Consider the following 115343-nt stretch of genomic DNA (forward strand, 5'->3'; position numbering starts at 1 on the left):
CTGCGGTCAGGGGCTCCGTCCAGTCCCGCCCGGATGGTGGACAGAGCGGCGAGGAGGACGGCCAGGGCTTGGCGACTGACGGCGGGGTCTGTCAGCTGGGCGGGGGAGAGGACGGAGGCGGCAAGGCCAGCCAGGGGCGCGGCCCGGTTAGCGCGGCTGATGAGGTCGATGATGTCGGGGTGGGACTGGATGGCGTGGGCGAGGTTGGGGGCGATCAGGTCTGTGACGCGGTCGGCGGGCTGGTCGTCCTGGAGCTGGTAGAGGATGGAGACGACGTCGGCCAGGAGCTGTGCGGAGTCGGTGACAGGCTGGTCGGCGAGGTCGGCCAGGTGGGCGAGGTCAGTGGGGGACAGCGCGGTGAGGCGGCGGGCCTTCAGGCCGAGGCGCGCGGTGGCCGCCCGGTGGGGCTCGGCCCACGTGTCAAGGTCCGTGCGGGTCTCGGTGATGACGGCCTCAGGAGGCAGTTTGGCGCCGAAGACGTCGCGGGCGAAGGCGAGCATGTGGGTGGGGTCCCCGCCGTCGCCGAGGGTAGCGGAGGTGGCCACGGGGCAGACGGGACCCAGTGGGGAGCGCTCGTAGTCGGCCTGGCGGGGGTCGTCATCGGCCAGGCGGGCGCGCAGGGCGAGGCCGAGGCGTCGCAGGAGCATGGCGACGTCGGTGCCCTGGGCGCCGTCGTAGGTGTGGAATTCGTCGAGGATGAGGTAGGTGAGGGAGGCAGCGGATGTGCTCCACAGGGCCCGGTCCTCTGGGCGCAGGAGGAGCTGGTCGAGCATCTTGTAGTTGGTCAGGAGGATGTCCGGCGGGTCGGCGCGGATGGCGTGGCGGTCGGTGATGAGGGAGGACGGGCTGACACTCGCGGTCGGGGTGGCCGAGGCGTCTCCGGTGTAGAGGGCGGCGCGGATGCCGGCGAGCGAGGAGTCGGAGGTGAGCAGGCGGGCGAGGCGACCGGCCTGGTCGGAGGCCAGGGCGTTCATGGGGTAGAGGATGAGGGCCTTGAGTCCGGTGACACCTTCGGCCCGGGCGCGCAGCACGTGGTCGAGGACAGGGTGGAGGAAGGCCTCGGTCTTACCGGAGCCGGTGCCCGTGGTGATGAGGGTGGGCTGGGGGCGGTGGCCGCCCTTGGTGGTGAGGCGCTGGTAGGCCTGTTCCTGGTGGCGGTAGGGCGTGAGCCCGGGGTCCCAGTCGAGGACCTCGGAGCGGGCGCTCGCGGGGACGTAGGGCAGGCGAAGGCGGACGAAGGGGCCGACGAAGACACCGTTGTGCTCGTTCTGGAGGAAGTCGGTGAGGGCGCGCCGGGGCTCGGCATCCGTCAGCGCGAAGGTCGTTGACAGGTAGTCGACGATGGCGGCGCGGATGCGTTCGGCCTGGAGGCTGGGGAGCAGGAGAGTCATGGTGCTGTGGTTAAGGGCGGAGAAAGGTGTGGCTAGTGCTGGGCTCGTGGGCCTGAGATGAGGCTAGCGCAGTGACGTGAAGCTGTAGGCCTGGCAGGCGAGAGGGTGTCTGTGCTGGAGGCGTTGCGGGGCCTCGTCCTCGAGGCGCGGACCGTCGGGGTGATGCTGCGGCTGCCCCCCCATCTGCTCAAGGGGGCGGACGAGCCGACGTCGTTCACCATCGAGTTCGTTGTCGGCCGCCCCCGGCCGGATCGCTTGGTTGAGGACCGCGTGTTCCTGTATGAGGTCGTTGCCGACCGGCGCCGCATCCACCGTGAGTCCCTTGTTGAGGTGCGCACGCGTACCGAGGAGGTGCTCTTTGAGCGTGACGAGAACGGGATCGAGCTGTATGGGGACCTCGACGAGAATGAGAGGGCGAACGCGCACAAGACGGTGATCGCGGACAACGAGACCTTCCTCGGTGTGCTGGGCGCAGACACCGAGAGCGCCGTGGCTCTCGCCTACGGATGGTTCGACCGGCATCTCGCGGTGATCCACCCGGGGGCCGAGTATGTGCACCTGCCGAGCCGGTTGGACGTCGACGCCGTCTTCACCAACGCGATGAACGCCGGTCTGACGCGAGCAGACACGGGCATCTCGAGACTGGACTTCGAGGACATGCGCGTTGGAGCCCTGTCGATACCCAGTGATGTGGTGGATGAACTGGTTGAGACGCTGCGGAAGACGGGTGGCACCGTCATGCTCTCAACGCGCAACGGCGACCATGCTCTCCTGACCCTCGACGATGATGGGGAGCCGGTGGTGCGGCGGCTGGTCGCACACCACGAGGTGGAGACGGGACCGGGTGCACAGGACCGGCGCTCCTTCAGCTTGCCTCTGCGTGAGGAGTCCGACGGGACTCGGCGCTTCATGAACCTCCTGCCGATCCTCTTCCAGCTGCGGGGGCAGTGGATGAGCGCAGCGTCTTCGTCGTGGAGGAGTTGGAGAACTCCATGCACCCCAGGCTCACGGAGGAGCTCGTCATCGGCGGGGTCCCCCGGGTCTGAGGGGCAGCCGTGGTCAAGAAGTGCAAGACGTCGCGGAAGGATGAGCGACGAGGCTCGCGTCGAACGGGTACGAGGCTAAGTGCCCGGCATCGGGGGCCTGGCGCCGCTGGCATTCAACGGGTGACGAGCGCAGTGAGACTGTAAGTCATAGTCATAGTCGCACTTTCATACTGTGAGAGTGCGACTATTGGGGCGTCCGGCTGGTGCGGCGGTACGTCGTCTGCCGGTCTCCCCGGCCTCCGACCATCTCGACGAGCCCGGCGGTGAGCAGGCTGTTGAGCGCGTAGCGCGTCTGTGCCCGAGACATGCCTGTGCGTCGGCGCAGCTCGTCGAAGGTGCGTGGTGCGCCGAGCTGGTCCCAGACCGCAGGCGCGTTCTTCGAGGGGAAGGACGCGGGCCGGTTGCTTGGTGGGCGTGTCTGAGTGATGGCCTCGCGTGGTCGGGGAGGTGGAACGGGTGTGGTGCCTGCGTGACGCCACCTGAGGATCGCGGTGAAGGAGACGCCGCTGTCGCGGAAGACCGGCGCAGGCAGGCCTGCGGCGGCCGCGGCCTCGCGGATCTCCTTGATGCCACCGCCCTCTCCCTCGATCAGCCGGCTGCCGTCCTCCGTTCTGACGTCCTTGCAGATGTCATAGAGCGTGGGGTTGACGGCGGCCTTGCCGCCCGGTGTGCCGAGCTGGTCGACGGTGATCGCGCGTAGACCTCCGGGGCTCGTGACGATGAGCGTGTCGGCCTTGATGCGGACCTCCACCCGCTTGCCGTCAGTGACGCCGTCGAGGTTGCGGTGGACGAGTGCGTTGGCGATGAGCTCTCTCACCGCACGATTCGGCAGGGCCGAGATATCGCGGCCATGACCGGCGGTGTCGTATCCCATGTCAGTGGGGGTGTTGCGGGCGATCCACTGCATGACGTCCTGAAGGAGGTCCGGGATCGGGCCGGTGAAGTGGGCGAGGTCCTGCGTGCGGGTCTCGGCGCCTGACGGCATGAGAACCGCAGCGGTCACGCCGAGAGAAGGGCGTAGACCCTGTGGGTAGGTGCCGAGTGCGTAGAGGCCGGCGAGGGTGGCCTCGCCGGTGGTCGTGAGGACGCCGGTGGCGGTGAGGAGGGAGTCGGTGTCAAGCGGGGCAAGCCGGCGCGATCGAGTGCGCGCCTGACTGACGTAGGCCTCAACGAGCGATGTATCGAGCGAGCTCAAGGAGGTACTGGGGACGGCTGCGAGGTCCGGGTGCGTGGGGTTGGTCTGCTGGATCTTGAGCAGCTCGATTTGTGCGATCTCAAGATCGCTCATGCGGTAGTCGCCGTCGGACTGACGCAGGTAAGCGTTGCCGCGGTAGAACGCGGGCCGGTGCTGCAGCGGGAGACTGTTGACCCGGATGACGAGCACCTCGTTGCCGTCGACCTCCTCGATGGTGAAGTTGCAGGTGACAGGTGGGCTGACGGCCTCCCTGGCCTGCGCAGCGACGCCCTGCTCAAGCGTGGCGATGTTGGTCAGGCTGACGGGGGAGAAGCCGTCGTTCTCGTCCAGGCCGAGGATGATGAGACCGCCGCCTGGTGTGTTGGCGAAGGCGCAGAGCGTCTCGCCGAGGGCGGGACAACCGCCGCGAGAGGCCTTGACCTCGATGTCGGCCGAGTCTCCTCCACGCCGACGCAGGCGAGAGACAATCCCCGGCAGGTCTACCGAGCTCACAGTCATAGTCATAGTGCGAGATTAGCACTATGACTATGGCTATGACTGTGAGTGGTGCTCCGTGTGGGAGTGCGCTCAGTGTCTGGCTTGCCAGAAGATCTACTGGGACACGGAGATGCTGAGGGCCAGCGCGACCACCGACGCGGTCATCCGGCGCTGAACAGGTGGCACGTTGAGGTGCTGGCCATCGTCCTGCGATCTCCATCGTGAACATCCGTCGAGTCCAGATGGTTATAGACTCTTCGCAGTTGAGAGGGTGGGTGGCTGAGCGTGTCGGAGTCTTCCGATGATGGAAGTTGCTGCACGCCCATCTGGAAGGCCTCGACGTGCTTGATGCTACCTTCGCGGCCTCTGATCTGACGGTCTTGTGCCGTCTGGACGGGCCCGGTGTGGTGCCTGTCGGCCAGCGTGTGGAAGCGGATCGGGCGGTGCAGCGAGTGCTGGGCCGCTCAACTAGGTCCTTGGTGCCGGGGTTGGGCCAGCAGGGCGCTGTCGCGTGGAACCGACGCGCGACAGCTCGCGCACGAGCCGTTGGGTCACCGCTCGACCACGCTGCTGGCGCGCGTGCGGCGCTACAGGTGTTGCGGATGGGGGCGCGCCTGGTGTGAGGACCTGACCCGTGCGGCGGCGCAGCGGGCGGGGCTGTCGCGTCGCGCGATGCGCTGGGCGTTGGAGACGCTGGCGATCGATCCCCTGACCGTTTCGCGCATCGCCGAAGGTCTTGGGGCCTCCTGGTGCACGGTCGATGACGCGGTCCTGGCCGAGGGCGAGCGCGAGTTGATCGATGACCCGGGCCGGTTCGACGGCGTGAGGGTCATCGGGGTCGACGATTCCCCCGCGCGCTACGCTCTCAAGCGGGTACCCCCCTGTGTGGCGTCACACGAGGTCTGGTGACAAGTACGCCACCGTGGTCATCGACCTGACCCCGGTGCACGACGGCGCCGGCCCGGCCCGTCTGCTTGACATGGTCCCCGGACGCTCCAAGCAGGTGTTCAAGACCTGGCTGGCCGATCGCCCCCAGGCCTGGAGGCAAGGTATCGAGATGGTCGCCATGGACGGCTTCACGGGGTGCGCCTGGCCGGTGACACGCTCGACGGGTGCCACCGGCGCGTGTGGAAGGCCGCCACCGACACGAACGACCATTCCTTGTCGACCACCTCGCGAACCTCCTGCTCTTTGAACTCCTCAGAGTACTTCACCCTTGACATGCCTCCATCCTATCGAATCAAAGGAGGACGAAAATCCTCCTCTGTCCGAGAAGCACCACTCACCCCTCTGGCCGACAAGGGCTACACCGGCGCCGGCATCGGCGTCCTCGCCCCCGTCAAGGGTACCAACCTGCGCCCTGACGACCAGACCTAAAACAACCTCCACGCCGCTCTACGCTCGCCCGCCGAGAGGGCACACGCGATGCTCAAGCACTTCAAAGCTCCCCAACGCGTCACCCTCGACCCACAGACCATCATCCATATCACCGCAACCGCGCTCGTCATCATCAACCTCAACAAGCACACCCGGTCAGAAAAGCTCATTCATGTCGAAATTTCATCGAGAAAGGAATTGAGTTCGTTAAGTAGTTTCGAACTGGGCTCGGATTCAAGTTTTACCTTCCGCTCATTCATGACTTTACTGTTGATTAGCTTGAGTAGTGCCTTTCCGCAAATGTTTCGCCAAGGCCGAGCCTTGTCTTGCTGCCAAGAATTCCACAACTCGCCCGCTTCGGGGCCACCTCCCGTGGCGTGAAACTGTGATACGGCGTCCTTTCGTTTAGCGTCGAACTTGGCGCGTAGTTGTTGAATGTTTTCAGTTAGGATTGAGTCAAGAAGTTCTTGAGCCTCATGCTCGCTCTTCTCAAGCACTTTGGATACGTGTTCCGGCAGGCAGTAATATGCTTCCGTATCGGACAATGACGGAATAAACACGCACATCCCTGCATCTTCGTAAGGCTTTGACCATTGCTTGATCTCATCGTCGGTCAAGCAATCGCGATCACGATGGATGACAATCCTCGGTTTTATGTTAAGTTCATTCACGAGCGCGCTAAGCTGAGCCACTTTCGGTGCATTTTTAATCCCATCATATGAAAGGCAGGAAATCTGTGACGTTTCGGGCGTGGCCTCGATGCACTGCGTGAGTGATGAGCTACCCGAGTCTTCAGTATATAGGATGATCTTTGAACGACAGTCGAAGGAATCAAGGGCTCCGAGATCCAAGAGAACCTCGCTGATGTCGCGAGCGTCATAGTTTTCGACCTCGCCATCTTTCATCCAAACGACCCTGGTCCCTTCAGGTGCAGCGGTGATCATATGCCGAGAGTGGGTGGTTAGGACGATCTGGCAACCGATCGTATCTACAATCTCTTTTAAGGCGCTAATGAGTGTCTTTTGAAGGTCAGGGTGGAGGTGGCTGTCAGGTTCGTCGACAAGGAGTAGTGTCGGGCGGAATAGTAGTGCGTATGCTGTGATCTGAGTTGCTTGGAGAACACCTGTTCCCCAGAGGTCTATCGGAAGTGGTCTGTTGTTACCTACGCTTAGCCTGACGTAAATGTAACGATCGACCTCTTTGGCGAACTTTACTTCGAACTTAGCGTCAACGCCAACGATCTTGCTGAGAATCGCTTCAAGCGTGCGAATATTGCTTTCTTTGGGCCTATTCGATTCTGCGAGCTGGAGTAAGATGTTTCGAAATACAAGATTAGCTTCACCTCCTGCTGCGGTCCGAAGAATTGCTCCTCTACTCTTGTATTCTTCTCGCAACGGTATTCCGGTCAGGCCTGGCACGTATACGCTAAACAGAGTTCTTTTGTCGTCGATAGCTTTGCGGATTGGGTCAGAATCCTTTCCGGTTAGCTTGACTTTGACGTTGTTCTTATTGCTTGCCTTTCTCATGGTTATTCCGTAGGTGGATTCAGATGAAGCGTCGTCGGTCGTGCGATACGTGAATACTACCTCTCCGCCTTTCCCGTGTGCTGTGTAATCTTTCCCATGGCCTAGTTCGGGAAAGTTCTCTGTTGGAGAGTAGAATAGGTCGGCTTCGGGGATATTTCCTTTTCCTCCTTCATTTGAGTGCAATTGGGCGCAGCTAAAGGCTGTGTGGATGGCTTGTAGTACGCTACTCTTGCCAGAATTGTTGCCGCCGATCAGATAGGTGATGTTGTTTAGTGGAATCTCTGCTTGGGCGATTTTTTTGAAGTTTGAGACGGTCACCTTTGTAATGAAAATATCCTGAGCGCTTGCAGTTGTGCTTTCTGACATGATGTGTGCCCTTTTCGGGAAAGGTGACTATGAATGTGGTGGAAGTCGGATTCTCGGTCGCGGGTGCGGAAGGGGAGGGAATAGACATAGTTTACGCCCGAGCCGGGGTGGGGGTGGGTGCGCTCCGATAACGGCATGGCGTCGTTCGAGTCCGGACGGCCGCGCTTGGCCCAGGCCTGGCGCACCGGAGTTGGCACCTGCCGGCCGTTCGCGTCATAGATGTACGCGCCCTGGCCACGGCCATGATCGTAGTCGTACAGCACAGCGAACTGCGTCCGATAGATCGTGCACAGATCCTCCACCGGTACACCCAGCATCATTGCCACCATCACATCGATCTCCGCCTGGGCGTTCCGACGATCCTCAGCCCGACGCAACGGCACATCAGGCGTCCACACCGGACCCACCGGGCGCTCGTCATAACGCTCCAAGATCGGTGCATCATCGAGGAAGGACTCATCCCAGCACTCAACCCACAAGTCCGCATAGGCCTCGGTCATACAGTTGAGACGTAGGGCGCGGAATGCGACTCTGTGAGCTAACGGATTGTCGAGTGGAAGGGCAGGCAGCAGGTTGAAATCGTTGCCGCGGATGTCGTTGCGTGCACGGGAGCGAACCTGGAAGTCAGCGAGAAGGGATGACGCGAGTGCGGCCATGGTCGGTGCGGCTGATGATGCGGTATGTGGCATTGCGGCAGAGAACACTCCGTCCACATGGGCTGCGCCGGGAGGGATAATCGCGGGGATGAGGGTGCGCTCGCCGGTGTTAGCTGCCATGCGGCGCCAGGCGATGCGGTAGTGGTCGCGGGCGGAGGACTCGCCCCAGTGGGTGTACAGGCGGTCGTACGTGGCGCGGTCGCCCGCAGGCTTGTACTGAGTCACCGGCAGAGCGCGTGTAGGAAGAGCCTCAAAATCGGTCGCGGTCCAGTCCTGGTTATGCTTCATCGTCGCATTCGGACTCTTGTACAGAGGAGTGGAGACGTGAAGGTGTGGCCCCTGAAGGATGGCGTCCTCCCATGACGCCTTGCCCCAGGCCTTGGTGAATCGACCGCTGTTGAAGTCAGTGGTCTCGTTCCAGCCGCTTGAGAACCGGAGACCGAGGCTGCTGATGCGTGGATACGACGCGAGGGTCGATAGCGTGCGCGCTGCTGCGGAGTTGACGGTCGAGACCATGGGGGTCGATCTCCAGTCCTCTGCTTCGGTCACAGCCTGCCAGGTCCGCAGGACCGACCCGTCCACCCGCTGGATACGTGACGCATGCGGGCGCAGGTCCCACGTGCCCGTGTGCGGATCCTTGAAACCAGGCTCCTCACCACTGCCGTCATGGACGAGTGACCGCAGAACCGTGTCCGGATGGTAGAGCGACGTCGCATGAACGAAGGAGGGGGTGCGCTCCGACCCGTAGACGTGGATGCCATAGGCGTTGTGGTGGTCGATGTCGAACAGCTGGAGCTCATTGATGAACTGCCAGTGCCGGCGCAGGTGCCGGTAGGTGGCCGCCCTGAGAGCGGGTGTCTTGGCGTCGGTGAAGTGCGTCTCCATATGGATGAGACTGGAGATGCCCCGCTCACTCTGGTGCTCCCACACCTGGCACATGAAGGCTCGATAGAGGTCGGGGCGACCCTCCATCACCGGGTAGACGGTGGCGTCGCTGATGAACTCGCCGAGGACCTGGGTCTCGCTCGCACCGTCCACCACTATGTTCCGGATGCCGCGGCGGTCCAAGGTGAGGGGGAGACGCACTTTCCGCTCAGCCAGTGAGGGCTTGGAGGTGAGCACCCACCACGGGTCGCCGTCGGCAAGCAGCGTCTCCACCTCAACGTTGGGGCGCACCCACGGCGGGTTGCCCACCTGGAGGTCGAAACCGCCACGGGCGAAGACAGTGGCGAAGTCAAGCTCCCAGTGGAAGAAGCCCTGCTCGGCCGCCGCCGCCCGCACCACCTCCAGCCAGCGGTTCTCCGGGTCGTCACACACGGAGGCGACTGGGCGGGCGCCCGCGAAACCGAGCTCTACCGCCTCCACGTCCTGAAGCTCCGCCCAGGTCGAGGCCTCAGCCAACGTCCTGTTAGTGCCCTTGGCGTCCTTGGGTGCCGTCCCGAGGATCCCCTCCAAAGCGTTTAGCCAGTGCTCCAGCGTCGGCGGGGTCACATCCGTCGTCAGCGGCCAGTACCACAGGGCGCACCACGCATCCATCACCAGGCGCAGGCGCCGGTAGGCCGAGTCCTCATCAGCCAGGTAGGCCTCGATCTCCTCACGGCTCACCGTCGAACCGGCGTCAGGCGCCACCTGGCGCCCCCACAGGTCGATGCGCCGGGAGGCCTCCGCCTCCGCCACCCGCAAGCGCCGCAGGCTCAGCTCCCACAGCACCTCCACGCGCCGCGCCAGCGCCGTCAGCCGCCGCACCTGCACCTTCGTCGGCGCCTTCGTCACCTCCCTGCGCCAGGTCTTGAGAGCCCTCAGGCGCTCAGCGTCCACAAGGCCCCGCACCTGCGTGGGCACCTCCACCGCGCTGCCCCAACCCTTGGCCGGCAGGAGAAAGTGGTGGACGCGATCCGATACGTCCACGGCCCCACCCAGGCGGCGGGCACCGTCGTCGTCCAGGGCCTCGGCAACGGCACTCAGCGGCTCGGCTACCGGTGCGTTCCTCAGCCACGCCCCCTTCTTCAGCTGTGAGACCGAGTACAGGGCGCGCTTAGCGCCCACGAGCGAGTTGCCGCGGCGCAGCCGCAGACCGAACCACGGCGCCGCCAGGCCCTCCACCATCGTGTCCAGCCATAGGGAGACCTCCGCCAGCTCCACCGCCGTCGCATTGAGGTCCACCCCATACACCTGGTGCAGCGCCAGGTACGCCCTCACCTTCGCCAGCTCGCGGGGACGCTCCTGCGGGTCAACCCGCTCACCCAGCTCACGCTCCCGGCGCGACAGGTACTGCTCCGCCAGCTGGCGCACCGCCTCGATGGCGAAGGCCCCCGAGCCCAGCGCCGGCTCGCACACCGTCAAGCCCAGCACCTCCTCAGCCGTCGTCGTGCGCCCATCGCAGTCCAGCAGCTCGGCCAGTGCCTGCTGCACCGTGAAGCGGGTAAGCACCTCCGGGGTGTAGAAGGAGGCCGAGCGCTGCCGGTCCCGGCCCGAGAGCCTAAAGACGAACTCGCCCGCCTCATAGGTCACATTTCGGCGCTCCCCGGTGGCCTCGTCGGTCACCGTCACGAAGTCCCGCTCCTCCAGGCCCTCCATGACGTCACGCGCCACCACCCACGAGCCCTTCGAGGCATCCCCGCCCGGGGCCACCTCCCACAGGCGCTCCGCAGCGAAGGAACCCGTGTAGCTCATGAGGCCCTCGTAGACCGCGCCCAGCTGGTTGATGCCCAGTTCCACGTAGGAGATGAAGCCGCGACCCGCCTTGCCGCCCTCCGTCGTCAGCAGCAGGCTGCGCAGCACCCGCAGCAACGCCGCGTTGCCCAGGCCCACCTCGTCGATGAGCGCCGTCGCCTCAGGGCGGAAGAGGTCCGCGCGCATCGGCTGGAACACCAGGCCGTCCACTGGCTCGTCGGCCCTCTCGCCCGCCGCCCGGGCGTTGTGCCCCTGGTCCACCAGGGCGAACAGCAGGCTCAAGGACTCATAGATGTGCGTGCCCGACTGGGAGGACTCCTCATGCAGCTCGCGCAGGCACAGCTCGCGCAGACGCTCCAGGCCGTAGCCGGCGTCGTACTCCGCGGCCCCCACCGGCAGCACACCCAGCTCCGGGCTCGCCTCCGCGTACAGCAGGAAGATGATCCGGTAGATGAACCGCAGTGACTGCAACGCCAGAGGCTGCGCCTGGGACTGGGGGAGCGGGGCCAGCCCCGCCGCCGCGCGACGGCGCACCACCTCGTTCGCGATGACCTCGATCGAGGAGCGCACCCCCTCACGCAGGTCCTTCGAGACCCCCACCGTGTGCGCCGCCGACTCCGCCAGCGTCGCCGTCCACCACGTCTCACCCTCCGGGCCGGGCACGAGGGAGGCAGCTTCCAGGCAGGCCAGGGCCCGTTCCACCTCACCGCCGCGCCTGACGTCATGGCGCTCGACGACGATCTGGACATCCACCGCCAGCCACCGGCCCTCCGGCCAGCGCTCCTTCTCCGCGATAAGCGCCCACCGCCCCGCCAGGACGAGGGCGAAAGTCGGGCCGTGCTCGTCCGTCATGAGTGTGGACAGCGCCCGGGATACCGACTCCACCGGCTCAGCGCCCTCTATGGGCGCGGCGGCCGGTTCGGCCAGGTCCACCGGCTCCCACGGCCCCGCCAGAGTCCGGCCGTCCTTGGCCAGCAGGTCCTCCACCGCCGCCGCAGGACGCGCCCGCAGCAGGGCCAGCGGGGCCGGGCCCTCGTCGCCGACAGGGCGCACCAGTGTCACCGGGCCGCAGTCGGTCAGCCGGTACTCGGCCGAGGCGAACCCCAGGACCTCGCGCAGCAGGGCGTCCAGCTCGGCGGACGCCTCCAGGGTGGCGGCGGTCAGGGCCAGCGTCCCGTCTGCCACGTTGCTGTCGGACGCGCCAGCGCCGTCAGGCGCGGGAAGCGCCGCCAGCAGCTCCTCCAGCCGAGGCCTGGCGGAGCGCAGACGCGTGCGCGGCGTCTGCACAGGCGCCGCGCCGTCGGCCGGCTTCTCCAGGTCCTCCCACTCCTTGCGGCGCTCCAGGACCCGCGCCAGGAAGGATCCCTTGGCGGCGTCGGTGGTGAAGTAGTGCTCACTGATCCAGTCCTCGCCCACGACGAGCGCGTCCGACACCGCCATCAGCGGCCTCCTTCCTCAGTGGTCTGCCGCGGCACGACGACGAGCAGCGGCCGGATGAGCGTATGGGCGGGCGAGTGCTGCGCGATGAGCTCACGCTCCTGGCCCACCGTGCGGCGCTGGGACCGCAGCTGGCGGTTCTGTAGGAGCCGGCCGGCGTCGTCATCCCACGAGTCCACTCGCGCCGCCCAGGCGCTCACCCGTCCCTCGGCGTCCGACGTGGCCGCATCGACCACTGTCTTCATCTGCGTGTGGGCTGCATCCACCGCCGGGGCGATAAGTGCGCTCAGCAGGTCCAGGTCTGCGGGTGCTCCCGGATTCGTCTGCCCCGGCCCGACCCCGACCGCAGTGAACATGGCCGCCGGTGAGGTGTGCGGTGTGGTTACGGCGGTAGGCGTGAGCGCGCGTCCTACCGCCACATCCGCGCGGGCCGCCTCCACGTCCAGGAAGGGGAAGGCCACGCTCGCGCTCACCATCGACACCGTCCGACCCGCCCGGTTCGTCAGCGTCCCCAGGAGCAGGACGGTCGGAGCGTCCACCTCGCCATGGACAGCGAAAATCGAGGAGCGTCCCAGGCGCGCCAGCACCCGGTCACCCGCCCACTCCAGCACCGGGTGCAAGGGCCCCAGGTAGTGGGCCTCCGGCCAGGAGGAGGACGAGTCGTCCCGCAGCGCCTGAGCCAGCAGCTGCGCGCCCTTACGGGCCGTGGTCGCCAACAGAAGGCGCTCGCGTACCCGGCGCTCCTGCAGGTAGGACTGCGGCAGGACCGCCAGACGGGCGCGCAGCCCCGGTGGGGGCACGAGCTCGGCCACGTGCTCGACGCCGTGCTCACGCCACGACACCCCGCCCCCGCCTGTCACCGGGTCGGCCTTCTCCTCCGGGCGCTCATAGAGCTCGGTGAGGGCCTGGCGCAGGTAGTCCACCTGCGAGGCGTACAAGGGGTGCTGGTCGGACGTAGGAGGCTGCCCGGACGCCGCCGTCGACGCGGGGGAGGAGAGGGGGCCGGCTAGCGGGGTGGTGCTGGCCGGTGGGGTGGTGCTGGAAGGCCGGGCCTCGCCGTCGGCAGGCGGAATACCGCCGACGCCGTGGGTTGCCGCGGTGGAGGGGACGACGCCGTCGGAGCGAGCTTCGCCGTCGGAGGGTGCCCCGCCCACAGCCGGCGCCGCCCCCGTCAGACGCGCGAACAGGGCCGCCATCGGGTCGCGCTCCAGAGCCTCCTCCACATCCGGCACGACGGCGTCGATATCCGTGCCCGCGGCCAGCGCCTCACGGATCGCCTTCTCCTCCTTCTCACCGGAGTACAAGCCCATAAGGGAGGCGGCGTCGCCCAGCGCCCGGTGCGCCTGGTCCTCCTTCTCCATCAGGCGGGTCAGCACCCGCACATCGCCGGAAAAGCCCGGGTCCGCCGGGCTGAGCAGCAGGGTCGTGATCTGGGGAGAGACCTCCTGGCCGTAACGGTCGATCCGGCCATTGCGCTGCTCGATGCGGATGAGTGACCAGGGGATGTCGTAGTGGATGAGCTCATGGCACTGGGCGTGCAGGTTGACGCCCTCCGAGGCCACATCGCCGGTCACCAGGACGCGCACCGGCGTATGCGACTGGCGGAAAGCCTCGACGATCTCCTGCTGCTCGACGTCCGACAGGCTGCCGTGCATGACCCGCACCGCCTCCTCCGGCAGACCCAGGTCCTCACGCAGGTGCTCCGCCAGCCAGGTCAGGGTGGCGATGCGCTCGGCGAACACGACGACCCGCTGCGGCGAGCGGCGCCCGATGCCGATCCGCTCCAGCTCTTCCACCAGCGCCCGGTACTTGCCCGAGTCCGTCGTACTCGCGACCACCGCCAGCTCGCGCAACCGGGTGAGGGCCCGCGCCTGCTCCGAGGAGGCCAGCGCCTCCTCGCTCGCCGCGCGGGACCGGCGCCGCGCCATGCGCTCATCAATCGTCTGGATAAGAGCCGCCGGGGAAGACAGGAAGGCCTTCGCCAGCGTCCACGAGAAGAGGACTTCGCCACCCCGGCCCGTGCCAGGGACCAGTCCGGGAGCCGCGGCGCCGTCGGGCCGGTGCAGCCAGGAGCGGGACAGCTCCGTAGCCACCGCCTCCTCCGCCGGGGACGGCTCCACCAGCCGGTTGACCGGGGCGAGCCGCTCCTTCCACCGGCCGCCCACGACGTCGCGCACCTGAGGAGAATGACGGTGACGGCGGATGACGAGCCGGCGCACGGCCTCCTCGTCGAGGGCGCCATCCGGGCGCACCGCCGTCGGCTCCAGCAGCCGGATGAGCTCGGCGAAGGACGCGGGATCTCCATTGTGTGGGGTCGCGGAGGCCAGGATAAGGGCGTCGGTCTGACGGGCCAGGACGTCAGCCAGACGGTTGTTGAGCGTGCCCCGGTTCGTCACGTTGTGCGACTCGTCGATGACGACGGCGTCCCAGTGCTGGCGGCGCAGGTGGCTGAGGTAGCGGTCGGACTTGAGCGTGTCAATCGAGATGATCGCGCGGTGGTACACGGAGAAAGGATTGCGGGTGGCCGGCACCGAGCGCCGCACCCGCTGGATACCCAGCGAGTCCAGGCGCACGAAGGGCAGGGCGAAACGCGACCACATCTCGTGCTGCATCTGCTCCAGCACATGGCGCGGAGTGACGATGAGGATGCGCTGGCCACGGCCCCGGCGCACGAGCTCGGCCAGGATCATGCCGATCTCCAGGGTCTTGCCCAGCCCGACGGCGTCGGCCAGCAGGATCCGCGGGCGCAGGTTCGCCGGGTCCAGGGCCTGGCGAACCGCGGTGAGCTGATAGGGCAGGGGGTCAGCCAGCATGCCGCCGACCACCGCCAGGTCCGTGGAGACCGCGGGCAGCGGGGTCTTGCGCAGCGTCGCCTCCAACCACAGGCGCGACAGGCGATAGCCGGGCGAGGGGTCCGCCACTACGCGGGTACGGCGAGGATCCACCGGGGTGATGCGGTCCAGGCTGGCGCTGAACTGGGCGGTCGTGTCCTGCACCAGCTCGGACAGGCCCTGGACGGACACGAGCATGCCGTCGGCGTTGTGTGAGACCTGGGTGACCAGCCACTCCTCATCGCGCACGCGCACCACCGAGCCGGGCGAGACGTCGAGGGAGGCGGGGGCGGTGCCTGGGGAACCGGATGGGGGAGGGGCGGGGACGGACGTGGTCACGGGGATGATCCTAGGCAGCGGAGAACGCCTCCGGGGCCCTGCCAGGGCGTGCGCTGTACTTCACCGGTGCTCGGGCCCCACCCCTCCCCACCGGCGCCGCTCCGGGCTGTCGCGCTTGAGCAGGTCGAATATGTCGCGCTCGGGCGAGGCGTTTACTCTGTGGTGATGCGGCACGGCGCGGGGAACGCACGAAGGCCGGGGCGGTGGCAGATCGCCCCTGCCTGCGCGCTCGTGCTCAGCGGGGCCGCGATGGTCGGCGGCTACGCGCAGGCCCACGACGACGTCGCCCTGCCCGGCACCACCATCGCGGGGTGCGATGTCAGCGGCCTCGACCACGACCAGATCGTCGGCCTCATCTCCAACCGCTTCAATGATGCCCGGGTGACCATCCGCGTCGGGGAGTCCAGCCAGACGGCCACCCTCGCCCAGGCCGGGGTCGTCCTCGACGCCGACGCCACCGCCAGGGCCGCCGTCGATGGCGCGGGCTCCTTCGGCCCCACCCTGCGATCGATCATCGGGCCCCGCGAGGTCATCCCCGCGGTCGCCCTCGACGAGGATGTCTTCGCCGGCTTCCTCGCCTCCGCCCAGGCCCTCGCCGGCACCGCCCCCGTGCCCGCGCGGATCCAGCTCAGCGCCGACGGGACCGCCTTCGAGGTCGTCCCCGACTCCTCCGGCACCGGCGTCGACGGCGCCGCCATCCGCGCCTCCCTGACCACCTCTGCCCGCTCGCTGAGCGGCGGCGACATCACCGTGGCCGCGGCCCCGCAGGAGGCCCCGACCACCACCTCCCACGCCGAGGCCGCCGTCACCGAGGCCAACGCGCTCATCGCCGGAGGCGTCACCCTCACCGGCGCCGGCTCCTCCTGGACGGCGACCACCGCCGAGAAGGCCTCCTGGGCCACCACCACCGCCACCGATGAGGGGATGACCGCCCGGATCGACCCCGCCAGGGTCCGCGCCTGGGTGGACTCCCACCGAGCCGAGATCGACAGGGCGCCGGTCGATGCGATCACCAACGTCGACGCCGCCGGCAACGACCTCGGCCTGGCCCGCCCCGGCCGGCCCGGCACGCGCACCACCAACGCCCAGGAGATCGCCGACGGCATCGCCTCGGCCCTGAGCGCCGGGACCGACTACTCCGGTGCCCTCGCCTCCGAGCCCGTCGCCCCCTCCACTCGGACCCGCACCGTCCCCTCGGGCCCCGAGCGCTTCGCCTACCGGGCCGCCGACGGTGAGAAATGGGTCGATGTCAACCTCACCGACGACACGATGACCGCCTATGTCGGCACCACCGCCGTCCACGGCCCCGTGAGCATCAACCACGGCGAGGAGTCCGGCGAGTGGGCCACCGAGCTCGGCACCCACCGCGTCTACCTCAAGAACGAGTCCCAGGACCTCGGCTGCACCCCCGGATTCCCCTACTGCCAGAAGGGCGTCCCCTGGATCGCTTACTGGGATGGCAACTTCGCCATCCACGGCGCCCCCTGGGTCAGCGAGTTCGGCTACAACTCCGGTCAGACCAGCCACGGCTGCATCAACGCCCCCGTCGAGGAGGCCCACTGGTTCTACGACTTCGTCGAGATCGGCACCACCGTCGTCACCCATGAATGAGGCCGCCGCGGTCGGCGGGCGGGCCCTCTGCCGGTTGTGCCCAGCGCCATAGGCGGGGGCTCCCGGCTGTTTTCACCGCTCACCGGCGAGTGCCATAGGATGACCGGGATTGACGCCGTCCATGGGCGTCCGCCGGACGACGGCGCACCTGCAACCCAGCATTCGGAGTAGATCCCCCGTGAAGAGCACTGTCGAGAACCTAGACCCCGCGCGCATCAAGCTGACCGTGGAGGTCCCCTACGAGGAGCTCAAGCCCAGCCTCGACGCCGCCTACAAGGAGATCGGCTCGCAGGTCCAGGTCCCCGGCTTCCGCCGCGGCCACGTCCCCGCCCGCATCATCGACCAGCGCATCGGCCGCGCCTCCGTCATCCAGGAGGCCGTCAACGGCGAGCTGCCCGACCGCTACCGCGACGCCATCGCGGAATCCGGCCGCGTGCCGCTTCTCCAGCCCGAGGTCGAGGTCACCGAGCTGCCCAACGTCACTGGCGAGAACGGCGGCCGGCTCGTCTTCACCGCCGAGGTCACCGTGCGCCCCGAGTTCGACCTGCCCGAGCTCGAGGGCGTCGAGCTGACCGTCGACGCCGTCGAGGTGGGCGAGCAGGACATCGACGCCGAACTCGACTCCCTGCGCGCCCGCTTCGGCTCGCTGAAGTCCGTGGGCCGCAAGGCCAAGACCGGCGACTTCGTCACCATCGACCTGACGGCCGTCATCGACGGCGAGGAGGTCGACTCGGTCTCCGGCGTCTCCTACGAGATCGGCAAGGGCAACATGCTCAAGGGCCTGGACACGGCCCTGCGCGGCCTCAAGGCCGAGGAGTCCGCCACCTTCACCACCGAGCTCGCCGGTGGCGAGCACGCCGGCGAGCAGGCCGAGGTCACCGTCACCGCCTCCGCCGTCAAGCAGCGCGAGCTGCCCGAGGCGGACGACGAGTTCGCCCAGATGGCCTCCGAGTTCGACACCATCGCCGAGCTGCGCGAGGACCTCGCCAAGCAGGCCACCGACCGCAAGACCGCCGACCAGGCCGTCGCCGCCCGCGACGCCCTGCTCGACCTGCTGCGCGACAGGATCGACTTCGAGGTCCCCCAGGCCGTCATCGACAACGAGATCACCCAGCACCTGGCCGCCGAGGGCAAGGAGGACGACGAGGAGCACGCCGCCGAGATCCGTGACGACGTCACCGGCGGTGTGCGCGACCAGATCATCCTCGACGTCCTGGCCGAGACCCTCGACGTGCGCGTCGACCAGAACGAGCTCATGGACTTCCTCTTCCAGACCGCCCAGCAGTACGGCATGGAGCCCGGCCAGTTCATCCAGGGCGCCCAGCAGGCCGGCCAGATCCCGGCCTTCGTCTCCGAACTCGCCCGCAACAAGTCCCTCGCCCTGGCCCTGCGCCAGGTGACCGTCAAGGATTCGGCGGGCAAGGAACTCGACCTCAGCGAGTTCATCGGCTCCGATGAGGCCGACGCCGCCGCCATCGTCGACGAGGTCGAGCGCGTCTCCACCCCGGCCGACACCGACGAGAAGAACGGCTCGGCCTCCTCCTCGCCGTCCAGCCCGTCCTCGGCCTCCTCCGCCAGCGCCCCGAGCGCCGACAGCGCCAAGTGAGCTGAGTCCGCCTCCCCGTCGTCTCCCCGTGGGGCCCACCACCGTCTCGGTGGCGGGCCCCACGACTGCGCTCGGGCACCGCCCGGGCGGTCGGTCCTTGCCGGGGGACCGCCCTCGTGGCGGGGGCGCCTGCGGTGGGCGGGGCGGTTCCGCGCCGCAGCGCACGGCCCCGTGAGGCCTTTCCAGGCGGCCCTTACGGGACCGTTTCGGGTGGGGCTCGCTTACTGGCCGCCGACGTCGACCATGACGAGCTGCATGCGGCAGGCGGTGACGGCGGTGAGGGCATGGCGGTCGCCCGGGGCCAGATAGACGACGTCGCCAGCGGTGAGGCGCTCGGTCCGCTCGCCGATGGAGAAGTCCATCTCGCCCTCCAGGAGCGTGACGACCACCGCCTTGGGGGAGGCGTGCTCGGTGAGCAGCTGGCCGGCGTCGAAGGTGAAGATCACGGTGCGCAGGACGTCGTTGTTGACGACGACCCGCGACGTCGTGGCCTCCTCGCTCACGGGAAGGGCCTCATTGAGGCCCAGGCGGAACAGGGACTCGGTGATGGGTGTGGTGGGCATGGTGCTCCTTTCACGGTCGGGTGCTGACGGATGGGCGGATGGGGCCGTGCCGGGTCGCCGTGGCTGACTCGGCTCGCCCTCAGGCCGGAGCGGGCTTGCGAGCGACGATACCGACGGCGCTCAGCAGCTCTTCCTGCGCCCGGAAGGTCTCGCGCATCGCCCTGATGCGCTCCAGGGCGCCGGGCGTGCGCCGCACGGCGCGCCAGAAGCGGAGGGCCCCGAGAATCCCCTCGTCGGCGATGAGGCGGCGGGGCTCGAGCAGGCGCATCGGGGCCGTACCGGTCCACACGACCTCCAGTCCCGCCCCCGTCAGGAGGGCGCGCCACTCCTCCTCGGGCAGGGGCCTGGCCCCGACCCTGATGATCCGGGACAGGCGCTTGCGCGCGGCCTCCCTCTCCTCCTCCCCGCGATCGGCGCGCAGGGCGAGCTCGTGGATCGCGTACCGGCCCCCGGGGGCCAGGAGTCTGGCGGCCTCGGCGATGATCGCCCTCTTGCCCTCCTGCGACTGCATGGTCAGCATCGCCTCGCCGACGACGAGATCGGCCTCGCCCGTGGGCAGCCCCGTGTCGGCGGCATCGGCGATGACGTACTCGGCCCGCGGGTGCCCCGCGAGGACGGCGGCGACCCGCTCGCGGCCTTCCGGGTTGGGATCGACGGCCCGGTAGGAGGCGGGGGAGGAGCCCAGGAGGAGCTCGGCGGTGCGCCCGACGCCCGGCCCCAGCTCGACGATGCGCTGCCCCGGGCGGATGTCGACCGCCTCGAGGAGACGGCGGGTGAGCTCGATGCCGCCGGGGCGCAGCACCCGCTTGCCGAGCTTGGCGAGCAGCCAGTGCCCCTGCATGCGCGAGGCCTCCGGTCCCCGGCGCCGGCCGCGGCCCGCAGAGGCACTCATCGCCTCGTCCCGGGCTGGGTGATGCGCCGCCGCCATGATTCATTCCTGTCGCAGTCGAGAAAAATAAGGATAAGGCCAGGCTAACCCGATCCCCGCGTCCGTGCCACCCCTCCGGTGAGGGGGGCGGCCGCCCGGCGGACCCTGTGCCGTGAGCGAAAAGGCGACGAGGGCGGGCGTGGAGCTCAGCCGCCTCGCGCTAGCGTTGACCCACCGATACGAGAGGACAGACGTGAGCGAGTTCCACACGCGCCCCGGCGCAGTCGCCGCCCCCAGTGCCCACGAGGGCCAGGGCGCCGGGCTGGGCCTGACCGACTCCATCTACAACAGGCTCCTCAAGGAGCGCATCATCTGGCTGGGATCGGAGGTGCGCGATGACAACGCCAACGCCATCTGCGCCCAGATGCTGCTGCTGGCCGCCGAGGACCCCGAGCGGGACATCTACCTGTACATCAACAGCCCCGGCGGCTCCGTGACCGCCGGCATGGCCATCTACGACACCATGCAGTACGTCCAGCCCGACGTTGTCACCGTCGCCACCGGCATGGCCGCCTCCATGGGCCAGTTCCTGCTCAGCGCCGGGGCCAAGGGCAAGCGATACCTGACCCCGCACGCCCGAGTCCTCATGCACCAGCCCTCCGGAGGTGCGGGCGGATCGGCCACGGACATCCGCATCAACGCCGACCTCATCATCAAGATGAAGCAGGAGCTCGCCGAGATCACGGCCGCCAACACCGGCCACTCCGTCGAGCAGATCATCGCCGACTCGGACCGCGACCACTGGTTCAGCGCCCCCGAGGCCCTCGACTACGGCTTCGTCGACCACATCGTGCGCTCCAGCCGGGAGATCGGCCAGCAGAACGGGGAGAACTGATATGAGCACTCGTCCCTACTTCGAGGCTGTCGCGCGCCAGATGGGCCCCGTCGGCGCTGCCGCCGCCATGCCGCAGTCCCGCTACGTGCTGCCCCAATTCGAGGAGCGCACCGCCTACGGCTTCAAGCGCCAGGACCCCTACGCCAAGCTCTTCGAGGACCGCATCGTCTTCATGGGCGTCCAGGTGGACGACGCCTCCGCCGATGACATCATGGCCCAGCTCCTCGTCCTGGAGTCCCAGGACCCCGATGGGCTCATCACCATGTACATCAACAGCCCCGGCGGCTCCTTCACGGCCCTGACCGCCATCTACGACACGATGCAGTACATCAAGCCGCAGGTGCAGACCGTCTGCCTGGGGCAGGCCGCCTCCGCCGCCGCCGTGCTGCTGGCCGCGGGCAGCCCGGGCAAGCGCCTGGCCCTGCCCAACGCCCGCGTGCTCATCCATCAGCCCGCCATGGAGGGCATGCACGGCCAGGCCAGCGATATCGAGATCATCGCCGACGAGATCGACCGCATGCGCGCCTGGCTGGAGGACACCCTGGCCGCGCACACCGGCCGGGACCGCGATCGGATCCACAACGATCTGGAGCGCGACAAGATCCTCACCGCCACCGCCGCCCGGGACTACGGGATCGTCGACCAGGTGCTCAGCCCGCGCAAGGCCGCACCCTCCCCGCACTCCTCCTGACATCTCATGGCGCCGATCGGTGCCATCCGCCCAGCGGTGCCGATTCCACCCACCGGTGCGTTCTGACCACCAGTGGGTGCGCAGGGTACCGCTCAGTGCGGAGGGCATCGATCGGGGTGGAGTGCGCCGACCGGTGCGGGGAGAGCGCAATCCAAGGCGCCGGAGGCGACACCGGTGCCAGTGGCGGCCGTCGGCGCGGCATGGCCTCCTCCGTGGCCGTTCCGCGAGCTCTGTCAGTTGGAGCGGGGCAGGAGCAGGACCTCGGCGCGGTGGCCTCCGGCGTCGAGTTTGCGATCGCAGGTCACCACGGGGGAGTCGAGGCTTTCCGCGAGAGCGAGATAGGCGGCGTCGTGCGCGGTGTACTGGTGCCGCAGTTCCCAGATCCTCTCGGCGAGAGGGGCTCCTTCGTATCGCCAGATCGTGAGCTCGTAGAAGAAGCGCCGGGCCTCCTGCGCCTCATCGAGGGGCAGGAGGCCGCCGAGCACCATGCCGCGCAGGGCGGAGAGCACCTCGAAGTCGATGACCTGAGGAGCCGCGAGCTCCCCCGCGAGCAGGTCAAGGAGCCGGACGCTGGGCGTGCGCCCCACAAGTCCCTCGATGAGTGCCGAGGTATCGATGACGATCACCGGGCCTGCCCCCGCACTGGCCGAGTGGGATGAACGGAGGCCCTACTCACTCCCGACCCTCGCGCACTGCGGAGACGATCTGCTGCGTCGTCGGCCCGTCGCGGCGATCGCGCCGGCGAAGGCGCGCGACCACCTGGGCGTTCGTGGGCCGTGAGGCGATCACTGCCAACTGGGCGGCCGCATAGGCGGACAGGGACATCCCTTCGGCCGCCGCGCGGAGCTTGAGCTCCTCGGCGACTCCCTCATCGACGTCGCGGATGTACAAAGTGGTCACGCGTCTATGCTAGCAGTCTGCTTGCATGATTGAGAATGCCTTGCGCAGCCGTCGGCGCGGCGCTCGGCGCCCCACCACCGGGCGGGCGATCGCTCAGGGGCTCGCCGGGCCCGGCCCTCGCGCCAGGGCGCTCGACCTAATAGGCTGGCGGCACCCCGTTCCCTGATTCCAGCGGCGCTCCCCGCGTCGCCCGGGAGCGGACCCGACCACACAAGGGGGACACGTGCCACGCAATGCCGAGAGCGTCGATCTGCTCAAGTGCTCCTTCTGCGGTAAGAGCCAGAAGCAGGTCAAGAAGCTCATCGCCGGTCCCGGGGTCTACATCTGCGACGAGTGCATCGAGCTGTGCAACGAGATCGTCGACGAGGAGCTCGGCTCCGGCTCCGTCGGCGTTCCCCTCGAGCTGCCCAAGCCGCAGGAGATCTTCGACTTCCTCAACAGCTACGTGATCGGCCAGGAGGGCGCCAAGCGCGCCATGAGCGTGGCCGTCTACAACCACTACAAGCGCGTCCAGGTGCGCGAGCGCGCCGTCGCCGAGGGCGACGGCCTGGAGCTCGGCAAGTCCAACATCCTCCTGCTCGGCCCCACCGGCACCGGCAAGACGCATCTGGCCCGCACCCTGGCCAAGCTCCTGGACGTCCCCTTCTCCATCGTCGACGCCACCGCGCTCACCGAGGCCGGCTACGTGGGCGAGGACGTGGAGAACATCCTCCTCAAGCTCATCCAGGCCGCCGACGGCGACGTCAAGCGCGCCGAGAAGGGCATCATCTACATCGACGAGATCGACAAGATCGGCCGCAAGGCCGAGAACCCCTCGATCACCCGCGACGTCTCCGGCGAGGGCGTGCAGCAGGCGCTGCTCAAGATCATCGAGGGCACCACCGCCTCCGTCCCACCGGGGGGCGGACGCAAGCACCCCCACCAGGAATTCCTCGAGATCGACACGACGAACATCCTGTTCATCGCCGCCGGCGCCTTCGCCGGCATCGAGGAGATCGTGCGCGCCCGCCAGCGCAAGGAGGCCGGCGCCCAGCTCGTCGGCTTCGGCGCGACGCTGGCCAAGGACCAGGCCAAGGACGTCTTCACCTCCCCGGTGCGCCCCGAGGACCTGCACACCTTCGGCCTCATCCCCGAGTTCATCGGCCGTCTGCCCGTTATCGCCACCGTGCAGGACCTCGGCGTGCCCGAGCTCGTGCGCGTCATGACCGAGCCCAAGAACGCCCTCGTCTCCCAGTACCAGTACCTTTTCGGGCTCGACGGCGTCGAGCTCGTCTTCACCGACGAGGCCATCGAGGCCATCGCCGCCAAGGCCCTGGAGCGCAAGACCGGCGCGAGAGGCCTGACCTCCATCGTCGAGGAGGTCCTGGGTGAGGCCATGTTCGAAGTTCCCTCCATGCCCGAGGTCGGATGCGTCGTCGTCGACGCCGACGCCGTGCGCGGCACCGCCCTGCCCCGCTACGAGGCCGGTACCGGCTCGCTCAGCTCCACCCGCAAGGCCGAGCAGTCCAGGAGCCGGACCGCATGAGCGCTTCCGTGGCCGTTGAGCGGGACATCCCCGGGGTACCTGCCGATCTCGCGCGCTACCGCGTCACCATCGACAACCTCGACGCAGCCCTCGTCCACCTCCTCGCCGAGCGCTTCCGCTGCACCCAGCAGGTCGGCGAGCTCAAGGCGCGCCTCGATCTGCCGCCGTCGGACCCCGAGCGGGAGGCCCGCCAGGTCGCCCGCCTGCGGGCGCTGGCCGAGGACTCCGGGCTCGACCCCGTCTTCGCGGAGAAGTTCTTCGCCTTCATCGTCGCGGAGGTCATCCACCACCACGAGGCGATCCGCGACGAGCTCTCCGCCTGAGGGGCCCTCCCGGAAGCCCGCGGCCCGGGACGCCCCCTCAGGCCACCGGCCTGCTGTAGAGCGCGTCGATCTCATCGGCGAAGCGCTCCAGCGCCTCCGTCCGGCGCACCTTGAACGAGGGCGTGAGCAGGCCGTTGTCGATCGTGAAATCGCCCGGCAGCACTGTGAAGGTCCGGATCGACTCCGCCCGGGAGACGGTCTCATTGGCCCGGGCCACCGCCCGCTCCAGAGCCGCGCGCACGCGCGGGTCGCTCACCGCCGATACGGGGTCGAGATCCTCGATCCCGTGGGAGGCGAGCCACAGCGGCAGCATCTCCGCGTCCAGCGTCACCAGGGCGCCGATGCAGGGGCGGTTGTCGCCCACGACGAGCACCTGGCTGACCAGCGGGTGGCCGCGCAGACGGTCCTCCAGGACCGCGGGGGCCACGTTCTTGCCGCCGGCGGTGACGATGAGCTCCTTCTTGCGGCCAGTGATGCGCAGCGAGCCGTCATCCTCGAACGCGCCGACATCGCCCGTGCGCAGCCAGCCATCGGCGGTGAGCGCCTCGGCCGTGGCCTCGGGGTTGGCGTGGTAGCCGCGGAACAGGCCGATACCGCGCACGAGGATCTCGCCGTCGTCGGCCAGGCGCAGTTTAGTGCCCGGCATGGGGCCGCCCACCGTGCCGATCCGCATGCTCGCAGGCAGTGTGACGGCGCAGGGCGCGGAGGTCTCGGTCAGGCCGTAGCCCTCCAGGACGGTCACCCCCGCGCCCCGGTAGTAGTGGCCGAGTCTCTCCCCCAGGGGACCGCCGCCGCTGATGACATGCGTGACCCTCCCGCCCAGGACGGCGCGCAGCTTGGAGAACACGAGCCGGTCGAAGACCCTCATCTGCGCCCGCAGGCCGCGACCGGGCCCTTGCGGGGTGTCCAGGGCGCGCGAGTAGGCGATCGCCGTCTTGGCGGCCAGGCGGAAGACCTTCTGCTTGTTGCCGGTCGAGCGCGCGTCCGCGGCGTTGTAGATCTTCTCGAAGACCCTCGGCACGGCGACGACGAAGGTGGGCGAGAAGGTCGCCAGGTCGTCCACGAGGTGCTTGACATCCGGGGCGTGGCCCATGACGCCGCGCTCGGAGCACACGATGGCGATCTCGATGAACCGCCCCAGCACATGGGCCAGGGGGAGGAATATGAGAGCGCGCACCTCGTCGGCGCCGAGGATCTCGGGAACGTGCTCGCGGGTGTTGACGCCCAACTGGATGAGATTGCCGTGAGTGAGCTCCACCCCCTTGGGGCGCCCCGTGGTGCCCGAGGTGTAGACGATCGTCGCCAGGTCCGCGCTGGTGAGCGCGCAGGCGCGGGCGTCGAGCCCGGCGCGGTCCACGCTTTTGCCCGCGGCGATGAGGTCCGTGATCGCGCCGCGGGACAGGCACATGACCCGCAGCTCCGCCAGAGTCGCCTGATCGGCACCGTGGGTGCGGATCGCTTCCACCATCTGCTCCATGCCGGCGTTCTCGACGACCACCAGCCTCACGGAGGCGTCGGTGAGGATCCACTCGGCCTGCTGGGCGGAGGAGGTCTCATAGATCGGCACGACGACGAGGCCCGCCTCCCAGGCGGCGAAGTCCAGGAGGGTCCACTCGAAGCAGGTGTGGGACATGATCGCGATCGCGTCCCCGGGGCGCAGCCCGAGCGACATGAGCCCGGCCGCCACCTCTCGGACCTGGGCGTGGAAAGCCGTCGCGCTCATGGGGATCCAGCGGCGCCCGACCGAGGGCTTGCGGGCGACGAGCGGGGCGGACGGCGAGCGGCGCACGCGCTCGGCCAGCGCCCACGGGGCCGTCATCCCGTCATGGACGGGGACCGCCAGCGGGGTGGAGCGGGTGGTGCTGTCAGCGTGCTGCTGGAGGGCCGCCGGCTCGGTGCCGGGCTGTGCGGGGCTCGTCATGACCCCATCATCGCCTGCCGATGCGTCCGGCGGGGCCCGAATACGGCCACCTGTGGCTGCGGCGCCCCGCCGGCGACCCCAAGGAGGGTCTCTGACCTGCGACTTCCGCTGATCGTGAGCGTGTCAGGCCTCCGGGCCCCGGCGTTTGCCGGCGTAGATGGAGGCGATGGCGTCGCCGTGAGCCTCCATGACGGCGGCCCGCTTGACCTTCAGCGAGGGCGTGAGCAGGCCGTTCGCCTCCGTGAAATCCGTGGTGAGCACGCGGAACTCGCGGATCGACTCGGCCCGGGAGACCGCTTCGTTGGTGCGGGCAACGGCGCGCTCCAGCGCGGCGAGCACCTGCGGGTGGGACGAGGCCTCGACCACGCCCATCTCCGGCAGGCCGTGGTTGCGCAGCCACAGGGGCAGCATCTCCGCGTCCAGCGTGATGAGCGCGGAGATGAAGGGCTCATCGTCCCCCAGGACGAGGACCTGGCTGACCAGGGGGTGGCCGCGCAGGCGGTCCTCGAGGACCGCGGGGGCCACGTTCTTGCCGCCGGCGGTGACGATGAGGTCCTTCTTGCGGCCGGTGATGCGCACCCAGCCGTCCTCATCGATGGCCCCGATGTCACCGGTGCGGAACCACCCATCGGGGGTGAAGGACTCGGCGGTGGCGGCGGGGTTGTTGTGGTAGTTGCGGAACACGCCCAGGCCCCGCACGAGGATCTCCCCGGTCTCATCCACCCGGAGCTCGTTGCCGCACACGGGCGGGCCCACAGTGCCGATCCTGTTGCGCGCGTCGAGGTTGACGCAGGTGGGGCCGATCGTCTCAGTGAGCCCGTAGCCCTCGAGGATCTCCAGGCCCATGCCCCGGTAGAAGTGCCCGAGGCGCTCGCCCAGCGGCCCGCCGCCGGAGATCGCGAAACGGGCGTTGGGACCCAGCAGGGCGCGGATCGTGCGGTAGACGAGGCGGTCGGCCAGCGCGTGCCAGGCGGTCAGCGACGTCGAGGGCCCGGCCGGGGTGTCCAGTGCCCGCGAGTACTCGACGGCGACCTTCGCCGCCCAGCGGAAGGTCCGCAGCCGCATGCCGCTGCCCGCCTTGGCGTCGGCGGCGTTGTAGATCTTCTCTAGCACGCGTGGCACGGCCAGCACATAGGAGGGGCCGAAGGCCTGAAGGTCCGGCAGGAGGGTCTTGACATCCGGGGTGTGCCCGAGCACGCCCTGGCCCGCCAGGGACAGCAGCTCCAGGCAGCGCGCGTAGGAGTGCGCCAGCGGCAGGAAGAGCAGCAGGCGCGTGTCCGCGCGGTAGAGGAGGTCCGGGATCCAATGGACGCCGTTGTGCGCCAGGCCCGCCGCGTTGCGGTGGGTGATCTCGACGCCCTTGGGGCGGCCCGTCGTGCCGGAGGTGTAGATGATGGAGAAGATGTCCTCGGGGCGCACCGCGGCCGAGCGATCCTCGACGACGGCCCGCGAGATCGCGCGCCCGGCCGTCGTCAGCTCGGTGAGGGCATCGCGGTCCAGGGACAGGACCCGGGGGCCCGCGGCCTCGGGGTCGGCGGCCGAGCAGGCCTTGATGGCGGCGTCCACGACGAGCGCGTGGCCGGAGGTCTCGGTGATGACGAGGCGGACGTCGGCGTCGTCGAGGATCCACTCGATCTGCTCGGCCGAATCGGTCTCGTAGATGGGCACGGAGACCAGCCCGGCGCGGGCGATCGCCATGTCCAGGAGCGTCCACTCGTAGCAGGTGCGGGACATGAGTGCCACGCTCGTGCCCGCCTCCAGGCCCAGGCCGATGAGCCCCGCGGCGATCCGGGCGACCTCCTCGCCGAAGGCCCGGGCGGTGATCGGCGTCCATGAGCCCAGTGAGCTGCGCCGCTCGATGATGGGGCGCTCCGAGGTGCGCGCGATGCGGTCGGCCAGCAGCCAGGGGACGGTCCACTGCGACTCAGTGTCGCTGTTGTCGCAAGTGCCGGACGCGCCCATGGTCGGGGAGCTGGAGGCGACGCCGTCGACGACGGTCGTGGCCCCCAGGGACGGGTGGGGCGCGGTGCCGGCAGGGACAGGGCTCCGTTGCGGCACAGTCCTCAGCCCTTCTTCGGCCTGGCCGGGGCCTCGCCGAGCTCGACGGCGGTGACGGTCACGGCCGGGGCCTCGCCGTCGTCGCCCGCGCGCGGCTCGGCCACGGCCAGGGTCATCGGGCCCGTCACCTTCGCGGCCTCGAGGAGGTCGGCGCGAACCTCCTCCACGCTCGCCTCGGCCTCGGGGGCCACGGCCAGCGCCACGGACAGGATCGGCGTCCTCTGGCTCGTCTTGGCCTCCGACTTGACCTTGCGCAGCGCCGCCAGCGCCTGGCCGGCGCGGACCACGAGGGCGGCGTCGGCGCCGGCGGAGGCCTCGCGCAGGGGCGCGGCCTTGGGCCAGGCGGCGCGGTGGACGCTGCCGGTGCGGTACCAGCTCCACACCTCCTCCGTGGCGAAGGGCAGGAAGGGCGCGAAGAGGCGCACGAAGGTGTCCACGGCGATGGCCAGGGCGGTGCGGGCGCTCGTGACGGCGGCCGGGTCGTGGGAGCCGTCCAGGTCATTGGCCCGGTCCTTGACGAGCTCGATGTAGTCGTCGCAGAAGGTCCAGAAGAAGGACTCTGCGGCCTCCAGGGCACGGGCGTGCTCGAAGCCCTCGAAGGCGGTGGTCGCGGCATCCACGACATCCGCCAGGGCCGCCAGAACGGCCCGGTCGATCGGCTCGGTGACGGCGGTGGCGTCCAGGTGCGGCGCGGGGGCGGCCGCGAGGGCCTCCTCGTCCGCATCCCAGGGCAGGCCCATGGACAGGGCGAACTTGGAGGCGTTGAGGAGCTTAATGGCCAGGCGGCGGCCGATCTTGATCTGCTGCTCCTCGAAGGCCGCGTCCAGGCCCAGGCGGGCCGAGGCCGCCCAGTAGCGCACGGCGTCGGCCCCGAACTTCTCCAGCAGGCCCATGGGGGTCTCGGCGTTGCCCTTGGACTTGCTCATCTTCTTGTGGTCCGAGTCCAGGATCCATCCGGAGATGCCCGCGTGCCTCCAGGGTAGGGCGCCGAACTCCAAGTCCGCGCGCACCACGGAGGAGAACAGCCAGGTGCGAATGATGTCCTGGCCCTGAGGGCGCAGGTCCATGGGGTAGACGCGGTTGAAGAGGTCCTCGTCCGTCAGCCAGCCGGAGACCAGCTGGGGGGACAGGGAGGAGGTCGCCCAGGTGTCCATGATGTCGAGCTCGGCGGTGAAGCCGCCCGGCCGGTCGCGCTGGTCCTCGGTATAGCCGGCCGGGATATCCGAGGAGGGATCGATCGGCAGCTCGGCCTCGGCGGGGGTCAGGACGCGGGAGTGGTCCACCTCGCCGTCGTCGTCGATCGCGTACCAGACAGGGAAGGGCACCCCGAAGAAGCGCTGACGGGAGATGAGCCAGTCGTTGTTGAGGCCCTTGACCCAGTTCTCATAGCGCACCCGCATGAAATCGGGGTGGAAGTCGAGCTCGGCGCCACGAGCGAGCAGGTCGGCGCGAAGATCGGAGCCCGTGGCCGGATTCGTCCAGTCCTTCCCGCCGTTGCGCAGGTACCACTGGCGGGAGGTGACGATCTCCAGGGGCTTGTCGCCCTTCTCGAAGAAGTTCGTCTGGCGGGTGGTCGCGGTCGGCTCGCCGCGCATCTCGCCGCTGGCGGCCAGGGCGGCAACGATGGTCTCCCGCGCCGAATAGGTGGTCTTGCCGGCCATGGCCGCGTAGGCCTCACGGCCCGCCCCGGTGGTGATCCAGTCGGGGGTCTCGGCCTCGATGCGCCCGTCCTTGCGCAGGATGGCGCGCAGCGGCAGGCCGAGGTCCCGCCACCACTCGATGTCCGTGGTGTCGCCGAAGGTGCAGCACATGGCGATGCCGGCGCCCTTGTCCCTCTCCGCCGCCGGGTGGGCCAGGACCGGGACCTCGACGCCGAAGACGGGGGAGGCCACGGTCGTGCCCAGCAGCGGCCGGTAGCGCTCGTCATCGGGATGCGCGATGAGCGCCACGCAGGCAGCGAGCAGCTCGGGGCGCGTGGTCTCGATGCACACGTCATGGGTGCCGGCCGGGCCGGTCTCGATCGGGGCGCCCGCCGCGGCCGCGCGCTCGGCGGCGTCGGCGTCGACGATGTGGAAGGCCAGGCGGTGGTAGAAGCCCGGGTACTCGCGGGACTCGAGCTCCGCCTGGGCGACGGCGGTCTGGAAGGTGACGTCCCATAGGCCCGGGGCCGCCGCCTGGTAGGCCTCGCCGCGCTCCAGGTTGCGCAGGAAGGCGGCCTGGGCGACCTTGCGGGCGCGCTCGCCGATGGTCTGGTAGGTCTGCTTCCAGTCCACGCTCAGCCCGAGTCGGCGCCACAGGGCCTCGAACTGGGCCTCGTCGATGGCGGTCAGGCGCTCGCAGAGCTCGACGAAGTTGCGCCGCGAGATCGGCTTCTGGTCCCGGGCCTTGATGGACTTGCCCTCACCGCCGGTGCGCGGGGGGGTGAAGTCGGGGTCGTAGGGCAGGCAGGGGTCGCAGCGCACGCCGTAGTAGTTCTGGACGCGGCGCTCGGTGGGCAGGCCGTTGTCATCCCAGCCCATGGGGTAGAAGACCGCCTTGCCGCGCATCCGCTGGTAGCGGGCGAGGGCATCCGTGTGCGTGTAGGAGAAGACGTGCCCCACGTGCAGCGAGCCCGACGCCGTCGGGGGAGGGGTGTCGATGGAGAAGACCTCGGGGCGCTCGGCGGAGCGGTCGAAGGCGTAGGTTCCGTCCTCCTCCCAGCGCTGCCCCCAGGTGGACTCCAGGCCGTCGGCGCTCACCTTGGCCGGCACGCGCGGGCTGCGGAGCTGCGAGGGGATGAAACGGGATGAGTTGCTGGGCTGCGACATGCCGCTGATTCTGTCACGGTGCCGCCTCGGCGCTCCAAGTAGGTGGGATGACGCGCCTGTGAGGTGGGCTACCAGGCCGCGAGGTTCGGGACCGGGCTCCCATCGGCCGGCCCCAGCCCCTCTTCTCGGCCCGAGGACCGGTTTCGATGCCGTTTTCGACCGGTCTCGCTCCTGTTTTCGACCGGTCTCGCTCCTAGGATCCCAGCTCGCGGTCCCTGGTGACCGTGGCCTCGAAAGCCCGCACGACGGCATCGGAGAATCCCGCGCGCTCCATCGCCGTCAGCCCGGCGATCGTCGTGCCGCCCGGCGAGCAGATGGCGTCGATGAGATCCGCCGGGGTGCGGGGCGGCTCGGCGGCGCTGCCCGCCCGGGCGGCCAGCGCCGAGCCCAGCACGGCCTGGGTGACGATCTCGACCGCCGTGCTCTTGGGGATCCCGCCCAGAACGCCCGCCCGGGACAGCGCCTCGATGAAGGCCAGGACGAAGGCGGGGGAGGATCCCGCCAGGCCCACGAAGGCGGAGAAGTCCTTGTCCTCCAGTTCCACGGTGCGCCCGACGGCGCCCATGAGCGCGCGCACCGGCGCCATGGCAGTCTCATCCACACCCGGGCCCGCCGCCAGCGCCGTCATCGAGGCGCCCACCCCGGCGGCCATGTTCGGCATCGCCCGCACCACCCGGGCGCCGGCGGGCAGGAGGGCGCTCAGACGCGAGAGGGTGAGCCCCGCGGCAATGGACAGCACGAGTGGCGATCGCTCGGCCAGTACGGGGGCGATCCCCTCCACGACCCCGGGCAGCACCTGCGGCTTGACCGCGAGGATGAGGACGTCGCCCGCCCCCAGGCGGCGCAGGAGGGCGGCGGAGTCGGGCACGTGCTCAGCGCCCGTCTCCTCGGCCAGGGCCCTGGCCGAGCCATGGGCGCTTGTGATGAGGAGGGAAGCAGGGGCGATGCCCGCGCCGATCGCCCCTCGAACGATCGCGCCCGCCATGTTCCCCGCGCCGATGAAACCGTAGATCGTCATCGCCCCAGGCTACCCGCCCGGTGAGCGATGGCACCGGGGGGAGGGCGATCTCATCCGGCCCTCTTCGATCTCTGCCCACCTCGGATGATCCATATGGCGCAGGCCCGGGAGGCGGTCCACAATGGCCGTATGAGCACCCCAGACCCCGCACGACCAGCGCCCGCCGGGCCCACCGCCGATCCCGCCATCGAGTCCGTCCCGGTGCGCCGCGCGCTCGTCACCGGCGCCTCCACCGGGATCGGGGCCGCCACCGTCCGTCTCCTGCGGGCCCACGGATGGGAGGTCGTCGCCACCGCCCGGCGCATTGAGCGCCTGGCCGCCCTGGCCGCCGAGACCGGCTGCGCCTGGATCGCCGCCGATCTGCAGAGGCCGGGGGACATCGAGCGCCTGGCCCGTCAGGCCCAGGCGGCCGGTCCCATCGACGCCGTGGTCAACAACGCCGGCGGCGCGATCGGCGTCGACCCCGTGGCCGAGGGCAAGCCCGAGGAATGGCTGACCATGTACGAGCGCAACGTCCTGGGGGCGCTGCGCGTGAGCCAGGCCTTCCTGCCCGCGATGCGCGAGCGCGGCGGCGACCTCCTCTTCCTCACCTCCACGGCCGGCCAGGCCACCTACCCCGGGGGCGCGGGCTACGTGGCCGCCAAGCATGCCGAGCGCATCATCGCCAACACCCTGCGCCTCGAGCTCGTCGGCGAGCCCGTGCGGGTCATCGAGATCGCCCCGGGGCTGGTGGCCACGGAGGAGTTCTCTCTCAACCGCCTCCACGGCGACGCCGCCGCGGCCGCGCGCGTCTACGAGGGCGTCGCGGCCCCGCTGACGGCCGACGACGTCGCCGAGTGCATTGTGTGGGCCCTGGAGCGCCCCGCCCACGTCAATATCGATTCCCTCACCGTGCGCCCCCGCGCCCAGGCCTCCAACACTGTCATCGCGCGCGACAGTTGAGCGGCGCTGCCCGCTCCGACAGGTGCGGTTCGCTCCCACAGGTGCGGGCGGGACGCGCCTCTCGGGGCGGGTGGCACCGGCCGATGGGCAGGGGCGCGCTCAGTGCGCGGCGATGCTCAGGCGGCGCGCAGGTAGCGCTCGACGACGACCTCGGCCAGGGCGGCATGGTGGCCGATCGGCGGGGCGAGGACCTCGGCACCGCTGGAGCGCAGGGCCGCTGAGAAGCGCCCCTCGGCCAGCAGGTAGCTGGCCACCGCGATCGAGCGCGCCCCCTCGGCGCGCCATGCCGCCACCGCCTCGCTCACGCTCGGCGCGCCCCCGGACAGGTAGGCGGCGCGCACCGGCGGGCCGACCCTCGACTCCATCTCGCGGGCCGCCCTCTCCGCCTCCCGCACCGGCGCGGCCCGTCGTGATCCCGCTGCGGCCAGGACGATCCCATCCAGATCGCCCCAGTGGGCGCCCCGCTCCTCGAGCCGCGCGCCGAGCCGGTCGACGACGGCGCCGATGAGCGCCGGGTGCGGGCCCAGGTGCTCGGTGATCCTGGCCGGGCCATGCTCGCCCACCATGGCCGGCAAGTCCTTCTCCACGTGATGCCCCGATCCGAGGAAGACCGGCACCACCACCGGGTTCGCTCCGCCCCGAAGAGCCTCAACCGCGCTGGGCGACTGGAACTCGACATACCCGTGACCCACGTCCACCCCGGGCAACCGCGCCGCGACGTCCTGGGCCACGCGCTCCAGGAAGGGCACCGGCCCGGGCCGGCGCGTCCCATGGGCCAGGAGCACGAGGCGGCGGAACCGCTCGGGCGGGTTCCGGCCGGTGATCGCGCCCCCGCTCATAGCCCGGCGCCCGCCCGTGCTCCCACGCCCGCCGGCCCGCAGGGCGAGGCCGTGCGGAGCGCCGACTCCCCGGTTCCCGGAGCCGCCGCGGCAAGGCGGCGCGCGCGCCGCGCTCCACGCGCGCTGATGGCGATCAGCGCCGCCAGGACCGGCGCGAGCGCGCCGGTGATCCCGATGGAGAGCGGTGCCGGGGCGCCGAGCCAATGGAGGATCGTCATCAGATTCGTGCACATGATGAGAGCGCCGACACCGCTGCCCAGCACCGGCCCGGGCAGGCGGGAGACCGCCCAGGCGGCCAGCGGGGCCGCGATCGCGCCCCCGGTGAGCACCGCCAGGACCACGCCGATCTCGATCCCGGCCGTCCCCAGACCCGCCAGGAAGCCCGCCGAGGCCGCCACGCTCACGAGGAATTCCGCCGTGTCGACACTTCCGACCACCGTGCGCGGGGCCGTGCGCCCCCGGCTGAGCAGTGTCGTCGTCGCCACGGGCCCCCAGCCGCCCCCGCCGGTGGCGTCGATGAAGCCCGCCAGGAGCCCCAGCGGCGCCAGGGAGCGCGTCGAGTGTGGGCTCCGGCGGGCCGTGGGGGCCGCGAGTGGGCGGATGGCGAAGCGCGCCAGCACGTAGAGCCCGAGCACCAGAAGGATCGTGGAGCTGATCGGAGTGGCCGCCTCGCCGGGCAGATGCGACAGGGCCGTGGCGCCGAGGAACGCTCCCACCGCGCCGGGACCTGCCAGCCGGGCGGTGAGCCGCCAGTCCGTATTGCCCAGCCGGTGGTGGGAGGCCCCCGAGACAACGGTCGTGCCGATCTCGGCCAGGTGTACCGAGGCGCTGGCCAGGGCCGGGCTGAGGCCGGCCAGCAGCAGGAGGGAGGAGCTCGTGACGCCGTAGCCCATGCCGAGGGCGCCGTCGACGAGCTGGGCGATGAGGCCGGCGAGGGCCAGGATGATGAGTCTGCGCATGATGTCCTCCGCGTGTGCGTGGTCCCCGGTTCGGGATGGGGCGGGTGGCGCTCAGGCCCCGGGGATGAGCCGGCGCTCCCAGTCGGGGCTGAGGGTGACGACGTCGCCGAGCACGATGACCGCCGGCGCGGCCACGCCGAGAGAGAAGGCGACCTCGGGCAGGCATCGCAGGATCGTCGTCGTCACCCGCTGATCGGGGCGCAGGCCGCTCTCGACGGCAGCCGCCGGGGTGAGGGGATCTGCGCCGCGACCCAGCAGGATCGACACTGAGCGGGCCAGATGAGTGACCCCCATGAGCAGCACGAGCGTGTGGTCCCGGCGCGCGGGCACGGTGGAGATGAGGTCCTCGTGGGCGCTGACCACGGAGAATCCGCGGGCCAGGCCCCGGTGGGTGACGGGGATGCCCGCCGCCGCCGGCACGGCCACGGCCGAGGTGACGCCCGGGACGACCTCCACATCGACGCCGGCCGCCCGGCAGGCCTGGACCTCCTCGCCGCCCCGCCCGAGGACGAAGGGGTCCCCGCCCTTGAGGCGCACGACCCGCGCCCCGCCCCGGGCGCGCTCGACGAGCAGGGCGTCGATGCCGTCCTGGGGGACGAGGTGGCGCCCAGGGCGCTTGGAGACGTCGATGACCTCCGCGCCCGGCGGGCAGTGCTCGAGGAGCTCGTGCGGCGCCAGCCGGTCGATGACGACGACATCGGCCGCTTCCAGCAGCTCCAGTCCTCGTACGGTGATGAGTGAGGCATCCCCGGGTCCGGCGCCCACGAGGGCGACTGAGCCCGCGCCCGGAGTGCTGCCGCCGGGATCGCCGGGATCCGTGGGGGAACCGGGGCCCGGGGGCGCGAGCGCCGTGCGCCGCCCGCTCATGCCCGCTCCCCGGACGGCGCGGGAGCGGACTCAGCGGCGCGCGCCATGCCCGCCGCCAGTGTCCAGCCGTCATGGGCGTCGATGACGAGGAAGGCGCCATCGGTGCGGGAGCGCTTGTAGGGGGCCGCCGGGATGGCCTCGGCCAGGCGCAGGTGAGCCCGTCCGATGTCGTTGAGGGCGAGGCCGTCCGCGTCCACGAGCGCGAGGCCGTCCAAGTCCAGGCGCCCGGCGATACTCGTGACCACCGCGTGGACGGTCCTCGTGCCGTGCTTGACCAGGACGCGGTCGCGCTCGCGCAGCGGCCGGTTGGACAGCCACGCCAGGCTCGCCTCGATCTCGCGGGTGGGCGCGGGCGCCCCATCGGGCGCGGCGAGCAGGTCCCCGCGTGAGAGGTCGATGTCATCGGCCAGCTCGAGCGTGACCGACTGGCCGGTGACGGCGCGCTCCAGCGGGCGATCGCCCAGGTGGATCCCCGTGACCCTCGTGGCGCGCCCCGAGGGCAGGGCGACGACCTCATCGCCGATCGCCACGGCGCCCGACGCGACCTGCCCGGCGTAGCCGCGGAAGTCCTCCAGGCCGCGAGGGGCGGCGCTCTGGGGACGGATGGCGCACTGCACCGGCAGGCGGAAGGGCCGGCCCGCCTCCGGCGGCTCCACAGGGATCGTCTCGAGCAGCTCCAGGAGCGCCGGGCCCGAGTAGAAGGGCGTGCGCGCGGAGCGGGTGACGATGTTGTCCCCCTCCAGCGCCGAGGTCGGCAGGGTCCTCGCGTCGGGCAGGCCCAGCCCCGCCGCGACGCCCTGGACATCGGCCGCCACCCGGGCGTAGACCTCGGCGGAGTAGCCGACGAGATCGATCTTGTTGACCGCGACGACGACGTGCGGCACCCGCAGCAGCGCCGCCACCGCCAGGTGGCGCCTCGTCTGCTCGACGACGCCGTGGCGGGCGTCGACCAGCAGGACGACGAGGTCCGCGGTGGACGCCCCCGTGACGGTATTGCGGGTGTACTGAACGTGCCCGGGGCAGTCGGCCAGGATGAACGAGCGTCCCGGGGTGGCGAAGTAGCGGTAGGCGACGTCGATCGTGATGCCCTGCTCGCGCTCGGCGCGCAGGCCGTCGGTGAGCAGGGCCAGGTCCGTGCGGGTCATGCCCCGGTCGAGGCTGACCCGCTCGACGGCGGCGAGCTGGTCGCGCAGGACCGACTTGGAATCGAACAGGAGGCGGCCCACGAGCGTGGACTTGCCGTCGTCGACGCTGCCGGCCGTGGCCAGGCGCAGCAGGCCCGCGGGCCGGCCCGCCGCGGGGGCGCTGGCCGTGAGGGGCGGGGCGGTGAGCGGGTGAGCGGTCGGGGTCATCATGCGTCCTCGGGGTCGTCGGTGGGGTGAGGGGGAGAGGATGAGGGCCGGGGCGGCTCAGAAGTAGCCCTCCTTCTTGCGGTCCTCCATCGCCGCCTCCGTCAGGCGGTCGTCGGCGCGCGTCGCGCCGCGCTCGGTGAGTGCGGAGGCGGCCACCTCGACGGCGATCTCGTGGTTGGTGGCGGCGCCCGAGAGCACGGCGCCGGTGCAGGACATGTCACCGACGGTGCGGTAGCGCACGGTGCGCCTCTCGGTCTCCTCACCCGGGCGGGGCCGGGTCACCGGGGTGACGGCGAGCCACATGCCGTCACGGCGGAAGACCTCGCGCTCGTGGGCGTAGTACAGGCTCGGCAGGGCGATGTCCTCGCGCTCGATGTAGCGCCACACGTCCAGCTCGGTCCAGTTGGACAGGGGGAAGACCCGCACGTGCTCGCCCGGGGCGTGCCGGGGGTTGAACAGCGTCCACAGCTCGGGGCGCTGATTGCGCGGATCCCACTGCCCGAACTCATCGCGCAGGGAGAAGACGCGCTCCTTGGCCCGAGCCTTCTCCTCGTCGCGCCGGCCCCCGCCGAAGACGCCGTCGAAGCCGCCCGCGGCGATCGCGTCGAGCAGCGGGCGGGTCTGCAACGGGTTGCGGGTGCCGTCGGGGCGCTCGCGCAGCCGGCCGTCGTCGATGTAGTCCTGGACGGATACGACGACGAGCCGCATGCTGGCGGCCTCGGCGGTGGCGTCGCGGTAGGCCAGGACCTCGGGGAAGTTGTGCCCGGTATCGACGTGGAGCAGCGGGAAGGGTACGGGCCCCGGCCAGAAGGCCTTGCGCGCCAGGTGGAGCATCACCACCGAGTCCTTGCCGCCGCTGAACAGCAGGACGGGGCGGGCGCACTCGGCGACCGTCTCGCGGATGATGAGGATCGCCTCGGCCTCCAGCGCGTCGAGCTCGTCGAGCGCGGGGCGGGCAGCGGTGGTCGAGGTGATGCTCATAGGTGGATCCCGCATTCGGTCTTGGTGAATCCGGCCCAGCGGCCGGAACGTGGGTCTTCTCCCGGGGCGACGCGCGCCGTGCAGGGCTCGCAGCCGATCGAGGGGTAACCGTCGGCCAGCAGCGGGTTGACGACGACGCCGTGCTCGGAGGCATAGGCGAGAAGCTCGTCGAAGCTCCAGGCGGCCAGCGGATTGATCTTGACGATCCGGTGCGCCTCGTCGAAGCCCACGAGCGGGGTGGAGGTGCGGGTGACGGCGTCCTCGCGGCGCAGGCCGGTGGCCCAGGCCTCGTAGCCGGACAGGGCCCTGGCCAGCGGCGCCACCTTGCGCAGGGCGCAGCAGCGCGAGGGATCCCGGGAGTGGAGGGCCTGCCCGTAGCGCTCATCCTGCTCGGCGACCGTCAGCTCGGGCAGGACATCGATGACGGTGACGTCCATGGTCTCGGCGACGGCGTCGCGGGTCCCCTCCGTTTCGGCGAAGTGGTAGCCCGTCTCGAGGAAGAGCACGTCGACGCCGGGGATCCGCGCGGCGATGACATGCGGCAGCACGGCGTCGGCCATCGAGCAGGCGACGGCGAGGCTGTCGGGGAACGCCCTCGCGGCCCAGGCGACGACCTCCTCGGCGGGGGCGTCGTCGCCCAGCTCGGCGGCGCCCGCGGCCGCCAGGGCGCGCAGCTCGTCCTCGCCGCGCCTGGGGCAGCGGGGCGAGCGGGGGGCATTGGCGCCCCGGGCGCTGAGGCGGCCGAAGCGGCCCACGGGGGCGCCGGCGGTGCTGGTCGTGCCGGCCGTCGCGGTGGTCATGCGAGTCTCTCCTCATCCGCGCGCTGCGCCCATTGGGCGAAGCTCTCCTCGGGGTAGCGGTCGGCCAGGTAGACCCGCACCACCCTCTCGATGTAGTCGGGCAGGCCATCAGCGGCGACCTTGAGGCTGCGGACAGTGCGCCCCAGCTCGGCCTCCTCATGGCCGGGGGCGGCCAACCCTCCGCCCAGGTGGATCTGGAAGCCCGGAGCCCGTTCGCCGTCGACGGTGATGATCTGGCCCTTGAGGCCGATATCCGCCGTCTGGATGCGCGCGCAGGAGTTCGGGCAGCCGTTGATGTGCACGGTCAGGGGGCGCTCGAGGTCGGCGTCGGCCAGGCGCTCATCGAGCTCGGCGGCCACGCGCGCGGCGAGGGCCTTGGTCTCCACGATCGCGAATTTGCAGAACTCGATGCCGGTGCAGGCCAGCATCCCGCGAGTGAAGGTACCGGGATCGGGGTCGATGCCGAGAGCCACCAGGCCCTCGCGCGCCTCCTCGACGCGCTCGGCGGGAACATCGAGCAGGAGGATGTTCTGCAGGGGAGTGGTGCGCGCGCGGTTGGAGCCCACGCGCTCGGCGAGGTCGGCCAGGCCCAGCATGACATCCCCCGACAGGCGGCCCACCGGGGGCTTGGCGCCGATCCAGTAGCGCCCATCGGCCTGGCGGTGCGTCCCGAGGTGGTCCCGGCAGCCGCGCGGCGGTCCCGGGGCCGGGCCATCGGCCAGGGCATAGCCGAGATAATCGGCCTCCAGGACCTCCCGGAACCGCTCCGGCCCCCACTGCGCCATGAGGAACTTCAACCGCGCCTTGTTGCGCAGGCGCCGGTAGCCGTAGTCGCGGAAGATGCGGATGACCCCCCACCACACCTCGGGCACCTGCTCGGGCCGCACGAATGCGCCCAGGCGCTTGCCGAGGAAGGGCGCGGTGGACAGGGCGCCCGCGATCCACAGGTCGTACCCCGGGCCGAGCTCGGGGTGCTCGACGCCGACGAAGGAGATGTCGTTGATCTCGTGGAGCACGTCCAGGCTCGGTGAGCCGGTGAACGCGGTCTTGAACTTGCGCGGCAGGTTCACGATCTCGGGGTCGCCCAGGCAGGTGTCGTGCAGGTGGCGCGCCGCCTCGGAGGGGTCGATGATCTCCTCGGGGTCGATCCCGGCCACGGGGGAGACGAGGAAGCCGCGGGGCGTGTCCCCGCAGGCCTCGATCGTGGTCAGTCCCACCTCCTCCAGACGGCGCCACATCTCGGGCACGTCCTCGATCCGGATCCAGTGGAGCTGGAGGTTCTGCCTGTCGGTGATGTCGAGAGTGCCGCGGGCGAATTCGTTCGAGATGGCGCCGATGACGCGCATCTGCTCCACCGACAGCGACGCGCCGTCCATGCGGATGCGCTGCATGAAGTAGCGGTCGGAGAGCTCGGAGGCGCTCAACTGGGCGGTCCGGCCGCCGTCGATCCCCTGCTTGCGCTGCGTGTAGAGCGCCCACCAGCGAAAGCGGTTGTGGAGGTCGTCGTCGGGGATCGCGTCGTAGCCGGCGGACGCGTAGGCGTCGATGATGCGCTGGCGCGCGCCGAGCGGGTCCCCGTCCTGCTTGAAGGCCTCATTGGGGTTCAGGGGCGCGCGGCCGTCCACCAGCCACTGGCCGTTGGACCGCCCCGAGCGCGGGGGCCGCAGGTCGCGGCCCCCCGCGGGGCCCGCCGCGCTGCTCGTCGTGGTGCTCATGTCTCCTCCAGGTGGGCGGCGCCGGGCGTCTGAAGGGGAGTCGGATCAAGAGGCTCCCCGCGGTGCCGCTCCCGTGCGGGCGGTCTGCCGCTGGGGGGAGTTGTGCTCGGCTCCGGACGCCTCATCGCGCCGGAATCCGATGATCGCGGTATCAACCGCTGCGGTCAGGCGCTCGTCAGGCCTGACAACACATGACCCAGCCGTGCCCACGCGGCGTCGACGCGGGGCGTGCCCAGCGGGTTGTGACGCGGCGTGCTGTGGTCATATGCCGGAGTGTAAGTCCCGGTCTGCGCTGATGCGATGGGGTGCTTGCATGGTGAGACCGGGCCCCGGCAGGGGCACGGCGACGCGGAGACGGGCGGCGCGCCTCCCCCGCGCCGCCCGCTGCGGGAAGGCCGGGGGCGGACCGAGGGATGTGTCGAGGACGACGCCGCGCGGGCCCGATCCCCGCTGGCCGCTCCCGGCGCCGCTGGCTACACTCCTGCGCTATCAGGCAGCGACCCGGCCGATCCGCCACGCGGCGATCGGGCATCACCGGCGAGCCTCCGGCAGAACAGCGCCGGGCCCCTGGGCCCGTCCGCCCAGTAGACCCGGACGGGACAGCCCGTCACAGCTGATGATGAAGCGGTCGCACCGCGCGCAGCCCTCGGGCGAGGCGCGGCGCGGCAAGCGAGGTGGTACCGCGGTGCGGCCCCGCCGGCCAGGGAACTCCCGGGCGGTGAGCGTCGGCGTCGTCCTCGTGAGTCCCGTCCACCCGGATGTTCACGAGCGAAAGACGCGAGGCACATGGCTGAGCAGACCCAGCGGAGCACCGCCGCCCACACCGGCGCCGCCTTCTACCCCCTGCACCGAGACGGCGAGCGGGTCGACCCCTCCCCGTCCTTCCCCGCCCTGGAGCAGGAGACCCTGGCCTACTGGAGGGCGGACGGCACCTTCGCCGCCTCCGTCGAGGCCCGCCCCGCCCACGACGCGGGTGGGCGCTCCAACGAGTTCGTCTTCTACGACGGCCCGCCCTTCGCCAACGGCCTGCCCCACTACGGGCACCTGCTGACCGGATACGTCAAGGACGCCGTCGGCCGCTTCCAGACCCAGATGGGCCGCCGCGTCGAGCGCCGCTTCGGCTGGGACACTCACGGCCTGCCCGCCGAACTCGAGGCCCAGCGCCTGCTCGGCATCGACGACGTCTCCGAGATCACGCGCCCCGGCGGCCTCGGCATCGAGGCCTTCAACGCCGAGTGCCGCACCTCCGTGCTGCGCTACACCAAGGAATGGGAGGACTACGTCACCCGCCAGGCGCGCTGGGTCGACTTCGAGGGCGACTACAAGACCCTCGACCCCACCTACATGGAGAGCGTCCTGTGGGCCTTCAAGAGCCTCTACGACAAGGGCCTGGCCTACCAGGGATACCGCGTGCTGCCCTACTGCTGGCACGACCGCACGCCCCTGAGCAACCACGAGCTCAAGATGGACGACGACGTCTACCAGGACCGCCAGGACAACACGGTCACCGTGGGCATGCCGCTGACCGAGGCTATCCTCGACGGCGCCCCCGAGCTCATCCTCATCTGGACGACGACCCCCTGGACCCTGCCGTCCAACCTCGCCGTCGCCGTGGGGCCGGACGTCGACTACGCCGTCGTCGAGGTGCCCGCGGGGCTCGACTCCCCCCTGGCCGGCCGCCGCGTCATCCTGGCCGAGGCGCTCGTGGGCTCCTACGTCAAGGAGCTGGCCGCCGAGGGCTCCGAGCCCGCCGTCCTGGCCCACCTGAAGGGCTCCGAGCTGGTGGGGCGCCGCTACCACCCGATCTTCGACTACTTCGATGACGACGCCCACCGCGCCGAGGGCGCCGCCCCGGGCCCGAACGGCTGGACGATCATCGCCGGCGACTACGTCACCACCGAGGACGGCACCGGGCTGGTCCACATCGCCCCGGCCTTCGGTGAGGACGACATGCTCGTGTGCCAGGAGGCCGGGATCGGCGCCGTCATCCCCGTCGACGACGGCGGCGTGTTCACTTCCGAGGTCCCCGACTACGCCGGCCTGCAGGTCTTCGACGCCAACAAGCCGATCACCGTCGACCTGCGCGACGGCTCCGGGCCGCTGAAGGGCCGGGAGGAGGCCGCCCGGCCCGTCCTCGTGCGCCAGGCCTCCTACGTGCACAGCTACCCGCACTGCTGGCGCTGCCGCAAGCCGCTCATCTACAAGGCGGTCTCCTCCTGGTTCGTGCGGGTCACCGCCATCAGGGACCGCATGGTGGAGCTCAATCGGGAGATCACCTGGACTCCCGCCCATATCAAGGACGGCATCTTCGGCAACTGGCTCGCCGGGGCCCGCGACTGGTCGATCTCGCGCAACCGCTACTGGGGGGCCCCGATCCCCGTATGGGTCTCGGACGACCCCGCCTACCCGCGCACCGATGTCTACGGCTCCCTCGCCGAGCTGGAGGCCGACTTCGGCGTCGAGGTCACCGATCTGCACCGCCCCTTCATCGACACCCTGACGCGCCCCAACCCGGACGACCCCACGGGCAGGTCGATGATGCGCCGCATCCCCGATGTCCTGGACTGCTGGTTCGAGTCCGGCTCCATGCCCTTCGCCCAGGTCCACTACCCCTTCGAGAACGTCGACTGGTTCGAGTCGCACAACCCCGGCGACTTCATCGTGGAGTACATCGGGCAGACCCGTGGCTGGTTCTACACCCTCCACGTGCTGGCCACCGCCCTGTTCGACCGCCCCGCCTTCACCTCCTGCGTCTCTCACGGCATCCTCCTGGGCGACGACGGCGCGAAGATGAGCAAGTCCCTGCGCAACTACCCCGACGTCTCCATGGTCTTCGACCGTGACGGCGCCGACGCCATGCGCTGGTTCCTGCTGTCCAGCCCCGTCGTGCGAGGAGGCAACCTCGCGGTGACCGACAAGGCCATCCGCGACACCGTGCGCCAGGTTCTCCTGCCCCTGTGGAACACCTGGCACTTCTTCGCCCTGTATGCCGGGCAGATGAACGACGGCGAGGGCTACGTCAGCCCCGGCGTGGACCTGTCCGACGCCGCCCTGTTCGGCCGCAAGGGTTCCCTGCACGTCATGGACCGCTACATCCTGGCCCGGGCGCGCGACCTGGCCGACACCGTGGGCGCCCAGATGAGCTCCTACGAGATCACCGGCGCCACGGTGACCATCCGCGACTTCCTCGACGTGCTCACCAACTGGTACCTGCGCACCTCGCGCTCGCGGTTCACCGACGACGATCCCGCCGTCGCCAGGCCCGCCTTCGACACCCTGGCCACCGTGCTGCGCGTCCTGACAGAGGTCATGGCGCCGCTCGCCCCGCTGGTGAGCGAGGAGATCTGGCGGGGGCTGACCGGTGGGCGCTCGGTCCACCTGACCGACTGGCCCGTCCTGCCCGCACACGTCGCCGACCCGGCCCTCGTGACCGCCATGGACGAGGCCCGCGAGGCCGTTTCCGCCGCTCTCAGCCTGCGCAAGGCCGAGAAGCTGCGCGTGCGTCAGCCGCTGCGCTCCCTGCTCATCGCCACCGCGCAGCCGGGCGGCCTGGCGCCCTTCGCCGATCTCATCGCCGAGGAGGTCAACGTCAAGGAGGTCCGCGTCCTCGACGCCGCCAACGCCGGCTACGAGCTGCGTGAGGAGCTCTCCCTCAACCCGAGGGCCTTCGCCCCCGAGGTCCGCAAGCTCACCTCCAAGCTCTTTGATGCCGTCAAGGCGGGGCAGTGGGCCCTCACTGAGGACGGCGACGCGCGCTTCGACGGTGTGACGATCGACGGCGCGCCCGTGGTCCTGGAGGCGGAGGAGGGCTCCTTCACCCTCACCCAGCGCATCGAGGTCGATGACGACGCCTTGAGCGCCACCGTCCTGGCCTCTGGCGCCTTCGTGGTCCTGGACACCGCCCTCGACGAGGAGCTCGAGGCCGAGGGCTGGGCGCGCGACCTCATCCGTCTCGTCCAGGACGAGCGCAAGGCCGCCGGTCTCCACGTGGGCGACCGGATCCGCCTGACCCTCACGGTCCCCGAGGACCGGGGCGCCTGGACGGGGGCGCACCTCGCCCTCATCAAGGCCGAGACCGGCTGTGCGGACGCCTCGGTCGTCGCCAGCGCCTCGGTGGGTCAGCCCAGTGCCGCCGTCGTCCGGAGCGAGGGCTAGCGACGACTGAGAGGGCGGCCCGCTTCCCGGAGCCGGGCCGCGCCATAATGAGCCGCGGGGGCGGCCGACCGCATGATCGCGGCCGGCCGCCCCCGCAGCATTCAACGAGCGTGGGGGATTGCGGCCAATTCTGAGAAAACCCTGGGAGCTCCTTCGAAGGTGGCATGACGTTCGACATGCATTCGGAGTGACCTATCTCCCGAAGTTCCGTCGAAAGTCGATATTCTGTTGACACCTTTGGGTGGTCTCACTAGCCTGACAAGGGTGTTCACTTCAGTTGTGATTGTTTCGTGATTGAAGTGTTCGACTCGGCGCACCTCGGTGATACGGCGCTCGTCCTGGCTGATTCACTGTGCTCGGCACAGGTGATTCGGGAGTCCCTCAAACCCTGCTGAGCTGAGTCAGTCGAAATCCCGTCTTCGTACTCAAAGGAAATCGATGACCCAGGAGAACTCCACCGGTATCCATGCTCATACTGGCGCGGAGCGGCGCATAGCAGGGTCGGATGCCCTCCCCGAAGGGCGCCCGGCGGGCTCAGCGGCAGGGGATGCCCCGCTGGTGTCCGTGATCGTCCCCTCGTTCAACTCCGAGGACCATGTCGCCGAGACGATCCGCAGCGTTCTGGACCAGACCATGGCAGACCTGGAGGTCATCGCTGTCGACGACGCCTCGACGGACTCCACCGTTCCGATCCTCACCGATTTCGCGGCGCAGGACTCCCGGATCACCGTTCTCGTGCAAGGCGAGAACCAGGGCGTCGCCAAGGCGAGGAACCGCGGACTCGAGGCCGCCCGGGGGCGCTACATCGCCTACCTCGACTCCGACGACCTGTGGGCGCCGGCCAAGCTGGAGCGGCAGATCGCCTTCATGAGGCGGACCAAGGCCGGGGTCTGCGTCACCTCCTACGAGACCATCGAGGAGGATGGCGAGCACCGGAATTACGTCCACGCGCCCCGCTCGTTCACGTACAAGCAGTTCCTCAAGAACACGATGACCTGCACGCTCTCAGTGGTTTTCGATACCACGATCGTCGATCGCTCCCTCCTGGTCATGCCGGACCTGCGCCGCGGGCAGGACGCCGCCACCTGGCTGCAGGTGATGAAGCGCGGCCACCGCTTCCACGGTCTGGACGAATGCCTCGCCAAGTACAGGAAGACCGTGGGGTCCCTGTCCTCCAACAAGGTCAAGGCGGTCAAGCGCACCTGGCGCCTCTACAGGGATGTCGAGCGCCTGCCCCGTCCCTACGCCGCCTACTGCCTGGCATGGCAGTTGTCCCACGCGATGATGCGACGCCGGAGGAGCTCCTGATGAGAACACGGACGGCAGCGCTGCTCTCCCTCACAGGCGCTGCCATCGCAGTCACGGGCATCAGTGCGCTCCGGGGCCGCGCCGCCCACCGGTCCGACGAGGTCGGCGAGGGCCGCCGCATCGGGGTCATGGGCAGGATCGACCTCGGCGAGACGATGGTCGACGGCCAGACCGTCAAGACCCGGGTGGTCTACCGCCACCTCGCCCATCGATTCGGCGCCGACGCCATCCGCACCGTCGACACCCTCGACTACCGCCACCACCCCCTGCGGGTGGTCAAGGACGCGGCGCGCTGCCTGGCCGTGTGCGACGACGTCGTGGTGCTCCTGTCCGACAACGGCCGCCGCTTCTTCTTCCCCGTGCTCGCCCTGGCCGCCTCCATGCGCGGCACGCGCGTCTTCCACAACCTCATCGGAGGCCGCCTCGCCGACGATATCGAGCGCGATCCCTCGGGCCGCCTGGTGCGCTGCCTCAACGCCTTCCAGGTCAACTGGGTGGAGAGCCGGGCCCTCGTGGCCCGCCTGACTGAGCTCGGCGTGCGCAACGCCGCCTACCTGCCCAACTTCAAGGACTTCGATCCCGCTGCCGCCCGCCTCGACGCGCCCGAGGCCCGCCCCGCGCGCCTGTGCATGTTCAGCAGGGTGGTCCCGGGCAAGGGCATTGAGAACGCCGTGCGAGCCGTGGCCTCCCTCAACGGGGACGCGTGCCCGGGCGGCCCCGAGGCCGTGCTCGACATCTACGGGCCGATCGACGAGGACTACGAGGCTGAGTTCCACGCCCTCATTGAGAGCGCACCACACACCCGGTACATGGGCGCCGTCAAGCCCGAGCGGGGCGTGGAGACCATCCGGGACTACTCCGCGCTGCTCTTCCCCACCGAGTTCTGGGGGGAGGGGATCCCAGGGACCATCGTCGACGCCATGGGCGCGGGCCTACCCGTTATCGCCAGTCGCTGGGCGTACTACTCCGAGATGCTCACCGACGGCGTGACAGGACTCGGCTACGACTTCGAGCGCCCCGAGGACCTCCGCCCGACCATCGAGGCCTTCCTCGCCCTGCCGCACCAGGAGGTCGAGGCCATGCGCCGCGCCATTCACGAGCGCGCCGAGGCCTACACCGCCGGCGCCGTCTTCGAGCGGATCGCCGAGGCCCTCACCGCCCGCCCCTGAGGCGGGCCCCGCCCCCCCTTCCCCCGAACCACCCACGGATCACGAGGACAAGCGCCGATGACACGCACGCAGCCCAACGGCTCGCCGACGGCAACGCGATCGCAGCCCGCCATGCGCATCATGCTCGTTACCCACGGGCTGGGCACCGGAGGCGCCGAGATGATGGTCCTCAACCTCGCCCGCGAGCTGAAGCGCTCCGGGCATCCCGTGCTCGTGGCCTGCCTGGGCTCGGGGGACACCGACATCGCCGACGCCCTGCGCGATGCGGGCGTGCGCGTGGAGGCCCTGGGCAAGAGGAAGGGCCCGGACCCCCGCGCCACCGCCGGGCTGCGGCGCCTCATCCACGAATTCCGGCCCACCGTCATCCACACCCACCAGCCGGTGCTTGCCTACGTCCTGCCCGCCGTGCGCCTGAGCGGGGCCCGCCCCCGCCTCATCCACACCGTCCACTCCGTGGCCACCCATGAGACCCGCCTGCCCGTCCTGCGGCGCTTCAACCGCTACGCCTTCAGGCACGGGGTCGTGCCCGTCGCACTGGGCGAGGAGGTCCGCGACTCGATCTGCCGCGAGTACCGACTCGCCCCCGAGGGCGTTCCCGTGGTCCGCAACGGCGTGGACGTGGGCGCCTTCGCCTGCGAGCGCGACCTCGATTCCCCCGGCCCCGGTGCCCGGCGGCGCGCCCCGCGCCTGCTGTGCGTGGCCCGGCTCGCGCCGGTGAAGAACCACGCCCTCCTCCTCGACGCCGTCGCCGCCCTGGTCCGCGCCGGGCGCGACGCCAGCCTCACCCTCGTGGGCGACGGCCCCCTCGTGGCCGATCTCGGACAGCGCGCGAGAACCCTCGGCATCGCCGATCGCGTCCGCTTCGCGGGTCCTCAGCGCAACCCCGCCCCCTTCTACGCCGAGGCGGACATCTTCGCGCTGGCCTCCGAGTACGAGGGCCTGCCCATGAGCGTCATCGAGGCCATGGCCGCCGGCCTGCCCGTCGTGGCCACGGCCGTCGGGGGAATGCCCAGCATCGTCGCCGACGGCCTCAATGGCGCTCTCATCAACCCCCGCGCTCCCCAGGCCGCCCAGGAGATCGCCGCGGCCGTCGCGCGCATCTGGGAGGACCCCGGGCGCTACAGCCGGCTCAGCCGCGCGGCACTCGCCACGGCGAAGGACCACTCCGCACGAGCCATGATGGAGGCCTACTGTGACCTCTACCGTTGAGATGAGTACGGGGACCGTGCCCCGGGGCCGTCTGAGCGCCCGACGGGGCGACGGCGCCGCGACCGGCACGGCCGGCGCCCTCAAGGAGGCCCTCGTCGGCTTCGCCCGGCGCTGCTACCCGCTGCGCTACCTCGGACTCATGATGATCTGCGGAATTCTCATGAAGCCGAGCCTGGTCGATGAGAGCGCGTCCCTGGCGCCCCTGGTCAAGGCCCTCACGGCCGTCGTCTTCCTCGGGCTCGTCCTGGCCTACCTCGCCCGCCGGGTGGCGCTGTCGGCCACGCTGACGCTCTTCATCCTCTACCGCCTCGCCTACCTGCTGCCCACCCTGCTGCACGACGGCGACCTGCTCAACTGGGGCTACGCCTCCATCGCCCAGGTGAGCGTCCTGATGGTCATCGAACTGCACGTCGGCGGCGAGGAGGACTCCCGCAGGCGGCTCCTGAGGGTCCTGACGGACCTCCTCCTGCTCTACCTCATGGTCAACGCCGCGATGATCCTGCTGGGGATCTCCAAGGACGCCGCCGCCGGCGCCCAGTTCTCCCAGCCCTCCTACCTCCTGGGCATCCGCACCAGGGTCACCGACACGATCTTCCCGGCCACGATGCTGGCCTTCCTCTACGACTCCACCTCGCCCAGGCGCTGGGGCTGGCGCTCGGTCATCGCCGTGGGCACCGGCCTGCTCCAGATCGCCTTCCTCCACGTGGCGACGGCGCTCGTCGGCACCGCCATCGCCGCCATCACCTACGTCATGGTCTCCCTGCGGCCCCATGGGCGGGGCCTGCTGTCCATGAGGGCCGTCACCGTGGGCGGGCTCGTCGTCACGCTGCTCGTCGTGGTGGTGCGGATCCACCTGCTGTTCGCCTCCCTCATCGAGGGCACCCTGGGCAAGTCGCTCACGCTGACGGGCCGCACCGACATCTGGGACGCCGCCCTGCCGATCGTCGCTGAATCGCCGTTGCTCGGCCACGGCATCAACCATGAGTTCGGCAGGTTCGCCCCCGGTCTCGACGGCGGGCTGTGGCAGGCCCACAACCAGTACCTCCAGATCATGCACGACGGCGGGCTCATCGCCGTGGGCCTCTTCGGCGCCCTGCTGTGGACGGCCAGCGCCCGGATAGACCGATCGGCCTGCGATCCCCGGGCCAGGGCGGCCCTGACCGCCGTCTACGCGGCGATGTCGGTGATGGCCGTCAGCGAGATCTACATCTACAACATGGCCCTGTTCATCCTCATCCCCTTCCTCGCCAGCCGGGTCGTGGAGCTGACGGGCGGCAGCCGCGCCGCCGGGACCAGCCCCCGTGAGAGGAGCGCCGACCGATGAGCCTGCCCTCACGAGTCATCCACGGCGCGCGCCGATCCCTGGCCGCCTCCCGGTTCCGCCGCGCCTCCTCGGCCGGGGTGCTCCGGACCGGCGAGGACCTGCGCCTGGGCTCCTACGCCCGCTGCTCCGCCGGCTCCACGCGCGCCCCGTCCGTGACCATCGGCGACCACGTCTTCCTCGACGCCACGCTCATGACGCGCGGCGCGGGAACCATCGCCATCGGCTCGCACTGCTGGATCGGGGGAGCGGGGGCCAGCCTCATCGGCGCCGTCGAGTCGATCAGCATCGGCTCCGACGTCATCATCTCCACCCACGCCCATATCTTCGACCACAACAGCCACCCTACCGACCCCGGGGCCCGCCTGCGCATGACGCGCGGCGAGCACGGCGGACCCCTGTGGGACTGGACCGAGGCCGAATCTGCCCCCGTGGTCATCGAGGACAACGTGTGGATCGGCGAGTACACGATGGTGCTCAAGGGCGTGACCATCGGGCACGGCTCGGTGGTGGCTGCACACGCCGTCGTCACCAAGGACGTGCCGTCCCACTCGATCGTCGCGGGCAACCCCGCCCGAGTCGTCAAGAGGCTGCAGTGAGAAGGAGCCCGTTCCGCCGCCCTACCGGCAGCGCCGTCGACTCCCTGCTGCTGGCCAGCGTCAAGATCGTGACGCTGGGCTCGACCATGGCCAATACGATGATCCTGTCGCACAGCCTGTCGCTGACCGACTACGGCACCTACGCCCAGGGCGTCCTACTGGTGACCATCTGCTCGGACTCCACCATCCTGGGGATGGCCGACGCCGTCAACTACTTCTTCAACCGCGGCGGGAAGCGGCGTCTCTCACGCGCCTACGTGCGCACCATCGTCATGATCCAGACGTTCGTCGGCCTGGTGACCGCCCTGGCGATGATCCTCGCCCGGGGCGCCATCGGCGACTACTTCTCCAACCCCCTGCTGCCCCCGCTCATCATCCTGCTCATGGCTCGGCCCATGCTCACGAATATGACCAGCGTCTTCCAGGTCCTCATCGTCTCGATCGGGCAGGCGCGGGTCATCGCGATCCGCAACCTTGTGCTGGCAGCGCTGAAGTTCATCGCCGTCCTCATCACGGCCACCATCACCTCCGACCTGGCAATCCTGTTCGCGATGCTCCTCGCTCTCGACGCGGCGTCCCTGCTGTGGTTCTGGGACAGCTTCCGGCGCTGGCGCTACCCCGTGTGGCCGTCACTGCCCAGCTGGCGCCGCATCCGCCAGATCCTGGGACTCGCTCTGCCCATGGGCGTATACGTGCTGACGGCCACTTTCATGAGGCAGATCGGCGCGCTCGTCATCGGCATGAACGAGCCTACTGAGCGCTACGCCGTCTACTCCAACGCCTCCATGGTCCTGCCCCTCGACCTCATCTCCGCCTCCTTCCTCACTGTCATCGTGCCGATCGTCACCCGCTACATCGGCGCCGACCAGAAGGAGCGCATCCGCGAGCTCTTCCGGCACTACCTGGCCGTCGGCTACCTGACCACCGGCACTTTCGCCGTGGCCTGCCTCGTGGTCGCCCCCGAGGTGGTGCAGGTCCTCTACGGCGCCCGCTACCTCGATGGCCTCGCCGTCTTCCGCCTCTACCTCGTCACCGCCATGGTGCGCTTCGCCAGCCTCTCGCTCATCCTGTCCGCCGCCGGCAGGACCCGCGCGCTCATGGCGGTCTCCCTGGTCGCCGTCACCGCCAACGCGGTGCTGTGCCCCGTGCTCTACGCCCTCATCGGCTTCATCGGGCCGGCCGTGGCCTCGGTCGTCGTCAACGCGGCGATGACCTGGGTCCTCCTGCGCCTCAGCCTGAAGGAGATCGAGGGGAGCCTGCGCTCGGCCCTCGACCCCCACGACCTCGTCCTCTACGTCTTGAGCGCGCTGGCCGCCGCGGCCGCGGGCGCCGGAGCGCGCTGGGCGCTGCTCTCGATCGGCGCCCCCGTGCCCGTGATCGCGGTGGTCGTCTTCACCGCCGTGACCGCAGCGGTCCTCGCCCTCAACCGGAGATCCCTCATGGGCTCGCTGCGCGCGATCAACGCGATGAAGTGATGGCCCGCTCCGGCAGGACCGGGACAACCGGTATGCCCGGCACCAGTGACATGACCGACATGACCGACAACGACCGAAGTGATCCCCGAGCAGGAAGGCTCCACATGTGTGACGCAACAGGATGGCCCGGCGCGGCCTCGCCCCACGGCATGGCACCGGACTGGACCGGCGCACCCGGCCGCCTCACGGGGGAGGAGGCCCGCTGATGACTCTCGAAGACCTCCTCCTGCTCGCCAGGCGCTCCTGGCGCGTCCTCGCCATCGGTGTCCTCGTGGGAGCTCTCCTCGCGGCCGGCGCGGCCCTGCTCGGCCCCAGGTCGTACACCGCCGCCTCCATCGCCTACGTCAAGGTGGACGCCTCGATCGCCGCCGCTCAGGACAACCCGACGAGCTACCAGCTCGTCGCCTCCCAGCTGGCCGAGCGCAAGGCCAAGTCCCTCCTGCCGGTCATCACCTCCGAGACCGTGGCCCAGGGGGTGATCGATTCCCTCGGACTCGCGGGCACGACGCCCACCGCCCTGGCCGGCTCCATCAAGGCCAAGCACGTCACGGGCGCGGACACGGTCGTTGTCGAGGCCACCGCCGACTCGCCCGAGCAGGCCCGCAGGATCGCCGATGAGACCGTCCGGCAGTCCAACGCGGAGTTCGCCGCCCTCAACGGCGACGACATCCCCGTCGGGGTCGAGCTCATGACCTCCGCCGAGCTGCGAGCCGCCCCCCGATCACCGTCGATCACGATACTCATGGGCGCCGGGGTCCTCGGCGGGCTCGTCCTGGCGTACCTGGGCATTCTCGTGGTCGAGGTGCTCAACAAGCGGGTGCGCGGCGCCGGAGAGGTCCTGGCCGTCCTCGAGTCGCCGGTCCTGGGGGTTCTGCCGCACTCCGATCTCATCCGGAACGGTGCGGACGCCTCCGACCCGGCCATCGAGGAGGAGCTGCGCAAGCTGCGCACCAACTTCATCCGCGCCACGGCGACCGCCGGACGCAGTGCCGTCATCTCATCGGCCGTCCGGGGCGAGGGGCGCACCACCATCACGGTGGGCCTGGCCCGGGTCCTGGCGATGTCCGGGCACCGCGTCGTCCTCCTCGAGGGGGACCTGCGCGCCCCGTCCCTGGCCTCCGTCCTGGGGGTGGACGGCCGTCGCGCCGGCCTGGCCCAGGTGCTCGCCGGCACCGCCTCCTCCGACGACGTCCTCGTGCGCACCTCCATGCCGGGCCTGTCCGTCATCCCCGCCGGGGCGCTGCCGGGCAACCCCTCCGAGCTCCTGGGCTCCTCGCGGATGGCCGAACTGCTGGAGAGCCTGTCCGCCGAGGCCATCGTCCTCATCGACTCCCCGCCGACCTCGCAGGCCACCGATGCTGCCGTGCTGGCCGCCCAGGCCGACGGCGCCCTGCTCGTGGTCTCCACCGGCACCACCACCACCACCCAGTTGCGCCAGGCCGCGCAGGCTCTCGAGCAGGGCGGCGGGAGGATCCTCGGCGTCGTCCTCAACGCCGTCAACAAGCGGGGGCTTCTCGACGGCGGCCGCGCGGGTGCGCTCATGCCCGGTGGCGCGAGCCGATCCGGCGCCGCCCGCGGGGAGATCGGCGCCGGGGCCCCCGCGCCCGCGATCCCGGCCCGCGACAACGGCACCGCGGGGCTCCTGGCCGACCGATCGGCGGAATCATGATCCAGTCGTCCTCCTTCAGCGCCGTCCCGACGGCGTCCGAGGCCTGGAGGAGGAGGACCTTCTTCCGCCGGGGCCTGCGGGCCGGAGATCTCGTGATCATCCTGCTCGTCGTCGTATGCGTGGAGAGGCTGTGCCATGTCACCGGCCGCGAGGACATCGGCACCGGAGTCGTCCCCGCCCTCGTGATGCGCGCCCTGCTCATCGCGGCGGTCGCCGTGACCTGGGGGATGCTGCTGACCAAGGCCGATGTGTACCGCGACAGGGTCCTGGGGCACGGAGCCACCGAGTACAAGCGGGTCGTGTGGGCCACCGTCCTGGAGTTCGCGGGGTTCTCGATCCTGGGCTACATGGTGGGGGTGCGGCTGCCCACCTCCTACCTCGTGGCCGCGCTCGCGATCTCGATCGTGGCCCTCCTGGCCTGGCACTGGGCCGCCCGGCGCCGTCTCATCCGCCTCTCCGCCGCGGGGAGGCTCGCGCAGCCCGCCTACGTCGTCGGATCGACTGGCGCCGTGGCCTCGGCGATCGCCGAGCTCGCCCGGCAGCCTGGCCTCGGACTGCAGATCCGAGGCGCCTTCATCTCCGATGAGGGCCCCCTCGGGGAGCGCCCCGACCTCCCCGTGCCCATCATCGGGGGAGTGGGAAGCCTGCAGGACACCGTGGAGAGCTCCGATGGCATCGCCGTCGTCGTCGCGGAGGACTCCGGGCTCACCTCCGCCATGATCCGCCGACTGAGTCAATCCCTCGGCGCCGAGGGACGCCTCATCATGCTGCCTCCGCTCCTGCAGATCGCCAGCTCGCGGCTGTGGATGCGCTCGGCCAGGGGCCTGTCCGCCATCGAGATCCAGCAGCCCCGCGCCGATGTGGCGCACTCGCTGGTCAAGCGCGCCACGGACATCATCGCATCCTCGCTGCTCATCGTCCTGCTACTGCCCGTGTGGCTCATCGTTCCGCCGCTGATCTGGATGCAGGACCGCGGCCCGATCCTCTTCCGCCAGACCCGCATCGGCCTGGACGGCAAGCCCTTCCAGATCTGGAAGTTCCGCTCCATGCGGATCAACGCCGACGCCGAGCTCGCCGGGCTCCTGCGCGAGCAGAACCGCACGGACAGCCCCCTGTTCAAGGTCGACAACGACCCGCGCATCACCCGCGTGGGCGCCTTCCTGCGGCGCACCTCCATCGACGAGCTGCCCCAGCTCTTCAACGTCCTGGCGGGCTCGATGAGCCTGGTGGGTCCGCGCCCCCAGGTGGCAAAGGAGGTCGCGCTCTACGACGATGAGGCCGCCCGGCGCTTGCTCTCCAAGCCCGGGATCACTGGGCTGTGGCAGGTCAGCGGTCGTTCCTCCCTCACCTGGGAGGAGGCCATCCGCCTTGACCTGTTCTACGTGGACAACTGGACCCCCGGGCTCGACCTGTGGATCCTGCTGCGCACCGTCAAGGCCGTCCTCCTCCTGGACGGCTCGGCCTGACTACCTCCGGCCCGGGTGGGCCCTGCCGGGGCCACCCATCGTCCGCGCCCACCGCTCTCCCCTCATCCCGATGCCTTATCGCCATCGACGCGCTCTCCCAGGCGCGCGGGGCACCACTGAACGACCCTGATGATCCGGCCCCGCGAGGGCCGGGAGGAGAGGAGCACCCATGCGCATCTCGATGATCGGATGCGGCTACCTCGGCGCCGTCCACGCGGCGTCAATGGCCGAGATCGGGCACGACGTCGTGGGGATCGACGTCGACGAGCACCGGATCAGCGCCCTCGCGGCCGGGAGGGCGCCGTTCTTCGAGCCGGGCTTCGAGGAGGTCCTCTCGCGCAACGTCGCCTCCGGGCGCCTCCGCTTCACCGCGGACATCTCCGCCGCCGAGGGTTCCCAGGTCCACTTCATCGGCGTCGGGACCCCTCAGACGCCCTCCGGCGCGGCGGATATGACGTATGTGGACAGCGCCGTCGACGCCCTCGAGCCCCACCTGGGCAGGTGCGTCGAGGGCGAGGAGATCGTCGTCGGCAAGTCGACCGTCCCCGTGGGCACGGCCGCGCGCCTGGCCGAGCGCTTCGACGCCGCGGGCACCACCCTGGTGTGGAACCCCGAGTTCCTGCGCGAGGGCTTCGCGGTCAAGGACACCCTGGAGCCCGATCGCATGGTCTACGGCCTGCCCGCCGACACCTTCCGGGCCGAGGCGGCCATCGCCGTCCTCGACGAGGTCTACGCGCCCATCCTCGCCACCGGCGTCAAGCGCCTGACCATGGATTACGCAACGGCCGAGCTGGTGAAAGTCAGCGCCAACTCCTTCCTGGCCCTCAAGATCTCCTTCATCAACGCCGTCGCCCAGGTCTGCGACGCCGCCGGCGCCGATGTCACCTCCCTGGCCGAGGCCATCGGCCTGGATGCGCGCATCGGCCACCGATTCCTGCGCGCCGGCATCGGCTTCGGCGGGGGATGCCTGCCCAAGGACATCCGCGCCTTCCAGGCGCGCGCGGCCGAGCTCGGCACGGGCGAGGCTCTCGACATCCTCGCCGAGGCGGACCGGGTGAACCTGCGGGCGCGTTCCGTCGTCCTCGACAAGGCCCGCCAGATGCTCGATGATGGGCTCGACGGCGCCCGCGTGGCGATCCTGGGAGCCGCCTTCAAGCCGGACAGCGACGATATGCGCGACTCGCCTGCTCTCGAGATCGCGGGTCTGCTCGCCGCCGCCGGCGCGCGCGTGGCCATCACCGATCCCCAGGCCGGCGCCATCCTCGCTGAGCAGGGCCGCGAGGGCCTGGAGGTCTGCGAGACCGCCGATGAGGCCCTGCGAGGAGCCGATCTGGCCGTCCTGACCACCGAGTGGCGCCAGTTCACCTCCATCGATCCCGTGCGGGCGGCCTCCCTCATGCGCCGCACCAACGTCATCGATGGCCGCAACTCCCTGGACGCGGGGGCGTGGAAGGGCGCGGGCTTCTCCTACATGGGAATGGGCCGGCGCTGAGGGGGCATCCGGGCCAGTACAGTTGTCTCTCGCGGGCACGGTGCGGGCCCGCGGGCGATGAGGAGGACTGATGACCCACCACCAGGGATCCGGCGGCGCGGCGAGCGCTGAGGGCGAGCCGACCGGTCGGGCCGAGAACGGCGCCAAGGGCTCCCACCCGGGCGCGGCCTTCGGTATTCCCGCCCGCGCCACCGCCGAGGAGGTCGTCGACGCCGTCTTCGGCACCGGGGGCGCAAGCACCGGGGCCCGGGACGGCGGGGAGGGGATCGACCCCGGGCTCCTGCCCTACCTCGAGGCCGCCGACGCCTCCGCGGCGGGCGGGGGGCAGGATCCCTCCGCGCCGGGCCGCAACCTCGCCGAGGCCCGCCGGGCCGCCGGTGAGCGGGATGAGGCGCGATCGGCGGCCGAGGCCGAGGACCTGGCGGCCTTGCGCGAGCTCGTCGCGCACAACATGCTGGCCTCGGGCGACCCGGACGAGCTCGACGCGCTCCTGGCCGAGGTCGACGCCGACGGCTCCGATGACTGGGAGTCCTGGGAGCCGGTCCTGCCGGACGCCGATGGCGATCCCGACGGAGGGCAGAAGGCTGACGCGGCGAGGGACGGCGATCCCGGCGAGGGGGACGCCCACCGCCGGGCCCTGCTGGCGGCCGCCCGCGGCGTCGAGGTGGGCGAGCGCATGCGGCAGGTCGAGGCCGAGATCCTCTCCCGCGCCCCCGAGCACCGCGTCCAACCCTCCCTGGAGCGCATTGAGGCGGTGATGGACATCCTGGGCCACCCCGAGCGCGCCTACCGGGTCATCCACATCACCGGCACCAACGGCAAGACCTCGACAGCCCGCATGACCGAGCGGCTGCTGGCGGCCGCGGGCCTGCGCACCGGCAGATTCACCAGTCCGCACCTGGCCACGATCCGCGAGCGCATCAGCCTGGACGGCGAGCCGATCAGCGAGGAGGGCTTCATTGCCGCATGGGAGGACGTCGCCCCCTACATCGCGATGGTCGATGAGCGCTCCACGGCCGGGGGCGGCCCGAGGATGAGCTTCTTCGAGGTTCTCACCGTCATGGCGCTGGCGGTCTTCGCCGATCACCCCGTGGACGCCGCCGTTATCGAGGTCGGTATGGGCGGTACATGGGACTGCACGAATATTGTGGACTCCGATATCGAGATCATCACCCCCATCGGCCTCGACCACGCCGCCTGGCTCGGCAGCACGATCCGCGAGGTCGCCGAGAACAAGGCCGGCATCATCAAGGACGGGGCCACCCTCATCACCTCGCTCCAGGATCCCCGGGCGCAGGAGGTCATCGCTGCCGCGGCAACCGAGCACCGGGTCGTGTGGCGCAGGGAGCTCGATCCCCAGGAGGACCCGGGTGAGCCGGGGGCCGGCGAGTTGAGCGTGCGCTCGCGAGAACTGGCCGTGGGCGGCCAGCTCGTCACGCTGGCCACGGCGGCCGCCGTCTACGAGGACGTCTTCGTGCCCCTCCATGGCGAGTACCAGGCGCGCAACGCGCTACTGGCGCTCGCGGCCGTCGAGGCCTTCTTCGGGGGGCGCGCCCTTCCACCGGCCCTCGTGGAGGAGGGCTTCGCCTCGACGACATCCCCGGGGCGCCTGGAGGTCCTGCGGTCCTCCCCGACCGTCATCGTCGATGCCGGGCACAACCCGCACGGCGTGTCAGCCCTCATGCCCGCCGTTGAGGAGGCCTTCGGCTTCACGCATCTCGTCGCCGTCATGGGCGCCATGGCGGACAAGGACGTTGAGGGGATCCTATCGGTCCTCGAGCCCGCTTGCGACGCTGTCGTCTGCGTGCCCATCGACTCGCCCCGGGCCATGGACGTCGAGGACCTGGGGGCCGTCGCCCGCGAGGTCTTCGGGGAGCACCGCGTCCAGGTGGCGCAGGCGCTCGCCGACGGCGTCGACCGCGCCGTCGCGCTCTCCGAGGGCGGTGATGCCCCGATGACGTCCTCGGGCGTGCTCATCGTGGGCTCGGTGATCTTGGCCGCCGAGGCCCGGGCCCTGTTCCGCCGCCCCTGAGCCCGCGGGCGCGATATCGTCGTCCCACCGCGGCGGCCGGTGCGACGAGATCCGATCACCGGTCCCGCCCGTCACCGACGTCGAAGGACACCCATGACCGCCTCACCCAGCCGCATCCTCATCCTCGTCAAGCCCGACGGCGTGCGCCGCCGCCTCACCGGCGAGATCCTGCGCCGCATCGAGGCCAAGGGCTATTCCCTGGCCTCCCTCAAGCTCGTCGTCCCGACTGAGGAGGTCCTCGCCGCCCACTACGCCGAGCATGTGGAGCGCCCCTTCTACCCCGGGCTCGTGGAGTACATGACCTCCGGGCCGGTGGTCGCCGCCGTGGTGGAGGGCCATCGCGTCATTGAGGGCTGCCGCTCCCTCATGGGCGCTACCGATCCGACGACGGCCGCGCCCGGCACCATCCGGGGCGATCTTGCCCGCGACTGGGGATCGAGCGCCATCGAGAACCTCGTCCACGGCTCGGACTGCGAGGCCTCCGCGGCCCGCGAGATCGCCATCTGGTTCCCCGAGCTCGGCTGAGGCCCTCGCTGGCTCCCACGGGCGCGATGGCGGCCCGCCCCTTCCGGGGCGGGCCGCCATCGCGCGAGGACGGTCAAGGACGATCCGGGGCCGGCGGATCGGATCAGTGGCGTCAGTAGTGGCTGACCACGGTCGTGCCGTTGTCCGCCCAGGTGTACATCCACTGGGCCTCGTCAACGGGCATGTTGAGGCAGCCGTGCGAGCCCGAGTAGCCGAAGGACGAGCGCCACGGGGCCCCGTGGAAGGCGTACCCGCTGTGGAAGTAGCTCACCCAGGGCACGTCCTCAGTGACGTAGTCGGAGCCATCGGCGTTCTGGCCGCGCATCGTCTGCGTCGCGTACTTGAGGTAGACGCGGTACGTGCCGGTGACCGTCGGCGTCTCCGCGGCGCCATCGACGATCGAGACGGGCCCGCGCACGACGGTCGCCCCCTCGTAGGAGGTCACCGTCTTGGCGGAGAGGTTGACGTCCACCCATTTCTCACCGGGGGCGGCCTGGTAGATGAGGCTCTCGGCGCCGTCGGCGATGGCCCGCTGCGTCCACTTCTCCTCGCCGACCTCCATCTCGAAGGCCCCGGAGTAGCCGGTGCCCTTGCCCAGGGCCTCGGCGATCGAGGCGGACAGGGCGTCGGCGTTCTTGACCGTCCGGCTCTTGATCGCCTCGACGGGGGTCGCCACGACCTCGCCCTTGGAGTTGACGTTCCTCGTGCCCTGGACCTCGTCGATGTTCTCCTCACTGGCCTGATCGGCCACCCAGGAGGAGACCTCAGCGGAGTCGATCGACAACGTCGGCGCGGCGTCATTGCTCGTGGAGACGGTGATCCAGGAGGCCTTGGTGGAGGCGTCGGGGCTGTAGGAGGTTTTGCCGGAGGCGTTGGAGATCGTCACGTCCTGGCTGATCCAGCTGTTCGCCGTATCGGCCACGGCCTGGGCGTCCGCGTCCGAGACCGCGGGCGGCTGGGTGGTCATCGACACGGAGGCGCTGGTGGGGGTCAGGGTCGAGGCGGCCTCGGCGCCGGCCCGGGCCAGCGGGGCGGGATCGATGCTCGTCCCCGACACGGCCGGTGTCACCGTGAAGGAGGTCCCCTTCGCGTTGAGCGAGACCTCGGCATTGCGCGCGCGGACCTTGTCGGTGGGGATGAGCGAGGAGGCGTAGGCGTCGGTGACGGAGGCGTCAGTGGTTATGACCACGGGGATGTCCTCGGAGGAGAACAGTGAGGCCAGGCGATCCCCGGCGCTGGCGCCCCGCGCTAGGGCAGCGTCGGCCGTTGCGCCTGGATCCACGGTGATGCCGAGGTCCGCCAGCGTCGCGGTGGCGGTCACGTCCCCGGACACCGCGACCGTGGCCGACTCCGACTTCGAGGCGATCATCGAGGAGATCTCATCGCGCGTCATGCCCGACACGTCGGTCCCCCCGATCGCGGTTCCAGGGACGGCGCGGTCCGCGTAATGGCTCGCGTAGGCGTAAGCGCCCGTGCCCGCGCCGGCCACGAGCAGCAGTCCCAGCCCGGCCCACAGAGGCCAGCGGCGATGGCGTCCGGGCGCCGCCGCCTCGGTGCTGTTGTCCAGAAGAGTCTCCGCGGTCATCACATGCCCTCGATCGTGCCCGCCCTGTGAGCCCCCTCCTCGGGGAGGGGAGGGACGCGCTGTCCCCGTCCGGCCCCGCGTGCGCGCAGGGCCGTCCGTGCGACCATCACACGCCAGTCCGCTTACCGAGTCAACGCCCTTCCCTGCATGTTTCCTGTGAGATCCCTTAATGATCGTGAGATTTTGCGGGTCACGGGGCGTCCGTGAGGAATCCCCCTGGGTCCCGGTGGGCGGATACTCCCGGAGCGCCTGGGCGGCGGGCGGTGATGGGCCGCGGTGCGCGGGTGACGGGTCAATGACGGGCGCTGTTGAGCGCTGCCGGGCGCGGGAGCCCCGTGGGCGCGCGCCCGGGGGCGGCAGGATTAGACTCCTGCCCATGTCTGCCATCTCCTCCGCCGAGGTCGCGCGGGTCGCGTCGCTCGCGCGCGTGGCCCTGACCGATGAGGAGGTGACGCGCCTGGCTGGTGAGCTGGACGCCGTCGCCTCCTCCTTCGCCAGGGTCACCTCCGTTGTCACCCCCGATCTGCCTGCGACCTCCCACCCCGTGCCGCTGGCCAATGTCCTGCGCGAGGACATCCCCGGCCCGACCCTCGATGTCGACGAGCTCCTCGCCGGCGCTCCGGTGGCCGAGGACTCCATGTTCCTCGTGCCCCAGATCCTCGGAGAGGAGTCCGGCTCATGAGCGAGGCCCGTTCCCTGTCCGCCCTCATCCGGGCCACGGCCGCCGAGCAGGCTGAGGCCCTGGCCGGAGGCGAGGTGAGCTCCCGTGAGCTCACCAGCGCCCACCTGGAGCGCATCAGCGCTGTCGACGGCGCCATCGGGGCCTTCCTCGACGTCGATGCCGACAAGGCCCTGGCCGATGCCGACGCCGCCGACGCCGCCCGCGCCGCCGGACGAGCCGATGGCGGGGCCCCGCACGAGCTCACCGGCGTTCCCGTGGCCGTCAAGGATCTCTTCGCCACCCGTGGGCAGGTCACCACGGCCGCCTCCAGGATCCTTGAGGGATGGGTTCCCCCTTATGACGCCACGGCCGTGACGGCGCTGCGCGAGGCGCGCCTGCCGATCCTGGGCAAGACCAACCTCGACGAGTTCGCCATGGGCGGCTCCACCGAGCACTCCGCCTTCAAGCGCACCGCCAACCCGTGGGACCTCGGGCGCATTCCAGGGGGCTCCTCGGGCGGCTCGGCCGCTGCGGTGGCCTCCTATGAAGCGCCGTTGGCCCTGGGCACCGATACCGGTGGCTCGATCCGCCAGCCCGCCGCCGTCACCGGCACCGTCGGCGTCAAGCCGACCTACGGCACCGTCTCGCGCTTCGGCGTCATCGCCATGGCCTCCTCCCTGGACACGCCCGGCCCCATGGCCCGCACCGTCCTGGACACCGCCCTTCTGCACGACGTCGTCGGCGCGCACGACCCGCTCGACTCCACCTCGTTGGACGACGCCCCCCGAGGCATGGCCGCCATCGTCCGCGCCGCCCGGGCGGGACGGGACCTGACGGGCCTGCGCGTGGGCGTCATCTCCGAGCTCGATGGCGGTGAGGGCTACGACCCCGGCGTCATGGATTCCTTCCATGCCGCCCTGGCCCTGCTCGAGGCGGCCGGTGCGAGCGTGGAGACGATCAGCCTGCCCCACCTGGACTACGCGCTCGACGCCTACTACCTCATCATGCCCGCCGAGGTGTCCTCCAATCTCGCCCGCTACGACGGCATGCGCTACGGCCTGCGCGTCGAGCCCGCCAGCGGCCCCGTCACCGCCGAGACCGTCATGGCCGCCACCCGCGGCGCGGGCTTCGGCGACGAGGCCAAGCGGCGCATCATCCTGGGCACCCACGTGCTCTCCGCAGGCTACTACGACGCCTATTACGGGTCCGCGCAGAAGGTCCGCACCCTCGTGCAGCGCGACTTTGCCGCCGCCTGGGAGCGCGCCGACGTGCTCGTCTCCCCGACGGCGCCGATCACCGCCTACCGCTTCGGGGAGAAGGACGATCCCCTGGCGATGTACACGCTGGACGTCACGACGATCCCGGCCAACCTGGCGGGCATCCCGGGCATGAGCCTGCCCTCGGGGCTGAGCGGGGGCCTGCCCGTCGGCTTCCAGATCCTGGCGCCGCAGCGCGCCGATAACCGCCTTTACCGCGTCGGCGCGGTTCTGGAGGCGGCCCTGGAGGAGAGCTGGGGCGGGCACCTGCTGGCCCAGTGCCCCGAGTTGGAGGAGGAGCAGCGATGAGCGACACCCTGATGGACTACGACGAGGCCGTGCGCCGCTACGACCCGGTCATCGGCCTGGAGGTGCACGTCGAGCTCGGCACCGCCACGAAGATGTTCGACGCCGCCCCCAACGCCTTCGGCGGGGTGCCGAACTCCCGCGTCACCCCCACCTCCGTGGGCCTTCCCGGCGCGCTGCCGGTGGTCAACAAGCGGGGCGTGGAGTACGCGATCCGCATCGGCCTGGCCCTGGGCTGCCAGATCGCCGAGTCCTGCCGCTTCGCGAGGAAGAACTACTTCTACCCCGACCTGGCCAAGGACTTCCAGACCTCCCAATCCGATGAGCCCATCGCCTTCGATGGCGCCCTGGAGGTCGAGCTCGGGGACGGCGCGCTGTTCACCGTGCCCATCGAGCGCGCCCACATGGAGGAGGACGCGGGCAAGAACACCCACATCGGCGGGGCTGACGGCCGCATCGAGGGTGCCAGCCACTCCCTGGTGGACTACAACCGCGCCGGCGTGCCACTGGTAGAGATCGTCTCCCGCCCGATCATCGGCGCCGGGGCCAGAGCTCCGGAGGTGGCCGCCGCGTACGTTCGCTCCCTGCGCGATATCTTCAGGGCCCTCGGGGTGAGCGAGGCCCGCATGGAGCGCGGCAATGTGCGCGCCGACGTCAACGTCTCCCTGCGCGAGGGCCCGGACGCGCCATTGGGCACCCGCACCGAGACGAAGAACGTCAACACCTTCCGCGGGATCGACGCCGTCATCCGCTACGAGATCTCCCGTCAGGCCGCCATCCTGGCCAGTGGGGGGCGGGTCCTCCAGGAGACCCGCCACGGCCAGGCCGACGGCACGACGCGCGCCGGGCGCGTGAAGTCCGACGCCGACGACTACCGCTACTTCCCCGAGCCCGACCTCGTGCCAGTGGCCCCCAGTCGGGAATGGGTCGAGCAGATCCGTGCCGCCCTGCCCGAGCTGCCCGCTGCTAAGCGCCGTCGCCTCAGGGCCGAGTGGGATCTCAGCGACTCCGAGATGCGCGACGTCGTCAACGCCGGGGCCCTGGAGCTCATCGAGGCCACTGCCCAGGCCGGCACCACCGGCCAGGCCGCCCGCAAGTGGTGGATGGGCGAGCTCGCCCGCGCTGCCAAGGAGCGGGAGACCGCGTTGGAGGAATTGGCGATCACTCCGGCCCAGGTGGCCGAGCTCCAGGGGCTCGTGGACTCCGGGCGCCTGACCGACAAGCTCGCCCGGCAGGTCCTGGCCGGCGTGCTCGCAGGCGAGGGCGATCCCGAGGCCGTCGCCTCCGCACGCGGCCTGGAGGTCGTCTCCGACGAGTCCGAGCTCACGGCCGCCATCGATGAGGCGCTGGCCGCACAGCCCGACGTCGCCGACAAGATCCGCGGCGGCAAGGTCCAGGCCGCCGGCGCGATCGTGGGCGCCGTCATGAGGGCCACCAAGGGCCAGGCCGATGCCAAGCGCGTGCGCGAGCTCATTATGGAGCGCATCCAGGGCTGAGGCCCGGGCCTCCGATCCCATCGGTGCCCTGGCGCCCGCCCATCGTGGGCGCGCCGGGGCACCGCTCATGGGGGAGGAGCGGTCGACGGGCCTGGGGAATCGGACAAGCGCGAATCGTCTTGCCTGATGGTCGCCCCGAGTCCGGTCCGTGGGGCGAGGGGGATAGGCTTCGGCCGAATCATTCCCATTCCAGGTGGTCGGCGAGCGGCGCCGACGGACACCGCTTCGAAGGAGCCATCATGGTCCAGCCCAGCCCCAGTTACACCGTGGCCCTGCACATGGAGGTTCCCGCGTCCCAGCGGGTCGTCGCGAAGCTGGTGGACACGGCCACTGCGACGGGCGCCGTCGTCACCGGCGTCGATGTCTCGGACTCCGACGGCGACAGCCTCGTCGTCGACCTGACCGCCGACACCCGCGACTCGGTGCATCGCGGTGAGCTCGTCGAGGCGCTGAGCGCCATCGACGGCGTTATCGTCGAGAACGTCGGGGATTCCACCTTCCTCGCGCACGTCGGCGGGAAGATCGAGATCGCGTCGAAGTACCCGGTGCGCAACCGCCGCGACCTCGCCCGCGTCTACACCCCCGGCGTGGCCCGCGTCTGCAAGGCCATCCATGACCACCCCGAGCGGGCCCGCAAGCTGACCATCAAGAAGAACACCGTCGCCGTGGTCACCGATGGCACTGCGGTGCTCGGCCTGGGGGACATCGGCCCGGCCGCCGCGATGCCCGTGATGGAGGGCAAGGCCATCCTCTTCAAGCAGTTCGGCGGTGTCGATGCCTGGCCCGTCGCCCTGGACACGAAGGACCCCGAGGAGATCATCGCGATCTGCAAGGCCATCGCCCCGGCCTACGGCGGTATCAACCTCGAGGACATCGCCGCCCCCAAGTGCTTCGACATCGAGGCCCGCCTGCGCGAGGAGCTGGACATCCCCGTCTTCCATGACGACCAGCACGGAACCGCCGTCGTCACGCTCTCCGCCCTCATCAACGCGCTCAAGGTGGTCGGCAAGCGCATCGAGGACGTGCGCATCGTCCTGTCCGGTGTGGGCGCGGCGGGCAGCGCCATTGCCAAGCTCCTCATGGCCCATGGCGCTACGGACATCGTGGGCTACGGGCGCACCGGCGCCCTGCACAGCGGGGACACCGAGGGCATGAACGAGCACCGCAAGTGGCTCGCTGAGAACACCAACCCCCGAGGGGTGACCGGCACGCTCAAGGAGGGGCTCGCCGGCGCCGATGTCTTCATCGGCGTGTCGTCCGGCAACCTGCTGGCCCCCGAGGACCTCGATGTCATGGCCGACGGCGCGATCGTCTTCGCCATGGCGAACCCGACCCCCGAGGTCGATCCGATCGGCGCCGCCGACCATGTCAGCGTCGTGGCGACCGGCCGCTCGGACTTCCCCAACCAGATCAATAACGTCCTGGCCTTCCCCGGCCTCTTCCGGGGCCTGCTCGATACCGGGATCACCAACATCTCCACCGAGCTCCTGCGCGCCGCGGCCACCGGCATCGCCTCGGTGATCAGCGACGCTGAGATCAGCCCCGTCTACATCATCCCCAACGCCTTCGACGCGCGCGTGTCCGCCGCCGTGGCCGCCGCCGTGTGCCGCTTCGCCGAGGACTGAGGCGAGCGGCCGCGATCGATCGTGAGGGGGCCCGGTCCGCGGACCGGGCCCCCTCACGATCGATCGCGGACCGGGCGGGGACCGGGACACCGGGCGGGGACCGGGACGGGGTGTGTTCTGCTTCATGCTCGGAGGATTTGACCTTATGGGGACGTCGCGGGCTAAAGTTCCCTTCGTTGCCGCGAGGGCCCGAGGGGCCCGAGGGCAGCACCGGAGAGAGTTTCGGAGCGATATGGGAGATGAGGGTCACGGACTCTCGATTTGACCGGCAAGTATCGATCCGATAAAATTCTCCAGCGCCTTCTTGTGGTGGTGGCCCTTGTTGTGGGGTTGTTGTTGTGGGGTGGGTGTGTTGTTTGAGAACTCGATAGTGTGTCATGCTTGTTTATGTCATTTTTTGGCCTGTCTGGGTGCTTGATTTTTTTGGTTGGGTGTCTTGGGTGGGTTGTGCTGTGGTGGTTGGCTTGTGCTGTTGCCTGTTTTGGGTGGTGGTGTGGGTTGGTTGCTGTGGCTTTTTTTGTTTGGCCTGTGCTGTTGCCTGTTTTTGGGTGGTGGTGTGGGTTGGGCCTGGTTTGTTTTTTCTGGGCTTGGCTTATGGGATGGATGCGCTTGGTCTGCCTTGTGTTTGGGGTGGGTTGGGTGTGTTTGTTTTGTGGGTTTTGTTTGGAGAGTTTGATCCTGGCTCAGGACGAACGCTGGCGGCGTGCTTAACACATGCAAGTCGAACGGTGAAGCCCTGGCTTTTGTTGGGGTGGATGAGTGGCGAACGGGTGAGTAACACGTGAGTAACCTGCCCCCTTCTTCTGGATACCGCCACGAAAGTGGTGTTAATACGGGATATTCTGGCTCTGTCGCATGGTGGGGTTGGGAAAGGTCTTTTGTCTGGTGGGGGATGGGCTCGCGGCCTATCAGCTTGTTGGTGGGGTGATGGCCTACCAAGGCTTTGACGGGTAGCCGGCCTGAGAGGGTGGACGGCCACACTGGGACTGAGACACGGCCCAGACTCCTACGGGAGGCAGCAGTGGGGGATATTGCACAATGGGCGGAAGCCTGATGCAGCGACGCCGCGTGAGGGATGGAGGCCTTCGGGTTGTGAACCTCTTTCGCTAGTGAAGAAGGCCTGCTTTTTTGGGTGGGTTGACGGTAGCTGGATAAGAAGCGCCGGCTAACTACGTGCCAGCAGCCGCGGTAATACGTAGGGCGCGAGCGTTGTCCGGAATTATTGGGCGTAAAGGGCTTGTAGGCGGTTGGTCGCGTCTGCCGTGAAATCCTCTGGCTTAACTGGGGGCGTGCGGTGGGTACGGGCCGGCTTGAGTGCGGTAGGGGAGACTGGAATTCCTGGTGTAGCGGTGGAATGCGCAGATATCAGGAGGAACACCGGTGGCGAAGGCGGGTCTCTGGGCCGTTACTGACGCTGAGGAGCGAAAGCGTGGGGAGCGAACAGGATTAGATACCCTGGTAGTCCATGCTGTAAACGTTGGGCACTAGGTGTGGGGGGCCTTTCCGGGTTTTCCGCGCCGTAGCTAACGCATTAAGTGCCCCGCCTGGGGAGTACGGCCGCAAGGCTAAAACTCAAAGGAATTGACGGGGGCCCGCACAAGCGGCGGAGCATGCGGATTAATTCGATGCAACGCGAAGAACCTTACCAAGGCTTGACATGTCGGTGTTGGTCGCGGAGACGTGGCTTCCCTGCTTTTGTGGGGCGCCGTCACAGGTGGTGCATGGTTGTCGTCAGCTCGTGTCGTGAGATGTTGGGTTAAGTCCCGCAACGAGCGCAACCCCTGTCCCGTGTTGCCAGCGCGTTATGGCGGGGACTCGCGGGAGACTGCCGGGGTCAACTCGGAGGAGGGTGGGGATGACGTCAAATCATCATGCCCCTTATGTCTTGGGCTTCACGCATGCTACAATGGCCGGTACAGAGGGTTGCGATGCCGTGAGGCGGGGCGAATCCCTTAAAGCCGGTCTCAGTTCGGATCGGTGTCTGCAACTCGACACCGTGAAGTTGGAGTCGCTAGTAATCGCGGATCAGCAACGCCGCGGTGAATACGTTCTCGGGCCTTGTACACACCGCCCGTCACGTCATGAAAGTCGGCAACACCCGAAGCCCGTGGCCTTATGGGGAGCGGTCGAAGGTGGGGCTGGTGATTGGGACGAAGTCGTAACAAGGTAGCCGTACCGGAAGGTGCGGCTGGATCACCTCCTTTCTAAGGAGTTTTTGGCCTCTCGTTTGTTATTGCCTGGTCGTGGTTGGCTGGGTTCGGGGGGTTGGGTGATGTGGGTGAGTGTGGCGCGCTATCGGGGTTCTGGGGCGGCATGCCGTTCCCTTTTGTGGGCCTGATGCTGGCTTGTCTCCCTTTGGTTGGGGGGTGGGTTGGTGTGTGGGTGGGTTGGTTGTGAACTGTATAGTGGGCGCGAGCATCTGCATGGTTCCGTGTTTGCTGTTTTCTTGGTGGGTTCTGGCCTGGTTTGGGTTGGGGTTTGCTGAGGGGGTGGTGTGCGGGGCTGTGTGTGATTTCGTTTGTTTTTGCTCTGTGTGTTTTGTGTGTTGTTTGTTTTTATGGGCGTTCGGTGGATGCCTTGGCATCAGGGGCCGATGAAGGACGTGGTGGCCTGCGATAAGCCTCGGGGAGCCGGCTAGCGGGCTGTGATCCGAGGGTTTCCGAATGGGGGGACCCGGCCGGGGTCATGCCCGGTCACCTGCGCTTGAATTTCATAGGGCGTGGGGGGTGACGCGGGGAAGTGAAACATCTCAGTACCCGCAGGAGAGGATATTCCGTGAGTAGTGGCGAGCGAAAGCGGATGATGGTTAAACCGTGGTCGTGTGATTACCCGGCAGGGGTTGCGGTTGCGGGGTTGTGGGGCATCGCCGTTCTCGTTTCTGCCGGAGCGGGGCGCAGTGAGAAAGCTTGTCTGGTAGCCGAACCTCCTGGGAAGGGGGGCCGTAGTGGGTGATAGCCCCGTAGGCGGAACTGGTGGGCCTGTGTGTGTGGTGTTCCCGAGTAGCACGGGGCCCGTGGAATCCTGTGTGAATCTGCCGAGACCACTCGGTTGCCTGAATACTTCCTGATGACCGATAGCGGATGAGTACCGTGAGGGAATGGTGAAAAGTACCCCGGGAGGGGAGTGAAAGAGTACCTGAAACCGGGCGCCTACGAGCCGTCAGGGCCCTTTTTTGGGGTGATGGCGTGCCTATTGAAGAATGAGCCTGCGAGTCAGTGGCGTGTCGCGAGGCTAACCCGTGTGGGGGAGTCGTAGCGAGAGCGAGTCCGAATTGAGGGCGTTTTAGTGGCGCGTCCTGGACCCGAAGCGGGGTGATCTACCCATGGCCAGGTTGAAGCACGTGTAAGAGCGTGTGGAGGACCGAACCCACCTCAGTTGAAAATGGGGGGGATGAGCTGTGGGTAGGGGTGAAAGGCCAATCAAACTCCGTGATAGCTGGTTCTCCCCGAAATGCATTTAGGTGCAGCGTCTCGTGTTGCCCGGCGGAGGTAGAGCTACTGGGTGGCTGATGGGCCCCACAGGGTTACTGACGTCAGCCAAACTCCGAATGCCGTTCGGGTGTGAGCGGGGCAGTGAGACGGCGGGGGATAAGCTCCGTCGTCGAGAGGGAAACAGCCCAGATCGCCGGCTAAGGCCCCTAAGCGCGTGCTAAGTGGGAAAGGATGTGCGGTCGCGCAGACAACCAGGAGGTTGGCTTAGAAGCAGCCATCCTTGAAAGAGTGCGTAATAGCTCACTGGTCAAGTGATCGTGCGCCGACAATGTAGCGGGGCTCAAGCACGCCGCCGAAGCCGCGGACCCGTCGCGTTTGTTCCTTTCCTTCCTTGTCCCTTTTTGGGCGGGTTGGGCAGGGGTGGCGGGTGGTAGGGGAGCGTCCTGCGCCGGGTGAAGCCTCGGGGTGACCCAGGGGTGGATGGCGTGGGAGTGAGAATGCAGGCATGAGTAGCGATACTAGGGTGAGAAGCCCTAGCGCCGAATGACCAAGGGTTCCAGGGCCAGGCTAGTCCGCCCTGGGTGAGTCGGGACCTAAGGCGAGGCCGACAGGCGTAGTCGATGGATGACGGGTTGATATTCCCGTACCGGTGTAGCACCGTCCATGCTGACGTGCGGGTGCTGACCCACGCCGCTGCTCACGTTGACTTGTGCTGGGGGCTTTCGGGTTCCTGGTGTGGGTTGTGGGTGGTGGTCTGGGGACCCTCCGTGCTGGTAGGCAAGCGCATTAACAGGGGTGACGCGCAGTGGTAGCCTCGCGGGCCTGATGGCTTGGCCCGTTCAAGCGTGCGGCCCGGTCCCTAGGTAAATCCGGGGGCTGCCTGCCCTGTGGGGTGGGAGGGTGAGGCGTGATGGTGACCCCGCTTTTTGGTGGGGGATAGTAGGGTGATCCTGTGGCGCCGAGAAAAGCCCCGGCGCGAGGTGCGAGCCGCCCGTACCCTAAACCGACACAGGTGGTCGGGCAGAGTATGCCTAGGCGCACGAGTGAATCATGGTGAAGGAACTCGGCAAAATGCCCCCGTAACTTCGGGAGAAGGGGGGCCTGAACCCTGAGACGGCTTGCCCGTTGGGGGGGAGGGTCGCAGAGACCAGGGGGGAGCGACTGTTTACTAAAAACACAGGTCCGTGCGAAGCCGCAAGGCGATGTATACGGACTGACGCCTGCCCGGTGCTGGAAGGTTAAGAGGATCTGTCAGCCCCTTTTTTTGGGGTGAAGCGGTGAATTCAAGCCCCAGTAAACGGCGGTGGTAACTATAACCATCCTAAGGTAGCGAAATTCCTTGTCGGGTAAGTTCCGACCTGCACGAATGGCGTAACGACTTCCCCGCTGTCTCCACCATGAGCTCGGCGAAATTGCAGTACGAGTAAAGATGCTCGTTTCGCGCAGAAGGACGGAAAGACCCCGGGACCTTTACTATAGCTTGGTATTGGCGTCCGCTATGGCTTGTGCAGGATAGGTGGGAGACTGTGAGGCCGTCACGCTAGTGGTGGTGGAGTCGTTGTTGAAATACCACTCTGGCCATGGCGTGCGCCTGAACCTGGGCCCGTGATCCGGGTCAGGGACAGTGCCTGGTGGGTAGTTTAACTGGGGCGGTTGCCTCCTAAAGTGTAACGGAGGCGCTCAAAGGTTCCCTCAGCCTGGTCGGCAACCAGGTGTTGAGTGCAAGTGCACAAGGGAGCTTGACTGTGAGACCGACGGGTCGAGCAGGTGCGAAAGCAGGAACTAGTGATCCGGCGATCCCGTGTGGGTGGGTCGTCGCTCAACGGATAAAAGGTACCCCGGGGATAACAGGCTGATCCTGCCCAAGAGTCCATATCGACGGCATGGTTTGGCACCTCGATGTCGGCTCGTCGCATCCTGGGGCTGGAGCAGGTCCCAAGGGTTGGGCTGTTCGCCCATTAAAGCGGTACGCGAGCTGGGTTTAGAACGTCGTGAGACAGTTCGGTCCCTATCCTCTGCGCGCGCAGGATACTTGAGAAGGCCTGTCCCTAGTACGAGAGGACCGGGACGGACGAACCTCTGGTGTGCCAGTTGTCCCGCCAGGGGCACGGCTGGTTGGCTACGTTCGGGACGGGTAACCGCTGAAAGCATCTAAGCGGGAAACCATCTTCAAGATGAGGTATCCATGCCCCTTTTTTTGGGGGGTGGGAGGTCCCCAGTGGATTACTGGGTTGATAGGCCAGGGGTGGAAAGCCTGTAAGGGCTATTGAGCTGACTGGTACTAATCGGCCGATACAATCAACATATTTAGCGCGCTGGCTTGTTCTTGCTTGTTTCCTTGTTGTGGGGCGGGTAGGGATGGTTGGTGCGTGTGCGGAGTTGTTTAGAATACGGCGGCGCGCCCACTATGCGGTTCATGACCAGCCCACAGCCCCCTCTTGTGTTTGTCCTCATGTTTTGTGTGGGGGTTGGGGGGTGGGTGATGTGAGCCTGTCTGCCATGGTGACTTGGTGGGTGGGTGGTGTATAGAGACGTCCCGGTGGTCATAGCGGGGGAGCCACGCCCGGTTTTCCTTTCCGAACCCGGAAGCTAAGACCCCCAGCGCCGATGGTACTGTCCTTGTTAAGGGGCGGGAGAGTAGGACACTGCCGGGTACTTGCTTGGAAGAGAGCAGGGAGACCCCCTGCGCGCCCGTAAGGGTGTGTTGGTGGGGTCTCTCTGTTCTCTTTCTTGTTTTTTGTGTTGTTGTTTTGTTCTCCCACACCCACCCACCCACACACACGCGGGGTGGGGGGTGGCTCAACGACGGCCGGCCCACACACGCACACCCGCCCGCCCGGGGGGCGCCTTCCCCCTCGGCGAGCCGTCTGACCCCCCCGGGGCGCCTCGCACCGGAGAAAACACCGCGCCCTCATCCACGCGGCTCACAGGACACACCACCACTGCCCGCGCAGGCCCGCACCGCACACGCGAGCCCAGATCGCCCCCCCACACCCAGCCACCACACCACAGCAACCCACATGGACGGGCTTGACATCACCTGTGGCGGGGGTAACAATGATCCTACCTAAATCGAATTAGGCAGGAGGTCAATGATGACTCAGCTCTCCCGACGCGGACTGCTGACAGGCGCCGTGGGGGTGGGCTCAGCGGCCCTCCTCGGCAGTCAGTGGTCACGTCTGATCGGGGCGGACATCCCGGGCCGCTACGACAACTCGCTGTCGATCGCGATCCTGGGGACCAACCAGGATGCGGCCGCGCGCAAGTCGCTCGTCGACGCCTTCACCGCCCAACATCCCGATATCCCAGTCCGGCTCCAGGCGGTTCAGGGCGCCGACTGGGCGGACTTCTTCGCCAAGATCCTCACCATGGTGGCAGCCGGCACGCCGCCCGATGTGTGCGTCGTGGCGACCGAGGGCGCCCAGCTCTTCGCCGAGAGGCTCGCCGAGCCCCTCGACGCCTACATCATCCGCGACGCCGCCGAGGTCAAGAACTACTTCGACGACGTTCACCCGAGTCTCGTCGAGGCGTTCATGTACAAGGGCTCCCTCTACCAGATGCCCATCGACTTCAACGCCGCCAACATGTACCTCAACACCGCGGCGATGGAGCGCGCGGGGGTGGCTTACCCCGCCACCAACTGGACGCAAGATGACTTCCTGGCGATGGCGCGCCAGATGAGGAGCTCCGCAGACACCGGATTCATCCCGTTCTACTGGACCAACCGGCTATGGGGAGGAGTGGTGCCGTGGCTCTACGCCAACGACACCAGCTTCCTGACGGAGAAGAAGGCAGACGGCGGCCAGTGGCTCTGGCAACAGTTCTACCCGGGCCAGGAGGACACCTATTCCGGTGGCTATCTCTGGGAGGCCTCGAACGCCTCCGACCCCCGTGTGCTCGAGTCCTTCGAGTTCCTGCGCGAGGCCGTGGAGGAGGGCCTGGGCACCAGCCCTGCCCAGGGCGGCGGCAACGAGCTCGTCGGGCAGTTCTCGGGCGGCTCCATCGGAATGACACCGGCGGGCGGCTACTGGGTCCAGGGCCTGACGGAGGCCGGGCTCGCACCGGAGGACTACGACGTCGCCTATTTCCCTCGGGGGCGCTCGCAGCGCCACCAGTTCGGCGCCGCCGGCTACGCCATACTCAAGACCTCCAGGCGCAAGGACGAGGCCTGGGAATGGGTGAAATTCTGCACCTCCCCGGAGGGCATGAGCCTGGCCTTCACCAAGCCCGACACCACGCCCACCCGGCGGTCCATGTGCAACGAGGCCCTCTACGCGGGGAAGGGGCCCGCCCACTGGAAGGTCTTCTACGACACCCTTGATGAGCATCCCTGCGCTCCCATTCCCGCGCCACCGCAGCAGGCCGCTGTTGAGACAGCGCTCATCAAGAACGTCCTGGGCGCGGTGACCGGCTCGGCCGGCGCCCTCCCCGGTGCCCTGGAGCGACTCGACGCCGATCTCACCCGAGCCCTGGAGGCATGACATGCAACGGAAAGTCCTCATTTGGTTGTTCCTCGCACCCACGGTGGTCGGGCTGGGCGTCTTCAGCTTCCTGCCGATCCTCGCCTCGATCGGTCTCGCCTTCTTCTCGTGGGACATCATCACGCCCCCGAGGTTCGTCGGCCTGGACAACTTCACCAGCATCGCCGCCGACCCGACGATCCGAGTCTCCTTCCTCAACACCATCGGCTTCGTCCTCGTCGCCGTGACCCTGCAACTCGCGGTCGCCCTGGCGCTGGCGGTCCTTGTCAATACGAGGATGCCCAGCATGGCAAGGTCGTTCTTCCGCTCGGTGCTCTTCTTCCCCCTCATCCTGTCCGCGGCCTCGGTCTCCATCATCATGACCTACTTGTTCAATGAGAACTTCGGCCTGGTCAACCACCTGCTCTCCATGCTCGGTGTCGGCAACGTCCCCTGGCTGACCTCCACAGGAGGGGCGATGGCGGTGGTCGTCCTGGTCTACGTGTGGCAGAACTTCGGGTTCTCGTTCCTGTTGTTCCTCGGCGGGCTCTCCTCCATCCCCAAGGATGTCTACGAGGCCGCCCAAGTCGATGGCGCCACGGGCTGGAAGCAGTTCTGGAGGATCACCTTCCCACTGGTCAGCCCCACAACCCTGGTTGCTTCCGTCATGGCGATCATCTCCGCCCTGCAGATTTTCGACCAGCCCTACGTTCTCACGCGAGGAGGTCCGGGGGACTCCACCCGCACCGCGGTCATGGTGATCTACGAGTCGGCGTTCAAACAGCTCCAGTTCGGCAGGGCCTCCGCGATCGGGATGATCCTGACCATCGTCATCATGCTGGTGACGGCGCTGCAGTTCCGCCTGTCCCGACGTTTCGTGTTCTACGGCTGAGGAGTCTGACCCATGAAGAAACTCGCCATCTACGCAGTCCTCGGCCTTGCAAGCCTGGTCACTCTCGCCCCAGTGATCTGGACGATCCTGGCCTCGATGCGGCCACCCGCCGAGTCGCTATCCGCCGACGGCTCCATCATCCCCAGCGCCTTCGACCTCTCCTCCTACTCGGCGGTGTTCAAGAAGGTCGACATGTGGCTGCTCATCCTCAACTCAGTGCTCGTCACCGGCGCGATCGCCATCGGGCAGATGCTCTCGGCCGCGATGGCCGGGTACGTCTTCGCCCGGTTCGAGTTCCGGGGCAAGAAGATGCTGTTCGCCTTCATCCTCGCTACGATGATGGTACCGATGCAGGTCACTATCGTCCCGGTGTTCATGCTCATCCGAGGCATGCACCTGGCCGACACCCTCGTCGCCCTCATCCTCCCGGCCATACCCACGGCCTTCGGGACCTTCCTCATGCGCCAGTACTTCCTCGGGCTTCCCGCGGAGCTGGGGGAGGCTGCCGAGCTCGACGGCGCGGGGGCGTGGCGCACCTTCCGCTCCATCTACGCCCCCCTGGCGATGCCGGGAATGGCGATCGTGGGGATCCTGGCCTTCAACTTCCACTGGAATGAGTTCTTCCGCCCCCTGATCCTCGAGATCAGCGAGAAGAACTTCACCCTTCCCCTGGGACTGGTGTCCCTCCAGGGCAATATGGGCACGGGGTCCGTGGCCACGGTCCTGGCGGGCGTCGTGATCTCGATGATCCCCGCGTTCCTCGTCTTCGCCTTCGGTCAGCGCACGCTGCGCGAGGGGCTGACGGCGGGATCGCACCGATAAGGAGGACCGGAACAATGGGCGCGCCCACCACGAGCTACCACCTGCGCCCCGCGAGGGGATGGCTCAACGACCCCAACGGCATCACCTGCGTCGACGGCGTCTGGCACGTGTTCTACCAGCACAATCCACACGCCCCCGTCCACGGCCATATCTCCTGGGGCCACGCCACCAGCAGGGATCTTGCCCACTGGAAGGACGAGCCCATCGCCTTCTCGCCGACGCTCGGCGGGCCCGACTCCTTCGGCTGCTGGTCGGGGGTGTTCGTGCCCGGGCATGACCGGCCCGCCGTCGCGTACTCCGGAGTCGTGGATGCCTCGGCCGGCTCGACGATCTGCCTGCGCTGGGGCAGCCCCGACCTGCGCGATTGGGGGCCGCCGGTCGTCGTGGGGCGCACCCCGAGTTCCGACGGCATCGTCATCATGCGCGACCCGTATGTGCTCGAGCACCAGGGCCGCCGGCTGGCGGTGCTCGGGGCGGGCCTGGCCGATGGCAGCCCCGCCATCGCTCTGTTCGACCGCGAGTGCGAGACCGACTGGCGCTATATCGGGCTGCTCGTCGACGACGATCCCCTGATCAGGCGGATCGGGAGCGCCGACATCTGGGAGTGCCCCCAGCTGTTCCCGCTCGGCGGGCGGTGGGTCCTGATCGTCTCCCTCCACCACCAGGGACGGCTCTGCGAGGTCGTCGCCGCCATTGGCGACCTCGCAGAGCAGGACGGGCGGCTCCGCTTCATCACCGAGAGAGCTCACATCCTCGACGACGGCGCCGACCTCTACGCTCCGCAGGTCGCGCTCGCGGATGCCGATCCTCTTCTCCTCGGCTGGGTGCGCCAGCCGGACCAGGACCCAGTGGTGCGCGACCACTCGGGTTGCCTCAGTCTTCCCCGGCGCCTGTCGTTGGTCGGCGGTGAGGTGCGCTCCAGGATCGATCTGGGCGCGGCCACCGCCCTCATCGGTGATGCGGGCGCGCTACCGGCCGGGCGGACTGTGCTCGCCGATCGGCGCTGGGTGATCGACGTCCTCGGGGACGGCGCGCGGCTCAGCCACCCCGTCCGGGGGGAGGTCGACCTGTCCCCAGGGGACCAGATCTGGGTCGATGGCGCCGTGCTCGAGCTCTACCGCTATTCGGGGATCCCTGCGACATGGCGCCATGACGAGCCATGGGAACTGCGCTGCGCCACCGATAGGACGGCCAGGGCCGCGGCCATCATCCCGCGAGTCCCCTGAGGGCCGCGCGCAGGAGCCGCTGGCTCGACGGCGATCGTCACGGCCGGGGCGGCGCCGTCGAGCCGCGGACCACGACAGGGCACTCCAGGATGCGATGGGAGGGGTCGGGCGTCTCCCCCCGGACAGCCTCCAGGGCCATCGCGACCGCGGTGGAGCCCATGAGGGCGTGGGGGAGAGCGACAGTGGTCAGCGGCGGGACGAGACTCTCCGCCAGTGCCTCCTGATCGTCGAAGCCGATGATCGACAGATCGTCGGGAACCGAGATCCCGAGGCGCGCGGCCGCCAGCAGCGCCCCGGCCGCGACCCGGTCGCAGGCGGCGAAGAGCGCCGTCGGCCGCTCCGGCTCCGGCGGGCCGAGCGCCTCCATCGCGGCGGTGTAGCCATCGTCGATCATCCACCCCCGGCCAACGAGCCGGGCATCGATCCCCCTCCGCCCGGCGGCGGCCCGGAATGCCCGCCAGCGGATCGGGCCCGAGACGTTCCCGACGTCGACCGGTCGCGCGCCGGGGGAGTAGTGCCCTCCCAGCATCGCTACGCGCCGATGGCCCAGGCCCGCCAGATGCTCGAGGGCGGCGGCGGCCCCACCGGCGTCGTCGGGGCTCACCGAGGGCCTGCTGGGGCGATGCGTGACGCAGTTGACGAGCACGAGGGGGACGCGGGATGCCGGGGGCTCGTCGAGCTCGGTGAATCCCATCGTCGCGTAGATGATGGCGTCGACCTGACGGCTCTCCAGGGCCTCGATCGCCTCCGCGGCCCGATCCATGCGGCCACCGAGGTCCATCATGAGCAGGGCGTCGCCGGCGGAGTTGGCCTCCTCAGTCGCCGCGGCGAGGAGCCTGCCCCCGAAGGGCGAGGATGCGAAGGCATCGGTGACCAGCCCGATCGAGTTGGTCGAGTTCCTCCGCAGGCTCTGCGCGACATGGTTGGGGCGGTAGCCGAGCTCCTGCGCCGCCCGCAGGATGCGCTCACGCGTCGCGGGCGAGATATTGCCCTCGTCGCGGCCATTGAGCACGAAGGACACGGCGGTCGTCGACACTCCCGCGGCGGTGGCCACATCCGCGGCGCGAACACGCGACTGCTGTTCGTTGCCTGTCATGCCGCATATGGCACCAGGGCCCCCTCGCGCTGTCAATCCGCCGGGTGCCCCGCGCCCCGGCGCCTCATGGGGAGACGTGCTCAGCGCCACGCGACGCACTGGTCCTTCGGGCCCTACCCGGGCCAGCGGTGTCAGGGCAGCATAACGGCGTGAATGAGACGCCTCCTCCCACCGATCCTCATGGCCCCCAATCCGGTCTCGACGCCGATAGGCTGATGCAGCAGTCCGAGGTGGTCCTCCACCTCGGCAAGCTCATGCTCGCCGCCGGTGCCGGCTCCTACCGGGTGAAGTCGGCGATGGCCAGGGCCGCCTCCGCCGTCGGCATCGACCGCCACCAGGCGACCGTCACCATGACGGAGCTCGTCACCTCCTCCTACGAGGGGGAGCGCTTCCGCACGGAGGCCGCCGAGGTGCGCCGCGTCGGCGTCAATGTCGATCGGCTCGAAGCGCTGCGCCGCATCGTCCACGATCTGCGTGCGCACGAGCGCGTCGAGATCCTGGAGGCCAAGCTCACCGAGGTCGAGTCGATGCGCGGGCTCTACGGCCCCATCACCAATGCCCTGGCCTCCGGCGTCGCCTGCGCAGGGTTCTGCTTCCTCAACAAGGGAGGATGGGCCGAGTGCCTCGCGGTGCTCGTCGCCGCGGCGCTCGGGCAGGCGGTGCGCCGGGCCATGCTCGTGCGCCATATGCAGCACTTCTACGCATGGCTCGTCAGCGGCGTCATCGCATCCACCCTCTACATGGCGGTCATCGCCGGGCTCAGCACCGCCGGGCTCATCTCGCCGGGGCACCAGGGCGGGATCATCTCCGCAATCCTCTTCCTCATCCCCGGCTTCCCCATGGTCACCGCCATGCTCGACCTGTTCCGCCAGGACTTCTCCTCCGCGGTGTCCCGCATGTCCTACGTCATCATGGTCATGATGGCGGCCGGCGTCGCCGTCTGGACCGTCACCTCCATCGCCGACTGGGACGTCACCGGCACAGCGGCCCCCACCCCCGAAGGACCGCTCCTCTACGGCCTCCGGCTCCTGTGCTCCTTTGTCGCCGCCTACGGCTTCGCCGTCCTGTTCAACGCGCGGGCGCGCGCCTGCCTCATCTCCGCGATCATCGGAGCCGTGGCGAACACGGGCAGGCTCGTCCTCATCGACGTTCACCACGTTCCGTGGCAGATGGCCGTGGGGCTGGCCGCCGTCGTCATCGGCCTGCTCGCCCAGGCCTTCGTCTCGCGGGCCTCCCTGTCCCGCGTGGCGCTGTCCGTGCCGGCGGTCGTCATCATGATCCCCGGTGTCCCCTTCTACCGCGCGATCTCCGCGCTCAACGACCACACGGTCGACACGCGGGTGGCCGTCGGCCAGGCGGCCGCCAGCATCGCGGAGGTCCTCTTCGTCATCACCGCCATCGGCGTGGGCCTCGCGCTGGCCCGCATCATGACGGACCGCAACTGGCGCCACGACATGCCCACCTCCGGCATGATCGAGTTGCCGGAGCCCGAGGGCGACTGAGAGCGGCCCGCGCCGGTAAGAAGCACCGACGAGGAGGGCCCGGGCTCACCATGAGTGAGCCCGGGCCCTCCTCGCGCCCGCAGGCCGCGCCTCACAGGCCGCCGAGGATCTGAGCGATGAGGATCTTCACGATCATGGCCACGGGGTAGACCATCGCGTAGCCCAGTGCCACCCGGGGGTCGGCCCCGGTGCGCTCGTTGGCGAAGGCCAGCACCGCCGGCTGGGTCTGCGCCCCTCCGATGAGCCCGGACAGGCGCGTCCCGCCCATCTTCACGATCCAGCGCATCGAGGCGTACAGGCCCATGCCGACGATCGTCGTGATGACGAAGCCGGTGAGCAGGATCTTCCACCAGTCGCCGCCGGTGAAGGCGTCGGCAATCTGGCCGCCCGCTTTCGTTCCCGCCTGGGCGAGGAAGACCAAGAGCCCGAACTCGGCGAGCACGGCCGTGGCGGTGAAGGGGATCGCGGTCACGAAGCCCTTGATGCGCCCGATCCGGCCGAACACGAGTCCGACGAGGAGCGTGCCGGCCGCCGAGCCGATGGAGAACGTGGCGCCGGAGGGGGTGAGGATCTTCCACTCGCCGATGACGATGCCCAGGGCCATTCCCAGGCCGAGCGCGATGGGGTTGAGCGAGGACAGGCCCCGCGCCGAGTCCCCGAAGAACTTCGATACCTCGGCCATCCGCCCGGTCGGGGCGACGACGCGCACGCGGTCCCCCTGCTGGAGGACCAGGTCCGGGGTGCCGACCATGTCGACGTCGCCGCGCCGCACGCGCGAGATCGTCGCGCCGAAGCGGTGGTCGATATCGAGGTCGGCCAGGGTGCGGCCGGCGAGCTTCGGGTCCGAGACGGTGATGCGCCGGAAATCGAGGTACTTGCGATCCTCGATGAGGGAGTGCGACGAGCCGTGCCCCAACTCCTTGATGACCTGGTTGACGGCGTCCTGGGTGCCGACGACGGTCACCAGGTCGTCCTCGAACACGCGGTCCTCGCCCGAGGGGCGAGTGATCGGCCCGGTCTCGCCGCGCCGCAGGCGCGAGAACTTGAGCTCCCCGGAGATCCTGGCCGCGATATCGGCGATCATCGGGCCGTCGGAGCGCTCCACGCGGATCGTGCGGTTGGCCAGGGGCGAGGGCTTGTCACGGTCCGAGCTGCGGTAGCGCAGGGCCAGGAGGCTGAAGAACAGCATCCCGATGACGCCGTACAGGTAGGCGACGGCGTAGCCGACCGTGGCGATGGCCGCGCCGTCGGGATTGCCCGAGAGAGTGGCGGCGTTGCCCGCGGCGGCCAGCGCCGGCGTGTTGGTGAGCGCCCCGGCGAAGGTGCCGGCGATCTGGGCCGAATCCATGCCCAGGATGTGGCCCAGGCCCAGGCCGGCGCCCGCAGCCACGAGGAAGAAGAACAGCATGAGCGCCAGGGGCCCCGCCGCGGTGCGCAGCACGTGGAAGAAGTTGGGGCCCGATTGGATGCCGATGGCGAAGGTGAAGATCGCCAGGCCGAGCGTCCCCAGCGGGGCCGGGATCGTGATCTCGACCTGCTGGGAGATCCCCCAGGCCGCCAGGGCGATGCCCGCGAAGAGGACGGCGGCCGCGCCCAGGCTGACCCCCCGCACCTTGATATGGCCGACGAGCATGCCCAGCCCGATGAGCAGGAACAGCACGAGAACCGGGTTGTCGTGCAGATGGGTGAGTAGTCCGTGGGTCACGATGGTCGTAGCCTTCCGGTCCTGCCCGGCCTCGGCGCGCAGGGTCGTCATTGAGAAGCGGTCATGTCCGGGGCGATGTCCCCTTGCCCGCCGGTGGCGCCCGGCGGATGCCCTGACATTCTTTCATCAACGGGCCCATATCTGATGACGGACCAAAGGCGCAGTGAGCCCGGGAAGGGGAGTGAGACAGGACGCACGGCCATCTCCCGCAATCCGTGATTCCATGATATGGGACGATCGGTCTCTGATATGACTCGCTTCGTGGACTGCCCTACGGTGGTCCCAGCCGGCGCCGTGCCGGGCGGACCGACCGATAGGAGGGTGATGATGGCGCGCCAGGACACTCCGACTGCCGCTGTCCCCGAGGTGATGACGGGCGCCGAGGCCCTTGTCCGCTCTCTGGAGGAGCTCGGCGTCACCGACATCTTCGGCATGCCGGGCGGCGCGATCCTCCCCTTCTACGACCCGCTGCTCGCCAGCCCCACGATCCGCCACATCCTCGTGCGCCATGAGCAGGGTGCCGGGCACGCCGCGGAGGGCTATGCGCTGGCCACCGGCAAGCCGGGCGTGTGCGTGGCGACCTCCGGCCCCGGGGCGACCAACCTCATCACCGCCATCGGCGATGCGCATATGGACTCCGTGCCCATGGTCGCCATCACGGGACAGGTGGTCGCGGGTTCCATCGGGACCGACGCCTTCCAGGAGGCCGATGTGATCGGCTCGACGATGCCCTTCGTCAAGCACTCCTTCCTGGTGTCCGACTCCGCGGAGATCCCCGAGCGCATCGCCGAGGCCTTCCACCTCGCCTCCACGGGCCGCCCGGGCCCCGTCGTCGTCGACGTCACCAAGGATGCCCAGATGGGAACCGCCGAGTTCCACTGGCCGCCCCAGTTGCGCCTGCCCGGGTACAGCCGGCCCGGGCGCCCCAACCAGCGGCGCATCGAGCAGGCCGCCGAGCTCCTCGCCCACGCCCAGCGCCCCGTCCTCTACCTCGGCGGGGGCCTGGCCCGGGCGGGCATCACCACCGCGGCGCTCACCGAGCTCATCGACACCCTCGGAGCGCCCTTCGTCACCACGCTCACCGCGCTGGACATCATGCCGACCGACCACCCCCTCCACCTGGGGATGCCGGGCATGCACGGCACCGTGCCCGCCGTCGGGGCGCTCCAGAGGGCGGATGCCGTCGTCAGCCTCGGCGCGCGCTTCGACGACCGCGTCACCGGCAAGCCCGACACCTTCGCCCGGCGCGCTGCCGTGATCCACGTCGACATCGATCCCGCTGAGATCTCCAAGATCCGCACTGCGGACGTGCCGATCGTCGGCGACCTCGTCGACGTCGTACCCGCGCTCACCGCGGCGATCGCCGCGCAGGGCGAGGAGCGCGTGAGCCTGGAGCCGTGGGTGGCCGAGGTCGGCGACGTCCGCCGCCGCTACCCCATCGCCTGGACCGACACCGACGACGGCGTCCTCCAGCCCCAGGAGGTCATCACCCACCTGGCCGCCGGCGCCCCCGAGGACACGATCTGGGCCACCGGCGTCGGGCAGCACCAGATGTGGGCCGCCCACTTCCTGAGCTTCAACCAGCCCCGCTCCTGGCTCACCTCGGCGGGGGCCGGCACCATGGGGTACGGCGTGCCCGCCGCCATGGGCGCCAAGGTCGGCCGACCCGACCGGCCCGTGTGGCTCATCGACGGCGACGGCTGCTTCCAGATGACCAACCAGGAGCTCGCCACCTGCACCCTCAACGCGATCCCGATCAAGGTCGCCATCATCAACAACTCCTCGCTCGGGATGGTGCGCCAGTGGCAGACCCTCTTCTACGGGCAGCGCTACTCCAACACGGACCTGCACACCGGCGCCGGAACCCGGCGCATCCCCGACTTCGTGGCCCTGGCGCAGGCCTACGGCGCCGTGGGCCTGCGCTGCGAGCGCCTGGAGGACCTCGACGAGGTCATCGAGAAGGCCAACGCCATCAACGACCGCCCCGTCGTCGTCGACTTCATCTGCTCGGCGGACGCCCAGGTCTGGCCGATGGTCGCCGCGGGCGTGTCCAATGACGAGATCCAGCACGCCCGGGGCATGAGCCCGGCGTGGGAGGAGGAGTGAGCCCTATGAGCGCAGCCAGTACTGCGGGCGCGCCGAGCGCCGCGAGCACGATGCACACGCTGTCCGTGCTGGTCGAGGACACCCCGGGCGTCCTGACCCGCGTGTCCGCACTGTTCACCCGTCGTGGCTTCAACATCCACTCCCTGGCCGTGGGCCCCACCGACACTGACGGCGTCTCGCGCATCACCGTGATCGCCAATGCCGAGGGCCGCGCCATGGAGCAGGTGACCAAGCAGCTCAACAAGCTCGTCAACGTCCTCAAGATCGTCGAGCTCGATCCCGCCACCTCGGTGGAGCGCGAGCTCTACCTCATCAAGGTGCACGCCGACGATGCCAACCGCACCGCCGTCCTGCAGATCGTCGACCTGTTCCGCGCGCATGTCGTCGATGTCTCCCCGAGCTCGGTGGTCATCGAGACCGTCGGCTCGGAGTCGAAGGTCCGGGCGCTGCTGACCTCCCTGGAGCCCTACGGGGTCAAGGAGATCGTGCAGTCCGGGACGGTCGCGATCACACGCGGTCCAAGATCCATCACCGATCAACTCAAGGAGAAGTGACCCACCATGGCAGCAGAGAAGTTCTACGACGACGACGCGGACCTGTCCGTCATCGCCTCCAAGAAGGTGGCCGTCATCGGCTACGGCTCCCAGGGCCACGCCCACGCGCTCAGTCTGCGCGACTCCGGGGTCGAGGTCGTCGTCGGCCTGCGCGAGGGCTCGAAGTCCGTCGCCAAGGCCGAGGAGGCGGGGCTCACCGTCAAGCCGATCGCCGAGGCCGTCGCCTGGGCGGACGTCGTCGTGGTCCTCGCCCCCGACCAGGTCCAGGCCACCCTGTACTCCCAGGAGATCGAGCCGAGCATCAAGCCCGGCTCCGCCCTCCTGTTCTCCCACGGCTTCAACATCCACTACGGCTACATCAAGCCCGGCGCGGATATCGACGTCATCATGGTCGCCCCCAAGGGCCCCGGCCACACGGTGCGCCGCGAGTTCGAGGCCGGCCGCGGCGTGCCCGTGCTCGTGTGCGTCGAGCAGGACGCCACCGGCACCGCCTGGCCGCTCGTGCTGTCCTACGCCAAGGCCATCGGCGGCACCCGCGCCGGCGCCATCAAGACCACCTTCCGCGAGGAGACCGAGACCGACCTCTTCGGCGAGCAGACCGTCCTGTGCGGAGGCGTCTCCAAGCTCATCGAGTACGGCTTCGAGACGCTCGTCGAGGCCGGCTATCAGCCCGAGATGGCCTACTTCGAGGTCTGCCACGAGATGAAGCTCATCGTGGACCTCATCAACGAGGGTGGCATCTCCAAGCAGCGCTGGTCCTGCTCCGATACCGCCGAGTACGGCGACTACGTCTCCGGCCCGCGCGTCATCACCCCGGACGTCAAGGAGCATATGAAGGAGGTCCTGGGTGATATCCAGAACGGTTCCTTCGCCAAGCGCTTCATGGATGACCAGGCCGCCGGCGCCCCGGAGTTCAAGAGGCTGCGGGCTGAGGGCGAGGCCCACCCGATCGAGGCCACCGGCCGCGAGGTGCGCTCCATGTTCGCCTGGCGCGCCGAGGTCGACTCCGACTACACCGAGGGCTCCGTCGCCCGCTGACCGCGTGCTGAGCGCCCGTCGCAGCACGACGCGTCCCCGGGCGACCCTTGGCCGCCCGGGGACGCGTCGTGGTGGGAGGGGCGGGCGTCAGCCCCGCCTGCCCTGAGCGACGAGTTCGGAGGTGTTCTGCGCGGCGCGAATGAGTGCGACGGAGGCCTCAAGGCCCAGACGGGCGAGGATGACGTAGAGGAACGCCGGGATCCAGCCGAGCAAGAGGACGACGACTCCGGTGGAGGCGTCGTCGGAGAACGCGCTGAAGACCATCACGAGCCAGACGACGACGCACGCCGCCATGACGGCGACGTAGATGACCTTGGCGAGGGTCAGGGTGATGTAGTTGGAGAACGATAGGTCGAACAGGGCCTTGAAGAATCCGGTGGACTGGCTCTGATCCCGGGCGTATCCAGGTGCCTGCTGCGCGTAGGCCGGGGGCGCGTAGCCCGGAGCGGCGGGGACGGGCGGGACCTGCTGGGCGTACGGCTGGCCGTAGGGCTGGGCGGCAGCGCCTGCGGCGGGGGCGGACGGGTACGCGTCGTAGGCGCTAGGCGCGCTGGGGTTGCTCGGCTCGGGAACGGGAGGGTTCTGCATCGGTAGCTCCTGGTAGGGGAGGCGGCTGTCTTGCCGCGCCGGCCTCATGATAGGTAGCCTCGTGCAGTTGCGGGGGACGCTTCGCGAAGTCGTGATCTCATGTCGCTGCGATGGCGCTCCGCCGGAATGCGGACGGTGCGTCTCGCATCGTGACCAGGAGTCGTAGCCTGTGGCCATGACTGAGGCTCGCACCACCATCAAGCTCGCAGTGATCCCCGGCGACGGCATCGGCAAGGAGGTCGTCCCCGAGGGCCTCAAGGTCCTCGACGCCGCCCTGGCCGGCACCGGCACGACCATCGAGCGCACCGATTTCGACCTCGGCGCCGAGCGCTGGCACGCCACGGGCGACACCCTCACCGACGAGGACCTCGCCGCCATCAAGGAGCACGACGCCATCCTCCTGGGCGCAGTCGGCGACCCCTCCGTGCCCTCCGGCGTCCTGGAGCGCGGCCTCCTCCTGCGCCTTCGCTTCGAGCTCGACCACTACGTCAACCTGCGCCCGGCCAAGCACTACCCGGGCGTGCCCACGCCGCTGACCGAGCCCGGGGACATCGACTTCGTCGTCGTGCGCGAGGGCACAGAGGGCCTCTACTGCGGCAACGGCGGCGCTGTGCGCGTGGGAACCCCCCACGAGATCGCCACCGAGGTCAGCGTCAACACCGCCTTCGGCGTCGAGCGCCTCGTGCGCTACGCCTTCGAGCGGGCCAACGCCCGCCGCCGGCGCCTCACCCTCGTCCACAAGCACAACGTCCTCGTCCACGCGGGCCACCTGTGGCGGCGCGTCGTCGAGTCCGTCGCAGCTGACTACCCCGAGGTGAGCGTCGACTACTGCCACGTCGACGCCGCCACCATCTACATGGTCACCGACCCCGCCCGCTTCGACGTCATCGTCACCGACAACCTCTTCGGCGACATCCTCACCGACGAGGCCGGCGCCATCACCGGCGGCATCGGCCTGGCCGCCTCCGGCAGCATCAACCCCGACCGCGTCTTCCCCTCCATGTTCGAGCCCGTCCACGGCTCGGCCCCCGATATTGCGGGCCGGGGAATCGCCGACCCCACGGCCACGATCCTGGCCGCCGCCCTCCTGCTGGAGCACATCGGCGAGCCCGATGCCGCCGCGCGGGTGAGCGCCGCCGTCGACGCCGACATGGGCACCCGGGCGCGCGCCAACGAGGAGGGCGGTCCGCTGACCCGTTCGACCAGCGAGATCGGGGACGCGATCGCCGCAGCACTGCGGGCCTGAGCCGCCGGAGCCCGCCTCCGGGACGCGGCGTCGCCGCGGCGGCGATATCGGGGGCCACCGCGGTGGAGACGGCGCAAGACGGCCAAGACGGCATGCGAGACCCCCTGTCCGGTCAATGAGAACGGACGTAGGGTGTGCCCATGCCTGAGACCACCGCTGCGATGCCGCGCTCCCCGATCGACTCCCTCACGTCCCCGTTGGCCCGCGCCGCGGAGGTCCCCGTCCCCACTGCGGACGAGCTCGCCGACCGCTTCGCGCTCGCCCCCAACCCCGCGCCCGCCAGCGAGGCGGAGCGGACCGAGCGCCTCGCCAACCCCGGGTTCGGATCCAGCTTCACCGACCATATGGCCCACGCCCGCTGGATCGCCGGGCGGGGTTGGACCGATCATGGCATCGTCCCCTTCGCGGATATCAGCCTGTCCCCAGCGGCGGCCGTCCTCCACTACAGCCAGGAGGTTTTCGAGGGCATCAAGGCCTACCGCCACGCCGACGGCTCCGTGTGGACCTTCCGGCCCCGGTACAACGCCGCCCGCATGGCCGCCTCCGCCCGCCGCCTGGCCATGCCCGAGCTTCCCGAGGAGGACTTCATCGCCTCCCTGGTCGGCCTCGTGCGCGCCGACGCCGCCTGGGTCCCCTCCGGCGAGGGCGAGTCCCTCTACCTGCGGCCCTTCGCCTTCGCCTCTGAGGCCTTCCTTGGGGTCCACTCCGCCGGCATCATCGACTACTACGTCATCGCCTCGCCGTCGGGCGCCTACTTCACGGGCGGACTGACACCCATCAGCATCTGGGTCTCCAGCGACTACCACCGCGCCGGTCGGGGCGGCACGGGCGCGGCCAAGACCGGCGGCAACTACGCCGGCTCCCTCCTTCCCCAGCAGATCGCGGTCGAGCACGGCTGCGACCAGGTCTGCTTCCTCGACGACATCACCCAGACGAATATCGAGGAGCTCGGCGGCATGAACCTCATGGTCGTCGACGCCGATGGCACCGTGCGCACGCCCCGCCTGACCGGCACGATCCTCGAGGGCTCCACCCGCTCGGCGATCCTGCGCCTCCTGGCGGATTCCGGACGGCGGGTCGTCGAGGAGACGATCAGCCTGCAGGGCATGCTTGACGGCATCCGCTCCGGGGCCATCAGCGAGGTCTTCGCCTGCGGGACCGCGGCCGTCGTCGTCCCGCTGGGCCGTCTCAAGGGGGAGGGCTTCGAGGTCGAGCTCGGCGGGCACGAGGTGACCAGTGAGATCCACTCCCGGCTGACCGCCATCCAGAACGGCACCGAGCCCGACCCCTACGGATGGATGTACCGGCTCGCCTGAGCCGCGGCTCCATCCCCCGACCCTCCCCACCCCTGATCGTGCCCGGCCCACGGCTGCCCCAGCGCCTCCGACGGCGGTGGGGCAGGCCCGCGCTCAGCTTCGTCCTGGCCTCCCCCGGGGGCCCGGAGGCGGCCCAGGCGGCGATCCGCTCCTGCCTCAACCAGTCCCTGCGCCAGGTCGAGGTCATCGTCGCCGCGGGCGGGGCGGCCGGGGGCAGCACCCTGAGCGGGCCCGCGCGCGAGGCCGTCGAGGCACTCGCCACCCGGGACTGCCGCGTCCGCGTCATCGAGGGCGGCGCCGGGGCGGCCCTGGGTGCCGTCCGCTCCCGATGGGTGCTCCTCATGGGCGGCGAGGATCGGATCGAGCACGATGGGCCCGCCGCCCTCATCGACTCCCTCAAACGATCGGGCTCCGACCTCGCCGTCGGGGCGAGCCGCGTGCTCGACGGCGACTGGCGCGCCGAGCCCCTGGGCCCCGCGGGCCGCGGACTGCGCCTCGAAGAGGCCCCGGGCATCCTGGAGGCCCCGGCGCCCGGCCGTCTCGTGGCCCGCACGAGCGCCTGGCGCCGCCTGGCCCGCAGCGGCGCGCTCGGTGACCCGCAGGACCGCGCCGATGCCGCCCTCGGCCTGCTGCTGGCCGCGCGGCGGATCGACGTCGTCAGCGCCCTCGTCCGCTCCTGCACGGCGGTGGAGCCGCTCAGTCGGGAGCGCCGGCTGGAGCGCCTGGCCCGCACGGCGGATCACCTGCCGACGCTGCTCAGCGGCGCCGCCGCGCCCGTGCGCGAGCGCGTCCTGGGGAGCATCCTGAGAGGCGGGCTCCTGCCCCTCGCCCTATCCGCCGCGACGGCAGGGGACGAGGGGGCCAGGCGCCTGCGCGCCCTGGCCGTCCGGCTCGTCCCCAGTGCGGCCGACCCTGCCTGGGCGATGCTGCCGCTCCTCGACCGGGTGCTGCTCTGGGTCCTGGCCCATGGTCCCCTCGATGAGCTCTGGGAGGCCCTGGCCTCGCGCGCCGAGGACACCACCAGCCTCCCCCTCGTCCCCGACGCCCGTGCCCGGGCCGGCCTGGCGGCCGCCGCCCCCGTCCTGGGCCGCCTGAGGGCCCTGCCCGCGGAGCTGCTCGCCATCCGGCCCATCGACCTGCGCGTGGAGGCTCGTGCCACGAGTCTCGCGTGGCGCGACGCGGGCACCCTCGTCATCGAGGGCTGGGCGCGCGTGCCCGGCCTCGATCCCGCGCTCGCCGGGAGGCCCCGGGTCGCACTCGTCGGCGAGCCGGCCCGCGAGGGAAGCGCCACTCCGGCCCAGGATGGGGCGAGCGCGCCGAGCGCCGTCGAGATCGAGCCGCGCAGCGCCCCCGAGGCCGATGAGGCCGCCCAGGACCCTTGGCGCGGCTACGAGGCCGCGGGCTTCCGCGCCATCGTGACCCTGGGCGGGCCGCCCGGAGCTGGCGCTCTGCTGCGCGTGGCGCTGAGCGCGGGGAACCAGGAGCTCTCGGACCACCTGGCGGCCCCGATCTGGATGAGCGGGGCCGCCAGCTCGGGCGGGAGCGCCGTCTGGCGCGGTGCGGACGGTCGATTGAGGGTAGGCGCGGCACTGGCCGCCCCCGGCGGGGAGTCTTCGGCTCCGGGAGAGGCGCCCGGGACCGCCCGGATCGCACGGGCTTGGACCGAGGGGGAGAGCCTCTGGCTGGAGGGGCCCGGCGGCGACTGGGTGGAGGAGACCCCGGCGCGCCTCGTCCTCACCTCTTCCCGGGGGGCCGCGGAAGCCGCCATGGGGCCCTCCACCTCCCTGTGGCGCGCCTCGATCCCGCTCGACGACCCCGCCATCGCGCGAGGGACCTACCGGCTCCGATGGGCGCTGCCCGGCGGGACGACCGCGGACTGTGCCCCCGCGGCCGGGCTCGCCCCGGTGGTCGACTTGGCCGGCCGCGCTCGCAGCGCGCGGCTCGCCATCGAGACCGGGCGCGTGTCCTTGAGCCTGCTGCCGCCCCTGGCCCCCGGACAGCGAACGCGGCGCGGCAGGCGCCTGCTCATCGACGAGGACGCCGGGCCGCTCGTCGGCGGCGTGCTCCTGGAGTCCTTCCAGGGCCGCAGCGGCGAGGACAGCCCCGGCGCCATCGCCGTGGACCTGGCGCGCCGGGGCTTGGGCGCCCCGCTCTGGTTCTCCGTCGTCGACGGGACGGTGGCCGCGCCGCCCGGCACGATCCCGGTGATCCGCGGCGGCGAGGAGTGGTTCCGCGCCCTGCGCACGGCACGGGTGATCATCACCAACGACTGCCTGCCGATCTGGTGGGCCAAGCGCCCCGGTCAGCGGGTCCTGCAGACCTGGCACGGCACGCCGATCAAGCGCCTCGGCCACGACGCTGCCCCCGGGGCGACCAGCCTCACCTACCTGCGCATGATCACCGCCCAGGCCCCCCAGTGGGACCTGCTGCTCGCGCAGTCGCCCGTCGCCGAGGAGCGCCTGCGCTCGGCACTCGGCTGCACGGGCCCCACCTGGGTGGGGGAGTACCCCCGCAACGCGCCCCTGACCGCCGATGAGCGCTCCCGGGTCGAGATCCGGCGCCGAACACGCGCCGAGCTGGGTGTCGCCGACGACACCCCGGTGGTCCTGCTGGCCCCGACCTGGCGTGAGGATCTGCGCGAGGGGGAGGCCCCGATCACCCGCATCGTCGACGCCGCGGGCATCGCCCGCGAGACCGGCGCCGTCGTCCTGGTGCGCGGACACCACATGAACCGCCTCGCGCTCGCCACCCCGGACGGGCGCCCCGGTGCCCGTCCGCGCGTCATCGACGTCAGCGGGCATCCCCGCGCGGAGGTCCTCATGCTCGCCGCGGACGTCCTCGTCACTGACTACTCGAGCATCATCATGGACTTCGCGCTCACGGGCCGCCCCGCGATCGTGCACGTGCCCGACCTGGAGGACTACCGGCGCCGTCAGGGCCTGTACGGCCACTGGCCCGACGACGCCCCCTGGCCCGTCAGCCACGACGACGCCGAGCTCATCGCCGAGCTGCGCCGAGCCCTGGCCGCTCCTCCTGGCCCGGGCGGCGGGTCGGCCACCGCCGCCCCGGAGGACTCAGGCCCCGATCCCGTCGAGCGGACTTTGGCGCATCTGCGCGCCTGGGTGGCGCAGTCCCTGGGGCATCTGCCCTGATGACACTCCTGCCGGTCTCGCGGGCTGGTGGAAACGCCACTGGTGTGATGCCATAGCCCCATGAACGAGACCCTTGATCTCGTCCCTGCCGCCGATGACAACGCGAGAAATCCGGATGTGCCGAGCGACACCGACGATTCAAGCGCCGAGGCGCTCCTGTCAGGCGATCCGATGAGCCTCGCCGAGCCGGGCCCCAACAACGCCCCGGAGTCGGGCGATCCCGCTGATCCCGAGGAGGACGCCGGTCTCGGCGAGCGGGCTCCCGCCGACGACGTGACTGACGCCTCAGCCGCGCTCGCCATGGCTGCCGCGGCTGACGCCACCCCCGGCGCATCGACGCCCGCAGCTGCCGATGAGGCGCCAGCGGCGCCCCCCGCGCGCCGCTGGCGGATCGCGCTCGTCTCCGTCCTGGTCCTCCTGCTCGTCCTGGTCACGGGCGTCGGCGCCTTCGGATGGTGGCTGCGTCATCGCGTGGACTCGGCCATCGAGAGGATCCCGGACCCCTTTGTCGGCCTCACCGAGCGCCCCTCCGCGGCGGATGTTCAGGGCGATGCCCCGGTCAACATCCTCGTCATGGGGGCGGACTCCCGGATCAGCGCAGGCGACCCTTCCCAGTGGGAGCAGGGCGGCCAGCGCACGGACGCCATGATGATCATCCACGTCAACGGCGACCGCCGGGGCGTCTCGGTCGTCTCCATCCCGAGGGACTCCTGGGTCCCCATCCCCGGGCACGGTACCGGGAAGATCAACTCCGCCTTCTCCTACGGCGGGCCGGGCCTGGCGATTCAGACCGTTGAGAGCCTCACCGGCGTGCGCATCGACCACTTCGCGGTGGCCGACTTCGAGTCCTTCGCCACCCTCACCGACGAGATCGGCGGGGTGACGCTCCGCCTGGAGAAGCCGACCACGCTGGCGGGCACCGAGTTCGCCGCGGGTTCCCAGCGCCTCAACGGTGCGCAGGCCCTGGCCTTCACCAGGGAGCGCTACAGCCTCTCCCGCGGCGACTTCTCCAGGATCCAGCGCCAGCAGGCCTGGATGCGCGCCATCGTCTCCCAGGTCCTCAACGGGGGCCTCATGTCCGATCCCGCGGGGCTCTACAGTGTCCTCTCCGCGGCGGCCGGCACCATGTCGGTGGATGAGGGCTTCTCCATCGATGAGATGCAGTCCCTCGCCCTGAGCCTGCGAGGCCTGGGGCCGAGCGGCATCGCCTATGTGACCGCCCCCTTCCAGGGGACGAGCACGAGTGAGGACGGCCAGTCGATCGTCCTGCTGGACCAGGCCGCCGACGCCCCGCTCTTCGAGGCGGTCGCCAACGACACCGTCTCCCAGTACCTCGCCGAGCACGCCGACGCCGTCCCGCAGCTGCCAGCGGCTGTCGAGTGAGGCGGAGGTCGTGCGGCCCCGCTCGCCGGCCGCGAGCAGCATCACCGGAAATAGGCGGCATCAGCGGCCCCCTGGGTCTTCAGATGGAGTGAGACAGTGACGACGACGCGGACCCTCGCCCCGGCCGACCCATCGGACGGGACCCCCATCAGCACCGTGGCGGTGGTCGGCCTGGGATACATCGGCCTGCCCACCGCCGCGGCCCTGAGCAGCGCCGGCCTGAGGGTCATCGGCGTGGACACCTCCGCGTCGAGGGTCGAGGCCGTGGGCAGGGGCGAACCCCCCTTCGTCGAGGAGGGCCTCAAGCAAGCCGTCGCCGAGCAGATCATGAGGGGCAGGCTCACCGCGCAGCGGACCATGCCCCGGGCCGACGCCTACATCGTCGCCGTCCCCACACCCCTGGCCGCCAGCCACCGGGCGGACCTGGGCAGTGTCGACGCCGCGGGAGCGGCCATCGCGCCGGTCCTGGTCGGGGGCGAGCTCGTCATCCTGGAGTCGACGTCGCCGCCGGGCACCACGGCTCGCCTGGCCCGCGCCATCCAAGTGGCGCGCCCTGACCTGTCGGTCCCTGTCTCCGAACAGGACGACGCGGGCGGCGCGATCAGCAGTGCCACCGCCTGCGCCGCTCCCGCGCGGCGCGTCGGCGCGGCCGTCGACGTCGTCCACTGCCCCGAGCGGGTGCTGCCGGGGCGGGCGATGGCCGAGATCGTCGAGAACGACAGGATCATCGGCGGGCTCACCGCCCGAGGGGCGCGGCGGGCCCGCGACCTCTACGCCGCCTTCTCCACCGGCGAGCTCCTGCTCACCGACGCGCGCACGGCGGAGCTGGCCAAACTGGCGGAGAACGCCTACCGGGACGTCAACATCGCATTCGCCAACGAGCTCGCCGCGATCTGCGCCGACCAGGGCGTGGACCCCTGGGAGCTCATCGAGCTGGCCAACCGGCACCCGAGGGTATCGATCCTCAAGCCCGGCCCCGGTGTGGGCGGGCACTGCATCGCGGTGGACCCCTGGTTCATCGTCGAGGCCGCCCCCGAGCGGGCGCGGCTCATCCGCGCCGCCCGCGAGGTCAACGACGCCACGCCCGGACGCGTCGTCGAGCAGGTGCTGAGCGCCGTGAGGGGGCAGGCGACCCCCACCATCGCGGCGCTGGGGCTCGCGTTCAAGGCCGACGTCGACGATCTGCGCGGATCTCCCGCCCTGGCGATCGTTGAAGCGCTGGCACGGGCGCTCCCGCGCGCGCGGATCATCGTCGCCGAGCCGCATATCGACGCCCTGCCGGAGTCCCTATCCGGCTGGCCCGGAGTGAGCCTGGCGCCCGTCGAGGACGCGGTGGCCCGGGCGAGCACAGTGGTCCTCCTCGTGGACCACCGGGAGATGCGCGGCCTCGACCATGCGTCGCTCGCCGGCAGGGCGGTCATCGACACCCGGGGCCTCTGGCGGAAGCGGCAATCCTGAAAGTTCACTGAGAATTGGCAGGTCAAGTGCTGTTCCTGTGAGGTTGTCCATGGAATTGCGACCATTGAACGGGTGACAGGATCGGATTGATCGACCATACTCGATGTCGAATCGTGATCTTCGGTTCTGAAGGTGCTCTGGCCTCTCTGAGGAGTTCTTCGATGCGTCGCGTCATCACATATGGGACATTCGATCTCCTGCACTACGGTCATATCGAGCTGCTCCGACGCGCGAGGGCCCTCGGCGACTATCTCGTGGTCGCCCTGTCGTCTGATGAATTCAATGCCGGGAAGGGCAAGAAGGCCTACTTCTCCTATGAGGAGCGCCGGGCGATGCTCGAGGCCATCCGCTATGTCGACCTGGTGGTACCCGAGAACAACTGGGAGCAGAAGGTCGATGACCTAGTCAAGTACGAGATCGACACCTTCGTCATGGGTGACGACTGGACGGGTCGGTTCGATGAGCAGCTCGGCGGTCTGTGCGAGATCGTGTACCTGCCCCGGACGCCTGAGATATCGACGACACAGATCAAGGGTGATATGGCCCAGTCCTGATCCCCTGCTGACATCCCGCGAGAACGAGCACGAAGGAGGCCCGATGGCCGCGGACAGCCCCGAATCCTCCGCGACAACCGCGTTGAAGCCGATCTGGCGCGCCGTGGTGCCGAAGTCCGTGCGGCGGGCGCTCTACCACCGGCGCCATCAGACCGCCGAGCAGCACCAGCAGCCGTCCCACCTGCCGCCCGTGCTCGCGGCCGCCGCCTCCACCGAGCCGGTCCAGCACTCCATGACCACCGGCCCCAAGCTCTCCGTCATCATCCCGGTGTACAAGGTCGAGGACTACCTCGATGCCGCCGTCGAGTCCGTGGTCAAGCAGACCTACAAGGATATGGAGATCATTCTCGTCGACGACGGCTCGCCGGACCGTTGCGGCCAGATGTGCGACGCCTGGGCAGCCCGCGACTCCCGCATCCGCGTGCTCCACAAGCCCAACGGCGGGCTCTCGGACGCGCGCAACGCGGGAATGGCCGTCGCCACCGGGGACTTCATCGGCTTCGTCGACTCCGATGATCTCCTGGACCCGCGCGCCTATGAGCGCCTCATGGGCGCCCTGGAGCACAGCGGATCGGATATCGCCACGGGCAACGTGCTCCGATTCCAGGGCGAGAGGAAATGGCAGGGCTGGAACCAGGGGTACTCCCACGACCAGTCCCTCTACCCCGAGCTTGCACCCGGGTCGAGGGTGGTCACCGGTGTCCAGATCCAGGATCATCCCGAGCTCATGTTCGACACGACATCCTGGAACAAGGTCTACCGGCGGTCGCTGCTGGCGGCCAATGGCATCGACTTCCCCGTCGGCAAGCTCTACGAGGACATGTTCCCCGTGGCCCGCGCCTACGCTGCGGCCTCGGCGATCGACGTCGTCTTCGACTCGGTCTACCTCTACCGCGAGCGCGAGGACCGCTCCTCCATCACCCAGAAGCGCGGGGAGTTGAAGAACCTCGTCGACAAGATGGAGATGGTGGACCGCACCTGGGAACTCGTGGCCCACCAGGACAACCCCGAGGTCCTGCGCGACACCCTCCTGTTCAAGCTCCTCGAGGGGGACCTGCCCGTCTACGCCCCCTACCTCGGGCGCGACCCCCAGTTCGACCAGGCCTACATCTCCACCCTCACCCGCTACTGGCCGTACGTGACCCCCGATCTCATGGGCCGCATCCCGCTGGGGCGCCGGGCCCTCGTGGCCTGGCAGGCCCGAGGCGAGATCGCGATGGCCGACCGCGCCGAGGCGTGGATCAACAGGCACTTCTTCGACATCCCCATCGTCGAGGACGAGCGGGGCATCCGGGCCGATCTCAGCGTCAACACCGAGATGCTCGCCCCCCTCATCGAGGGCGGCTACGACTCGATGACCCGCTACGCCAAGCCCCGCTGCACCGTCACCGAGGCGCAGATCCGTGACGGGCTGCTCACCGTCGAGGGCTACGCCTTCCTCGACATCCTGCCCACCGGAGCCGAGCAGGTCATCTCCTTCGAGTTGCGCTCCACCGACGGGCTGACCGTGCCCATCGAGCACCGCCGCGTGCGCAACGAGTGGGCCAACGGCTCCTGGCCCGCCGGCATCGGGGACCGCGAGGACTGCGGCTTCATCATCTCCGAGCCCCTGGCCACCCGCCTGCCGGCACTCCCCGAGGAGCCCGGTATCTCGCGCACATGGAGCATGTGGTACTCGGTGGCCTCGCGCACCCACGCCTCCGACTTCGAGGAACTGCGCCCCGTGTGGCGCGGCGGCGCGATCCGCCTGGGCGACACCGCCATCTCCGACGACGGCTGGAGCGCCTCCATCGACTGGTCCTCCTGGACCAGGCCCCTGACCTTGGACCAGCGCCGATTCTCCTTCATGGCCACCGGCGTCGTCGAGCGCGACGCCAGCCTCGCCACCATCATCCGCTCCGTCGACGGCTCTGCGATCCGCGAGGCCCGCTACATCCGCGATCACGACTCCACCATCCTGCCCGCGGTCCTCAAGGCCGCCGCCGACGGCGCCGTCGAGGCCTCGATATCCATGTCGAGGGTCCCGGGCCGTGACGTCCCCAAGGGGGCCCGCAATGGCTGGCACCTGGAGGTCAAGAGCGCCCGCGGGGACTGGGAGCGAGTCGTGCCCGCCCAGGGCCTCGTGCGCGAGAGCCCCGACCGGACCTGGTCGGTTCGCGGCGACTCCGATGGCTCCCTGTGCCTCGTCGACGGCGCCTCCTCCCTCATCGTCGACGAGATCACCTACGAGGACCACGCCTGGCGCCTGACCGGGTGCTGCCCCGCGGAGGTCGACCCCGCGTCCACGGTCTCCATGTGGAGCGATCAGGGGGCCTTCGAGCACTGCGCCTTCGAGATCCCCTCGCCCGGGCGCTTCGCTGTGACCATCCGCCCCTGGAAGAAGGGCTGGTACGCCGACCGCGAGATCGCCTGGAGGACGGGGGAGTACCACTTCTGGCTGCGCGTGGACGGGCGGGACTCCAAGTACCGCATCCGCGCCAACTCCTCGCTGCTCCAGACCACCCTCCAGATGAACATCTGGGATGGCGCGCTGCACTCGCGCTTCCACGTCTCCGCCGACTCCCTGGACATGACCATGCGGGTCGACGAGGGACTGCTCCACACCGAGCGCGGCCGCCACAACCGATTCCGGCTCCTGGGCCAGTGGAAGACCGCCACGGGCATCGAGCCCATGGACGCCGCTGTATTCGCCTCTTTCATGGAGGGCCACGCCGCCGACTCGCCCCTGGCCCTCTTCGAGGAGCTCAAGAGGCAGGACACCGACCTGGACCTCTACTGGGCCGTCAATGACGGCTCGGTCGTCGTGCCCGACGGCGCCACCCCGCTGCTCAAGGGCTCCACGAAGTGGTTCGAGGTGCTCGCCCGGGCCCGCTACGTCGTCAACAACGTCGGCGGCATCGAGGGATACGGGAACCGCCCCTTCCAGCGCTACCTGCAGACCTGGCACGGCACGCCGCTCAAGCACATCGGGCGCTCCCATATCGAGGAGACGCCCTGGACCTACGCCGTCGGCGCCCTGCGGGGCCGCGAGGAGAGCTCGGAGTGGGACGGCCTCGTCTCGCCCAACCCCTTCTTCTCCTCCATCGCCGCCCGCGAGTTCTTCTACGACGGCCCGATCCTGGAGATCGGCTACCCCCGCAACGACCGCCTCGTGCGGGCCGACGAGGCCGAGCGCGCCCATGTGCGCTCCCGCCTCGGTCTGCGCGCCGACGCCCGGGTGTTGCTGTACGCCCCGACCTTCCGCGAGACCGGCGCCGGCGGTCAGGTCTCGGCCATGCGAGAGCTGCTCGACCTGGACCGCCTGGCCGACGAGCTCGGCGAGGAGTGGACCATCATCCTGCGCGGGCACAACTACAACCGCCGGGCCTCGGCCAAGGACGCCAGCCGGGCCCGGATCCTCGACCTGACCGAGCACCACGACATCAACGACCTGCTCATCATCTCCGACGCACTGGTCACGGACTACTCCTCGGTCATGTTCGACTACCTGTGCACCGGTAAGCCCGTGTTCAACTACGTCCCCGACCTGGAGGACTACACAGCCTCGCGCGGCATGTACATGACAGTGGGGGAGTGCGCGGTGGGACCCCTCCTGTACGAGCAGGACGCCCTCCTCGCCGAGCTCCAGGGCATCGACGCCTACAACGAGCGCTACGGCGACCGCTACCGCCAGCGGGCCGAGTTCTTCGTCCCCTGGGACGACGGGCACGCCTCCGAGCGGGCGCTCGGCGCCCTCATGACCTGACCGACCGACAAGCAGCGACATCCCAGCCGAGTCCAGCACGAGGAGGAACAGTGGGAGTCTTCGACGACGTGGGGACCGTCCGCCAGGAGGCGGGCAGCAGGACAGTGACCGTGGACCTGCCCTCGCTCATGATCTCGCCGCCGGCGACTCTCAGGCCCGCGACCATGGCGCCGCCGGACCGCCTGAGGGTCACCGACGAGCGCTTGAGCACAGGCACCACTCTCATCGCCCTGGCCCGCCAGGACCCGGGCGTCAGGGCCGCGCTCAAGGAGATCACCGCCGAGGGCTATCTCGTGGCGGGCGCCGGCGACGGCGAGGGCATCCTCGTGCGCCGCGGCTGCGTCGGCTCCTTCTGGGACGAAGTGCGCACCGGTGAATGCTCGCTGACCCGCTCCGGCGTTGCCTACTCCTACCACGAGCCCGAGCAGGGACTGCCCGCCCGCTACCTCGTCGTCGTCTTCTCCGGCATGCACTCGGACTGGAACCACCCCGGGCTGGACCGCTACATCTTCCCCCAGTTCCGGCACATCGGGTCCCTCACGCCCCCCGGCACCGCCGTGCTGAGACTGGGAGACCTGGGCGGCGTCTCCGGCTCCTTCTTCATGGACACCGCGGATGCGCCGTCGAACTGCGACGACATCTCCGAGCTCATCGTGGCCGCCATCCAAAGGCTCGGCCTGCCGCCTCAGCGCGTCTGCCTCATCGGACCCTCCAAGGGCGCCACCGGCGCCGCCATCCACGGGCTGCGCCTCCACCTGCCCTTCATCGCCGTCGACCCGATCGTCGACGACACCTTCTATCGGGAGGAGCGCGACGATCAGCACTTCACCGGGGCCCCCATCTTCCCCAGGCGCGTCGAGGAGGTCCTCGCCGAGCTCATCGACGAGCCCGGCTCCGCCTGCCCGCCGCCCAGCGTCGTCCTGACCGCCCGGGGCTCCGAGATCTCCTCCGACGCCCTCGCCTTCGCCCGGGACCTGAGGCGCCCCTGCGCCGTCTACGAATCCGACGACCCCAGGGTCGGCGCCCACCCCCACGTGGCGCGCGCGGTCCTCGGGCCCGCCATCGCCGCGCTCAACGCCATCCTGCTGGGGATCCCGGTGGGGAGCACGATCGCGGCGCCACCCACCAGCGCCCGCAAGAGTTGAGAGGTACCGAGATGGATTACCTAGACGGTGTCGAGCTCCTGCCCCGCCGCCCCCACAAGGGCGTGTGGGACGTCCCCCTCGACGACTTCGCCTCCGACCCGGCCGGCTTCCAGGTCGCCCTGGCCGAGCAGGACCCCGACTTCATCCGGGTCGCCGACGCCGTGATCACCGGCCCCGGGGGCCCCATCGGGGCGGGCCGCTCCGACGCCCGCCTTCACGCCCTTCACAAGCTCCTGGCCGGCAAGGGCTACCTCATCTGGGAGGGCGGCGACGGCGTCGCCAAGTACATCGTCCGCGGCCGGATCCGCAGCTTCTGGGAGCCCATCACCTCCGGCAGGATCTCCATGACGAAGGACGGCGTCCTCTACCAGATGATCCTGCCCGAGGGCGGCAACGCCCTGCGGCGCCTCGTCGTGGTCTTCTCGGCGATCCACACGAACGACAACGAGGCCTCCCTGTGGAGGTACTTTCCCCACCACTACCAGCACCTGCGCGGATTGACCCCCGGGGATACCGCCATCCTGCGCATCGGCGACCTGGGAGGCGTCGTCGGCTCCTTCTACGGAGACACCCTCGACGCCCCCGGCAACGCCACCGCCATCAGCGCGCTCATCGCTCGGGTGATCCGCTCCTTCGAGATCCCGCCGGCGCAGGTCTGCCTCCTGGGATCCTCCAAGGGCGCCACCGGAGCGGTGCGCCACGGGGTGGCCCTCGGCCTGCCCTTCGTGGCCGCCGACCCCGTGCTCGGGGACCAGTACTACGAGCGCTCCCGCGACGACGCCCACTTCACGGGCCCGGAGGTCTTCACCTCCACCAAGGAAGCGGTCTTCACCCAGCTCCTGGCCTCCGAGCGCCCCACCGGCGCCAGGGGCGTGTTCCTCACCTCCCCGCAGTCGCCGCAGCACGACATGGTCGCCCAGTACGCCCAGCGCCTGAGGCGCCCCACCCTCCTCTTCGACTCCTCGGACTACAGGATCACCGACCGCCCATGGGAGCCCGGAGCCGTCCTCGGCCCGACCACCATGGCCGTCAACGCCCTCATCCTGGGCTGGTCCCTGCCTGAGGGCGCCATCGAGCTGTGAGCATGCGGCGCGCGCTGTGGCACCTGCGCCACGGCGGCCCGGCCGGCCTGAGGGAGCACCGCCGCCGCCGGCGCGCCGCTCGGCCCACCGCGAGCCGGCGGCGCGCGCGTCCCGCCGTCCCGCGGGGAGTGGAGGGCATCCCCGATTGGGATCTCCCCGAGGCCACGGCGCCCCGGCACGACGTGACCGTCGGGGTCATCGCCGACGAGTTCACCTCCCTCGCCCTGCGCTACGAGTGGCGCGCCGTGGTCCTGGACCCGGTGCGCTGGCGAGCCCAGCTCGCCGAGCAGCCCCTCGACCTCATCTTCGTGGAGTCCGCCTGGCATGGGAACGACGACGCCTGGATCTACCAGATCCTCGGCGACTCAGCCCCCTCCGAGGGGCTGCGGGAGCTCATCGCCGAGGCTCGGGCCGCCGGGATCCCCACGGTCTTCTGGAACAAGGAGGACCCCGCCCACTACGACGACGCCATCGCCACTGCCGCCCTCTTCGACCGCGTCTACACCACGGACTCCACCCTCGTGCCGCGCTACCGGGACGAGCTCGGGCACGACCGCGTCGGCGTCCTGCCCTTCGCTGCTCAGCCCTCCATCCACAACCCCATCCGCCTGGTCGGCCCGGACGGGCGACCCGTGGAGCGCCACGGCATCGCCTTCGCCGGCATGTACTTCGCCCACAAGTACCCCGAGCGCCGCGAGCAGATGGACACCCTGCTCGGCGCCGCCGCCGATGCCGGGCGCTGCACGGGCCACGGCCTCGTCATCTACTCGCGCTACCTGGGGGATGACGACCGCTACCAGTTCCCCGCGCCCCACGACGCCGCCGTGCGCGGCAGCCTCGACTACGTCCAGATGCTGTCCGCCTACCGCGCCCACCGGGTCTTCCTCAACGTCAACTCCGTGGTGACCAGCCCCTCGATGATGGCGCGGCGCATCTTCGAGATCACCGCCTGCGGCACGCCCGTCGTCACTATGCCCAGTCCCGCCACCGGCGCCTTCCTCCCCGCCGGGAGCCTCGCCGTCGTCGGCGACCGCGCCGGTGCCGAGCGCGCCATGCGGGCGCTCTGCGCCAATCCCGAGCTCGGCGATCGCATGACGCACCTCGCCCAGCGCGAGATCTGGGCGCATCACACCTACACCCACCGGGTGGACGCGGTCCTGGCCGACTTGGGGATGCCCGAGCGGCGCCACCGGCCGCCCTCCGTCGCCCCCCTCATCTCCACCAACCGGCCCCATCGCCTGGTGGGCGTCCTGGAGAGCCTCGCCGCCCAGGAGGAGGTGGAGATCCGCCCGATCATCCTCACCCACGGCTTCGAGGCCGACCCCGCCGCCCGCGCCCGCGCCCGCGAGCTCGGCCTGGAGCCCACGTGGATGAGCGCGCCGACCAGTACCAGTCTCGGCTCCAACTACACGGCCATGCTCCAACGGGTCGAGGCCGATCTCATCGCCAAGATGGACGACGACGACCTCTATGGGCCCCACTACCTGTCCGAGGCTCTCACGGCCATCGACTACTCGGGCGCCGGCATCGTCGGCAAGCACGCCCACTACGTGCACCTGGCGGGTAGCGATCTCACCGTTCTGCGCTTCCCCGAATGGGAGCACAGGTACACCTCCTTCGTCTCCGGCCCGACGATCGTGGCCAGGGCCGACCTCGCGCGGGCCGTCGGCTTCCCCGATACCGGCCAGGGTGAGGACACCGCACTGCTGCGCGGCGCCATCGACGCCGGCGTGAGCATCTACTCCACCTCCCGGTTCGGCTTCGTCCAGCGCCGGGGCGCCGCCGCCGATCACACGTGGGCCATCGATGACGCCGAGATCCTGGCGACCTCACGCATCAGCCACGTCGGCGCTCCGGGGGCCACCGCGATGCCCTGAGCCGTCCCATGCGGGTCCCGCCGGGATACTCCGCCGGTTTCAGCCGCGCGCCGCGAAGGCCTCGACGCCGTCGGCCACCCAGTCGTAGAAGGCGCCGATGTAGTGGAAGGGGGCCGATCCCCAGCGGTGGGCGTCATCGGCCACGACGAGCTCGTCGGGCACCTGGAGCACATGAGTTCCCAGAGCGCGCGCCCTCTCGTAGTAATCGATCATCGCCCAGTTGGCCCCCAGGGCGCTTATGCCCCAGCTGCGCACGGTGGAGCGCCCCTGCGCCGTGCGGGCGGCCCAGGGCGCCTGGAGGAGGATCGTTCGTTCCAGCAGCCCGACGCGCTCGAGCATCGCCTTCAGACGCGGCAGGGCGGCGGCGAAGAGCCCCTGGTGCTCGTCGGTGCCCAGCTCGATGACGCGCCCGCTCAACGGTCCGTAGAAGTCCCGGCCCAGGCGCAGGCTCGCCGTCAGGCCCTCCGTGGAGCGGGTGAGCCAGTGCCCGGGGGAGGTCTCGATGACGCCGAGGCGCTCGTCGGTGAGGTCCCACAGCAGCGCGTCCGTAGTCGCGGCCAGGCCCGCCAGCTGGGCCTCGGCGTCGCCGGCGGCGTCGGAGGCGAAGCAGCGCCGCGCGAAATCGCTCTCCAGGGCGCCGGCGTCGATGGCGCGCACGTCCACGGCATTGCCGGTGGAGATGATGGACTGCCTGGCGACGTAGCGCGTCACCTGCCAGCCTCGCTCCTGCAGTGCCGTGGCGGAGTCCCTGCCCACGCAGGATCCGAGGATCGCCAGGGATCGAGCGGGGGCGGGGGCGGTCACTGGGAGGCGTCCTTACGGTGACGGGGCGCGTAGCCGCCGGTGCGGCGCGCGGCGCGCGGGGATGCTGATGCGGGGGAGAGGGAGGCGGGTCCGGGGGCCGCCGCCCCGCTCATCCTACCGGCACTGCCCGGGGCTGTCGGCACGGGACCCGCAGAGGCCCGCGTCGGGGCGGCCGCTTGGGTCGGGGCCGCGGGGCGGGGCGCCCACTTGCGCCGACAGCGCTGAAGGATCTCCTGAGCGGTGGCGCGCTCCCCCTTGGCCACGTTCCAGGACCACCAGCGGTAGTCGTGGGCGATCTCCGGGCCGGGGCCGTCGCCGATGAGCTCGCCGTCCATGAGCCAGATGGCGCGTGTGCACATCTCCTCGATGGTCTGGGCGGCATGGCTGACGATGAAGACCGTGCCGGCATTCGCGCGCAGCTCGGCCATCCGGCTCTCACTGCGCTCCTTGAACGCGGCGTCCCCGGTGGACAGGGCCTCGTCGATGAGCAGGATGTCCGGGCTGGCCGACACCGCGATCGCGAAGCGCAGGCGCGAGGCCATTCCCGAGGAGTAGGTGCTCATGGGCCGGTAGATCGCCTCGCCGATGCCCGCCATGCCCACGATCCCCGGCAGGGCGGCGCGGGCCTGCTCCGGCGTCATCCCCATGGCCAGGCAGCCGAGGATGACATTGCGCTCCCCGGGGAGGTCCGGCACGAGGGCCGCATTGACACCCAGGAGCACGGGCGTGGAGCGCGCCAGGACCCTCCCCGAGCGCGGCGTTTCCAGGCCCGCCACGATGCGCAGCAGGGTGGACTTCCCCGAGCCGTTGCGCCCCAGGATCCCCAGCGACTCACCGGCCCGCGCCACGAAGGACACCCCCTTGAGGGCGTCGACGCTGACGCGCGGGCGCTGCCCGAAGGCCCTCATCGCGACCTGCCGGGCGGGGCTGAGGGCGCGCATGGCCGAGGCGTCGGCCGAGGGCGCCCGGTAGCGCACATGGAGGTCGTCGACGACGACGGTCACGGGCGCCGCCGCGCGCCGGCCGGACGACGGGGCCCCGTGGACGGAGGGGGTCTCAGCGCTCGACGCCATAGGACTCCTCCCTCGCCCAGAAGAAGACGTACCCGACGCCCACGATGATGAGCGCCCACAGGCACATGACCGCCCAGTCGCGCCCCGGCGGCACGCGCTGGTAGAGGATGACATCGCGGTACATGGTCAGCAGCTTGCTGCCGGGGTTCCAATCGACGACGAACCTGGCGGCGGGCCGGTGCATCATCTTGTCGAAGGAGAAGAACACCCCGGAGCCGAAGTACCAGAACTGGGCCACGAAAGGCCACACATTACGCATGTCCGGCAGCTGCGCCGTGAGCCTGGAGGTGAAGAGGACCAGGCCCAGGGCGAAGAGGTTCTGCAGAGCGAAGATCGGCACGATGAGGGCCCAGTGCCATGAGGGCCAGGCGTGCGGCGGCAGGATCATGACGATGAGCAGCAGAGCGGCCAATGGCGGCAGGGCATCCAGGGCGCCCCGGATCGCGAAGGAGATCGGCAGGGCCGCCCTGGGGAAGGAGAAGGAGCGGATGAGGTTCCTGCCCGCGAACATCACCTGGCCCCCGCCGGTGATCGCCCGCTGCAGCGTGGGGAACATCGTGACGCCCACCAGCAGGTAGCCCACGAAGTTGTCGATGCCGCGGTTGGTCTCCAGCAGCAGCCCGAAGACCACGAAGAAGACGAGGGCGTCGAGCATCGGCTTGACGATGAGCCAGATATTGCCGAGGAGTGTTCCCCGCTGGGTCCCCAGGGCGCGGGCGCGGGCATCGGCCCAGATGAAATGGCGGCGCCGCCAGGTCTGGCGCATGTACACCACCAGGGGCGGGCGCTTGCCGACGGGCCTCAGCCCTGTCATATCCGACCTGCCGGGACAGGGCGCCGGAGGACTGATACTCATCGCACCTCCTCATGAATCGTGCGGACTGCCATCCCATTCTCCTCCCAGGTGGGCAGTCCGATCCCAGCCGACGGCGTGATGTGGGCCGCTCGAATCGGTGCGGCATCGGTGCCGGCCTGGGCGAGTCGGCGGATCTGCTCCGCCAGGGCGCCGGCGTCGCCCGCGGGGAAGAGGAGCCCGCCGCCCCGGGTGACTTCCACGAGCGCGGGCAGGTCCGAGGCGATCACCGGGCGCCCGAGCGCCTGCGCCGTCAGCGGCTTCAGCGGCGTGACCATCCGGCACACCGGCGTGTCCCGCCGGGGCGCGCAGAAGGCGTCGAGCGCCTGGTACCAGCCCAGGGCCTCATCCGCCGGGACTCGGCCGGGCAGGACGCAGACCCCCGACCCCGGGGCCATCAGGCCCAGGTCCTCGGCCAGCGCGACCAGCCCCGGCCGGCTCACGCCGTCGCCCACGATCGCGCAGCGAGCGTCCACACCCTGGCCGCGCGCCAGGGCCACGGCCCGCAGGAGCACGTCGAACCCCTCGTAGTCCACCAAGGACGAGACGCTTCCCACCCAGAAGCCCCCGGTCGGCAGGCCCAGGCGGGCGCGCGCCTCGGCGGGAGAGCGGGGCTTGACGGCCAGGACCTCCCCGTCCACCGCGTTGGGCACGACCGTGATCCGCTCGGCGGGCACGCCCCGGGCCACGAGGTCATCGCGCTGGAGCGCCGACAGGACGATGACGGCGTCCGCCTGCCGGGCCACCTCGGTTTCCTTGGCCCTCAGCAGGGCGAAGCGCTGGGAGGCCAGGGCCTCGGCCTGCTGCTCGGGAGGCCGGGAGGCCACCCACGTGTACTCCAGCATCCCGCGCATCTCGTAGATCCACGGCAAGTCATGCCCGCGTGCCACGGCGGAGACGACGAGGGCGTTGACGTAGTTCGTCGTCGTGTGCAGCACTTCGGGGCGGAAGGCGGCCACCTGCCGGGCCAGGAGCCGGGCCGTCTGCGCCAGGCGGGCCGCGGGCGTGGGCGCGAGCCGGGAGGGCAGGAGCCGGTGGTACTCCACGCCGTCGACGATGTCGCGCGGGGCCGCCCTCACGCGCCCCACGGTCACGGGGTATCCGATCCGGGTGACGGCCCGCAGCTCCTCGCCCGCCCGCTGCTGGGCGAGGAGCAGGTGGTGCGAGCGCATGGCGTAGCCGGACTGGGTGTGCGGCAGGGAGTTGGTCAGCAGGTGCAGCACCCGGGGGACCTCTGACCGCAGTGGCCCTTGCCAACCGCGCGAGGGGACGGCGGGCAGCGCGAAGCCCGGGGACATCGTCGCCAGCTCGGCGGACAGGCGCGCCCGGGCGGTTCGGATCGAGCGATGGCGCCCTCCGGGGAGCCCGCCCCGGGAGGAGGGGGAGTGGGCCAGGGCGGTGTCGAGGGCCCCGATCGCCTCATCCAGGTGCCCCCGTGACCACAGGTCCCGGGCCCTCATCCTCGGCGGGGCGGCCGGGGCCCCGCCGGGCAGGAGATCGGCCAGGCCCACGGCCAGGGCGATCTCAGCCGCCAGGCGCCGGCCCAGGGCGCTGCCGGGATGAGCCTGGGAGAGGGCCCGCGCCGCCAGGGCCGGACGATCGGCGAGCAGGGCGGCGAGGGCGGGGCGGAGCGAATCACCGGTGGCGCCCGCGCCCACTGCCGCGGACAGGACCGCGCGCCCCCCGTGGGGCAGGCGGCGAGCGCTCTGCAGCGCCAGCAGCAAGGGGTCCTCCGTCATGTGCCGTGCGACGGTGTCGGCCAGGAGGCCGACGGCGCGCAGCCCGGTGAGCGCCGTGGGAGGCGCTGCTCTTGGTGCCGGGGAGTGGGCAGAGGAGGCCACCCGGGGACCCAGGGGCTCAGCCATGAGCGACCTCGTCGAGCAGCGCCTCGTAGCGGTTGACCTGGTCATGCCGATTCGCGTGGCGGGAGAGCCATTGCCGCCCGGCGCTCGCGGTCAGGCCGGAGCGGTCCGCCGCCAGGGCCGCCCAGGCGGCGGCCAGGGCCCGGGGATCCTGCGGGGGGACCACGAGCCCGGCCCTTGCGGATCGGATGATGCCGGCCGCCTCGCCGTCGACCGCGCCGCTGATATGGCGACCGGTAGCCAGGGCCTCGTAGAGCTTAGAGGGCACCGTCATGGACATGGCCGGCCAGTCCTGGAGGCTGACGAGGATCGTGTCGGCCCAGGCGTAGTGCTCGCCCACCGCCGTGGGCGCGACCGGCGGCAGCATCTCCACGGGCGCCCCCAACCTCTCGGCGGTGGCGCGGATGTGGGCAGCCTGCGCGCCGTCGCCCACGATCCGCAGACGCAGGCGGACTCCCCGGCGCTCGGCGAGGGCCGCTGCCTCCACCGCGGCCGCCAGTCCCTGGCTGCGCCCGACGGTTCCCAGGTACACGACGCGGAGCTCTGGGCGCCCATCATCACCGTCTCGGCGCGCAGGGGGAGCGGGCAGGCCCCAATCCGATGGGACGGCGCTGTTGCGGATGACCTTCACCCTCCTCATGCCGCGCTCCCGCAGCGCCTGGGCGAAGGAGTCCGTAGTGACCGCGACGGCGTCGGCGCGCCGCTCCAGGAGGGTGACGAGCGGGGGGAGAAGGGCGACGGCGCCGCGGCGTGACAGACGCGGGGCCGCGGCACCGATGCCGCGAGGCAGCCCTGGCGCCGCCCGCCGCAACAGTCCCGCCGGGGGCTCGGCCCAGTGGCGGCTCGAGTCGAGGATGTCCGGCCAGGCGTCGCGCAGCTCGGCGACGACGGGGCGCCGCAGCGCGCCCCCGACCGCCAGCGCCACGGGCAGGGTCGGCAGGCCGGGGACCGAGCCGATGACGACATCGGGGCGGTGGCCTCCCCCGAAGCGCGCCAGGGCCAGGCGCGCCCCGTCCGCCGCTGCGAGCATCTGATCCGCGCCGCGCCCGCTGATCCCCGCCCCATAGGGCCTGAAAGTCGTGCGGTGGATCATCGCCCCAGTCTCATCGCGGGCGATGGCGCCCGAGGCGAGCCGGGGCGAGGAGTCGAGTAGAACGCCGGCCGGGTAGTGCGGGGCGGGAGTGAGCACGGCGAGCTCATGACCTCGCTCCACCAGGCCGCGGGCGAGCCACCGCCAGCGGTTCTGGGGCGCGCCGATCTCCGGCGCCCAGTAGTGGGTGAGCAGGAGGATCCTCACCCCCGCTCACCATCCTCAGGGGCGGCGCCCCTGGACCTGGAGCCGTCCGCGCTGCCGTGCTCACGGCGCTCGTGGCGCTCACGGCGCTCACGGCGCGCCGCGCTCACGAGCGAGGGCAGGCTCATGTAGCAGGCCAGGACCACCAGCATCCCGATGATCCCCGGTGCCCGCGCGACGTGTCCGCCGGGCCCCTCCCAGGAGGCCAGCGCCACTACCGAGCAGGCCGCGGCGCAGGCCCCTACGAGCAGCGCCACCGCCCAGTGCGGCCACCCGGCGGCGACGAGCCGCTGGTAGACGTGCTCGCGGTGCGGCTCGTACCAGCGCTGCCCGGAGCGGGCGCGGCGCCACAGGGTGAGACCCGTGTCGGTGGCCAGCACGAGCAGCGGGGCCACCGCGACGAGCAGCGGCACCCCGGAGGCCAGGCAGAGGGCCGCGCCGAAGGACCACGCCGCCCCGAGCGCGTAGGAGCCGGCATCACCGAGGAAGACCCGGGCGCGGGGCGCGTTGAAGGGCAGGAACCCGGCGGCCGCTCCGCCGAGCCCGGCCATGACGAGGGCCAGCCCGGGGATCCGCGCCGACGACGCCACATGCGTGTAGTACGCCGCAGCGACGAGGGCGTGTCCGGCCGCCAGCCCATTCGCCCCATCCATGAAGTTCGTGGCGTTGATCATCGCGACGGTGCCCGCCCCCAGTGGGATCACGAGCCACAGCGGCGCCCCGGTGATCGAGGTCGTGAGCAGGGCCAGCCCTGCGCCCAGGCCCGCCTGGGCGAGGAGGCGCGCGCCGATCGGCAGCGTGTACAGGTCGTCGCCGAGCCCCAGGATCGTCAGGGCGAGGATCGTGCTCAACCCCACGCTCACCACCTCGATGAGCCTGTCGGATCGGGGGATCGCGCCCTCGGCCACCGCGCCGGCCAGTCCCGTCCCGGCGGCCAGGACCGCGGCCAGGATCAGGGCGCCTCCGCCGCCGCGGGGGACCGGCCTCGCGTGCAGGGAACGGTCCACGGGGACATCGATGACGCCGGCCCGCCGCAGCACCGGGATGGTGACGGCGGTCAGGACGACCCCCGCCACCAGGCCGGTGAGTGCGCCCATGGCCAGGCCCCAAGTCTCCCAGGAGGCCTCGGGCGACTGCGGCATCGGGAGGGCCGGCGGGGTCACGCGGTGGCCCCGGTTCGCTCGACGGCGCCCCTGCCGGTCGGTGCGCCGCCCCGGTCATGCGCGGCGCCCTCCTTCGGTGGCCTCACGGACGCATCCTCGGGGATGGGGGCCTGGCTCATGCCCGTCATCCATCGGCGCACGAGCTCGCCCTGACGGCCCCACTCGGAGCGCAGTCGGAGATCATCGATCTCCCGGAGGGTCCCCAGCCCGAGCGCCGCGACATCCACATGCGAGATGAGCGGGTGCCAAGGGCGGCGGTCGGTCTCCCCGGCGCCGAACAGCGACTCCGTCATCTTCTCCCCGGGCCGGACCCTCGTGTAGGCCACGTGCGGCTCGTCATAGCCCATGAGAGTGGCGAAGCGCCGGGCCAGCGACTCGATGTTGTGCGGCTCTCCCATGTCCAGGACGAGCACCTCCCCGCTGCGCCCCAGCGCCCCGGCCTGGAGGACCAGCTGGCAGGCCTCATTGATGGACATGAAGAAGCGCTCCATGTGGGGATCTGTGACGGTCAGGGGCAATCCGCGCTCCAACTGGGAGGCGAAGGTGTGGAGCACCGAGCCGCGCGAGCCCAGGACATTGCCGAAGCGCACGGAGATGAAGCGCCGCTCGGCGGGCAGGCTCATCCCCACGGCGGCGGTGAGCCGTTCGGCGATGCGCTTGGAATGGCCGAGCACGCTGGTGGGATCGGCGGCCTTGTCGGTGGAGATATTGATGAACAGGCGCACGTCGTGGCCGGTGGCGGCCGTGAGGAGGTCGCTGGTGGCGGCCACGTTGGTCAGGAACGCCTCCTCCGGGAATCGCTCGGTGAGGGTGAGATGCTTGAGCGCCGCGGCGTGGAAGACGATCGTCGGGTGGGCCTCATCGAACAATCCGCTGATGAAACCGGGGGTGCGCAGGTCTCCGAGGATGAGATCGGGGGAGTCGAGCATCGCCTTGCCGTCGAGGGACAGCTGGACGGCGTGCAGGGCGGACTCGTCCCTGTCCACGAGGATGAGCCGCTCGGGCCGGTACTTGGCGATCTCGTGGCACAGCTGCGCCCCGATGGAGCCGCCCGCGCCGGTGACGAGGACCCGCTCGCCGGTGAGGTAGGAGGCGATGGCGTCGACGTCGGTGTCGATCGCCCGGCGCCCCAGCAGGTCTGAGAGCTCCAAGGGGCGGAAGATGCCCGTGCCGCGCTGCGCGATGGCGCTCGCCGGGGCCGGCGCGAGGGAGGGCGCCAGCCCCATGAGCTCCTCGGCGCTGGGCATGACGCGGATCTCAAGGCCGAGTTCTCGGGCCCGGGTCACGACGCCGTCGACCTCCTCCGGCCTGGCTGAGGGCACCGCCAGCAGGACGAGGTCGGCATTGGTCTCCCGGGACACCTGCGCCAGGGCGCGCCAGGGGCCGAGCACCCGCACCCCGGAGAGCCGCAGGTGCCGCTTGGCGGGGTCGTCATCGAGCAGGGCGACGGGCGTGTAGGGGGAGGAGGGATCATTCTGCATGAGGCTGATCGCCATGGCGCCGCCGTGCCCGGCGCCCATGATGATCGTGCGCCGCGCGCGTCTGCCGACCGGCCGCTGGCGCGCCTCGACCACCCGCAGGTAGAGCCACCGGCAGGCCAGGTGGAGGGTGAGGGCGCAGCCACCGGAGAGGATGGAGTCGCGCAGCGGCAGGAGGAGCCCCGTGGAGAGCCCGGAGAACGCGGAGAGGACGACGGCGATGACGACGTCGGTCAGCAGGACGGAGGGGATCTCGTCGATGGTCGCGAAGCGCGCCCGCCCCCGCAGGAAGGCGAGGTAGCCGACGATCTGGAGGACGACCGCCAGCAGCGCCGTCAGCGTGACCCCTATGCCCTCGGGGCGGGTGTCGATCCCCGCGGTCAGGCTGAGGACGGCCACGATCATCACGGCCAGCGCCCACATCGCCGAGTCGAGAGCGGCGGTGGCGCCGTGGGGAAGGTGCAGGCGGGAGCCGCCGATCTCCCGCTCGCGCCACTGGGGCGCCGCCCCGCCCCGCGCGGGCGGTGAGCCCGCCGACGGCGACGAGGGCCTCACGGGCGGCGGGGCCGTCCTCGCCCCGGGCGAGGTCGGGGCGGCGCCATGCTCAGCCACGGGAGAATCCTTCGTCGAGGGGAGGCAATGGTGCCCGCGGAGCCAGCGCGGATGCAACAGGTCAACGGTCATATCAGCACTGAAGCGCCTCAGGCGGCGTTGCCCCAGTATCCCCTATAAGCGCTGCACGCGCAGCGGAATCGGTGGAGGTCATAGCCTCCTCCCTGCGTAGGAGGCGGGGCCGCGGCGTCCGGTGGGCGGCCAATGGGCGGTTCATCGGGAATGCGGCGGCGGTTTTCATGACAGGATGACGGCTGGAATGCCGCACGTGCCGCGACTGCTCGTCTTCCCGGCGGCCGGTCCGCTGGCCGACGATCGATGAAGGAGGCGCCATGGGAACCGATGGAGCGACTCTGTCCGCCGGTGGCGACGCCGTCGCCATCTATGACACGACGCTTCGCGACGGCGCCCAGCAGCAGGGCGTCTCCTTCACCGTGGAGGACAAGCTCGCGATCATCGCCCTCCTCGATGAGCTCGGCGCGGCCTATATCGAGGCGGGCTGGCCCGGAGCCATTCCCAAGGACACCGAGCTCTTCGCGCGGGCCCGGGAGCTGGACCTGGCCACCGCGCGGCTCGTGGCCTTCGGCTCCACCTGCCGCCCGGGCGCCCATGCCGCCGAGGATCCTGGCCTGCGCGCACTGCTGGACAGCGGGGCCGACGTGATCACCCTCGTGGCGAAGTCCGACCCGAGGCACGTCGAGCGGGCTCTGCGCACGACGCTGGAGGAGAACCTGCGCATGGTCGCCGACTCGACCGCCCTGCTGGTGGGCGCGGATCGGGAGGCGATGGTCGATCTGGAGCACTTCTTCGACGGCCTGGGACGACAGGCCGACGGCGCTTACGGGATCGAGGTGGCCCTGGCAGCGGCCCGTGCCGGCGCCGGCGCCGTCATCGCCTGCGACACCAATGGTGGGGCGCTTCCAGGCGTCATCGCGGGCTCCGTCGCCCGCCTGCGCCGCGCCCTGGACGCTGCTGGGCACCCCGACTGCGTCGTCGGGATCCACACCCATGACGACTCGGGCCTGGCCGTGGCCGGTGCGATGGCGGCGGTGGAGGCCGGAGCCCGCCAGGTGCAGGGGTGCGTCAACGGCATGGGGGAGCGCACCGGGAACGCCGAGCTTCTGACCATCATCGCGAACCTGGAGCTCAAGACCCGCTTCACCGCCCTTCCGGGAGATGAGGCCGAGCGGGCGCGGCGCTTGGTCGAGCTCTCGCGCATCTCGCGCTCCGTGGGTGAGATCGCCAACCGCGCCCCCTCCACCCGCCAGGCCTACGTGGGGGCCAAGGCCTTCGCCCACAAGGCGGGCCTGCACGCCTCGGCGATCCGGGTGGATCCCGATTTCTACCAGCACGTCGACCCCGCCCGTGTGGGCAACACGATGAGCATGCTCGTCTCGGAGATGGCGGGGCGCGCCTCGATCGAGCTCAAAGCCCGCGAGCTGGGCATCGACACCTCGGGGGAGGGCGACGTCCTGGGCAGGGTCGCCGAGGCCGTCAAGGCCCGTGAGGCCGCCGGCTACGCCTACGACGCCGCGGACGGCTCCTTCGAGCTACTGCTGCGCCACGCGCTGGGGGAACTGCCCGACTACTTCCGCGTGGAGTCCTGGCAGGCCTCGGTGCGCGCCGCCCCGGCGGGGGCGGATCGCTTCCTGCCGGTGGACGGCTCCACCCTCACCCAGGCGGAGGCCACAGTGCGCCTGCACGCGGGCGGGAGGCGCTTCGCGGTGCTGGGGGAGGGCAATGGCCCGGTCAACGCCCTCGACGCCGCCCTGTGCGACGCGCTGGCGGAGGTCTACCCGGAGATCCGTGCCTTCGAGTTGACCGACTACAAGGTGCGGATCCTCGACGCCGAGCGGGGCACGCGCTCGATCATCCGCGTGCTCATCGATCTCACCGATGGCGAGCGCACCTGGTCCACGGTGGGCGTGGGCACGGATATCGTCGAGGCCACCTGGGAGGCCCTCACCGACGGGCACGTCGTAGGGCTGCTGCGCGCGGGCGTGGCACCGCGCTAGAGCAGCGGGCCGGCGGGGAGGACCGCTCAGACGCGCCGGTTGTGGCCCGGGCCGAAGTAGACGTCGTCGAGTGTGGCCGTCAGCAGGGAGCGTTCGCGTAGGATCTCGATGATCTGACCGTACAGGCGGGTGACGGTGGGGAAGTTCGCGTGCCCGATGACGATGCGCTGGGCCCCAAGCCACTTCCGGGCCTCACCCAGCAGGACGTCCTCGGTCAGCAGCCCCGAGTCGCCGAAGGACCCGTACCACATCGTCGACGTCGAGTATCCCAGCCGGGCGCACACGGCGTCGGTCGTGGCGTTGCGGTAGCCGTAGGGCGGACGCACGAAAGGCGCGCCCGTCACCCCGTAGGTGTTCTTGAGGAAGGTCTCGCACCCGGAGACTTCCTCGAGGATGCCTGCCTCGCTCAGGCTCGTCAGGCCCGCGTGCGTGACGGTGTGGTTGCCCAGCTGCACCTGGCCGGACTCCACCAGGGGTCTCATCTTGTCTTTGCAGTCCGTCCAGCCGGGGTAGCAGGAGGTGACGAAGAAGGTGAGCCTGACTCCGGAGTCCTTGGCGAAGTCGAGGTAGGCGTCGATGACCGAGGCGTCGGCGCCGTCGTCGATCGTCAGGGCCACGGTGTTGCCCACCGACTCCGGCAGGCCCGTGATGACCGAGTCCGGGGCCGAGGGGGCCGGGAGCTCGGGAGGGCCGTCCTGAAGCCACAGCCCACTGCGCGACGGCGTCGGACTGGGCTCCGGGGTGGGGGAGGGGGACGGCGTCGTCGTCGGGGGTGCCGCTGAGGTCTCCACCGGCTTGAGGGAGGTGGCCGGGGCGCTGGCGTCGTTGCCCGTCGTGCAGGCGCCGGTGGCCGAGGCGGTGGCGGCAGCCAGGAGGAGCATGAAGTCGCGTCGGTGCACAGTGATGTCCTTTCGGGGCGATAGAACCCGGCCACCGGGTCCGGGCCCGCCCCCACTCGGATCGGCGTGACAGCCGGTCATCCGAGCAGCACGGGAAACACCCTCGGCGCGGCCTGCTCTGGCCGACACGATCGCGCGGCTCTTGCCTGGGGTGGCTGACGGGGCTTGAACCCGCGACCTCCTGGACCACAACCAAGCGCTCTGCCAACTGAGCTACAGCCACCATGCGCAGTTCCCACGATGGGCGGGACCGCAACGAATCGGTACTGTATCGGCTCGCTCGGAGCTCCGGCAAACCAGTAACCGTGGATTGTGTCACGCCAGCTCTGGGACCGCTGTCCGGCTGCTCGCCGACTTGCGGTCCGCCGGGCTCAGGCCCGGTGGGCTGTCATTGTCGGGTTGGCGAGGATCTGGGCGGCGACGGCCCGGCAATCATCCGAGGACGGCCCCTCGCCGTCGGGGAACAGCACCGCTCGGTAGTAGCGCAGCTCGTCGATGGACTCCAGGATATCGGCGAGCGCGCGATGCCCGCCCTGCTTCTGGGGGGCCTGGAAGAAGGTCCTGGGGAACCAGCGCTTGGCCAGCTCCTTGATGGAGGAGACGTCAACCACCCGGTAGTGCAGGTAGTCGATGAGCTCGGGCATATCGCGTGCGAGGAAGGCCTTGTCCGTGCCCACCGAATTGCCCGCGAGCTGTGCCGTGCGGGCCGTGGGCACGAGGGAGCGGACATGGTCGAGCGCCACGCGCTGCGCCTCGGCCAGGCTCAGCCCGCCGTCGAGCTCGTCGAGCAGACCGGAGGAGGAGTGCATGGAGCGCACATAGTCGCCCATCCGCTCCAGAGCAGCGGTCGGGGGCTTGATGAGTACGTCGATGCCCTCGCCCAGCGGGACCAGCTCGTAATCCGTCACGATGACGGCGACCTCGATGAGCGCGTCGGCGCCCAGGTCGAGGCCGGTCATCTCGCAGTCGATCCACACCAGGGGATCCGAGGTCGTTATCTGTCGGCTC

At 70.0% G+C, this 115343-nt stretch carries 77 protein-coding genes, 1 tRNA gene, 3 rRNA genes and 1 pseudogene (1 of these 82 cut by a window edge); 47 read left to right on the plus strand and 35 right to left on the minus strand.

The window, feature by feature from the left end:
- Positions 1–1391 carry the start of a DEAD/DEAH box helicase gene (locus B6G06_RS02315; protein ID WP_081170783.1) on the minus strand. The gene continues 5083 nt to the left of window position 1, outside the view, so only the first 1391 of its 6474 coding nucleotides appear in the window; the start codon lies at positions 1389–1391; its stop codon lies beyond the left edge, outside the window.
- 105 nt (positions 1392–1496) lie between these two features.
- On the opposite strand from B6G06_RS02315, the gene B6G06_RS02320 reads away from it, so the two are divergent.
- Positions 1497–2516: an AAA family ATPase gene (locus tag B6G06_RS02320; protein WP_081170785.1), complete on the plus strand. Its 1020-nt coding sequence runs from the start codon at positions 1497–1499 to the stop codon at positions 2514–2516.
- 105 nt (positions 2517–2621) lie between these two features.
- Here B6G06_RS02320 and B6G06_RS02325 read toward each other — a convergent pair whose 3' ends face one another.
- On the minus strand, positions 2622–4136 hold the full coding sequence (locus tag B6G06_RS02325; RefSeq protein WP_229657940.1) for an ATP-binding protein: 1515 nt from the start codon (positions 4134–4136) through the stop codon (positions 2622–2624).
- Positions 4137–4450: 314 nt separating this feature from the next.
- Here B6G06_RS02325 and B6G06_RS10450 point away from each other — a divergent pair.
- A pseudogene (locus tag B6G06_RS10450) lies at positions 4451–5193 on the plus strand (transposase); the annotation flags it as partial.
- On the opposite strand, the gene B6G06_RS10720 reads toward B6G06_RS10450, so the two are convergent.
- From B6G06_RS10720 to B6G06_RS02350, 4 genes are all read right to left on the minus strand, one after another.
- Positions 5186–5332 carry a hypothetical protein gene (locus B6G06_RS10720; protein ID WP_420807208.1) on the minus strand — a complete coding sequence of 49 codons (147 nt, stop codon included), beginning with the start codon at positions 5330–5332 and terminating at the stop codon, positions 5186–5188. The pseudogene B6G06_RS10450 and the gene B6G06_RS10720 sit on opposite strands and share 8 nt — an antisense overlap.
- A gap of 324 nt (positions 5333–5656) precedes the next feature.
- Positions 5657–7378, minus strand: coding sequence for an ATP-dependent nuclease (locus tag B6G06_RS02340; RefSeq protein WP_081172154.1), 1722 nt, complete (start codon positions 7376–7378; stop codon positions 5657–5659).
- Positions 7327–12147, minus strand: a complete 4821-nt coding sequence (locus B6G06_RS02345; RefSeq protein WP_240494086.1) for a class I SAM-dependent DNA methyltransferase — start codon at positions 12145–12147, stop codon at positions 7327–7329. The genes B6G06_RS02340 and B6G06_RS02345 overlap by 52 nt, the downstream gene beginning before the upstream one ends.
- A complete protein-coding gene (locus tag B6G06_RS02350; protein WP_081170789.1) occupies positions 12147–15314 on the minus strand; it encodes a helicase-related protein in 3168 nt (1055 codons plus the stop codon). The genes B6G06_RS02345 and B6G06_RS02350 overlap by 1 nt, the downstream gene beginning before the upstream one ends.
- Positions 15315–15479: 165 nt before the next feature.
- On the opposite strand from B6G06_RS02350, the gene B6G06_RS02355 reads away from it, so the two are divergent.
- On the plus strand, positions 15480–16925 hold the full coding sequence (locus tag B6G06_RS02355; protein ID WP_125898871.1) for a L,D-transpeptidase family protein: 1446 nt from the start codon (positions 15480–15482) through the stop codon (positions 16923–16925).
- Between the two features lie 178 nt (positions 16926–17103).
- Positions 17104–18531 (plus strand): trigger factor, encoded by a 1428-nt coding sequence (gene tig / locus B6G06_RS02360; RefSeq protein ID WP_081170793.1) that lies wholly within the window; start codon positions 17104–17106, stop codon positions 18529–18531.
- Between the two features lie 221 nt (positions 18532–18752).
- Here tig and B6G06_RS02365 read toward each other — a convergent pair whose 3' ends face one another.
- The gene (locus B6G06_RS02365) at positions 18753–19094 is read right to left on the minus strand and encodes a cupin domain-containing protein (protein ID WP_081170795.1); all 342 of its coding nucleotides are present in this window, start codon (positions 19092–19094) and stop codon (positions 18753–18755) included.
- A 79-nt stretch (positions 19095–19173) separates the two neighbouring features.
- Positions 19174–19935 (minus strand): class I SAM-dependent methyltransferase, encoded by a 762-nt coding sequence (locus tag B6G06_RS02370; RefSeq protein ID WP_080462458.1) that lies wholly within the window; start codon positions 19933–19935, stop codon positions 19174–19176.
- 280 nt (positions 19936–20215) lie between these two features.
- Between B6G06_RS02370 and B6G06_RS02375 the strand changes: the two genes are divergently transcribed.
- Together B6G06_RS02375 and B6G06_RS02380 are read left to right on the plus strand one after the other, a co-directional pair.
- Positions 20216–20857, plus strand: coding sequence for an ATP-dependent Clp protease proteolytic subunit (locus B6G06_RS02375; protein ID WP_080462457.1), 642 nt, complete (start codon positions 20216–20218; stop codon positions 20855–20857).
- Position 20858: 1 nt separating this feature from the next.
- Positions 20859–21548, plus strand: a complete 690-nt coding sequence (locus B6G06_RS02380; RefSeq protein WP_081170797.1) for an ATP-dependent Clp protease proteolytic subunit — start codon at positions 20859–20861, stop codon at positions 21546–21548.
- A 233-nt stretch (positions 21549–21781) separates the two neighbouring features.
- On the opposite strand, the gene B6G06_RS02385 is transcribed toward B6G06_RS02380, so the two are convergent.
- Both B6G06_RS02385 and B6G06_RS02390 read right to left on the minus strand, forming a co-directional pair.
- Positions 21782–22174 (minus strand): type II toxin-antitoxin system VapC family toxin, encoded by a 393-nt coding sequence (locus B6G06_RS02385; protein ID WP_081170799.1) that lies wholly within the window; start codon positions 22172–22174, stop codon positions 21782–21784.
- Positions 22175–22220: 46 nt separating this feature from the next.
- The gene (locus B6G06_RS02390; RefSeq protein WP_081170801.1) at positions 22221–22448 is read right to left on the minus strand and encodes a FitA-like ribbon-helix-helix domain-containing protein; all 228 of its coding nucleotides are present in this window, start codon (positions 22446–22448) and stop codon (positions 22221–22223) included.
- Between the two features lie 223 nt (positions 22449–22671).
- Between B6G06_RS02390 and clpX the strand changes: the two genes are divergently transcribed.
- Both clpX and B6G06_RS02400 read left to right on the plus strand, forming a co-directional pair.
- Entirely contained in the window at positions 22672–23973 is a 1302-nt protein-coding gene (gene clpX, locus B6G06_RS02395; protein ID WP_080462453.1) for an ATP-dependent Clp protease ATP-binding subunit ClpX, read from the plus strand.
- Entirely contained in the window at positions 23970–24296 is a 327-nt protein-coding gene (locus tag B6G06_RS02400; protein ID WP_080462452.1) for a chorismate mutase, read from the plus strand. Before clpX ends, B6G06_RS02400 begins: the two co-directional genes overlap by 4 nt.
- 37 nt (positions 24297–24333) lie before the next feature.
- Here B6G06_RS02400 and B6G06_RS02405 read toward each other — a convergent pair whose 3' ends face one another.
- The 4 genes from B6G06_RS02405 to proC all read right to left on the minus strand — a co-directional run bounded on the left by B6G06_RS02405 (position 24334) and on the right by proC (position 32100).
- Positions 24334–26217 (minus strand): AMP-dependent synthetase/ligase, encoded by a 1884-nt coding sequence (locus tag B6G06_RS02405; protein WP_081170803.1) that lies wholly within the window; start codon positions 26215–26217, stop codon positions 24334–24336.
- Positions 26218–26340: 123 nt separating this feature from the next.
- Positions 26341–28179 (minus strand): AMP-dependent synthetase/ligase, encoded by a 1839-nt coding sequence (locus B6G06_RS02410; RefSeq protein ID WP_240494116.1) that lies wholly within the window; start codon positions 28177–28179, stop codon positions 26341–26343.
- 101 nt (positions 28180–28280) lie between these two features.
- Positions 28281–31082, minus strand: coding sequence for a valine--tRNA ligase (gene valS, locus B6G06_RS02415; RefSeq protein WP_081170807.1), 2802 nt, complete (start codon positions 31080–31082; stop codon positions 28281–28283).
- A gap of 193 nt (positions 31083–31275) precedes the next feature.
- Positions 31276–32100, minus strand: a complete 825-nt coding sequence (proC, locus tag B6G06_RS02420; RefSeq protein ID WP_080462448.1) for a pyrroline-5-carboxylate reductase — start codon at positions 32098–32100, stop codon at positions 31276–31278.
- Between the two features lie 129 nt (positions 32101–32229).
- On the opposite strand from proC, the gene B6G06_RS02425 reads away from it, so the two are divergent.
- Entirely contained in the window at positions 32230–33042 is an 813-nt protein-coding gene (locus B6G06_RS02425; protein ID WP_081172156.1) for an SDR family oxidoreductase, read from the plus strand.
- Between the two features lie 116 nt (positions 33043–33158).
- Here B6G06_RS02425 and B6G06_RS02430 read toward each other — a convergent pair whose 3' ends face one another.
- Genes B6G06_RS02430 through B6G06_RS02460 form a run of 7 tightly spaced genes read right to left on the minus strand, consistent with a single transcriptional unit; the run spans position 33159 to position 40555 of the window.
- On the minus strand, positions 33159–33881 hold the full coding sequence (locus B6G06_RS02430; RefSeq protein ID WP_080462447.1) for a sirohydrochlorin chelatase: 723 nt from the start codon (positions 33879–33881) through the stop codon (positions 33159–33161).
- A complete protein-coding gene (locus tag B6G06_RS02435; RefSeq protein WP_081170809.1) occupies positions 33878–34840 on the minus strand; it encodes a sulfite exporter TauE/SafE family protein in 963 nt (320 codons plus the stop codon). Before B6G06_RS02435 ends, B6G06_RS02430 begins: the two co-directional genes overlap by 4 nt.
- 51 nt (positions 34841–34891) lie before the next feature.
- The gene (cobA, locus tag B6G06_RS02440; RefSeq protein WP_080462445.1) at positions 34892–35707 is read right to left on the minus strand and encodes a uroporphyrinogen-III C-methyltransferase; all 816 of its coding nucleotides are present in this window, start codon (positions 35705–35707) and stop codon (positions 34892–34894) included.
- Positions 35704–37062, minus strand: a complete 1359-nt coding sequence (locus tag B6G06_RS02445) for a sulfate adenylyltransferase subunit 1 (RefSeq protein WP_081170811.1) — start codon at positions 37060–37062, stop codon at positions 35704–35706. The genes cobA and B6G06_RS02445 overlap by 4 nt, the downstream gene beginning before the upstream one ends.
- 54 nt (positions 37063–37116) lie before the next feature.
- Positions 37117–38040 (minus strand): sulfate adenylyltransferase subunit CysD, encoded by a 924-nt coding sequence (cysD, locus tag B6G06_RS02450; RefSeq protein WP_205635465.1) that lies wholly within the window; start codon positions 38038–38040, stop codon positions 37117–37119.
- A complete protein-coding gene (locus B6G06_RS02455) occupies positions 38037–38840 on the minus strand; it encodes a phosphoadenylyl-sulfate reductase (protein ID WP_081170815.1) in 804 nt (267 codons plus the stop codon). Before B6G06_RS02455 ends, cysD begins: the two co-directional genes overlap by 4 nt.
- Positions 38837–40555 (minus strand): nitrite/sulfite reductase, encoded by a 1719-nt coding sequence (locus tag B6G06_RS02460; protein ID WP_081170817.1) that lies wholly within the window; start codon positions 40553–40555, stop codon positions 38837–38839. The genes B6G06_RS02455 and B6G06_RS02460 overlap by 4 nt, the downstream gene beginning before the upstream one ends.
- Positions 40556–41341: 786 nt before the next feature.
- On the opposite strand from B6G06_RS02460, the gene ileS reads away from it, so the two are divergent.
- The 12 genes from ileS to ndk all read left to right on the plus strand — a co-directional run bounded on the left by ileS (position 41342) and on the right by ndk (position 58975).
- The gene (ileS, locus tag B6G06_RS02465) at positions 41342–44710 is read left to right on the plus strand and encodes an isoleucine--tRNA ligase (protein ID WP_081170819.1); all 3369 of its coding nucleotides are present in this window, start codon (positions 41342–41344) and stop codon (positions 44708–44710) included.
- A 438-nt stretch (positions 44711–45148) separates the two neighbouring features.
- A complete protein-coding gene (locus B6G06_RS02470) occupies positions 45149–46018 on the plus strand; it encodes a glycosyltransferase family 2 protein (RefSeq protein ID WP_080462440.1) in 870 nt (289 codons plus the stop codon).
- A complete protein-coding gene (locus B6G06_RS02475; protein ID WP_081170821.1) occupies positions 46018–47187 on the plus strand; it encodes a glycosyltransferase family 4 protein in 1170 nt (389 codons plus the stop codon). Before B6G06_RS02470 ends, B6G06_RS02475 begins: the two co-directional genes overlap by 1 nt.
- Before the next feature lie 57 nt (positions 47188–47244).
- Positions 47245–48396, plus strand: coding sequence for a glycosyltransferase (locus B6G06_RS02480; RefSeq protein WP_081170823.1), 1152 nt, complete (start codon positions 47245–47247; stop codon positions 48394–48396).
- Entirely contained in the window at positions 48380–49720 is a 1341-nt protein-coding gene (locus tag B6G06_RS02485; protein ID WP_125898874.1) for an O-antigen ligase family protein, read from the plus strand. Before B6G06_RS02480 ends, B6G06_RS02485 begins: the two co-directional genes overlap by 17 nt.
- Positions 49717–50316, plus strand: coding sequence for an acyltransferase (locus B6G06_RS02490; RefSeq protein ID WP_081170827.1), 600 nt, complete (start codon positions 49717–49719; stop codon positions 50314–50316). Before B6G06_RS02485 ends, B6G06_RS02490 begins: the two co-directional genes overlap by 4 nt.
- Entirely contained in the window at positions 50313–51791 is a 1479-nt protein-coding gene (locus B6G06_RS02495; protein WP_081170828.1) for a lipopolysaccharide biosynthesis protein, read from the plus strand. The genes B6G06_RS02490 and B6G06_RS02495 overlap by 4 nt, the downstream gene beginning before the upstream one ends.
- Before the next feature lie 205 nt (positions 51792–51996).
- A complete protein-coding gene (locus tag B6G06_RS02500; protein WP_164505182.1) occupies positions 51997–53460 on the plus strand; it encodes a tyrosine-protein kinase domain-containing protein in 1464 nt (487 codons plus the stop codon).
- Complete coding sequence (locus tag B6G06_RS02505; RefSeq protein ID WP_080462433.1) at positions 53457–54926, plus strand: sugar transferase; 1470 nt, start codon at positions 53457–53459, stop codon at positions 54924–54926. Before B6G06_RS02500 ends, B6G06_RS02505 begins: the two co-directional genes overlap by 4 nt.
- Positions 54927–55095: 169 nt before the next feature.
- Positions 55096–56418, plus strand: coding sequence for a UDP-glucose dehydrogenase family protein (locus B6G06_RS02510; RefSeq protein ID WP_081170832.1), 1323 nt, complete (start codon positions 55096–55098; stop codon positions 56416–56418).
- A gap of 70 nt (positions 56419–56488) precedes the next feature.
- On the plus strand, positions 56489–58450 hold the full coding sequence (locus B6G06_RS02515) for a bifunctional folylpolyglutamate synthase/dihydrofolate synthase (RefSeq protein WP_081170834.1): 1962 nt from the start codon (positions 56489–56491) through the stop codon (positions 58448–58450).
- Positions 58451–58543: 93 nt separating this feature from the next.
- A complete protein-coding gene (ndk, locus tag B6G06_RS02520) occupies positions 58544–58975 on the plus strand; it encodes a nucleoside-diphosphate kinase (RefSeq protein ID WP_081170836.1) in 432 nt (143 codons plus the stop codon).
- 112 nt (positions 58976–59087) lie between these two features.
- Here the strand turns inward: ndk and B6G06_RS02525 are convergent, their stop codons facing one another.
- On the minus strand, positions 59088–60560 hold the full coding sequence (locus B6G06_RS02525; protein ID WP_080462429.1) for a L,D-transpeptidase family protein: 1473 nt from the start codon (positions 60558–60560) through the stop codon (positions 59088–59090).
- Positions 60561–60936: 376 nt separating this feature from the next.
- Here B6G06_RS02525 and gatC point away from each other — a divergent pair, with 376 nt between their 5' ends.
- The 11 genes from gatC (at position 60937) to B6G06_RS02580 (ending at position 76735) form a co-directional block, all read left to right on the plus strand.
- On the plus strand, positions 60937–61242 hold the full coding sequence (gene gatC / locus B6G06_RS02530) for an Asp-tRNA(Asn)/Glu-tRNA(Gln) amidotransferase subunit GatC (RefSeq protein ID WP_081170838.1): 306 nt from the start codon (positions 60937–60939) through the stop codon (positions 61240–61242).
- Positions 61239–62786: an Asp-tRNA(Asn)/Glu-tRNA(Gln) amidotransferase subunit GatA gene (gatA, locus tag B6G06_RS02535; protein WP_080462427.1), complete on the plus strand. Its 1548-nt coding sequence runs from the start codon at positions 61239–61241 to the stop codon at positions 62784–62786. The genes gatC and gatA overlap by 4 nt, the downstream gene beginning before the upstream one ends.
- On the plus strand, positions 62783–64279 hold the full coding sequence (gene gatB, locus B6G06_RS02540) for an Asp-tRNA(Asn)/Glu-tRNA(Gln) amidotransferase subunit GatB (protein WP_080462426.1): 1497 nt from the start codon (positions 62783–62785) through the stop codon (positions 64277–64279). The genes gatA and gatB overlap by 4 nt, the downstream gene beginning before the upstream one ends.
- A gap of 239 nt (positions 64280–64518) precedes the next feature.
- The gene (locus B6G06_RS02545; RefSeq protein ID WP_080462425.1) at positions 64519–65904 is read left to right on the plus strand and encodes an NAD-dependent malic enzyme; all 1386 of its coding nucleotides are present in this window, start codon (positions 64519–64521) and stop codon (positions 65902–65904) included.
- Between the two features lie 660 nt (positions 65905–66564).
- Positions 66565–68108 (plus strand): 16S ribosomal RNA (locus B6G06_RS02550).
- Between the two features lie 339 nt (positions 68109–68447).
- Positions 68448–71641, plus strand: a 23S ribosomal RNA gene (locus B6G06_RS02555).
- A 229-nt stretch (positions 71642–71870) separates the two neighbouring features.
- Positions 71871–71989, plus strand: a 5S ribosomal RNA gene (rrf, locus tag B6G06_RS02560).
- Together the 16S, 23S and 5S rRNA genes form the textbook arrangement of a ribosomal RNA operon.
- Positions 71990–72430: 441 nt before the next feature.
- A complete protein-coding gene (locus B6G06_RS02565) occupies positions 72431–73816 on the plus strand; it encodes an ABC transporter substrate-binding protein (protein ID WP_081170840.1) in 1386 nt (461 codons plus the stop codon).
- Positions 73817–73841: 25 nt separating this feature from the next.
- Complete coding sequence (locus tag B6G06_RS02570) at positions 73842–74687, plus strand: carbohydrate ABC transporter permease (RefSeq protein ID WP_229657980.1); 846 nt, start codon at positions 73842–73844, stop codon at positions 74685–74687.
- Positions 74688–74699: 12 nt separating this feature from the next.
- Positions 74700–75509, plus strand: coding sequence for a carbohydrate ABC transporter permease (locus B6G06_RS02575; RefSeq protein WP_080463356.1), 810 nt, complete (start codon positions 74700–74702; stop codon positions 75507–75509).
- 14 nt (positions 75510–75523) lie between these two features.
- A complete protein-coding gene (locus tag B6G06_RS02580) occupies positions 75524–76735 on the plus strand; it encodes a glycoside hydrolase family 32 protein (protein WP_081170842.1) in 1212 nt (403 codons plus the stop codon).
- A gap of 37 nt (positions 76736–76772) precedes the next feature.
- On the opposite strand, the gene B6G06_RS02585 is transcribed toward B6G06_RS02580, so the two are convergent.
- On the minus strand, positions 76773–77831 hold the full coding sequence (locus B6G06_RS02585) for a LacI family DNA-binding transcriptional regulator (protein WP_125898875.1): 1059 nt from the start codon (positions 77829–77831) through the stop codon (positions 76773–76775).
- A 215-nt stretch (positions 77832–78046) separates the two neighbouring features.
- Here B6G06_RS02585 and B6G06_RS02590 point away from each other — a divergent pair, with 215 nt between their 5' ends.
- Positions 78047–79333: a threonine/serine exporter family protein gene (locus tag B6G06_RS02590; protein WP_080463353.1), complete on the plus strand. Its 1287-nt coding sequence runs from the start codon at positions 78047–78049 to the stop codon at positions 79331–79333.
- Positions 79334–79424: 91 nt separating this feature from the next.
- Here the strand turns inward: B6G06_RS02590 and B6G06_RS02595 are convergent, their stop codons facing one another.
- Positions 79425–81089 (minus strand): aspartate:alanine exchanger family transporter, encoded by a 1665-nt coding sequence (locus tag B6G06_RS02595; RefSeq protein ID WP_080463352.1) that lies wholly within the window; start codon positions 81087–81089, stop codon positions 79425–79427.
- A gap of 276 nt (positions 81090–81365) precedes the next feature.
- On the opposite strand from B6G06_RS02595, the gene B6G06_RS02600 reads away from it, so the two are divergent.
- From B6G06_RS02600 to ilvC, 3 genes are read left to right on the plus strand one after another with little or no spacing between them, the layout of a single operon-like run.
- On the plus strand, positions 81366–83144 hold the full coding sequence (locus B6G06_RS02600; RefSeq protein ID WP_080463366.1) for an acetolactate synthase large subunit: 1779 nt from the start codon (positions 81366–81368) through the stop codon (positions 83142–83144).
- 5 nt (positions 83145–83149) lie between these two features.
- A complete protein-coding gene (gene ilvN / locus B6G06_RS02605; RefSeq protein ID WP_188640742.1) occupies positions 83150–83698 on the plus strand; it encodes an acetolactate synthase small subunit in 549 nt (182 codons plus the stop codon).
- Between the two features lie 6 nt (positions 83699–83704).
- A complete protein-coding gene (gene ilvC, locus B6G06_RS02610) occupies positions 83705–84736 on the plus strand; it encodes a ketol-acid reductoisomerase (RefSeq protein ID WP_080463351.1) in 1032 nt (343 codons plus the stop codon).
- An 87-nt stretch (positions 84737–84823) separates the two neighbouring features.
- On the opposite strand, the gene B6G06_RS02615 is transcribed toward ilvC, so the two are convergent.
- Positions 84824–85324, minus strand: coding sequence for a DUF4282 domain-containing protein (locus B6G06_RS02615; protein WP_081170846.1), 501 nt, complete (start codon positions 85322–85324; stop codon positions 84824–84826).
- A gap of 175 nt (positions 85325–85499) precedes the next feature.
- On the opposite strand from B6G06_RS02615, the gene B6G06_RS02620 reads away from it, so the two are divergent.
- The 10 genes from B6G06_RS02620 to B6G06_RS02665 all read left to right on the plus strand — a co-directional run bounded on the left by B6G06_RS02620 (position 85500) and on the right by B6G06_RS02665 (position 102282).
- Positions 85500–86570 (plus strand): 3-isopropylmalate dehydrogenase, encoded by a 1071-nt coding sequence (locus B6G06_RS02620; RefSeq protein ID WP_081172158.1) that lies wholly within the window; start codon positions 85500–85502, stop codon positions 86568–86570.
- Between the two features lie 140 nt (positions 86571–86710).
- The gene (locus B6G06_RS02625; protein WP_080463349.1) at positions 86711–87886 is read left to right on the plus strand and encodes a branched-chain amino acid aminotransferase; all 1176 of its coding nucleotides are present in this window, start codon (positions 86711–86713) and stop codon (positions 87884–87886) included.
- A 38-nt stretch (positions 87887–87924) separates the two neighbouring features.
- Positions 87925–91038: a CDP-glycerol glycerophosphotransferase family protein gene (locus B6G06_RS02630; protein ID WP_125898876.1), complete on the plus strand. Its 3114-nt coding sequence runs from the start codon at positions 87925–87927 to the stop codon at positions 91036–91038.
- Positions 91039–91098: 60 nt separating this feature from the next.
- Positions 91099–92421, plus strand: coding sequence for an LCP family protein (locus tag B6G06_RS02635; RefSeq protein WP_229657979.1), 1323 nt, complete (start codon positions 91099–91101; stop codon positions 92419–92421).
- A gap of 96 nt (positions 92422–92517) precedes the next feature.
- Positions 92518–93879 (plus strand): UDP-N-acetyl-D-mannosamine dehydrogenase, encoded by a 1362-nt coding sequence (wecC, locus tag B6G06_RS02640; RefSeq protein WP_080463347.1) that lies wholly within the window; start codon positions 92518–92520, stop codon positions 93877–93879.
- 161 nt (positions 93880–94040) lie between these two features.
- A complete protein-coding gene (gene tagD, locus B6G06_RS02645) occupies positions 94041–94433 on the plus strand; it encodes a glycerol-3-phosphate cytidylyltransferase (protein WP_080463346.1) in 393 nt (130 codons plus the stop codon).
- 43 nt (positions 94434–94476) lie between these two features.
- Entirely contained in the window at positions 94477–98178 is a 3702-nt protein-coding gene (locus B6G06_RS02650) for a bifunctional glycosyltransferase/CDP-glycerol:glycerophosphate glycerophosphotransferase (RefSeq protein WP_158082838.1), read from the plus strand.
- Positions 98179–98228: 50 nt separating this feature from the next.
- The gene (locus B6G06_RS02655; protein WP_081170850.1) at positions 98229–99323 is read left to right on the plus strand and encodes an XcbB/CpsF family capsular polysaccharide biosynthesis protein; all 1095 of its coding nucleotides are present in this window, start codon (positions 98229–98231) and stop codon (positions 99321–99323) included.
- Positions 99324–99334: 11 nt separating this feature from the next.
- Positions 99335–100405 (plus strand): XcbB/CpsF family capsular polysaccharide biosynthesis protein, encoded by a 1071-nt coding sequence (locus tag B6G06_RS02660; protein ID WP_081170852.1) that lies wholly within the window; start codon positions 99335–99337, stop codon positions 100403–100405.
- Positions 100406–100407: 2 nt separating this feature from the next.
- Positions 100408–102282, plus strand: a complete 1875-nt coding sequence (locus B6G06_RS02665) for a glycosyltransferase family protein (RefSeq protein WP_081170854.1) — start codon at positions 100408–100410, stop codon at positions 102280–102282.
- 39 nt (positions 102283–102321) lie between these two features.
- Here the strand turns inward: B6G06_RS02665 and B6G06_RS02670 are convergent, their stop codons facing one another.
- From B6G06_RS02670 to B6G06_RS02700, 7 genes are read right to left on the minus strand one after another with little or no spacing between them, the layout of a single operon-like run.
- Entirely contained in the window at positions 102322–103086 is a 765-nt protein-coding gene (locus B6G06_RS02670; RefSeq protein ID WP_080463341.1) for a DUF6270 domain-containing protein, read from the minus strand.
- Positions 103083–104159 (minus strand): ABC transporter ATP-binding protein, encoded by a 1077-nt coding sequence (locus B6G06_RS02675; protein WP_081170856.1) that lies wholly within the window; start codon positions 104157–104159, stop codon positions 103083–103085. The genes B6G06_RS02670 and B6G06_RS02675 overlap by 4 nt, the downstream gene beginning before the upstream one ends.
- Positions 104143–105015, minus strand: a complete 873-nt coding sequence (locus tag B6G06_RS02680; RefSeq protein ID WP_240494087.1) for an ABC transporter permease — start codon at positions 105013–105015, stop codon at positions 104143–104145. The genes B6G06_RS02675 and B6G06_RS02680 overlap by 17 nt, the downstream gene beginning before the upstream one ends.
- On the minus strand, positions 105012–106877 hold the full coding sequence (locus B6G06_RS02685) for a glycosyltransferase (RefSeq protein ID WP_080463338.1): 1866 nt from the start codon (positions 106875–106877) through the stop codon (positions 105012–105014). Before B6G06_RS02685 ends, B6G06_RS02680 begins: the two co-directional genes overlap by 4 nt.
- Complete coding sequence (locus tag B6G06_RS02690; protein ID WP_081170860.1) at positions 106870–108171, minus strand: glycosyltransferase family 4 protein; 1302 nt, start codon at positions 108169–108171, stop codon at positions 106870–106872. The genes B6G06_RS02685 and B6G06_RS02690 overlap by 8 nt, the downstream gene beginning before the upstream one ends.
- Positions 108168–109310 carry an MraY family glycosyltransferase gene (locus B6G06_RS02695; RefSeq protein WP_164505184.1) on the minus strand — a complete coding sequence of 381 codons (1143 nt, stop codon included), beginning with the start codon at positions 109308–109310 and terminating at the stop codon, positions 108168–108170. Before B6G06_RS02695 ends, B6G06_RS02690 begins: the two co-directional genes overlap by 4 nt.
- Before the next feature lie 17 nt (positions 109311–109327).
- A complete protein-coding gene (locus B6G06_RS02700) occupies positions 109328–111421 on the minus strand; it encodes a polysaccharide biosynthesis protein (protein ID WP_081170864.1) in 2094 nt (697 codons plus the stop codon).
- A 332-nt stretch (positions 111422–111753) separates the two neighbouring features.
- Between B6G06_RS02700 and cimA the strand changes: the two genes are divergently transcribed.
- Complete coding sequence (cimA, locus tag B6G06_RS02705) at positions 111754–113436, plus strand: citramalate synthase (protein WP_081170866.1); 1683 nt, start codon at positions 111754–111756, stop codon at positions 113434–113436.
- Between the two features lie 26 nt (positions 113437–113462).
- On the opposite strand, the gene B6G06_RS02710 is transcribed toward cimA, so the two are convergent.
- From B6G06_RS02710 to orn, 3 genes are all read right to left on the minus strand, one after another.
- Complete coding sequence (locus B6G06_RS02710) at positions 113463–114335, minus strand: polysaccharide deacetylase family protein (protein WP_081170868.1); 873 nt, start codon at positions 114333–114335, stop codon at positions 113463–113465.
- A gap of 147 nt (positions 114336–114482) precedes the next feature.
- Positions 114483–114558: transfer RNA gene (locus B6G06_RS02715), tRNA-His, on the minus strand.
- Positions 114559–114706: 148 nt separating this feature from the next.
- The gene (orn, locus tag B6G06_RS02720; protein ID WP_080463363.1) at positions 114707–115333 is read right to left on the minus strand and encodes an oligoribonuclease; all 627 of its coding nucleotides are present in this window, start codon (positions 115331–115333) and stop codon (positions 114707–114709) included.
- Between the last annotated feature and the right edge of the window lie 10 nt (positions 115334–115343).

It is taken from the genome of Actinomyces gaoshouyii, from assembly GCF_002076915.1.
GTDB lineage: Bacteria > Actinomycetota > Actinomycetes > Actinomycetales > Actinomycetaceae > Actinomyces > Actinomyces gaoshouyii.

Coding starts and splice junctions, on each gene's coding strand:
- B6G06_RS02325 (WP_229657940.1), bottom strand. CDS start 4,136: ATGACTATGACTGTGAGCTCGGTAGACCTGCCGGGGATTGTCTCTCGC.
- B6G06_RS10720 (WP_420807208.1), bottom strand. CDS start 5,332: ATGTCAAGGGTGAAGTACTCTGAGGAGTTCAAAGAGCAGGAGGTTCGC.
- B6G06_RS02340 (WP_081172154.1), bottom strand. CDS start 7,378: ATGTCAGAAAGCACAACTGCAAGCGCTCAGGATATTTTCATTACAAAG.
- B6G06_RS02345 (WP_240494086.1), bottom strand. CDS start 12,147: ATGGCGGTGTCGGACGCGCTCGTCGTGGGCGAGGACTGGATCAGTGAG.
- B6G06_RS02355 (WP_125898871.1), top strand. CDS start 15,480: ATGCGGCACGGCGCGGGGAACGCACGAAGGCCGGGGCGGTGGCAGATC.
- B6G06_RS02365 (WP_081170795.1), bottom strand. CDS start 19,094: ATGCCCACCACACCCATCACCGAGTCCCTGTTCCGCCTGGGCCTCAAT.
- B6G06_RS02370 (WP_080462458.1), bottom strand. CDS start 19,935: ATGCAGGGGCACTGGCTGCTCGCCAAGCTCGGCAAGCGGGTGCTGCGC.
- B6G06_RS02380 (WP_081170797.1), top strand. CDS start 20,859: ATGAGCACTCGTCCCTACTTCGAGGCTGTCGCGCGCCAGATGGGCCCC.
- B6G06_RS02400 (WP_080462452.1), top strand. CDS start 23,970: ATGAGCGCTTCCGTGGCCGTTGAGCGGGACATCCCCGGGGTACCTGCC.
- B6G06_RS02405 (WP_081170803.1), bottom strand. CDS start 26,217: ATGACGAGCCCCGCACAGCCCGGCACCGAGCCGGCGGCCCTCCAGCAG.
- B6G06_RS02410 (WP_240494116.1), bottom strand. CDS start 28,179: ATGGGCGCGTCCGGCACTTGCGACAACAGCGACACTGAGTCGCAGTGG.
- valS (WP_081170807.1), bottom strand. CDS start 31,082: ATGTCGCAGCCCAGCAACTCATCCCGTTTCATCCCCTCGCAGCTCCGC.
- proC (WP_080462448.1), bottom strand. CDS start 32,100: ATGACGATCTACGGTTTCATCGGCGCGGGGAACATGGCGGGCGCGATC.
- B6G06_RS02425 (WP_081172156.1), top strand. CDS start 32,230: ATGAGCACCCCAGACCCCGCACGACCAGCGCCCGCCGGGCCCACCGCC.
- B6G06_RS02430 (WP_080462447.1), bottom strand. CDS start 33,881: ATGAGCGGGGGCGCGATCACCGGCCGGAACCCGCCCGAGCGGTTCCGC.
- B6G06_RS02435 (WP_081170809.1), bottom strand. CDS start 34,840: ATGCGCAGACTCATCATCCTGGCCCTCGCCGGCCTCATCGCCCAGCTC.
- cobA (WP_080462445.1), bottom strand. CDS start 35,707: ATGAGCGGGCGGCGCACGGCGCTCGCGCCCCCGGGCCCCGGTTCCCCC.
- B6G06_RS02445 (WP_081170811.1), bottom strand. CDS start 37,062: ATGATGACCCCGACCGCTCACCCGCTCACCGCCCCGCCCCTCACGGCC.
- cysD (WP_205635465.1), bottom strand. CDS start 38,040: ATGAGCATCACCTCGACCACCGCTGCCCGCCCCGCGCTCGACGAGCTC.
- B6G06_RS02455 (WP_081170815.1), bottom strand. CDS start 38,840: ATGACCACCGCGACGGCCGGCACGACCAGCACCGCCGGCGCCCCCGTG.
- B6G06_RS02460 (WP_081170817.1), bottom strand. CDS start 40,555: ATGAGCACCACGACGAGCAGCGCGGCGGGCCCCGCGGGGGGCCGCGAC.
- ileS (WP_081170819.1), top strand. CDS start 41,342: ATGGCTGAGCAGACCCAGCGGAGCACCGCCGCCCACACCGGCGCCGCC.
- B6G06_RS02470 (WP_080462440.1), top strand. CDS start 45,149: ATGACCCAGGAGAACTCCACCGGTATCCATGCTCATACTGGCGCGGAG.
- B6G06_RS02475 (WP_081170821.1), top strand. CDS start 46,018: ATGAGAACACGGACGGCAGCGCTGCTCTCCCTCACAGGCGCTGCCATC.
- B6G06_RS02480 (WP_081170823.1), top strand. CDS start 47,245: ATGACACGCACGCAGCCCAACGGCTCGCCGACGGCAACGCGATCGCAG.
- B6G06_RS02490 (WP_081170827.1), top strand. CDS start 49,717: ATGAGCCTGCCCTCACGAGTCATCCACGGCGCGCGCCGATCCCTGGCC.
- B6G06_RS02500 (WP_164505182.1), top strand. CDS start 51,997: ATGACTCTCGAAGACCTCCTCCTGCTCGCCAGGCGCTCCTGGCGCGTC.
- B6G06_RS02505 (WP_080462433.1), top strand. CDS start 53,457: ATGATCCAGTCGTCCTCCTTCAGCGCCGTCCCGACGGCGTCCGAGGCC.
- B6G06_RS02510 (WP_081170832.1), top strand. CDS start 55,096: ATGCGCATCTCGATGATCGGATGCGGCTACCTCGGCGCCGTCCACGCG.
- B6G06_RS02515 (WP_081170834.1), top strand. CDS start 56,489: ATGACCCACCACCAGGGATCCGGCGGCGCGGCGAGCGCTGAGGGCGAG.
- ndk (WP_081170836.1), top strand. CDS start 58,544: ATGACCGCCTCACCCAGCCGCATCCTCATCCTCGTCAAGCCCGACGGC.
- B6G06_RS02525 (WP_080462429.1), bottom strand. CDS start 60,560: ATGACCGCGGAGACTCTTCTGGACAACAGCACCGAGGCGGCGGCGCCC.
- gatC (WP_081170838.1), top strand. CDS start 60,937: ATGTCTGCCATCTCCTCCGCCGAGGTCGCGCGGGTCGCGTCGCTCGCG.
- gatA (WP_080462427.1), top strand. CDS start 61,239: ATGAGCGAGGCCCGTTCCCTGTCCGCCCTCATCCGGGCCACGGCCGCC.
- gatB (WP_080462426.1), top strand. CDS start 62,783: ATGAGCGACACCCTGATGGACTACGACGAGGCCGTGCGCCGCTACGAC.
- B6G06_RS02545 (WP_080462425.1), top strand. CDS start 64,519: ATGGTCCAGCCCAGCCCCAGTTACACCGTGGCCCTGCACATGGAGGTT.
- B6G06_RS02565 (WP_081170840.1), top strand. CDS start 72,431: ATGACTCAGCTCTCCCGACGCGGACTGCTGACAGGCGCCGTGGGGGTG.
- B6G06_RS02575 (WP_080463356.1), top strand. CDS start 74,700: ATGAAGAAACTCGCCATCTACGCAGTCCTCGGCCTTGCAAGCCTGGTC.
- B6G06_RS02580 (WP_081170842.1), top strand. CDS start 75,524: ATGGGCGCGCCCACCACGAGCTACCACCTGCGCCCCGCGAGGGGATGG.
- B6G06_RS02585 (WP_125898875.1), bottom strand. CDS start 77,831: ATGACAGGCAACGAACAGCAGTCGCGTGTTCGCGCCGCGGATGTGGCC.
- B6G06_RS02590 (WP_080463353.1), top strand. CDS start 78,047: ATGCAGCAGTCCGAGGTGGTCCTCCACCTCGGCAAGCTCATGCTCGCC.
- B6G06_RS02595 (WP_080463352.1), bottom strand. CDS start 81,089: ATGACGACCCTGCGCGCCGAGGCCGGGCAGGACCGGAAGGCTACGACC.
- B6G06_RS02600 (WP_080463366.1), top strand. CDS start 81,366: ATGGCGCGCCAGGACACTCCGACTGCCGCTGTCCCCGAGGTGATGACG.
- ilvN (WP_188640742.1), top strand. CDS start 83,150: ATGAGCGCAGCCAGTACTGCGGGCGCGCCGAGCGCCGCGAGCACGATG.
- ilvC (WP_080463351.1), top strand. CDS start 83,705: ATGGCAGCAGAGAAGTTCTACGACGACGACGCGGACCTGTCCGTCATC.
- B6G06_RS02615 (WP_081170846.1), bottom strand. CDS start 85,324: ATGCAGAACCCTCCCGTTCCCGAGCCGAGCAACCCCAGCGCGCCTAGC.
- B6G06_RS02620 (WP_081172158.1), top strand. CDS start 85,500: ATGACTGAGGCTCGCACCACCATCAAGCTCGCAGTGATCCCCGGCGAC.
- B6G06_RS02625 (WP_080463349.1), top strand. CDS start 86,711: ATGCCTGAGACCACCGCTGCGATGCCGCGCTCCCCGATCGACTCCCTC.
- B6G06_RS02635 (WP_229657979.1), top strand. CDS start 91,099: ATGAACGAGACCCTTGATCTCGTCCCTGCCGCCGATGACAACGCGAGA.
- tagD (WP_080463346.1), top strand. CDS start 94,041: ATGCGTCGCGTCATCACATATGGGACATTCGATCTCCTGCACTACGGT.
- B6G06_RS02650 (WP_158082838.1), top strand. CDS start 94,477: ATGGCCGCGGACAGCCCCGAATCCTCCGCGACAACCGCGTTGAAGCCG.
- B6G06_RS02660 (WP_081170852.1), top strand. CDS start 99,335: ATGGATTACCTAGACGGTGTCGAGCTCCTGCCCCGCCGCCCCCACAAG.
- B6G06_RS02665 (WP_081170854.1), top strand. CDS start 100,408: ATGCGGCGCGCGCTGTGGCACCTGCGCCACGGCGGCCCGGCCGGCCTG.
- B6G06_RS02675 (WP_081170856.1), bottom strand. CDS start 104,159: ATGGCGTCGAGCGCTGAGACCCCCTCCGTCCACGGGGCCCCGTCGTCC.
- B6G06_RS02680 (WP_240494087.1), bottom strand. CDS start 105,015: ATGAGTATCAGTCCTCCGGCGCCCTGTCCCGGCAGGTCGGATATGACA.
- B6G06_RS02685 (WP_080463338.1), bottom strand. CDS start 106,877: ATGGCTGAGCCCCTGGGTCCCCGGGTGGCCTCCTCTGCCCACTCCCCG.
- B6G06_RS02695 (WP_164505184.1), bottom strand. CDS start 109,310: ATGCCGCAGTCGCCCGAGGCCTCCTGGGAGACTTGGGGCCTGGCCATG.
- cimA (WP_081170866.1), top strand. CDS start 111,754: ATGGGAACCGATGGAGCGACTCTGTCCGCCGGTGGCGACGCCGTCGCC.